The 88,708-nt window shown below is 26.6% G+C and carries 99 protein-coding genes, 1 other RNA gene and 1 pseudogene; 70 read left to right on the forward strand and 31 right to left on the reverse strand.

All coding sequences use genetic code 11. The features are described 5' to 3' along the window. Window positions 1-369: 369 nt before the first annotated feature. Window positions 370-1,065 carry a Bax inhibitor-1/YccA family protein gene (locus tag CP960_RS10685; protein ID WP_101185470.1) on the forward strand — a complete coding sequence of 232 codons (696 nt, stop codon included), beginning with the start codon at window positions 370-372 and terminating at the stop codon, window positions 1,063-1,065. A gap of 43 nt (window positions 1,066-1,108) precedes the next feature. Continuing rightward, window positions 1,109-1,513, forward strand: a complete 405-nt coding sequence (locus CP960_RS10690; protein ID WP_101185471.1) for a thiamine-phosphate pyrophosphorylase — start codon at window positions 1,109-1,111, stop codon at window positions 1,511-1,513. On the opposite strand, the gene CP960_RS10695 is transcribed toward CP960_RS10690, so the two are convergent. Further along, window positions 1,465-2,157 (reverse strand): methyltransferase domain-containing protein, encoded by a 693-nt coding sequence (locus CP960_RS10695; protein WP_101185472.1) that lies wholly within the window; start codon window positions 2,155-2,157, stop codon window positions 1,465-1,467. The two genes, CP960_RS10690 and CP960_RS10695, sit on opposite strands and share 49 nt — an antisense overlap. 112 nt (window positions 2,158-2,269) lie before the next feature. Here CP960_RS10695 and secG point away from each other — a divergent pair, with 112 nt between their 5' ends. The 6 genes from secG to CP960_RS10725 are packed head-to-tail and all read left to right on the forward strand — an operon-like array spanning window position 2,270 to window position 6,343. Further along, complete coding sequence (gene secG, locus CP960_RS10700; RefSeq protein ID WP_101185473.1) at window positions 2,270-2,617, forward strand: preprotein translocase subunit SecG; 348 nt, start codon at window positions 2,270-2,272, stop codon at window positions 2,615-2,617. Between the two features lie 17 nt (window positions 2,618-2,634). Beyond that, a complete protein-coding gene (locus tag CP960_RS10705; RefSeq protein ID WP_101185474.1) occupies window positions 2,635-3,579 on the forward strand; it encodes a polysaccharide deacetylase family protein in 945 nt (314 codons plus the stop codon). A 20-nt stretch (window positions 3,580-3,599) separates the two neighbouring features. Further along, complete coding sequence (frr, locus tag CP960_RS10710; protein ID WP_101185475.1) at window positions 3,600-4,157, forward strand: ribosome recycling factor; 558 nt, start codon at window positions 3,600-3,602, stop codon at window positions 4,155-4,157. A gap of 3 nt (window positions 4,158-4,160) precedes the next feature. Then, complete coding sequence (gene pyrE, locus CP960_RS10715; RefSeq protein ID WP_101185476.1) at window positions 4,161-4,769, forward strand: orotate phosphoribosyltransferase; 609 nt, start codon at window positions 4,161-4,163, stop codon at window positions 4,767-4,769. 5 nt (window positions 4,770-4,774) lie between these two features. Next, window positions 4,775-5,263: an RDD family protein gene (locus CP960_RS10720; protein ID WP_101185477.1), complete on the forward strand. Its 489-nt coding sequence runs from the start codon at window positions 4,775-4,777 to the stop codon at window positions 5,261-5,263. Next, entirely contained in the window at window positions 5,264-6,343 is a 1,080-nt protein-coding gene (locus CP960_RS10725; RefSeq protein WP_101185478.1) for an MFS transporter, read from the forward strand. Between the two features lie 4 nt (window positions 6,344-6,347). Here the strand turns inward: CP960_RS10725 and CP960_RS10730 are convergent, their stop codons facing one another. The 3 genes from CP960_RS10730 to CP960_RS10740 form a co-directional block, all read right to left on the reverse strand. Beyond that, the gene (locus tag CP960_RS10730) at window positions 6,348-7,085 is read right to left on the reverse strand and encodes a YaaA family protein (RefSeq protein WP_101185479.1); all 738 of its coding nucleotides are present in this window, start codon (window positions 7,083-7,085) and stop codon (window positions 6,348-6,350) included. A gap of 10 nt (window positions 7,086-7,095) precedes the next feature. Next, on the reverse strand, window positions 7,096-7,506 hold the full coding sequence (locus CP960_RS10735; RefSeq protein ID WP_101185481.1) for a YchJ family protein: 411 nt from the start codon (window positions 7,504-7,506) through the stop codon (window positions 7,096-7,098). A gap of 101 nt (window positions 7,507-7,607) precedes the next feature. After that, window positions 7,608-7,844, reverse strand: coding sequence for a ComEA family DNA-binding protein (locus CP960_RS10740; protein ID WP_101185483.1), 237 nt, complete (start codon window positions 7,842-7,844; stop codon window positions 7,608-7,610). Window positions 7,845-8,151: 307 nt separating this feature from the next. Here CP960_RS10740 and CP960_RS10745 point away from each other — a divergent pair, with 307 nt between their 5' ends. Then, on the forward strand, window positions 8,152-8,547 hold the full coding sequence (locus CP960_RS10745) for a hypothetical protein (RefSeq protein ID WP_101185485.1): 396 nt from the start codon (window positions 8,152-8,154) through the stop codon (window positions 8,545-8,547). Here CP960_RS10745 and CP960_RS10750 read toward each other — a convergent pair. Both CP960_RS10750 and ung read right to left on the reverse strand, forming a co-directional pair. Further along, window positions 8,536-8,949, reverse strand: coding sequence for a DUF695 domain-containing protein (locus CP960_RS10750; protein WP_101185487.1), 414 nt, complete (start codon window positions 8,947-8,949; stop codon window positions 8,536-8,538). The two genes, CP960_RS10745 and CP960_RS10750, sit on opposite strands and share 12 nt — an antisense overlap. Then, window positions 8,943-9,593, reverse strand: coding sequence for a uracil-DNA glycosylase (gene ung / locus CP960_RS10755; RefSeq protein WP_101185489.1), 651 nt, complete (start codon window positions 9,591-9,593; stop codon window positions 8,943-8,945). The genes CP960_RS10750 and ung overlap by 7 nt, the downstream gene beginning before the upstream one ends. An 83-nt stretch (window positions 9,594-9,676) precedes the next feature. Here ung and CP960_RS10760 point away from each other — a divergent pair, with 83 nt between their 5' ends. The 6 genes from CP960_RS10760 (at window position 9,677) to CP960_RS10785 (ending at window position 14,075) form a co-directional block, all read left to right on the forward strand. Further along, on the forward strand, window positions 9,677-10,267 hold the full coding sequence (locus CP960_RS10760) for a LemA family protein (protein WP_101185491.1): 591 nt from the start codon (window positions 9,677-9,679) through the stop codon (window positions 10,265-10,267). A 1-nt stretch (window position 10,268) separates the two neighbouring features. Beyond that, window positions 10,269-11,141 carry a TPM domain-containing protein gene (locus tag CP960_RS10765; protein ID WP_101185493.1) on the forward strand — a complete coding sequence of 291 codons (873 nt, stop codon included), beginning with the start codon at window positions 10,269-10,271 and terminating at the stop codon, window positions 11,139-11,141. Then, the gene (locus CP960_RS10770; protein WP_101185495.1) at window positions 11,141-11,752 is read left to right on the forward strand and encodes a TPM domain-containing protein; all 612 of its coding nucleotides are present in this window, start codon (window positions 11,141-11,143) and stop codon (window positions 11,750-11,752) included. The genes CP960_RS10765 and CP960_RS10770 overlap by 1 nt, the downstream gene beginning before the upstream one ends. Beyond that, on the forward strand, window positions 11,749-12,399 hold the full coding sequence (locus CP960_RS10775; protein ID WP_101185497.1) for an HAD family hydrolase: 651 nt from the start codon (window positions 11,749-11,751) through the stop codon (window positions 12,397-12,399). Before CP960_RS10770 ends, CP960_RS10775 begins: the two co-directional genes overlap by 4 nt. An 84-nt stretch (window positions 12,400-12,483) precedes the next feature. Continuing rightward, the gene (locus CP960_RS10780; RefSeq protein ID WP_101185499.1) at window positions 12,484-12,921 is read left to right on the forward strand and encodes a MarR family winged helix-turn-helix transcriptional regulator; all 438 of its coding nucleotides are present in this window, start codon (window positions 12,484-12,486) and stop codon (window positions 12,919-12,921) included. Beyond that, a complete protein-coding gene (locus CP960_RS10785; RefSeq protein WP_101185500.1) occupies window positions 12,918-14,075 on the forward strand; it encodes a multidrug effflux MFS transporter in 1,158 nt (385 codons plus the stop codon). The genes CP960_RS10780 and CP960_RS10785 overlap by 4 nt, the downstream gene beginning before the upstream one ends. A 25-nt stretch (window positions 14,076-14,100) precedes the next feature. Here the strand turns inward: CP960_RS10785 and CP960_RS10790 are convergent, their stop codons facing one another. The 5 genes from CP960_RS10790 to CP960_RS10810 all read right to left on the reverse strand — a co-directional run bounded on the left by CP960_RS10790 (window position 14,101) and on the right by CP960_RS10810 (window position 18,098). Continuing rightward, window positions 14,101-14,499 carry a hypothetical protein gene (locus CP960_RS10790; RefSeq protein WP_228152065.1) on the reverse strand — a complete coding sequence of 133 codons (399 nt, stop codon included), beginning with the start codon at window positions 14,497-14,499 and terminating at the stop codon, window positions 14,101-14,103. A 149-nt stretch (window positions 14,500-14,648) separates the two neighbouring features. After that, window positions 14,649-15,026, reverse strand: coding sequence for an RNA polymerase-binding protein DksA (gene dksA, locus CP960_RS10795; RefSeq protein WP_101185502.1), 378 nt, complete (start codon window positions 15,024-15,026; stop codon window positions 14,649-14,651). Between the two features lie 170 nt (window positions 15,027-15,196). Next, window positions 15,197-16,489, reverse strand: a complete 1,293-nt coding sequence (locus CP960_RS10800; protein WP_101185504.1) for an FAD-binding domain-containing protein — start codon at window positions 16,487-16,489, stop codon at window positions 15,197-15,199. Window positions 16,490-16,545: 56 nt separating this feature from the next. Beyond that, the gene (locus tag CP960_RS10805; protein ID WP_101185506.1) at window positions 16,546-17,775 is read right to left on the reverse strand and encodes a BaiN/RdsA family NAD(P)/FAD-dependent oxidoreductase; all 1,230 of its coding nucleotides are present in this window, start codon (window positions 17,773-17,775) and stop codon (window positions 16,546-16,548) included. Window positions 17,776-17,783: 8 nt separating this feature from the next. Then, window positions 17,784-18,098 (reverse strand): cupin domain-containing protein, encoded by a 315-nt coding sequence (locus CP960_RS10810; RefSeq protein WP_101185507.1) that lies wholly within the window; start codon window positions 18,096-18,098, stop codon window positions 17,784-17,786. Between the two features lie 348 nt (window positions 18,099-18,446). On the opposite strand from CP960_RS10810, the gene CP960_RS10815 reads away from it, so the two are divergent. The 9 genes from CP960_RS10815 to CP960_RS10855 all read left to right on the forward strand — a co-directional run bounded on the left by CP960_RS10815 (window position 18,447) and on the right by CP960_RS10855 (window position 26,907). After that, window positions 18,447-19,718, forward strand: coding sequence for an O-acetylhomoserine aminocarboxypropyltransferase/cysteine synthase family protein (locus CP960_RS10815; protein ID WP_101185509.1), 1,272 nt, complete (start codon window positions 18,447-18,449; stop codon window positions 19,716-19,718). Window positions 19,719-19,726: 8 nt separating this feature from the next. Beyond that, on the forward strand, window positions 19,727-20,140 hold the full coding sequence (locus tag CP960_RS10820; RefSeq protein WP_101185510.1) for an RrF2 family transcriptional regulator: 414 nt from the start codon (window positions 19,727-19,729) through the stop codon (window positions 20,138-20,140). An 18-nt stretch (window positions 20,141-20,158) separates the two neighbouring features. After that, complete coding sequence (gene cysK / locus CP960_RS10825) at window positions 20,159-21,091, forward strand: cysteine synthase A (protein ID WP_101185511.1); 933 nt, start codon at window positions 20,159-20,161, stop codon at window positions 21,089-21,091. A 46-nt stretch (window positions 21,092-21,137) separates the two neighbouring features. Next, window positions 21,138-21,368, forward strand: coding sequence for a DUF2061 domain-containing protein (locus CP960_RS10830; protein WP_101185512.1), 231 nt, complete (start codon window positions 21,138-21,140; stop codon window positions 21,366-21,368). A gap of 8 nt (window positions 21,369-21,376) precedes the next feature. Continuing rightward, window positions 21,377-22,075, forward strand: coding sequence for a phosphoadenylyl-sulfate reductase (locus CP960_RS10835; protein WP_101185513.1), 699 nt, complete (start codon window positions 21,377-21,379; stop codon window positions 22,073-22,075). A gap of 64 nt (window positions 22,076-22,139) precedes the next feature. Then, a complete protein-coding gene (cysD, locus tag CP960_RS10840) occupies window positions 22,140-23,051 on the forward strand; it encodes a sulfate adenylyltransferase subunit CysD (RefSeq protein WP_101185514.1) in 912 nt (303 codons plus the stop codon). A 1-nt stretch (window position 23,052) separates the two neighbouring features. Further along, window positions 23,053-24,462 (forward strand): sulfate adenylyltransferase subunit CysN, encoded by a 1,410-nt coding sequence (gene cysN / locus CP960_RS10845; RefSeq protein WP_101185515.1) that lies wholly within the window; start codon window positions 23,053-23,055, stop codon window positions 24,460-24,462. An 8-nt stretch (window positions 24,463-24,470) separates the two neighbouring features. Further along, window positions 24,471-25,571, forward strand: a complete 1,101-nt coding sequence (locus CP960_RS10850; RefSeq protein WP_101185516.1) for a sulfite reductase — start codon at window positions 24,471-24,473, stop codon at window positions 25,569-25,571. Window positions 25,572-25,620: 49 nt separating this feature from the next. After that, on the forward strand, window positions 25,621-26,907 hold the full coding sequence (locus CP960_RS10855; protein ID WP_101185517.1) for an aminotransferase class V-fold PLP-dependent enzyme: 1,287 nt from the start codon (window positions 25,621-25,623) through the stop codon (window positions 26,905-26,907). 8 nt (window positions 26,908-26,915) lie between these two features. Here CP960_RS10855 and CP960_RS10860 read toward each other — a convergent pair whose 3' ends face one another. Further along, window positions 26,916-29,456 (reverse strand): methyl-accepting chemotaxis protein, encoded by a 2,541-nt coding sequence (locus CP960_RS10860; RefSeq protein WP_101185518.1) that lies wholly within the window; start codon window positions 29,454-29,456, stop codon window positions 26,916-26,918. A 152-nt stretch (window positions 29,457-29,608) separates the two neighbouring features. On the opposite strand from CP960_RS10860, the gene CP960_RS10865 reads away from it, so the two are divergent. After that, complete coding sequence (locus tag CP960_RS10865; RefSeq protein WP_101185519.1) at window positions 29,609-30,736, forward strand: metallophosphoesterase; 1,128 nt, start codon at window positions 29,609-29,611, stop codon at window positions 30,734-30,736. 59 nt (window positions 30,737-30,795) lie between these two features. Next, on the forward strand, window positions 30,796-31,143 hold the full coding sequence (locus tag CP960_RS10870) for a nitrous oxide-stimulated promoter family protein (protein ID WP_101185520.1): 348 nt from the start codon (window positions 30,796-30,798) through the stop codon (window positions 31,141-31,143). A 170-nt stretch (window positions 31,144-31,313) separates the two neighbouring features. Here CP960_RS10870 and CP960_RS10875 read toward each other — a convergent pair whose 3' ends face one another. Together CP960_RS10875 and typA are read right to left on the reverse strand one after the other, a co-directional pair. Next, window positions 31,314-31,727 carry an Hsp20/alpha crystallin family protein gene (locus tag CP960_RS10875; protein ID WP_101185521.1) on the reverse strand — a complete coding sequence of 138 codons (414 nt, stop codon included), beginning with the start codon at window positions 31,725-31,727 and terminating at the stop codon, window positions 31,314-31,316. Between the two features lie 203 nt (window positions 31,728-31,930). After that, window positions 31,931-33,748 (reverse strand): translational GTPase TypA, encoded by a 1,818-nt coding sequence (gene typA / locus CP960_RS10880; RefSeq protein ID WP_101185522.1) that lies wholly within the window; start codon window positions 33,746-33,748, stop codon window positions 31,931-31,933. Window positions 33,749-33,908: 160 nt separating this feature from the next. Here typA and CP960_RS10885 point away from each other — a divergent pair, with 160 nt between their 5' ends. The 20 genes from CP960_RS10885 (at window position 33,909) to CP960_RS10980 (ending at window position 49,661) form a co-directional block, all read left to right on the forward strand. Then, entirely contained in the window at window positions 33,909-34,988 is a 1,080-nt protein-coding gene (locus CP960_RS10885; protein WP_101185523.1) for an ABC transporter permease, read from the forward strand. Continuing rightward, window positions 34,985-35,605 carry an ABC transporter ATP-binding protein gene (locus tag CP960_RS10890; RefSeq protein ID WP_101185524.1) on the forward strand — a complete coding sequence of 207 codons (621 nt, stop codon included), beginning with the start codon at window positions 34,985-34,987 and terminating at the stop codon, window positions 35,603-35,605. Before CP960_RS10885 ends, CP960_RS10890 begins: the two co-directional genes overlap by 4 nt. Next, complete coding sequence (locus tag CP960_RS10895; protein ID WP_101185525.1) at window positions 35,592-37,154, forward strand: hypothetical protein; 1,563 nt, start codon at window positions 35,592-35,594, stop codon at window positions 37,152-37,154. Before CP960_RS10890 ends, CP960_RS10895 begins: the two co-directional genes overlap by 14 nt. Then, window positions 37,142-38,116 carry a hypothetical protein gene (locus CP960_RS10900; RefSeq protein ID WP_101185526.1) on the forward strand — a complete coding sequence of 325 codons (975 nt, stop codon included), beginning with the start codon at window positions 37,142-37,144 and terminating at the stop codon, window positions 38,114-38,116. Before CP960_RS10895 ends, CP960_RS10900 begins: the two co-directional genes overlap by 13 nt. Continuing rightward, window positions 38,104-38,637, forward strand: a complete 534-nt coding sequence (locus CP960_RS10905) for a YceI family protein (protein ID WP_101185527.1) — start codon at window positions 38,104-38,106, stop codon at window positions 38,635-38,637. The genes CP960_RS10900 and CP960_RS10905 overlap by 13 nt, the downstream gene beginning before the upstream one ends. A gap of 4 nt (window positions 38,638-38,641) precedes the next feature. After that, entirely contained in the window at window positions 38,642-39,091 is a 450-nt protein-coding gene (locus CP960_RS10910; protein WP_101185528.1) for a hypothetical protein, read from the forward strand. Further along, the gene (locus tag CP960_RS10915; RefSeq protein WP_101185529.1) at window positions 39,088-39,807 is read left to right on the forward strand and encodes a metallophosphoesterase; all 720 of its coding nucleotides are present in this window, start codon (window positions 39,088-39,090) and stop codon (window positions 39,805-39,807) included. Before CP960_RS10910 ends, CP960_RS10915 begins: the two co-directional genes overlap by 4 nt. Window positions 39,808-39,847: 40 nt before the next feature. Then, window positions 39,848-40,516: a response regulator gene (locus CP960_RS10920; protein WP_101185530.1), complete on the forward strand. Its 669-nt coding sequence runs from the start codon at window positions 39,848-39,850 to the stop codon at window positions 40,514-40,516. Continuing rightward, window positions 40,509-41,885, forward strand: a complete 1,377-nt coding sequence (locus CP960_RS10925) for a sensor histidine kinase (protein WP_228152067.1) — start codon at window positions 40,509-40,511, stop codon at window positions 41,883-41,885. Before CP960_RS10920 ends, CP960_RS10925 begins: the two co-directional genes overlap by 8 nt. 404 nt (window positions 41,886-42,289) lie before the next feature. Then, on the forward strand, window positions 42,290-43,486 hold the full coding sequence (gene yedE / locus CP960_RS10930; RefSeq protein WP_101185532.1) for a selenium metabolism membrane protein YedE/FdhT: 1,197 nt from the start codon (window positions 42,290-42,292) through the stop codon (window positions 43,484-43,486). A 10-nt stretch (window positions 43,487-43,496) separates the two neighbouring features. Continuing rightward, window positions 43,497-43,736 carry a sulfurtransferase-like selenium metabolism protein YedF gene (yedF, locus tag CP960_RS10935; protein ID WP_101185533.1) on the forward strand — a complete coding sequence of 80 codons (240 nt, stop codon included), beginning with the start codon at window positions 43,497-43,499 and terminating at the stop codon, window positions 43,734-43,736. A gap of 36 nt (window positions 43,737-43,772) precedes the next feature. After that, complete coding sequence (locus tag CP960_RS10940) at window positions 43,773-44,693, forward strand: glutaminase (RefSeq protein WP_101185534.1); 921 nt, start codon at window positions 43,773-43,775, stop codon at window positions 44,691-44,693. A 98-nt stretch (window positions 44,694-44,791) separates the two neighbouring features. Continuing rightward, entirely contained in the window at window positions 44,792-45,193 is a 402-nt protein-coding gene (locus CP960_RS10945) for a DUF1924 domain-containing protein (protein ID WP_101185535.1), read from the forward strand. 9 nt (window positions 45,194-45,202) lie between these two features. Further along, window positions 45,203-45,706 (forward strand): cytochrome C, encoded by a 504-nt coding sequence (locus tag CP960_RS10950; RefSeq protein WP_101185536.1) that lies wholly within the window; start codon window positions 45,203-45,205, stop codon window positions 45,704-45,706. 1 nt (window position 45,707) lies between these two features. After that, window positions 45,708-46,475 carry a cytochrome b/b6 domain-containing protein gene (locus CP960_RS10955; protein ID WP_101185537.1) on the forward strand — a complete coding sequence of 256 codons (768 nt, stop codon included), beginning with the start codon at window positions 45,708-45,710 and terminating at the stop codon, window positions 46,473-46,475. 19 nt (window positions 46,476-46,494) lie between these two features. After that, entirely contained in the window at window positions 46,495-46,827 is a 333-nt protein-coding gene (locus tag CP960_RS10960; RefSeq protein ID WP_237673266.1) for a diheme cytochrome c, read from the forward strand. Then, a complete protein-coding gene (locus CP960_RS10965) occupies window positions 46,784-47,164 on the forward strand; it encodes a hypothetical protein (protein WP_101185539.1) in 381 nt (126 codons plus the stop codon). Before CP960_RS10960 ends, CP960_RS10965 begins: the two co-directional genes overlap by 44 nt. Beyond that, window positions 47,157-47,819 carry a response regulator transcription factor gene (locus CP960_RS10970; RefSeq protein WP_101185540.1) on the forward strand — a complete coding sequence of 221 codons (663 nt, stop codon included), beginning with the start codon at window positions 47,157-47,159 and terminating at the stop codon, window positions 47,817-47,819. Before CP960_RS10965 ends, CP960_RS10970 begins: the two co-directional genes overlap by 8 nt. Before the next feature lies 1 nt (window position 47,820). Further along, window positions 47,821-49,008, forward strand: coding sequence for an ArsS family sensor histidine kinase (locus tag CP960_RS10975; RefSeq protein WP_101185541.1), 1,188 nt, complete (start codon window positions 47,821-47,823; stop codon window positions 49,006-49,008). A 47-nt stretch (window positions 49,009-49,055) separates the two neighbouring features. After that, window positions 49,056-49,661: a trimeric intracellular cation channel family protein gene (locus tag CP960_RS10980; protein WP_101185542.1), complete on the forward strand. Its 606-nt coding sequence runs from the start codon at window positions 49,056-49,058 to the stop codon at window positions 49,659-49,661. Window positions 49,662-49,663: 2 nt separating this feature from the next. On the opposite strand, the gene CP960_RS10985 is transcribed toward CP960_RS10980, so the two are convergent. From CP960_RS10985 to ruvC, 3 genes are all read right to left on the reverse strand, one after another. Beyond that, a complete protein-coding gene (locus CP960_RS10985) occupies window positions 49,664-50,902 on the reverse strand; it encodes a response regulator (RefSeq protein ID WP_101185543.1) in 1,239 nt (412 codons plus the stop codon). Window positions 50,903-51,104: 202 nt separating this feature from the next. Then, complete coding sequence (gene purN, locus CP960_RS10990) at window positions 51,105-51,671, reverse strand: phosphoribosylglycinamide formyltransferase (RefSeq protein WP_101185544.1); 567 nt, start codon at window positions 51,669-51,671, stop codon at window positions 51,105-51,107. Window positions 51,672-51,755: 84 nt separating this feature from the next. After that, window positions 51,756-52,223: a crossover junction endodeoxyribonuclease RuvC gene (ruvC, locus tag CP960_RS10995; protein WP_101185545.1), complete on the reverse strand. Its 468-nt coding sequence runs from the start codon at window positions 52,221-52,223 to the stop codon at window positions 51,756-51,758. A gap of 234 nt (window positions 52,224-52,457) precedes the next feature. On the opposite strand from ruvC, the gene dnaA reads away from it, so the two are divergent. From dnaA to CP960_RS11015, 4 genes are all read left to right on the forward strand, one after another. Continuing rightward, window positions 52,458-53,774, forward strand: coding sequence for a chromosomal replication initiator protein DnaA (dnaA, locus tag CP960_RS11000; RefSeq protein WP_101185546.1), 1,317 nt, complete (start codon window positions 52,458-52,460; stop codon window positions 53,772-53,774). Window positions 53,775-53,933: 159 nt separating this feature from the next. Next, window positions 53,934-55,004: a DNA polymerase III subunit beta gene (gene dnaN / locus CP960_RS11005; RefSeq protein ID WP_101185547.1), complete on the forward strand. Its 1,071-nt coding sequence runs from the start codon at window positions 53,934-53,936 to the stop codon at window positions 55,002-55,004. A 29-nt stretch (window positions 55,005-55,033) separates the two neighbouring features. After that, a complete protein-coding gene (gene gyrB / locus CP960_RS11010) occupies window positions 55,034-57,346 on the forward strand; it encodes a DNA topoisomerase (ATP-hydrolyzing) subunit B (RefSeq protein ID WP_101185548.1) in 2,313 nt (770 codons plus the stop codon). A 62-nt stretch (window positions 57,347-57,408) separates the two neighbouring features. Then, on the forward strand, window positions 57,409-57,927 hold the full coding sequence (locus tag CP960_RS11015) for a hypothetical protein (protein ID WP_101185549.1): 519 nt from the start codon (window positions 57,409-57,411) through the stop codon (window positions 57,925-57,927). Window positions 57,928-57,944: 17 nt separating this feature from the next. Here the strand turns inward: CP960_RS11015 and CP960_RS13780 are convergent, their stop codons facing one another. The 3 genes from CP960_RS13780 to CP960_RS11025 all read right to left on the reverse strand — a co-directional run bounded on the left by CP960_RS13780 (window position 57,945) and on the right by CP960_RS11025 (window position 59,597). Beyond that, window positions 57,945-58,121, reverse strand: coding sequence for a hypothetical protein (locus tag CP960_RS13780; protein WP_162919045.1), 177 nt, complete (start codon window positions 58,119-58,121; stop codon window positions 57,945-57,947). Window positions 58,122-58,271: 150 nt separating this feature from the next. After that, window positions 58,272-58,652 (reverse strand): nuclear transport factor 2 family protein, encoded by a 381-nt coding sequence (locus tag CP960_RS11020; protein ID WP_101185550.1) that lies wholly within the window; start codon window positions 58,650-58,652, stop codon window positions 58,272-58,274. A gap of 93 nt (window positions 58,653-58,745) precedes the next feature. Continuing rightward, on the reverse strand, window positions 58,746-59,597 hold the full coding sequence (locus tag CP960_RS11025; protein ID WP_101185551.1) for a helix-turn-helix domain-containing protein: 852 nt from the start codon (window positions 59,595-59,597) through the stop codon (window positions 58,746-58,748). Between the two features lie 80 nt (window positions 59,598-59,677). Between CP960_RS11025 and CP960_RS11030 the strand changes: the two genes are divergently transcribed. From CP960_RS11030 to CP960_RS11050, 5 genes are all read left to right on the forward strand, one after another. Beyond that, window positions 59,678-60,064: a VOC family protein gene (locus CP960_RS11030; protein ID WP_101185552.1), complete on the forward strand. Its 387-nt coding sequence runs from the start codon at window positions 59,678-59,680 to the stop codon at window positions 60,062-60,064. A 174-nt stretch (window positions 60,065-60,238) separates the two neighbouring features. Further along, window positions 60,239-60,559 carry a hypothetical protein gene (locus CP960_RS11035; RefSeq protein WP_101185553.1) on the forward strand — a complete coding sequence of 107 codons (321 nt, stop codon included), beginning with the start codon at window positions 60,239-60,241 and terminating at the stop codon, window positions 60,557-60,559. Window positions 60,560-60,623: 64 nt separating this feature from the next. Continuing rightward, window positions 60,624-60,932, forward strand: coding sequence for a hypothetical protein (locus CP960_RS11040; RefSeq protein WP_133121152.1), 309 nt, complete (start codon window positions 60,624-60,626; stop codon window positions 60,930-60,932). Between the two features lie 94 nt (window positions 60,933-61,026). Further along, a complete protein-coding gene (queF, locus tag CP960_RS11045; protein ID WP_162919108.1) occupies window positions 61,027-61,404 on the forward strand; it encodes a preQ(1) synthase in 378 nt (125 codons plus the stop codon). A gap of 9 nt (window positions 61,405-61,413) precedes the next feature. Next, on the forward strand, window positions 61,414-62,028 hold the full coding sequence (locus CP960_RS11050; protein ID WP_101185556.1) for a DNA-binding protein: 615 nt from the start codon (window positions 61,414-61,416) through the stop codon (window positions 62,026-62,028). 41 nt (window positions 62,029-62,069) lie between these two features. Here CP960_RS11050 and ffs read toward each other — a convergent pair. Then, window positions 62,070-62,166: signal recognition particle sRNA small type (ffs, locus tag CP960_RS11055), an RNA gene on the reverse strand. 146 nt (window positions 62,167-62,312) lie between these two features. Between ffs and CP960_RS11060 the strand changes: the two genes are divergently transcribed. Together CP960_RS11060 and CP960_RS11065 are read left to right on the forward strand one after the other, a co-directional pair. Further along, on the forward strand, window positions 62,313-63,230 hold the full coding sequence (locus CP960_RS11060) for a DMT family transporter (RefSeq protein ID WP_228152066.1): 918 nt from the start codon (window positions 62,313-62,315) through the stop codon (window positions 63,228-63,230). Continuing rightward, complete coding sequence (locus CP960_RS11065; RefSeq protein ID WP_101185557.1) at window positions 63,230-63,649, forward strand: YqaA family protein; 420 nt, start codon at window positions 63,230-63,232, stop codon at window positions 63,647-63,649. The genes CP960_RS11060 and CP960_RS11065 overlap by 1 nt, the downstream gene beginning before the upstream one ends. Here CP960_RS11065 and CP960_RS11070 read toward each other — a convergent pair. Continuing rightward, the gene (locus CP960_RS11070; protein ID WP_101185558.1) at window positions 63,642-65,549 is read right to left on the reverse strand and encodes a sensor histidine kinase; all 1,908 of its coding nucleotides are present in this window, start codon (window positions 65,547-65,549) and stop codon (window positions 63,642-63,644) included. The genes CP960_RS11065 and CP960_RS11070 overlap by 8 nt on opposite strands. A gap of 33 nt (window positions 65,550-65,582) precedes the next feature. After that, window positions 65,583-66,479 carry an RluA family pseudouridine synthase gene (locus tag CP960_RS11075; RefSeq protein ID WP_101185559.1) on the reverse strand — a complete coding sequence of 299 codons (897 nt, stop codon included), beginning with the start codon at window positions 66,477-66,479 and terminating at the stop codon, window positions 65,583-65,585. A gap of 136 nt (window positions 66,480-66,615) precedes the next feature. Between CP960_RS11075 and purB the strand changes: the two genes are divergently transcribed. From purB to CP960_RS11105, 6 genes are all read left to right on the forward strand, one after another. Then, the gene (purB, locus tag CP960_RS11080) at window positions 66,616-67,953 is read left to right on the forward strand and encodes an adenylosuccinate lyase (RefSeq protein ID WP_101185560.1); all 1,338 of its coding nucleotides are present in this window, start codon (window positions 66,616-66,618) and stop codon (window positions 67,951-67,953) included. A 32-nt stretch (window positions 67,954-67,985) separates the two neighbouring features. Then, window positions 67,986-70,364, forward strand: coding sequence for a ribonucleoside-diphosphate reductase subunit alpha (locus CP960_RS11085; RefSeq protein ID WP_196778335.1), 2,379 nt, complete (start codon window positions 67,986-67,988; stop codon window positions 70,362-70,364). A gap of 83 nt (window positions 70,365-70,447) precedes the next feature. Beyond that, entirely contained in the window at window positions 70,448-71,479 is a 1,032-nt protein-coding gene (locus tag CP960_RS11090; RefSeq protein WP_101185562.1) for a ribonucleotide-diphosphate reductase subunit beta, read from the forward strand. Between the two features lie 514 nt (window positions 71,480-71,993). After that, window positions 71,994-72,251, forward strand: coding sequence for a hypothetical protein (locus tag CP960_RS11095; RefSeq protein WP_101185563.1), 258 nt, complete (start codon window positions 71,994-71,996; stop codon window positions 72,249-72,251). Between the two features lie 3 nt (window positions 72,252-72,254). After that, the gene (locus tag CP960_RS11100) at window positions 72,255-73,010 is read left to right on the forward strand and encodes a nitroreductase family protein (RefSeq protein WP_101185564.1); all 756 of its coding nucleotides are present in this window, start codon (window positions 72,255-72,257) and stop codon (window positions 73,008-73,010) included. Window positions 73,011-73,081: 71 nt separating this feature from the next. Further along, window positions 73,082-74,803: a sensor histidine kinase gene (locus CP960_RS11105; protein WP_101185565.1), complete on the forward strand. Its 1,722-nt coding sequence runs from the start codon at window positions 73,082-73,084 to the stop codon at window positions 74,801-74,803. Between the two features lie 8 nt (window positions 74,804-74,811). Here CP960_RS11105 and hcp read toward each other — a convergent pair whose 3' ends face one another. Continuing rightward, window positions 74,812-76,137, reverse strand: a complete 1,326-nt coding sequence (gene hcp / locus CP960_RS11110; RefSeq protein WP_101185566.1) for a hydroxylamine reductase — start codon at window positions 76,135-76,137, stop codon at window positions 74,812-74,814. A 74-nt stretch (window positions 76,138-76,211) separates the two neighbouring features. Continuing rightward, the gene (locus CP960_RS11115) at window positions 76,212-77,429 is read right to left on the reverse strand and encodes an NAD(P)-dependent oxidoreductase (protein WP_101185567.1); all 1,218 of its coding nucleotides are present in this window, start codon (window positions 77,427-77,429) and stop codon (window positions 76,212-76,214) included. Window positions 77,430-77,663: 234 nt separating this feature from the next. On the opposite strand from CP960_RS11115, the gene CP960_RS11120 reads away from it, so the two are divergent. Beyond that, a complete protein-coding gene (locus CP960_RS11120; RefSeq protein ID WP_101185568.1) occupies window positions 77,664-78,398 on the forward strand; it encodes an OmpA family protein in 735 nt (244 codons plus the stop codon). A 2-nt stretch (window positions 78,399-78,400) separates the two neighbouring features. Further along, window positions 78,401-78,793 carry a hypothetical protein gene (locus tag CP960_RS11125; RefSeq protein ID WP_101185569.1) on the forward strand — a complete coding sequence of 131 codons (393 nt, stop codon included), beginning with the start codon at window positions 78,401-78,403 and terminating at the stop codon, window positions 78,791-78,793. Window positions 78,794-78,978: 185 nt separating this feature from the next. Here CP960_RS11125 and CP960_RS11130 read toward each other — a convergent pair whose 3' ends face one another. From CP960_RS11130 to CP960_RS11140, 3 genes are read right to left on the reverse strand one after another with little or no spacing between them, the layout of a single operon-like run. Beyond that, window positions 78,979-79,428 (reverse strand): low molecular weight protein-tyrosine-phosphatase, encoded by a 450-nt coding sequence (locus CP960_RS11130; protein ID WP_191321647.1) that lies wholly within the window; start codon window positions 79,426-79,428, stop codon window positions 78,979-78,981. Then, entirely contained in the window at window positions 79,421-80,146 is a 726-nt protein-coding gene (locus CP960_RS11135; RefSeq protein WP_101185570.1) for a carbon-nitrogen hydrolase family protein, read from the reverse strand. Before CP960_RS11135 ends, CP960_RS11130 begins: the two co-directional genes overlap by 8 nt. Continuing rightward, complete coding sequence (locus tag CP960_RS11140; RefSeq protein ID WP_101185571.1) at window positions 80,121-81,518, reverse strand: phosphomannomutase/phosphoglucomutase; 1,398 nt, start codon at window positions 81,516-81,518, stop codon at window positions 80,121-80,123. Before CP960_RS11140 ends, CP960_RS11135 begins: the two co-directional genes overlap by 26 nt. Before the next feature lie 96 nt (window positions 81,519-81,614). Here CP960_RS11140 and CP960_RS11145 point away from each other — a divergent pair, with 96 nt between their 5' ends. Genes CP960_RS11145 through CP960_RS11165 form a run of 5 tightly spaced genes read left to right on the forward strand, consistent with a single transcriptional unit; the run spans window position 81,615 to window position 87,078 of the window. Beyond that, window positions 81,615-82,244, forward strand: a complete 630-nt coding sequence (locus CP960_RS11145) for a LysE family translocator (protein ID WP_101185572.1) — start codon at window positions 81,615-81,617, stop codon at window positions 82,242-82,244. 51 nt (window positions 82,245-82,295) lie between these two features. Further along, window positions 82,296-83,219 carry a cytochrome-c peroxidase gene (locus tag CP960_RS11150; protein ID WP_101185573.1) on the forward strand — a complete coding sequence of 308 codons (924 nt, stop codon included), beginning with the start codon at window positions 82,296-82,298 and terminating at the stop codon, window positions 83,217-83,219. Continuing rightward, the gene (locus CP960_RS11155) at window positions 83,216-85,111 is read left to right on the forward strand and encodes a PAS domain-containing sensor histidine kinase (RefSeq protein WP_101185574.1); all 1,896 of its coding nucleotides are present in this window, start codon (window positions 83,216-83,218) and stop codon (window positions 85,109-85,111) included. The genes CP960_RS11150 and CP960_RS11155 overlap by 4 nt, the downstream gene beginning before the upstream one ends. Beyond that, window positions 85,095-85,769 (forward strand): response regulator, encoded by a 675-nt coding sequence (locus CP960_RS11160; RefSeq protein WP_101185575.1) that lies wholly within the window; start codon window positions 85,095-85,097, stop codon window positions 85,767-85,769. Before CP960_RS11155 ends, CP960_RS11160 begins: the two co-directional genes overlap by 17 nt. After that, complete coding sequence (locus CP960_RS11165; RefSeq protein WP_101185576.1) at window positions 85,762-87,078, forward strand: sensor histidine kinase; 1,317 nt, start codon at window positions 85,762-85,764, stop codon at window positions 87,076-87,078. The genes CP960_RS11160 and CP960_RS11165 overlap by 8 nt, the downstream gene beginning before the upstream one ends. Here the strand turns inward: CP960_RS11165 and dtd are convergent. From dtd to glyA, 3 genes and pseudogenes are all read right to left on the reverse strand, one after another. Then, window positions 87,075-87,521, reverse strand: coding sequence for a D-aminoacyl-tRNA deacylase (gene dtd, locus CP960_RS11170; protein ID WP_101185577.1), 447 nt, complete (start codon window positions 87,519-87,521; stop codon window positions 87,075-87,077). The two genes, CP960_RS11165 and dtd, sit on opposite strands and share 4 nt — an antisense overlap. Further along, the gene (locus CP960_RS11175) at window positions 87,522-88,370 is read right to left on the reverse strand and encodes a methylated-DNA--[protein]-cysteine S-methyltransferase (protein WP_101185578.1); all 849 of its coding nucleotides are present in this window, start codon (window positions 88,368-88,370) and stop codon (window positions 87,522-87,524) included. Window positions 88,371-88,441: 71 nt separating this feature from the next. Further along, window positions 88,442-88,708, reverse strand: a pseudogene (gene glyA / locus CP960_RS11180) (serine hydroxymethyltransferase); the annotation flags it as partial.

Consider the following 88,708-nt stretch of genomic DNA (forward strand, 5'->3'; position numbering starts at 1 on the left):
TTTTTCTCTTGTTATCATATATATTCAGTTTATAAAAGTTATCTCTTATAAACTTCTTTTGTTAAAGAACTCAAATCCTCTCTCTTGCTTCTCTTTTTAGCCTCAGCGAATTTGGACGGGAATTATAGACAAATTTATTCCTCTTGTCAACCCTTTACCCTTAACTACAGCTTAAATTTTTGAATTTTTGTGGTTTTTCCCTTTTTTATTATTTTTTTATGCTTTTTATTATTTTATTGTTAATATTTCATTTACATTTATTATGTAATATAACATTAGTGTAATGTAAGAGTATGTTATTGAAGATAGTATTAAGCATAACATATTAGAATTGCATTACTATATAAGAATTAAGTAAAGGATTTAAAGATGTATAATAGAGATTATTTAGAACAATCTCAAAATCATACAGCTCAAGACTCATCAAGAGTTGAACTTATGAGCTTTTTAAAAGCTACATATCAATTATTTGCGGGATCACTTTTAGCAGCAACTGCAGGTGCTTATATTGGACTTGATATTGCTTCAATTATTGCAGGTCCAGTTATGTGGATATTGTTTGCTGTTGAATTAGCATTGATATTCTTTGTTATTCCTAGAGTAAAACATACTCCAGGTGTTAACTTAGCAGTATTATTTGCATTCACATTTATTACAGGGCTTACAATTGCTCCTCTTTTAGCAGCAATATTTGCAATGCCTAGTGGTGCTTCTATTGTTGGTCAAGCATTTTTAATGACTGCAGTAGCTTTTGGTGGAATCTCTATGTTTGCTATGACAACAAAAAGAGATTTTTCGTCTATGGGTAAATTTTTATTTATCGCATTAATTATTATGATTGTTGCAGGTATTTCAAATATCTTTATTCAATCATCAATGTTTCAATTAGTAATTGCAAGTGCAGGTGCACTTCTTTTCTCAGCTTTTATTCTTTATGATACACAAAATATCATAAGAGGTGGATATGACTCACCAGTAGAAGCTGCGTTATCACTATATTTAGATTTCTTTAACCTATTTGTATCTTTATTACAAATCTTAGGTATCATGAATAGTGATGATTAATTAGTAACTCCTCTTTTGAGGAGTTATTTCACTAACTACAAATATGAATAAAAATAACTTACGATTAATTGATGCCAATTTAAATAGACTAAGAGAAGGTATTAGAGTAATAGAAGATATCTTTAGATACATTTACAATGATAAAAAGAATGCATCAAGACTCAAACAACTAAGACACAAAGCACGAATTGATTTAAATGATGACTTATTATCATCAAGAGATATTAGAAATGATGTTTTAAAAAAATCCATTAGTAGTGAACAAAATAGAGAGGATTTATATTCAATACTAATAGCAAATTTTAAAAGAGCCCAAGAGAGTGCAAGAGTACTTGAAGAGTTTACAAAATTAATAAGTGTAAAAGATAGTGAAAACTTTAAATATATAAGGTATGAACTTTATGATTTAGAAATTGTTTTAACAAATATAACTTCAAACTCTAAATAGTTTAAATCATATTTTTGATATAGTTTCTTTGCATCTTTAAAAGACAAGGAGTTACCTCCACTTACTCCAGAGTTCTTAATATAATCAAACATCTCTTTTTTATTTTCAAACTCTAAATTATAAGTATATTTTTCAAATTCGCAATTAAAACTATTTAAAAAAGCTTTTTTTATAGACTCTTCATCTAAAATAGGTGATTTAGTATTTGTAATCTTTTGAATTGTTTTAAAAGTATTTGAAGTAAAAAGTACAGCATTGATATTATTTGTTACTTGCGATAGTTTTGATACTAATTTAGATAAATCCTTTGACCATTGTAAAGCAGAAGAAGATATAACCATATCAAACTTTTTACTTTTTAAAAACTCAAAAAATGCCTCTGAATCAAAATCAAAACACTCTATGATTATTGTATCATTTCTTGGATGCAACTCACACATAGAAGAAGAGAAGTCTATTGCATAATAAGAGTTTAACTTCCAATTAATATTTTTATAAACTTGTCCAGAGCCACAACCTAACTCTAAAATAGTTTTAGGAGGAGAACTAATATCTCTTACTAATGCTTTAGCAATTATTTGTTGTATAATATTATTGTTATTATAATTTTTTGCGTGTTTTGTAAACTCATTTTGTATAGACATGGAAAGCTTTATCTCTTTTTAAAGTTATCTTATTTTAGATTTTGGGCATTTTAGCTTTTTCTTAATAAGTTTTCGATAAAATAGACAGCATTTTTAAAAAAGGACAACAGATATGACCTCTACACTTTTAATAGTTCAATTTGTATTAGCTATTATATTAACAATAACAATTTTGCTTCAAAAAAGCTCTAGTATTGGACTAGGTGCATATAGTGGAAGTAATGATTCACTATTTGGTGCAAAAGGGCCAGGTAACTTTTTATCTAAAGCTACAATGGCAATAGGATTAATCTTTGTTATTAATACCTTAGTTCTTGGGTATATGTATAATGAACAAAGAAATGAGAGTGCTATTGATAATGTAAAAATCAACACTTTAATTCCTAATAAACCAGAACAACAAAATCAACAGTCAGCACCAGCTGCACCAACTGCACCTAGTGTTCCGACAACTAAATAAATATAAGAAGTAGAAGTATGAGATACCTACTACTTCTTATAATATCTTACTACTACTTAAGTGCTAATGCACATGTATTTGTTTATCACAGATTTGGTGATGATAAACATGCAAGTACAAATACAACACTTCAAGAATTAGAAAAAGAGTTTAAATATTTTAAAGATAATGGTTACAAAGTTGTAAAACTTTCGCAAATTATTGAAAAAGTAAAGAACAAAGAAGAAGTACCTGATAATTGGGTTGCTTTAACTATCGATGACTCTTATAAAAGTTTTTATGAAAATGGTTTACCTATCTTTAAAAAGTATAATTATCCTTTTTCTGTGTATGTTTATGTAGAAGCTACACAAAAAGGTTATGGTGATTTCATGACTTGGGAGCAACTAAAAGATGCTTCAAAATATGGAGAAATAGGATTGCATTCATATTCTCATGCACATCTTACAAAAATATCAACTAGCAAAGTATATAGCGATACAAAAAAAGCTATTGAGATTTTTAAACAAAAACTAGGATTTGAGCCTAAATCTTATGCCTATCCATATGGTGAATATAATCAAAAAGTAAAAGAGACAATAAAAAAGTTTAACTTTGAATACATACTAAATCAAGGCACTGGTACTGTAACTAAAAATTCAGATGTTTATGATATAAACAGAATTGCCCTTGTAGGAAAAGTAAACTTAAAACAGAAACTAAAATATAAAACATTAGATGCCACTTGGTTTGAACCTAAAAACTATCCTAAAGATGGTTTACTAAAAAGAGTTCATGCCAAAGTTGACCCAAAAATAAAAGATATTAAACTATACGTTACAGGCTTTGGATGGAGAAATATAAAAGTTAATAATGGTATAATTGATGAAAAGTTAGACCTAAAACTTAAAAACTCTAGAACTAGAGTTATACTAAGTACTGATTACTTTACAGTTGCCAATAAAATCATAATTAAAAATTAATATACAATAAGGAGAAACAAATGTTAGAAGAAATTTACAGTGAAACAAAAGAGCATATGGAAAAGTCGATTGAAGCTTTAAAAAGAGACTATAAAAGTTTAAGAACTGGAAAAGTTTCAACTTCAATTTTAGATGGAATTAAAGTTGACTATTATGGAACACCAACAGAATTAAATCAAGTAGCTTCTGTGTTAGCACCAGATGCAACTACAATAGTTATTTCACCATGGGAAAAAAACCTAGTAGGTGATATTGAAAAAGCAATTAATGAAGCAAATATTGGAGTAAATCCAAATAATGACGGTGAAGCAGTAAAACTATACTTCCCTCCTATGACTGTTGAGCAAAGACAAGAAGCTGCAAAACAAGCTAAAGGGATGACAGATAATGCAAAAGTTGCAATAAGAAATGTTAGAAAACACTCAAACGATAAAGTAAAAACTCTACATAAAGATAAAGAGATTACAGATGATGAAAATAAAAAAGCATTAGATGAGATTCAAAAAATTACTGACTCTTTTGTAGCAAAAGCTGATGATACTTTTAAAACAAAAGAACAAGAAATTTTAACGGTATAATTCATGAACGTAGAACAAATATACAAAGACTCACAAGCTTTATTAGAAGGTCATTTTAAACTAAGTAGTGGTAACCACTCTAAATACTATTTACAATCTGCTAAAGTTTTAGAAGATCCTAAAACTGCAAAAATTTTAGCAGAAGCTTTAGCTAAACAAATTAAAGATAGTGGAATAAAAGTTGATGCTATTTGTTCACCGGCTCTTGGTGGACTTGTAGCTGGATTTGCACTTGCAACTGCACTTGATGTAAGATTTATATTTGCTGAACGTGTTGATAAAGAAATGACAATTAGAAGAGGGTTTGAAGTACAAGAAGGTGAAAACTATATTATTTGTGAAGATATTATCACAACTGGTGGTTCTGCACTTGAAGCAGCAAAACAAGTAGAAAATAGTGGTGGAAATATCGTAGCTTATGCAGCACTTGCAAATAGAGGTTTTTGTTCAAGAGTTGGAAGTGATATAGAAGCAAAACAAAACTGTAAACTACCACTTGATAAACCACTTTTTGCTCTTGATGATTTTACATTTGAAATGTACTCTCCTGAAAATTGTCCAATGTGTAAAGAAGGAAGCGTAGCTTACAAACCAGGAAGTAGAGGAAACTAACTATTATGAGTAGATGGAGAGATGTAAAAGCAGGTAAAAATAAAAATACAACTGAAAAGAAACAATCTTCAACATTTGATAATAAAGAAATCTCTGCATCTATTCCAGCAAGAGTTAAAGCATTTATCGTAGATATGTTTATGATTATGATGCCTCTTGCTTATATAACTACATATGTTTTAATGGATGGAAAAGAAGATTTCCAAGCTAGTCAAGAAGCTAGATGGGCAATCTCTTTAATATTTGGTGCAATTACTATAATTTTTTGGGTTGCAAAGGGTCAAACTCCTGGACAAAAAGCTTATGAAGTTAAACTTATTGACCAAAAGACAAGAAAAAAAATCTCATTTTTAAAAGCGCTTGTTAGATATTTTATTTTTTTAATTAGTGCTGTAACAATTATTTTATCTTTTATTCCTTTTTTTAGAAAAGATAAAAAAACAGTACAAGATATACTCACAAATACAATAGTAGTTGACGAAAAAAATATTTAAATGCTTTTTTTCAATCTTTCAGCATTTTACTTTTTCTATTTTGCTGCAGTTGGTATTTATGTAATCTTTCTACCAAAAGTTTTACATGATGTAGGATATACAGCTTTTGATATTGGTGTTATTTTAGCATTAGCTCCACTAATGAGATTTGCTACTCCTTTTTTGTTTTTAAAACATATAAAATTAAATCAAATTGTATTCAAAACTGCTTTATTTGGTTCAATTTTTTGTGCTACCTTATTCTATTTTACTTTAAATAATTTTTATGCTTTTATGATAAACAATGCCATATTAGGAGCATGTCTAAGTCTTATCTTACCATATTTAGAAGTAATTGCAATTAAAGATTTAGGAAAAAGTAAATATGGAAAATCAAGACTTTATGGCTCAATTGGTTTTATGATTATCTCTCTTGTTTTAGCAAAATTTTTAACAAAACCAGCAATTGCTTTGCATTTTTATTTAAGTGTAATATCTTTAATGGTTATGTTTGCACTACTATTACTTAGATTTGACACTTCCCATGAAGATATTAAAAATAAATCAAAGCAAGCTTTTTCTTTTGTAAAACATTGGACTTTTTGGGCATGTTTATTTCTAATGCAACTAAGTTTTGGAGGATTTTATAACTTTTTTACTATTTATGAAACAGAAAATGGTATTAGTTTACAAATGACTTCATATCTTTGGTCATTTGGTGTTATTTGTGAAATATTAATGCTTTATTTTCAAGCTCCATTACTTAAAAATAATCTATTAAATATCATAAGATTTTGTTTATTAATTACATCTTTTAGATGGTTACTTCTATATTTATATCCAGACTCTTTGATGATAACTTTTATATCACAAAGTATTCATGCTTTCTCTTTTGGATTATTTCATAGTGCAGTTATCATATATCTTTACTCTTTATATGAAAATAAACAACTTGCTCAACAGTTTATGTATGGAGTAGCTTATGGTCTTGGTGGATTTTTAGGTGCATTAATTGCTGGTTGGCTATACGGACCAAATCTATTTTTATATAGTGCTATATTTTCAGCACTTGCATTCTTAATAATTATTAATAGAAAATAGAGCTTTACTCTATTTTTAGAACTAATAGCTTAATATTCTTTTTCTCTTGTATTTCAACAAGTTTTAAACCTTTTATATTAGAAGCTAAAAACTCAGCAATTGAGCTAATATTATTAACTGCTAAATGTTTTAATAATACACCTCTATAATGTTTTGCCCAGTGGCTTACTACTTTACCATCTTTTAAGAATTTAAAAGTTAATACATTTGCTTTTTTAGCTTTATAAAACTTCTCATAAAAGCCAGCTCGTAAGTCTATTATCTCTTCACCTAAATAATCATCCAAAGCTTGAGAAAAATTCTCTAAATAAAATTTTTCTACATTAATATTAGGAAGTTTTGCACCTTGTTTATATTTATAATCAGGTATCAAATTATCAGCTTTAATTGGGCCAAAAAGATTTGAAAAAAGTACGACATTATTGTCTATATAAGCTTGTGCTTTTTTATCTAATTTCTCATACTCTATTGCATCAAAAGCTACTCCATTATATCTTTGAATGGCTTTCATTGTTGGTTTATTTTTTAAACTGTGTTTATATTTTTTAACTTCATCTAATTTCTTTAGACCAAACCACTTAGATAATTCATCTAGTTCTAAATTTTTTACATACTCTTCATAGTATTCAAATATCTCTTCTCTTTTATAAAATAACTCTTTTATAAAAAAATTCTCTTTACAAAATGGTTTTCCATAACCATCTGGATTTTTTGTCTCAGCAGGTGCTAAAAGTATTTTCAATTATCTTCCTTTATAAAAATATTCCATCTACATAATACCAATTTCCATCTACTTTTAAAAATCTACTTTTTTCAGTAAAAGAAGCATCTAAATTATTTTGATATAAAGTTGCTTTAAAAGTAACAAAGCTCTCTTCTTGGCCATCTTCACTCTCTAAAATCTCTAAATTTTTAAAATCCGTATAAGAGCAAAAATTAAAAATATCATTTTGCCATCTTTTCTTATTCAAAGTAAACTCTGGATTTTCATAATGAGTAGTTTTTATTATATAGTCAACTTTACATAAAGCAAATGCACTATATCTTGAACGCATAAGTTCTAATGCAGTTTTTGCAGGCTTTCCATCGTGGAGTTCTTTACAACACTTTTTGTATTTCTTGTCACTTCCACAAATACATTTAGAATTTATAGATATTTTCAAGTTTATCCTTATGATTAATTTATAAGAAATTCTATCACAAGTTTTTTAAATAACAAAAATTTTACAAAAGCAAAATTGCTTTTGTAAAATAAAAATCTATTTTAAAGTTTTTGAGAATTTTTTATTTTTGACACAAGCTTATCTCCAAACCCTTTAATCTTTTTTAAATCATCAAGTTTTGTGATTTTATTTGATTTTCTGTAATCAATAATTGCTTGTGCTTTTTTCTCCCCAATTCCTTTAATAGACATCAACTCCTCTTTTGTAGCACTATTAAAATCCATTGATGCAAATACCAAAACAAAAGAACACAACAAACCTAAAAGAATTTTTTTCATAATCTCCCCTTTATAAAAAATAATCTTTCAAATTATATAATAAATAATTTTAAATATTATTAAAGCTATAATTTTCTTTTATACTTATAATTTGTAGTTTTTCTTTTTGGTTTTTGATACAGTGTTTTTGAAAACACCAACTCTAAAGTATAATATGTTACTGGTATAGTCATAACACTTATAAATATAATATATAGTAAATCTATTATTTATCCTTTTTTGAAGTTTAAAGTTTTAATTATACTTTATTCTTTTATAATTTAGCCAAAATTAAGTATCATATTAATATAAATTTTAAGGAGAGTGTATGAATGAAATAAAACTGCCCCTTGAGTTAATCTCTGCAGGACTTTCTATAATAATAGTAATAGCTATATTTATAAAAGTTTTTAGGTATAAGCAAAGACTTGATGTATTAAAAGAACTAGATAGAAGAAAAGATATGTCAAAATTAACACAAGAAGATAAAAACTATATTCACTCAAACTTAAAAGAGTATAATCAGAAACTAGAGAAAGTAGAAAATTTAACAAGACTACTTTTTCCTATTTTTATCACTATTGGTGCTATACTATTTCTTTTCTTTTCATTAGAACAGACTTTAATTCATCTAAATGTAATAATCGTAGCATATATCTATTTGCAAATTCATAGAATTCATACAAGAAACTACTCTAAGTTTCTTGAAGATTTAGATAAGTAAAAGCTTTTTATATGTTTTAAAATCATCATGATTGTATATCTCAAAATCAATACTATATAAAGGATTTGATTTTAAATAAGATATACAATCATGAATACACTGCTTAGTATCATCACAATAAATATAAAATTTCATCTCTCCTTCAAATATATCTACTGCAACTAAAAGAAGTTTTTTCTCATTTTCCAACTGTTTTAAATGATTTTGCTCAAAACTTGCAAAAAATGCTAAACAAGATGCATCAGGGAACATAATATCATCTGCTACATGAAATTTATGTATTATTACAACTAAATTTTTATTAGAGATTATTTGCATTGGTTCTAAATACTCTCTTACTCTTAACATTTGATTTATATTTTTAGTCTCTTTCAACTTCCAATGTTCATCTAAATTTACCATTTTATAGGCTCTTTTCCTAGTTTTACTAATATTTCATTTGTTTTACTAAAATGTTCACACCCAAAAAAGCCTCTATATGCAGATAAAGGACTTGGGTGTGGAGCAGTTAATATATAATGAATATCTTCATTGATTATTTTACTTTTTGAAATAGCAGGTGCACCCCAAAGTAAAAAAACTATATTTTTACAATTTTTATTTATATATTTTATTATATTGTCTGTAAAAATCTCCCACCCTAACTTATGATGTGATTTTGGTTTTGACTCTTCTACTGTTAAAATTGTATTTAAAAGTAATACTCCTTGTTTTGCCCAAGAAGTTAAATCTCCATCTTCACATGTACTATTGTGTTTTAAATCTTGTTTTATCTCTTTTAGTATATTTACCATTGAAGGAGGATTTTTAATACTACTTGGAGTAGAAAAAGCCAAACCTTGTGCCTGATTTAAGCCATGATAAGGGTCTTGACCTAAAATCACTACTTTTAAATTATCAATATCTGTAAGCTCAAAGGCTCTAAAAATATTTTCATATTTAGGGAAAACTGTTGATGTTTTATACTTATGTTCAATAGTTTTCATGAGTTTTTTATAGTAATCTTTACTCTTTTGTTCATCAATTACTTGTTTCCAAGAGTTCATTTTGCTCCTTAGCAATAAATATTCATTTTTTATTAATAGTAATTTAAATATTATAACATGATAAAAAAAAACGAAGGTTTAAAATGAAATCATTTTTTATAACAATTGGAGTAATTTTATTAGCTATTTTTATATTAATTGCAGTAAATATTAATAATATTCCAAAATTAGATGAGAATGTAAAGGCATCTTGGTCTCAAGTACAAAATCAATATAAAAGAAGAGCAGATTTAATCCCTAACTTAGTATCAACTGTAAAAGCTTATGCAAGTCACGAAAAATCAACTTTACAAGAAGTTACAAAAGCAAGAGCAAGTGTAGGAAAACTTAATATTTCTGAAAATATGCTATCAAATCCACAACTATTTGAACAGTTTCAAAAAGCACAAAGTAATTTAAGTTCAGCTCTTTCAAGATTAATGTTAGTAGTAGAAAAATATCCTAATTTAAAAGCAAATAAAAACTTCTTAGCTCTTCAATCACAACTTGAAGGAACAGAAAATAGAATTTCTGTGGCAAGAAGAGATTATATACAAACAGTAAAAGAGTACAATACAGAGCTTAGAACTTATCCAGGTAAATTTGTTGCTGCTATTTTATATCCAGAAGCAAAAATAAAACAAACATTTACAGCATCACCAAATGAGCAAGAAGTACCTAAAGTAGAATTCTAAAATGAAAAAATTTTTCTACTATTTTATACTTACTTGTTTTATTTTTTCTACTAATTTATTAGCACAAATTAATTTCCCCTCTCTTACAGGAAGAGTAGTTGATAATGCAAAAATATTAACTACTTCTCAATTAAAAAGTTTAACTGCAATTTTAAAAAAGCATGAAGAGCAAACATCAAATCAAATTGTAGTTTTAACTTTAAAAAATCTTGATGGTTATGAAATTGCAGATTATGGTTATCAAATTGCTAGATATTGGAAACTTGGTCAAAAAGATAAGAATAACGGTGTTTTATTACTTATTTCTTTAGAAGATAGAAAATTAAGAATTGAAGTTGGATATGGACTTGAAGGAGTATTAACTGATAAAATTTCCCATGAAATAATTGAATATACAATTAAACCTGAATTTAAAAAAGGTGATTACTATCAAGGAGTATTAAAAGGTGTTAAGGCTATTATAAAAAGTATAAAAGGTGAATATAAAAAAAGCAATTCACCTCAAACTTATAAAGATGAATCTTTTATCTCACATCTCCCTTTTGAGTTTTTAGGCTTTATTACTCTGTTTATCTTTATTTTTTTACCCAAAATAATAAGATTAATAGGATTTTCTTTATTATTTGGTTTTTTAAGTGGTATTTTTGCACTATTAGCAACAAGTAGTGGTATTGTATTTTTTATAGTTTTTATACTTGTATCTAGTGTTTTATTTATGAATTTTAAAAATGCTTCTAATAAAAATAGCTCATCTTATAGTAGCTTTAATAACTCTTCAAGTTTTGGCAGTTCTTCAAGTTTTAGTAGTTCTTCAAGTAGTTTTAGTGGCGGTGGAGGAAGTTTTGGTGGCGGTGGAGCCAGTGGGAGTTGGTAATGTATTTAAATGAAAATGAAAAAAAGTTAATTTCTCAAGAGATTAAGAATCTTGAAAAAAAAAGTTCCGTAGAATTAGTAGCAGTTATTACTAAAAACTCATCAATATATAAATTTGAAAAAATATTAGTATCATTAGCAATTACAACAATAGTTTCAATAATTGCACTATTTTTTGATATTAATACAATCATCTTTTTCCAATTGCAAATTGTAGTTTTTACTCTTATTTATAGTCTGTTTTATAATTTTGAAGATTTGATTTTATATTTTATTCCAAAAAAATATAAACATCAAAAAGCTTCATATAAAGCAAATAAAGAGTTTGAGAATCTTGGAATTAAAAATACAAAAACAAAACAAGGTATAATGTTTTTTGTATCAATAGATGAAAGATATGTTGAGATAATAACAGATAAACACATAAGAGAAAAAATAGATAATAAATATTGGGAAGATATTATAAATAAGTTTATAAAAGATGTTAAAAATAATGAACTATCAAAAGGCTACTTAAAAGCAATTAACTCATGTTCAAAAACTTTAATAAATAAATTTCCAATTGAAAAAAATGATATAAATGAACTTAGTAATGAGGTAAGAGAAATATGAAAAAGAATAAAGCAATAATATTTGATTTAGATGGAACACTTATTGATTCTGTTTTAGATATTGCACTATGTATGAATGAAGTATTAGAAGAGTTAAATTTAAAAAGTTACGAAATAGAAGAGTATAACTACTTTTTAGGTGGAGGAGTTGATGTATTAGTAAATAATGTACTAAAAAATCCAAGCAAAGAGTTAAAACAATTAGTTACTAAAAGATTTCAAGAAGTTTATGAAACTACATTGCATAGTAATACTAAAGCTTACGAAGGAGTATATGAACTATTAAAACAGTTACAAAATAGAGGTTTTAATATTGCAGTATTATCAAATAAGCCTCATAAATTTACTAAAGGATATGTAGATAAGATTTTTAAACAATTTAATTTAAAAGAGGTTCATGGACAAAAAGATGCTATTCCTAAAAAACCAAATCCGCAAGCAGCTATAAATATAGCTAAAAGCTTTAATATACCTTGTCAAGATATATATTTTGTAGGAGATACAAAAGTTGACATGCAAACTGCAAATAATGCAAATATGATAAGTATTGGTGTATTATGGGGTTTTAGAAATGAACAAGAACTAAAAGATTATGGTGCAAAATATATAGTAAAACATCCTTTAGAGATTTTAGATATTGTTAACTAAAATAGTAATTAATAAAAAAGATTAACCTCTTTAAAAGGTTGCATATGCAATAGTTGCATATGCAACATATTTAAAGGAGTTATTATGTATGAAGATATACATAGTTCAATTGGCTTTAAGATAAGCCAAACTGCAAATAGATTAAATTATGATTTTGTTCATGTTCTTTCACCATTTGATATTGCTCCAGAACAAAGAGCAACTTTAGAACTTATAAGTAAAGATAATCAAGTAAATCAAACTAAAATTGCATCAATACTAGGAAAAAATAAAACAACTGTATGTAGGTCACTAAATGCTTTAGAAAAAAAAGAGTTAATCAAAAGAGATTGCCAAGAAAAAGATAAAAGAGTTAATATTATTAAATTAACACAAAAAGGCAAAGATGTTCTTCAAGCAAGTCAAGAAAGTGTTATTAAATTTAGAGAAAAATTAAGTTCAGATTTAACAAAAGAAGAGATTAATAAACTATTTGAACTTTTAAATAAAGTTTCAAATACAGTAAGTAAGGAGGATTTTTGAGAAAATCAATAGGCCATATATATTTAATTATTTTATTAGCCTTTTTATCTTCAGTTGCGCCTATTGCAATAGATACATATATTCCATCAATACCAACAATAGCAACTGACTTTAACGTAAGTATAGAAAAAATAGAATTAACATTATCGATATTTTTAATAGGTTTTTCAATAGGTCAAGTTTTTGGAGGAACTTTTTCTGATAGAATTGGAAGAAAAAAATCTTCAATAATAGGCCTTTTAGGCTTTAGTTTTTTTAGTTTTTTAATAATCTTAAGTTCATCAGTTTATGAATTATGGGTTTATAGATTCTTTGAGGCTTTTTTTGGTGGATTTGTAGTAGTAAATGCAAATGCAGTAGTAAGAGATTTATTCCATGGAAAAGAAGCAGCAAAAATATTTTCACTAATTGGAACAATAAGAAGTATAGCACCACTTGCAGCTCCTGCAATTGGTTCTTTTATTATTCATTTTTACTCATGGAAAGCAGTATTTATGTTTTTATGTATATACTCTATTTTAATTGCTTTATGGGTATCTAAAGATTTAAAAGAGACATTTACGCATACTAATCAAAGTGTAATAGAGTCTTATAAAGCTGTTTTAAAAAACAAAATGGCAATGAAAGCAATGCTTACATTAGCCATATGTTTTTCAGGTTTTTTTATTTTAGTTGCAAAATCATCTTTTATATATATTGAGTATTTTAATATTTCGACTGACTATTTCCCTTTTTTCTTTGGGATTAATTTTTTAGTAATAATGGTAATGATTAGAGTAAATATAAAACTACTTAAAACATTTACTCAATTAGAGCTAATAAAATATACAATTATAATACAGATTATTGCTGGTATTTTACTAATGAGTTTAGCTCAAGGTATTTCAATAATTACTACAATGATTCTAATAGCAACATATATGAGTATGATGGCTTTTATATTTGGTAATAGCACAGCTTTAGCAATGGAACATTTTACAAAAAATGCAGGTGTTGCTTCTTCTGTTATTGGAGTATTACAGTTTGGCTTAGGAGCTTTAATATCTTCAATAGCACTAATGTTCCATAATCAAACATTTATGCCAATTGGAGCTAGTATTGCAACTATTTCATTTGTTGCTTATTTAATTATTAGAACATATAAAGTAAAGTAAAGAGTCTATTCTCTTTACTTAATTTTTATTCTACACCTATTTGAAAAAACTTTTCATCTACTTTTTCATATTTAGCAATTGAACAAGTAATTTTTAGTGCATTATCATAATCTTTAAACTCTTGAATAAAAAAATCTTGTAATTTTTTTGCATCTGCAGTTCTAAAAATAAAATATCCAAGAATATCTGTTCCTCTAGAACCAGCTTTTTCTATACCAAAACTGTCAAATTTCCAATCAACACCTTTAGCAAAGAAAAATACCTCTTCTATTCTTCTTATTAATTCTTCTCTTACACTATTGTTATACTCTTTTAAATGTACATAAAAAGCAACATTTGTATTATATTGTTGTTGTACTAATTTTTGTTCACTTTGGGTTTTAGGTTCACTAGATATCATAAAATTCTCTTTTTCAATATTCATTATTTTCTCCCTTTTAACTACAAATAGATTTATAATTATATACAAGAAATATAAATCTAAAGAAAAGTCTATATTAAAATATTACAAATAACCTAAATGTGAGTTATAAATCTGATTAAAAAGCTAATACTTGGAAATAACTCCAAGTATTAATTGCCATTTTTTTCATTATCTATATAGCTTCTACAATCTATACAATAAATAGCATGAGGTTTAACTCTTAATCTTTTTATGCTTATTTCACTATCACACATTTCACAAAGACCTGTGTACTCACCTTTTTCTATCTTTTTTAAAGCATGGTCAATCAAATTAAGCTCTTTTAATTGCTGTTTTTTTATATGAATATCATTTGAATAATCTCTACTTGCAGCGGCAAAATCTCCATCATCATTTAAATCCATATCACTTAAAGACTCATGCTCAGTATCAATAGTTCTTAGAGTTGTTTCAATTTTTTGTTTATTTTGTAACAACAATACATGTATCTCTTCAATCTGCTTTTGATTTAAAGCCCTTTTTCCCATAACCCATCCTAAAATTTTTGGCGAATTATACTTAATTGCAACTGTGTTGCAGCTAAATTTTATAACAAATTTATATTTTTTTTAGTTTTTAACAATAATAATATAATTTAAATTAATAATAAGCTTTATCCATTGTAATATTATTTTTATAATTATAATCTAGCTATAAGTTAATTATGATAATTATTTTTAACAAAATAAACACTTTCTTTTATTTTTAGTGCACTGTTTTTATAATCAAAATTTGGTTCTTGCTCTTCTTTATTTAACCATTGTCTAACATAAAAATTACCATTATACTGTTTTGACTGTTTAATTACATCAAAAATTCTATATGATTTATCATTGCCTACAAAAGCCTGATAAGCAATATTTCCATAATTTGATGCAGGATTATAATCTATTAAATAACTTTCAAAAAAAGCTGCAACAATTCTAAAATCTATTCCTAAAGTTTTAATAAGATAGTTTGCTAGAAGTTGTCTATTTCTATTACTTAACCATCCTGTAGTTTTTAATTCAACAATACTTGCATCAATAATATCAACTTGTGTATTTGCCCTTAAAAAATTATCTATTAATTCTTTATTTGTTTTAAACTTATACTCTTTTTCTTGTAAGCCTTTTTTTAAAAAAAGTCTATTTTTAGAAAGATACATCACTAAATAAAAAAAATCTCTCCATAATAACTCAAAATATATCCAATATGAGGATTCACTTTTAAAACTTTTTTCTTCTTCTTTTTTTAATCTATAATAGATAGTTCTTGCACTAATAGCACCTACACTTAAATATGCAGATAACTTTGTTGAATTATCAAAACCACACATTTCATTTCTAGTAGTTTTATAAGAGTGAATAAAATGCATATAATATTCCAATCGTTTTAATGCATTTTTTTCTCCACCTTTAAATTTTATAGCATATTTAGGCATTTTTATATTAATAGCTTCTATTTTTTTTGTTTCAAAATTAATAGTATTTACTCTATTTAAATCATCAAGTGGCTCTAAAATTCTTTGTTTTTCAGCTTTTTTCCTAAAATGACTAAAACTTTTAGTATAATCAAAAACAAAAGGCTCAATCATTGTTTGATTAAAAAAACTTTTATACTCATACTTTTTTAAAATATTTTCAAACTCTTTTTCATATACTCCAACTTCTTCATCAAAATATATTTTTATTTTATAGGCTTTATTTAATTTTCTTAAAGCTTCTTCAATATCATCAACAATTGATAAATTTATACCATATACTAATAGATTTTTTTGTAAATCTATTAATGTTTCACTTATAAAATTTTCTCTATATATTTCACAAGCTTTGAAGTTATAATTTTTGCCTTTATTAATTTGTGTACTATATAATCCTAAAACTACACTATTATATTTTGTTGCATTATATAAAGCATAATTGTCTTTTACTCTTAAATTATTTCTAAATATTACTATTGCTACTTCCATAATAATAGTATATTTAAGAGTTTAATTTTTTAATATAGTTTTTTTGTAAGATAAAATTACTGTTTTGCAAGGGATTTACCAGCTAAGTAACCACTTGCCCATGCAAAATGAAGATTAAAACCACCTCTATTTCCAACTATATCTAAAACTTCTCCAGCAAAATATAGATTTTTACAAAATTTACTCTCATAAGTTTTACTATCAACCTCATCTGTTCTTACTCCTCCACCACTTGCCTCAGCATGCTTAAAACCTTGTGTATCTTCTATTTTAAATCTTAAGTTAGTTAAACTATTAACTATAGCTCTTATATGTTTTGCATTTATATCTTTAGATTTTAACTCTTTATTGATATTATTCATTTCAAGAATTACTAAAGCTAATTTTCTTGAGACAATACCACTTAAAGCTGTAAAAACATCACTATGTTTTAAAGTTTTAAATAGATTTTCTAAAATTCCTAATAACTCATTTTTTGTAAGATTTGGAAAAAGATTTATAGAAATAGCAACATCTTGATATAAACTCAAAGGATATACTGCATATTGAGATATATCTAAAATAGCAAATCCTGAAACTCCATATTTTGTAAAAAGAACATCGCCTGTAATCTCTTTTTGTTTTTGTTTATCTATATACAAACTTACAGTTGATTCTTTTTTTACACCTTGTAATTTACTTTTATATTCAAAATCAGTATGCAAACCAACTAATGATGGATATGTAAGATTAAAACTATGTTTAAAACTTGTAGCAATTGATATACCATCTTCTGTTGAGTTTAACTGTGGTGCTGCTTGTAAGCCACTGCTTATGAGAACTTTATCATAATTATTAAACTCTTTATTAAGAGATTGTAAAATAAACTTTTCATTCTCTTTTTTAATCTTTACTATTTTTGTTTCTAATATCTGTTTTATACCTAAGTTTATTAACTCATTTTCAAATAAATTTACAACTGATTTTGCTTCATTTGATAAAGGATATACTTTACAACTACTTTTTATATCCAAAATTAAACCAATTGTTTTACAAAATTTTTCAAAAGCATTAAAATCAAACTGTTTTAATGCATCTATAACAAAAGCTGGATTTTCCCCAATATAGTTTTCAAAACTAATTTCTGTATTAGAGATATTACATCTTCCATTACCAGATGCAAGTATTTTTTTTCCAACTGCTTTATTTATATCAAATATATCAATATCTATTTTATTATTTAATCTTTTTGCAGTAATTGCAGCCATTAACCCTGCTGCACCACCACCAATAATTGCTATTTTCAAATCAAACCTTAATAAAAAATTGCTAACCAAATAGTTGGCTTATCTTCACTTGTATATTTTACCCTATGCTTTCTGTAAGACTCTATATTTATATAATCACCCTTATGTAATTCAACTGTTCTATTTTCAAACTCTAATATAGCATAACCATCTAATAGTAAGACAAACTCATTTTTTTCTTGTTCATACCAAAAGTCATCTAAGCTTTTTTGTCCATTTGATACAATTTTTTCTATTTTTATATTTTTATTATCTACTAAAGAGATAAATTGCTCTATATTTTTATCAATTTTTATATCTTTAAATATATTTTTTACTTGCATTTTTATCCTTTATTGTTATATGATTATAACAAATTAAGCTAAATTCTCTCCTATTTTAATCCATACTAATTTAATCAACTTTAATTTTTTGACTTTTTTTTAAAATTTATAAAATTTAATTTTTTTATTTTATTACTATTTATGATTTTTATGTTAATCTTTTATGAAGTACTATTTTATGGTGTTTTATAAATGGTAATTAAAACTATATTTTAATTATTGACTAATTCTATCAAGTTTAAATCAATAGCTAAAATAGAGGGTTTTAAATCAAACCTTATCATTTTACTTGACATTGTAAAAAAAATAGTATAGAATTTCAACATAAAAATCGAAGGGGAAGAAAAAATGCAAAAAGAGACTATTGCAATACATGCAGGCTATGATAAGAAAGAGGGATATGGATCAATGAGTGTTCCAATTGCTCAAACAACAGCATATGCTTTTAGAGACTCTGAGCATGCAGCAAATCTATTTGCCTTAAAAGAGTTAGGTCCTATATATAGTAGATTAACTAATCCTACATCGGATGTTTTAGAGCAAAGATTTGCAGCTTTAGAAGGTGGTGCTGCTGCTATTAGTACAGCAAGCGGTCAAGCAGCTATTTTCTATGCTATTACAAATGTAGCAGAAGCTGGTGATAATATTATTATCTCTGATAAACTTTATGGTGGTGCTGTTACTTTACTTACTCATACAATTAAGAGATTTGGAATTGAAGCAAGAGTATTTAAAAGTAAAGATGCAAGTAATTTAGAAGAACAAATTGATGATAAAACAAAAGCTATTTTCTTTGAATCACTTTCAAATCCACAAATTGCAATAACTGATATTGAGAAAGTTGTAGAGATTGCAAAAAGACATGGAGTATTAACAGTTTGTGATAATACTGTTGCTACACCTGCACTATTTAATCCTATTGAGTGGGGCGTTGATGTTGTTGTTCATTCAACTTCAAAATATGTAAATGGTCAAGGTACAGCAATTGGAGGAATGGTTGTTGAAAGAGATAATCTTGCAGAATTTTTTAAACAAAATGATAAAAGATATTATCACTTTACAACACCAGATGAAAGTTATCATGGATTAGTTTATACAGATGTTCCATTACCAAACTTTTGTTTAAGAATTAGACTTGCACTATTAAGAGATATTGGAGCAACACAATCTCCACATAACTCATGGCTTTTAATTCAAACATTAGAAACTTTAGGTTTAAGAGTAGAAAAGCACTCAGATAATGCCCTTGAGGTTGCAAAATATTTAGAGTCGCATCCAAAAGTTAAAGCAGTAAATTATCCTGGTTTAAAATCAAATGAGCATTATGAAAAAGCTCAAAAATATTTTAAAAATGGAAAAGCATCTGGACTTATCTCTTTTGAAGCAGAAAGCTTTGAAGAGGCAAGAAAAATTATTGATAGTACAAAGCTATTTAGTGTTGTTGTTAATATTGGGGATAGTAAATCACTTATTACACACCCAGCAAGTACAACTCATTCACAAATGAGTGAACAAGAGTTAATTGAAGCAGGAATAAATCCAGCAACAGTTAGATTAAGTATTGGTTTAGAAAATACAGCTGATTTAATCGAAGATTTAGAACAAGCGATAAGCAAATAGGAAGTTAAATGCCATTAATTTCAAGTAAGGGAGTATATGGTCTTATGGCCATGCATGAGTTAAGTAAACATAAAAAGGATACTCCCATGCAAATTAAAGAGATTTCAAAAAATGCACAAATTCCTCAAAACTACTTAGAACAACTTCTAAGTAAATTAAGAAGAGCAGGACTTGTTAAAAGTGTTAGAGGAGCAAAAGGTGGGTACATTTTAGCCCAAGAGCCTGAAAAGATTAATATAGGAGAAATATTGTCAGTTTTGGAAGATGATTTAAAAATTATCGACCAAAGAACTCAAAACCCTATATTAAATCTTTTCTTTGATGATGCGAAAGCAAATATGAAAAACTATTTTAATATATCTCTTGCAAAATTAGATGAATATCAAGAGAAATATAATGAATTTTTACACTATAGCATATAAATTTACAAGGAGCTTATTATGAAATATGCAAAAAATGTTACAGAATTAATTGGAAATACACCTTTAGTACAACTTCAAGGTGCTAGTAAAAGAAGTGGAGCAACTATTTTAGGTAAATGTGAATTTATGAATCCTACTCACTCTGTAAAAGATAGAATTGGAACAAACATGATTAAATCAGCACTTGAAAAAGGTTTAATCAATGAAAATACAACAGTTATTGAGCCTACAAGTGGAAATACAGGTATTGCTTTAGCATCAGTTTGTGCAGGTCTTGGAATAAAACTTATTCTTACAATGCCAAGTTCAATGAGTATTGAAAGAAGAAAATTATTAAAAGCTTTAGGTGCACAACTTGTATTAACTGAACCAGAAAAAGGTATGAAAGGTGCTGTTGATAAGGCAAATGAACTAAGTAAAGACATAGATAACTCATTTGTTCCTCAACAATTTGCAAATGAAGCAAATCCAGAAATTCATAGACAAACAACAGCTAAAGAGATTTTGGATGCAACTGATGGAAAAGTAGATATTTTAGTTGCTGCAATTGGAACAGGTGGAACAATTACAGGTACAGGTGAAATTTTAAAACAGCATAATCCAAATATCCAAGTTATTGCAGTTGAACCTGAGGCATCTCCGGTATTAAGTGGAGGGAAACCAGGACCTCATAAAATTCAAGGTATTGGTGCTGGATTTGTTCCTGATATTTTAAATACTAAAGTTTATGATGAGGTAATACAAGTTTCAAATGAAGATGCTATTGAAGCTTCAAGAGCATTAGCAAAAGAAGAAGGTTTATTAATTGGAGTATCTGCTGGTGCAAATGCAAAAATTGCTGAAGAAGTTGCTTCAAGACCAGAAAATAAAGGTAAAACAGTAGTAACAATCCTTTGCGACACAGGTGAAAGATACTTAAGTTCAGGATTATATGAATATGACGATGAGTAGAAATACTCATCCTCATATGTAAAATTTAAACGTATGAGGAATTAGTATGCATGAAAAACCCTACAGATCAGTTGTAAAAACAGTTTCTTGGAGAACCCTTGGTACATTAGATACTATGATTATCTCTTACTTTATTACTGGTAATTTAGTAATGGCTGCATCTATTGGCTCAATCGAAGTAGTTACAAAAATGATTCTTTACTATTTTCACGAAAGAGCATGGAATAAAATCCCATTAGGTAGAATTAAACCTACTCAAAATGATTATCAAATTTAGGTGAATAAATGAATATTATAGATGAATTAAATGAGAAATTAAATGAGTCTTCAACAAAAAAGATTATTGAGTACTTTTTAGGTCAATATAAACATAAGATTGCCCTAGCCTCAAGTTTAGGAGCTGAAGATCAAGTTTTAACAGATATGATTTTTAAAGTTAATAAAGAATCAAAAGTATTTACTCTTGATACTGGAAGATTAAATCCTGAAACATATGAAGTAATGGATGCAACAAACTTAAAATATGGTGTAAAACTTGATGTTTACTTTCCAAATCTTAAAGATGTACAAGAGTTATATAAAACTCAAGGTGTAAATGGACACTATGAGAGTATTGAAAATAGAAAAAATTGTTGTGCTATTAGAAAAATCGAACCCTTAAAAAGAGCTTTAAAAGGACTTGATGTTTGGTTTACAGGGCTTAGACGTTCTCAAAGTATTACAAGAGAAGAGATGAAGTTAGTTGAATGGGATGAAGCTTTTAATTTAATCAAAGTTAATCCTTTAATAAATTGGACGCAAGAAGATGTGTGGGATTATATAAAAACAAATAGTGTTCCATATAATAAGCTTCATGACAAAGATTATCCAAGTATTGGGTGTGCACCCTGTACCAGAGCCGTTAAGGACGGTGAAGATATAAGAGCTGGTAGATGGTGGTGGGAAAACCCTGAACACAAAGAGTGTGGTTTACATAAAAAATAGTTGGTGATATATTCAAACTTTTAATTTGAAATATATTAAATAGTTTTAATTTAATGGAGAGATTATGTTAGATACAAAAAGATTAACTCACTTAAAGCAGTTAGAAGCTGAGTCAATACATATTATTAGAGAAGTTGTAGCAGAGTTTAACAACCCAGCTATGCTTTATTCAATTGGTAAAGACTCTGCTGTTATGCTTCACTTAGCTGTAAAAGCCTTTGCACCAGCAAAGCTACCATTTCCTTTACTTCATGTTGATACAACATGGAAATTTAAAGAGATGATTGAGTTTAGAGATAAAAGAGCTAAAGAGTTAGGAGTTGAGTTACTTGTGCATGTAAATCAAGAAGGTGTTGAGCAAGGAATTGGTCCTTTTTCTCATGGAAGTGCAGTTCATACAGATGTAATGAAAACTCAAGGGTTAAAACAAGCACTAAATAAATATAGATTTGATGCTGTATTTGGTGGGGCTAGAAGAGATGAAGAAAAAAGTAGAGCAAAAGAGAGAATTTACTCATTTAGAGATAAAAATCATAGATGGGACCCAAAAAATCAAAGGCCAGAACTTTGGAATATCTATAATGGAAAAGTACATAAAGATGAGTCAATTAGAGTATTTCCTCTTTCAAACTGGACAGAATTAGATATTTGGCAATATATATATTTAGAACAAATTCCAATTGTTCCACTATATTTTGCTAAAAAAAGACCTGTTGTAGTAAAAGATGGAATAAAAATAATGGTTGATGATGACAGAATGCCAATTGAAGATGGTGAAGAAGTAAAAGAAGAGATTGTTAGATTTAGAACTTTAGGTTGTTATCCTTTAACAGGTGCAGTTGAAAGTACTGCAACAACTCTACCTGAAATTATTCAAGAGATGTTACTTACTAAAACAAGTGAAAGACAAGGAAGAGTTATTGATAATGACCAAGCAGGTTCAATGGAGAAGAAGAAAATAGAGGGGTATTTTTAAAATGGCACATCAATCAGATTTAATAGCATCAAATATAAAAGAGTATTTAAAAGAGCATGAAAATAAAGAGTTACTAAAATTTATTACTTGTGGAAGTGTTGATGATGGAAAATCAACTCTAATTGGAAGACTTTTACATGATTCAAAAATGATTTTTGAAGACCAGTTAGCAGCAATAAAAAATGATTCTAAGAAAACAAATACAACAGATAAAGAGTTTGATTTAGCACTTTTAGTTGATGGGCTTCAAAGTGAAAGAGAACAAGGAATTACAATTGATGTTGCATATAGATATTTTAGTACAGATAAAAGAAAATTTATAATTGCAGACACTCCAGGGCATGAACAATATACTAGAAATATGGCAACAGGTGCAAGTACAGCTGATTTGGCTATTATTTTAATAGATGCTAGATATGGAGTTCAAACTCAAACAAAAAGACACTCTTTTATTACGAAATTATTAGGGATTAAGCATATAGTAGTTGCAGTTAATAAAATGGACTTAGTTGATTTTAGTGAAGATAGATTTAATGAAATTAAAACACAATACTTAAAGTTTGCAAAAAGTTTAGGAATCCAAGATGTTATTTTAATTCCAATTTCTGCACTAAATGGTGATAATGTTGTAAATAAAAGTGAGTTTTCTCCTTGGTATAAAGGTGATACTTTAATGCATACATTAGAAAACATTGAAATAGCAAAAGATAGAGATTTACAACATTTTAGGTTACCAGTTCAATATGTAAATAGACCAAACCTTGACTTTAGAGGTTTTTGTGGAACAGTTGCTTCTGGAATTATTGAAGTAGGAGATGCAGTTACTGTACTTCCTTCTAAAAAAAGTTCTCATGTAAAACAAATCGTTACATATGAAGGAAACTTAGATTATGCATATGCAGAACAAGCAATTACAATTACTCTTGAAGATGAGATTGATATTAGCAGAGGAGATGTTATTGTAAAAAGTGATGAGCAACCAGATACTGCTAGTAATTTTGATGTTGATATTGTATGGATGAGTGATGACCCCTTAATAAAAGGAAAAACTTATAATATAAAAAGAGCAACAACAACTACAACAGGAAGTATTGATAAATTCTATTATAAAACAGATGTTAATACTCTTGAAAAAGATGAAAGTACAAATGTATTAAATTTAAATGAAATTGCCCATGCAAAATTAGATTTAGACCAAGAGATTACTTATGATGAATATACACATAATAAAACAATGGGTAGCTTTATAATAATTGATAGAATAACAAACAATACAGTTGGTGCAGGTATGATAAAAGATAAGTCAAAAGAGCAAGGTAAAAAAAGTTCAGATTACTCACAGTTCGAAATAGAGTTTAATGCTTTAGTTAGAAAACACTTTCCTCATTGGGATGCAAAAGTAATAAAGTAGGTAATTATATGGTAAAACGTATAACTTCAGATGAAATTGAAAGAATAAAAAAAGAGAAAAGTGGCTTAGATGTCCTTGCGGACATCTATTTATATGCTGTTTTAGGTGAGCCTGTACAAGAAGATGATATTTTAAGGCTTAAATGGTATGGATTAACTTTGCAAAATGAAGATATTTCAAATGCAACATTTACCCTAAAAGTTAAGATTATAAATGCAAAACTAACATTAGAGCAATTAAAAATAGTTGCAACTATTTCTAAAGAGTTTGCAAATAATAGTATAAGATTTGTATCAAGACAAAATATTGAGTTTGATAATATAAAAATTTTTCATATTCCTGCTATATTTAATCTATTAGATAGTGTAGGATTAAACTCTATTTATGCAGGAGGACATGTACCAACAAACATCATGTCTTGTCCTATAAATGGTTATAATCAAAATCAAGCAACAGATGTAAGTGAACTTGTAAAAGAGCTAAATGAAGCTTTTGAAGCAAATAAAAACTTTGTAAATCTACCAAATGAACTAAAAATTTTAGTTGATGGTTGTGGTTGTGTTGAAGAAGATTGCAATAATAATGATCTATTTTTTAAAGCAATTAAGAGTTCTAATGGTAAAATTCAATTTAAAGTTGATGTAGGTGTTAATGAAAAAATTATAAATATAGGATATATTGCACCTTCACAAGTTGTTCCATTAGCTAAAGCTGTTGCTAAAATCTATAGAGATTATGGATATAGACAGAATGAAAAACAATCAAAGCTTGCTTATTTAGTAGAAGATTGGGGAGAAAGTAGATTTATTAGTGCTTTACAATCTGAACTTACATTTAGAATAAAAGAGTCTTATGACTTTATAGATACAAAAAAAGAGTTTGAAAACTATTATGGTGTATATGATAGTAATAAAAAAGGTTATAGTTTCGTTGGTTTTGAGTTGAAAAATAAAAATATCAACGCTAAAGGCTTAGAAGAATTGATTTCACTCTTAGAAGAGTATGAAGCAACAACAGTAAAAATTACTCCAAAAGAGAATATTATTGTTTTAGATGTACCTACTAATAGAGCAAAAAAGCTTGAACAAAGATTAAAACAGAGTTTTTAGTTTTTTATTTAAATAGCTTTAGAATAAAATTTTTATATAAAGTTGGATAATGAGAAAAAATCTATTTCGAAAAATTATTGATAATAAAGATTTAAAAAAACATATTATAGGTCAACATAAAAATCTATATTTTGATTATACAGCTTCAGGATTGGCTTTTGAGCCAATTGAAGCTCGTATAAATGAAGTTTTACAAACATATGCAAATACTCACTCAAAAGAAGCTTCTATGGCAGATACGACAAGTAACTACTTTGAAGAAGCAAGAGAAAATCTAAAAAAAATGTTTGAATTAAATGAAGAGTTCACTATCTTACCAAATGGATGTGGTGCAACTGCTGCTATTAAACATTTTCAAGAATTAATGGGTATTTATATTCCTCCTGCTACAAAGCATAGATTTAATATTAGTGTTGATAAGTCTAAACTTCCTTTAGTAATAGTTGGGCCTTATGAACACCATTCAAATGATATAAGCTATAGAGAAGCTTTATGTGAAACAATTAGAATCAATCTTGATAATAAAGGTTTAGTTGATTTAAATCATTTAAAAGAGGTTTTAGAAAATAATAAAAATAGAGAGATTATTGGAAGTTTTTGTATAGCTTCAAATGTTACTGGTATTATAAGTGATTATAAAGCTATTTCAAATCTTTTAAAAAAGTATAAGGCTACTGTTTGTTTTGATGCAGCAGCTAGTTCACCTTATATGAATGTAGATTGTAAATATTATGATGCACTATTTGTATCCCCTCATAAACTATTAGGTGGTCCTGGAAGTTGTGGACTTCTTATAATAAGAAAATCATTAATTAATAATGAAATAAGCCCTACTTTTGCAGGTGGTGGTACTGTTTTATATGTAAATAAAGATACTCAAGAGTATGATGAAAAAATAGAAAATAGAGAAAATGCAGGAACTCCAGGAATTTTACAATTTATTAGAGCTTCTCTTGCATATCAACTTAGAAATGAAGTTGGATTTGAATATATAAAAAATAGAAAAAATGAACTTACTGATTACTTTATAAATGAACTTAAAAAAATTGATGATATTATCATATATGGAAATTTAAAAGCTGAAAATATTGGTATTGTATCATTTAACATAAAAAATCTAAGTCCATATGATTTATGTGCAAAACTATCTAATATTTTTGGGGTACAAACTAGAGCTGGATGTTCTTGTGCAGGCCCTTATGGTCATGATTTATTAGGGATAGAAAAAATAGATTTAGAAAATAAACCTGGATGGGTTAGAGTATCAGTTCACTATACAATGGAAAAAGAGGATATTGATAACTTACTTCAAGCTATCAAAGATAGTATCAAATGATACTATCTTTATTCACAGTGTAACTCTTTAATTCTATCTAGTACTTCAAAAATCTTAGTTATATCATTTTCAACTTCTTGTGCTTTAGCTAATATTTCACTATTTTCTTTTCCTTGACCATAATAATCAACTGTTACTTGTACTTTTTCATGAATATCTTTATGTAGTTTTAATAACTCTTGCCACTCATTTGATTTAGCATATGGTTCATTTTTATGTTCATCTATCCATTTACCAAGTTTACAATTATGATGATTTACTACTTGAAAATCTGCACCAAGTTTGCATTTACAGAAATTCTCATTTTTAAATACTATATGGTCTGATTTTAATCTATTTAGAGTAAAAATCATAGCTGGGTCGCAAATTCTTTTCTTTGATTTTTCATTATATGTTGTACTACTAATAGCATTATCTAAGTTTTGTACTAAGTTTTGTGTATTTTGTGCCATTGAACTAATTTTTGTTGCAAGAGAAGCATTTTCTTGTGTTGCTTTATCTAGTGAGTTTACAGTATCATTAATTTGTGTTATAGCTGTTTGTTGTTCTTTTGACGCATTTGCAACTTCTGCTATTAATTCAATAGTTGTATTAATTGTTTCATCTAATTGGTTATAACCATTTAGCATTTTATCTGTAACTTCTTTACTTTGTTCTGCTTTTGTTGTAGCACTTTGTACTAACTCTTTAATCTCTTTTGCAGCTTCTGCACTTCTATTTGCTAAGTTTCTAACCTCTTGAGCAACAACTGCAAAACCTTTTCCAGCTTCTCCTGCTGTTGCTGCTTCAACTGCAGCATTTAAACTTAAGATATTTGTTTGAAATGCAATTTGGTCAATTACTGAGATTGCTTCATGAATTGATATAACCTCATTACTTAACTCTTCCATAGTATCAACAGTTAAGTGTGCAAGTTTTTTACCTTCATCATTTGATTTTGTAACTTCATTTGCATGTTGACTCATTTTTTGAGCATTTTCACTACTTTTAAAAATTGTTGATGTTATCTCTTCAATTGCAGCTGCTGTCTCTTCAAGACCTGCTGCTTGAATATTTGAAGATTCACTTAATCTACTTGAAGCTTGTGATAACTCATTTGAACTACTTGTTAACTTATAATTTGAATCGTCAATTAATGCCATTACTTCTGAGATAGTTGACTGAGTTACTTTTAATCCATCTAAAAGTGAAGCAATAAGACCTGTAACTCCATTTATTGATGGAACTTCAGTATCATATTTAGCATGAGAAAGTTCAACTAAGGTATCAGAAATAATGTTTAAATTTGTTCCTGTTTTTTCAATCATGTCATTTATAACATTAATAAGTAAAGCAACCTCTTTAGAGTTAGCCTCTTTTTTAATCTTATCATTAAAAAGACCAGCATTTACCTTTTCCATTACTACTCTTGCTTCATGAATAACTGCTTTATCTTTTAAAATACCCTCTTCTATTGAATCAAGATAAGAGTTAAAACTATTTACTACATCTCCAATTTCATCTTGATTTTTCACTTCTATATGTTTTGCATTTGAACTATTACTTCTAATATTATCAATTGCAGCTTTCAAGTTTTTAATTGGTACTATAATATTTGTTTTCATATTTAATAAAGAAATAATAAATGTAAGAATTAAAGCCACAACTAAAATTATAAGAGCTATAAAAATAAGATTTGTTGCTTTTTGTATAGCTTGATGTACCACATCATATGGTTTTGCAGAAATAGCTATACCTACATTTTTATCATTAAAATCTTTTATATTTATATATGTATAAGTGTATTTTTCACTACTAAGTAGTCTATTTTTCAATAATTTATCTAAATTAATAGTTTTTAAATCATTTAGAAAATCTTTTTTCATAAATTTTTGTGATATTAAAAACTTATTTCCTATAACTTTATTTTTATCTACATCAACAACTGCAAGTGACTTATTCATTAGAAGAATAAATCCTTCATTACTTTTATTAAAAGCTTTAGCAACTGAGTTAATACCTTGCATAAACTCTAAAGAACCAAGATGAGTACCTTCTTGTGAGAAAATTGGAACCACACTTCTTATACTTAATCCAGCCTTCCCTACTTCAAAAGTATTAACAGCTTTTTTAGTACTATTTACCTTAACTACACTTCTTCTAAAAGAGCTTAAATCATCACCAAATTTATTTGGTTTCCAACTTCTTAAAAAAGAGTGATTATTTTTTGTATGAATATGTACTTTTATATTTTTAAATGGTGTACTTGCCTTCATATTTGAAGATAATTTTTCAAGGGCTTTTATAGCTAAATCTCTATTATTTGTTGCTAATGCTTCTTTTATCATACTGTCATTTGCAATAGAGATTGCATTAGAAATACCTACATCAAACTTTGCTTTAATCCTATCCTTTGTACTTTTTGAGAGTTCATTTTCTATACTATTATAAACATCGTCAATTAGGGCATTTTTATAATGATTCAAAGTTAGATAACCTATTAACATTGCTAAAAATGTAACTGTAAGTGAGACCAAAGTAAATTTCTTTGAAATAGAAAAACTTTTCATATTATTTCCTTAAAAAAATTAGTTATTATTAGATAACAAACTTATGTTATTAATTATTATAGCTTCAATTCTCTTATATTAAATTAACTTTATAAATTTATTGTAAATTTATTTTTAGCTAATCATTATATTATTTAATTATAATAAATTTTATGAGACTCTTTATTTTTGCAACAATTTTTATAGCAGTGTTTGGTTTGATGAGTTTATATATCTCAAAAAGATTTATAAAAAAACTACATTTTAAAAAAAGATATAAAAACTACTTAAATTACTTTTTAGTTCTTAATCTTTTTGGTGTAGTTGGATATATGCTTTTTAGAAGATACCCTGTTATACCTAATGAGATATATTTTCTTCTTAGTGTTCCAATAGGAATAGTATTTTTACTCTTTTCAACAGCAGTTATATATGATATTTTTGCTTATTTAATTAATGTAAGTACAAAAAATGAAAAGAGAAGAGATTTCTTTAAAAGAAGCCTAGATATTGGTTCTGTTGCAATTGCAGGAACTATTAATGCAAAAGCCATGTATAACGCAAAGCATATAGAACTTGAAGAGGTTGATGTAAAAATAGCTGGCTTAAAGAAATCATACAATATAGTACAAATAAGTGATGTTCATATTGGTGGTTTAGTTGATAAAAAATTTATCTACTCTTTAGTTAAAAGAATAAATAGTCTAAATGCTGATATTGTTGTAATCACAGGAGATTTAGTTGACACAAATTTAAAGTATGCAAAAGAGGCATTAAATGAACTAAAAAAATTAAAGTCAACATATGGTAACTATTTTATTGTAGGTAACCATGAATATTTTCATAAAGTTGATAAAATAATCAATTATGTAAACTCTTTAGGTATTAAAGTTTTAGAAAATGAAAATATCTATATTGGACAAAAAGGCTTTGGATTTAACCTTGTAGGGGTTTATGATATATTTGGTCATAGATATGGCTCATATGTACCTGATATAAATATAGCTTTAAATGGTATAAAAAATGCACCAACAGTCCTATTAGCACATCAACCTAAATATGTTGAAGAGTTAAAATCAACAGAAAAAATTGATTTGATTTTAAGTGGACATACCCATGGAGGACAAATAGTTCCATTTAATCTTTTAGTTAAATTACAACAACCATATATTAAAGGTTTATACCAACATAATAAAACTACTCAAATTTATGTAAATAAAGGTACAGGATTTTGGGGACCACCTATGAGATTAGGTGCTAGTTCTGAAATAACTCTTTTAAAACTTAAGTCTATTGATTAATATCATTGTTTTTAGTTTGTAATTTATATAAGCTTTTATAAATTATAAAAAGAGCTAAAATGACAACTGAAAAATTTGAATTAGAAATTAACACGCTAAAAGAGTTTTTTGAACTTTATTGTAAAAACAATCATAAAAATATGAAAAGTTATACAAAAAATCTAACATATAAGAATAAAGAGTTTAAAATAGAACTAATATTGTGTGAAGAGTGTAAAGAAGATATTTTCTACTCTTTTGATAGATTACTTCAATGTCCCCATGAAATAAAACCAAGATGTAGGAAATGCCCAAAACCATGTTATGAAAAAAAACAATGGAAAAAAACTGCAAAGATTATGAAATATAGTGGAATACAATTGGGATTAAAAGCTATTAAATCAAAATTTAAAAAAATACTCAAGTAAAGAAGAACTTTACTTGAGTTACTCAAAAAATAGGCGCTATTATGTCATGTCTTATTTATTTAAAATGTACAAAAGGGTTACGCCAAAAATTTTGGCGTATATACTTAAAAGTATTAAATAATCTTTTTTATTCTCTATAAATTTACTTTTTAAGTTATTCATACACCTCCTTATTTGATTTCAATTACTTTTTTATGTTTATCTTCTGCTAATTTTGGAACTACTACTTCTAGTACTCCATCATTATAATTAGCATCAATATTCTCTTTATCTGCATTTTCTGGTAGAGTAAAACTTCTTGTAAACTTACCAAAAGATGTTTCTACTTTATAATAATCTTCTTCTTTTACTTCTTCTTTTGTTTTTCTTTCACCTGAGATTGTCAATATATCTTTATTTATATCTACTTTTATATTCTCTTTTTTTACACCAGGTAAATCAACATCAATATGATAAGCGAACTCTCCTTCTCTTGTATTAACCATAGGAACAAATCCACTTACACCTTCATTTTGAATTGGTTTATAAAATCTTTTTTCAAATTCCGCTAAATCTTTAAATGGGTCAAATCTTGTAAGTAACATTTTAATCTCCTTTATAAAATGCTTTCTTGATAATATCCTTATCAAGTTATTGGAATTATAACAAATATTTTTAGCACTTGTCAAGTCTTTTTGCTAATTTTCTAATATTTTTTAGCACTTTTTATATCAAAGTGCTAATTTTAGGGTATAAAAAAAGGAAAGAGTTTATACTCTTTCCTTCAAACTTTTACTAATAATTGTATTTATTCTGCAAATTTTGCTTTTTTTGCTGCTCTTTTTCTAGCTGTTGGGTCTAAATCTCTTTTTCTAATTCTAATAGAAACAGGAGTAACTTCAACAAGCTCATCATCTTCAATCCACTCTAAAGCACTCTCTAAAGTTAAATTTCTTGGTGGTACAAGTTTTATAGCATCATCACTACCACTTGCTCTTACATTTGTTAAAGCCTTACCTTTAATTGGATTTACATCCAAATCGTTTGACTTTGCATGTTCACCAACTACCATACCAATATAAACTTTATCTTGAGGCTTAATATACATTACACCTCTATCTTGTAAATTGAAGATTGAGTAACCTAATGCTTCTCCATTTTCCATAGAAACTAATGCACCATGTTTTCTAGATTCAACTACTCCAGAATGAGGTCTAAAATCTAAAAATGAGTGGTTCATAACACCCTCACCTTTTGTATCAGTTAAGAATTCAGTTCTAATACCAATAAGTCCACGTGCTGGAATTTCAAACTCTAATCTTGTAAATCCTGCACCCATTGGCACCATATTTGTCATATTAGCTTTTCTTTTTCCAAGTTTTTCTATAATTGTTCCAGAATAATCATCAGGAGTATCAATTACTAAGTGCTCAAATGGCTCTAATGTTACACCATTTTCTTCTTTAGTAATTACTTCAGGTCTTCCAATAGAGAATTCAAAACCTTCTCTTCTCATATTTTCAGCTAAAATTGTAATTTGAAGTTCACCTCTTCCGTTAACTTTAAATTTACCCTCACCAATTTGCTCATAATTCATAGCAATATTAGTATTCATTTCAGCTTCTAGTCTTTCATCTATTTTATTTGAAGTTACATATTTACCTTCAGTTCCAGCTAATGGAGAGTCATTAACTGCAAATGTAACTGAAAGTGTTGGCTCTTCAATATGCATAGGGTCAAGTGGCATTGGATTAGTTGGGTCACAAAGAGAATCACCAACATCAATAGTTTCAAAACCTGCAACTGCAACAATATCACCAGCACCTGCTTGTTTTACTTCAATTCTATCAAGTCCTTTAAAACCAATAAGTTTTGTAACTCTTCCTTTAACTTTTTCTCCATCTGCTTTACATAAAAGAACTGTTTCTCCTTGAGAAATTGTTCCATTAAATATTCTTGCAATACCAATCTTTCCAATAAAGTTATCATAATCTAATGTAAATACTTGTAATTGAAGTCCATTTTCTTCACTACCATTTGGTTTTGGAACTTCATTTAATATAGTTTCAAATAGAGGTTTTAAATCTTTTTTCTCATCTTCTAATTCATGCATAGCATAACCATCTCTAGCTGCTGCATAAATTACAGGAAATTCAAGTTGTTCATCTGTTGCATCCATTTGTGCAAAAAGGTCAAATACTTCATCTACAACTCTATCAGGCTCACCTGCTGGTTTATCAATTTTATTTACAACAACAATTGGTCTATGTCCTAATTGAAGAGTCTTTTTTACAACGAATTTAGTTTGAGGCATAACTCCTTCTTGTGCATCAACAAGAAGCAATACAGAGTCAACCATCTTTAAAACCCTCTCAACTTCTCCACCAAAATCAGCATGGCCTGGAGTATCAATAATATTAATTCTTACACCTTCATAATCAATAGCAGTGTTTTTAGAAAGAATTGTAATTCCTCTTTCTTTTTCAATATCATTGTTATCCATAACTCTTTCATCTACTTCTTGGTGTGCAGAAAAAGTTCCAGACTGTTTTAGTAATTCATCAACAAGGGTAGTTTTACCATGGTCAACGTGCGCAATAACTGCAATGTTTCTAATATCTCTCATTTACTCTCTTTAAAGTTAATTTTCCGCGATTATACTAAAACTTTACTTAAATTAAGTGCTTTTTCAAAAATTACTTTTATATGAATAAAAATTCATTTTTAATTCATAAAGTGTTCATTAAAAGTTGATAAATTTCATAAACAATTTAAAAAGGAAAAAAATGCCACATGCAATTAAAGCCATAAAAGCAAATAGGCTAAAAACATCACTTATCATATTAAGTTTGGTTTTCTCTATTACTTCAATCTTTTTAATCACTTCAATTTCAAATGGGGTGATTTCTATGTATTCTTCAATGCTAAAAAGTGATGGAGACATAATCATTACTCAAAAAAATATCTCTGATACTTTTTTTTCAAATGTAGATATTAAACTAATTGAAAAAATAAAAACTTTAGATGAAGTTACAAAAGCTTCAGCTCTTATAGTAGCAGCTTCAATGGTCGAAGAACTTCCTATTGTTGCTATTTACGGTGTTACAAAAAATAGATTTGAAAACTACAATTTAATAAAGGGTGCTTATCCAAAAGAGAATGAAGTTCTTCTAGGAAAATCAATATATGAAAACCTAGATAAAAAAGATGAGATAAAACTTTCAAACAAAGTTTTTAAAGTAGCAGGTGTTTTTGAAAGCTCTATTGGTTTTGAAAATGGAGGTGCTGTTTTAAATATAAATGATGCTAGTAAAATCTTTAATAAAAGTGCATCTATGATTATGGTTAACTGTAAAATAGATACAGATATTGAAAAACTTGCACTAAAAATAAATCTTTTTGATAAAGAGATTGAAGCAAAGTCAACAAGGAATTTTGTTGATAATTACAACCAATTTAAGATAATCAAAACTTCATCAAATGTGATTTCATTTATATCTTTTTGTATGGAGCTTTTAACAATTACTTCAATTTTAAGTATCACTATAAATCAAAGAAAAAGCGAATTTGGTATTAAAAGAGCTATAGGAATTTCTATGAAGAAAATAATTTTTCAAATAGTTAATGAAGCTCTTATCTTAGGGGTTTTAGGTTTTTTTATGGCTTTAATACTTTCAAACCTTGCACTATTTCTTATAAAAAACAACTCATTTTTACAAGGTTATGTTAATGGTGAGATTTCACTAGAGATAACTATTTTTATCTTCTTTACAACTCTTACAATCTCTATTTTAGGTTCTATTTTTCCTGCTTTAAATGCTTCAAAAACAGACCCAATTGTTTTAATCCAAGGAGATAAAATATGATTACTTTAAAAGATGTTATCAAAAAGTATGATAGAGATTTTGCATTAAAAAATGTAAATCTAAATATCAAAAAAGGTTCTTTTGTAGCTATTACAGGGGAGAGTGGAAGTGGAAAAACTACTTTACTTTCTATTTTATCAACTCTTCTTAAACCAAACTCTGGAGAGATTGTTTTTGAAGATACAGAATATAAAGAGATTAAAGATATTGATAAATTTAGACAAATGAACATTGGATTTGTTTTTCAGTTTCACTATTTAATAAACTATTTAAATGTAAAAGAAAATATTCTTCTTGCAAATGAAAAAGCAAGTGATAAAGAAATAGATGAACTTCTTACTATCTTAGAAATACAAAAACTAAAAAACTATTATCCAAATGAAATTTCAGGGGGACAAAGACAAAGAGTTGCTATTGCAAGGGCTTTAATAAACCGTCCAAAAGTGATTTTTGCCGATGAGCCAACTGGAAACTTAGATTCAAAAAACTCTTTAAATGTTTTTAATCTTTTTAAATCACTTTCAAATAATGGAGTAACAATAGTTGTTGCAACCCACGATAAAGAGTTAGCAAAACTTGCTGATATAACATTGGAGGTAAAAGATGGGCAACTTTAATATTTTTATAGAAAAACAGTTTAGAATCTCTTTACTATTTTTCTTTTTAGGTCTGTTTTTTGGTATTTTATACTCTGTAAATTTACTTGGGGTATTTATTGATTCAACAACATTAAACCCAGTAAATATAAGAAGTTTACATATTTCACTTATGCTTTATGGTTTTATTCCACTTATGCTTTCATATTTACCATTTTTACTTATAAATAAAGAAGTGGGTTCTTGTAAAGATGGACTTTTTTATTTAAATCTATATACTATCTTTTGGTATATCTTTTTAATCTTTATGATTTCTTCACTACTTTTTGGGAACACAAGAGGTTTAGCTTTTTATGATTTTCCATATGAATTAAACTTTATTTTAAGTCTTGCTGGAGTTTTTTATATCATAGCTTTATATAAATTTATCAAGCAGTACGGAGTAAAACCTTTATGGGTTAAAGTATCTTTATATATTGTTTTAACTGCTCCTTTTGCACTTTTAGTTCTTATGAATCCTACAATTGGACAAGTTGAAAAAACAGTTACAGGTCCTCATGGTGATAATACACTTGGAATGAGTTTTGCATTAATTCCAATTTACTTTTTAATCATCAAACTTCTAAGCCAAAATGAGTTTAAAGCTAGATGGAATATCCTTTGGATTACTCCTTTATTTTTTTATATCATCTCAGTTCTTTATAGAAGTTTTATAGGAGAGCTAACTTATAACCAAGAGTGGTTTTTCCAATACCTTACTTTACTTTATGTGCCACTTTTATATAGATGGTATAAAGATGCAAAGATAGAGAAGTATGCAAAACTTGCACTTCTTATCTCTATAGCTTCATTTCTTTTTGTGGATATTGAAGGGAATATTCTATTTATTCCAGAAATAAGATGGTTATTTCATAGAAATGATTTAATTGTAGCCCATGCTCATGTTGCTATGGGAATCTCTGTTTTCTTTATGGTTATTTCAATGTTTGTTTCACATATCAAAGAGCTTCAAACACTAAAGTTTTATAGTTTTTATCTTTTTGGTCTTATAGGAATTTTCACTGTTTTATCTCTAAGTGGTTTTGTTCAAGCAGGAATTTTAAAAGCTTCTATTCATAACTTTTGGATTGCAAGAACTATCTTTGGGATATTTGCTTTTCTTTCAGTTTTAGCCTTTGTAAATATAAAGTTCAAACTTACAAACTTACAAAAGTATAACCTTTTTGGCTTTTTAAATGATGGTTTAGGAGGAGTGTTTTTAATCTTTCTTGCTAGTTTTATCTATCCAAGTTTAAACTTTAGTTTTGAAGGGAAATATGAATATATCGTTTTTGCTTTTGTAAGTATGACTGGACTTATTCACTTCTTAGCATTAAAGTATAAAGAGTATGAATCAATTCTTACAAAATTAACTGTTTTTATTAGAGTTTTTATAAGTTCATTATTTTTCTCACTTTATACAGCTGGAACTTTAGAAATTGTTGCACTATTTATATCAGCCTTTGATATTTCAATGGTGGTTTTTTACCTACTTTATTTTTATAAAAAGGAGCAGTTATGCAAAAATTAGCCCTAGTATTTTTTATTGCTTTTGAGTTATGTTACTACTTACTTATAGCACAAACAGGTATTGTTGAGCATTTAGCCTCAAATATCTTTGTTATAGCCCCTCTTCCTATTGGAGGAGTTATTGGTTCAATATTAAGTTTTTATATTAAGACATCAAATAAAAATAAGATATTTTCATTTTTACTTCTACAATTAGCAGTTAGTTTTTTCTATCCAAATTTAAATGCCTTACTTCTATTTATACTTGGAATAAGTGTTGGGGCTTTAGCACCGTTATTAATAAATGAGCTAAAAAAAGCTTCAAATATACAATTGGGTTTTGCCCTAGCTATTTCATATGCTTTAGGAACTTTTCTTTTCACATATGAAGCTTCACAAAGAGGCTCAATTGCAATTGCTTTTACTATAATTGCTCTACTTTCATCACTATTTATAAATCAAAAAGAGCATAAAGATTTAATAAGTAATAACTACTCATACTCACTATTTGTGATGGTTTTATGGATTTTCCTTGACTCAACTTTATTTGAAACACTTTCAAGGGATTTAAGTACTTCTATTTGGAGAGATGGTTTTACTTTAGAGATAATTGTTTTTCATCTAATTGGAGTAGTAAGTGCATTTTATATCAAGATGGAAAAAACACAAAAAGAGCTTCTTATCTTAACTCTTTTTGCCCTTTCATATCTATTTTATTTCCTACATGAAGGTTTTATTTTATCACTTGTTTATCCTTTTGTAATCTCTCTTTACAACGTAGTAATACTTCAAACTATTGTAAAAAAAGATTTAAAAACACTAGGTATTTATATGGTATTTATTGGATGGGCTGCATCAGGAGCTGGATTATTTGTAGCTTTAGAAAATCTAACATATTTTGTTCCAGTTATATTCTTAGTTTGCTTAATCAAAATTCTAACAACACAACAAACACAAAAAAAGGAGTTACCATGGCTAAATTAGTATTTACATTAATATTTGCAGCACTTTTAAGTTCAGCAAATGCTCAAAATCTACAGTTTGTAGATGGAGAAATAAAAGCCCACACGGAAGTTTTTGGAGATAGAAATATCAATCCATTTACAAAAGATATCTCTTCACATTTATCAATTGATAATAGTATTGATTCATTAAAAGGAACTATCTCTTTAACAACTTTTTCACTTCATAGTGACAATGAAAAAAGAGATTTACATATGTATGAAAGTTTACACTCAAAAGCTTTTCCTCAAATCTCTTTTAGATTAGATTCAATAGAAAAACTTGATAATAGTTTTTTAATCAAAGGTTTTCTTACTTTAAATGGTTTAGAAAAAGAGGTTAGTTCCCTTGCACAAATAGAAGATAAAAACAATCACTTAGTTTTAGATGGAAGTTTTTCTATTAAATTAACATCATTTAATCTTGAACCACCAAGAATGCTTTTCTTAACAGTTAGAGATCAAATAGATATCTCTTATCATTTAGATTATATAAAAGGATAGATTTATGAAAAAAATTATTCTACTTCTTTCTTTAGTACTTTGTGCTTTTTCACAAGAACTACTTGTAAATGAAAAAATATCTAATTTCTCTTTGGCTAATCAATTTGATGAGAAGAAAACAATTGATGAAAAGGTACAAACAATAATTGTCTCTTTTGAAAAAGGAACAGGAAAAGAGGTAAATGAATTCTTAGAGGAAAAAAATCCAGATTTCCTTGAAAATCACAATGCTATTTTTATAGCAAATATTTCAGGAATGCCTATGTTTATTACAAAGATGTTTGCTCTTCCTAAAATGAAGAACTATAAACATGAGATTCTTCTTATCTATGATGAAAAAGATAATAGGTTTAAAGCAAAAGAAGGAATGTCAACTTTATATGAACTTGAAGATGGTGTAATAAAAAGTATCAAGTTTATTTCAAAAGATGAGTTAGAAAAAGTTTTCCTATGAAACTACCTAGATTAGAGATAAAAAACCTTAAAGTTGAAAGTGAGAATTTGTATGGTTTGCAAATTCTTCACTTAAGTGATTTACATATAAATAAAAAAACAAAAGTAGAAGATATAAATAATCTTGTATCTTTTTGTGATAAATTAAAATATGATTTCTTAGCACTTACAGGAGATATTATTGATTGTAAACCAAATAAAATAATACCTCAGCTTGAAGCCTTAAATCTTTTAAAAGGGGTATTTTATGTAAGTGGTAACCATGATTTGTTTTATGGAATAAAAAAGCTAAAAGCTCTTTTATCAAACTTTACTTTTTTAGATAATAAAACTACTTTTATAAGATACCAAAACAGAGATATCGCCCTAGCTGGAATAAGTGATAGATTCTCAAAGTTTTTTAAAATAAAAAGAGAAGAAAAAAAAGTCTTTGAGTTTTTAAAAAACAATAAAGACACAATCTTACTTGCTCACCAACCAAAAGATTACTCTTTAGCAGTAAATTCAAATACTAAACTTTTTTTATGTGGACATACTCACGGAGGTCAGGTTTTCCCTTTCCATTATTTTGTAAAGCTTTTCCAACCTTTTTTAGCAGGAGTTTTTTATAAAAAAGACACTTGTATTTACGTAAACAAAGGCTTAGGAACTTGGGGTATTGATTTTAGATATAAAGCAGACAGTGAAATAACTCTTTTAAAATTAATAAATAATTAGTATTCATATTATATTCATATTTTTGTACTATAATTTATTTATGAAAATTTTAATTATAGAAGATGATGAAAAAATCATAAACTTTTTAAAAAAAGGTCTTGAAGAAGAGTCTTATAGTGTAGATTACTCTTTAAATGGAGATGAGGGTATTTACTTAGCTAGTGTAAATGACTATGACTTAATACTTCTTGATATCATGCTTCCTATTAAAGATGGCATTAAAGTATGTAAAACTCTTAGGGCTGACGGTATTAATACTCCTATTATAATGCTTACAGCAAAAGACTCTATTGAAGATAAGATAAAAGGCTTAGATATTGGAGCAAATGATTATTTAGCTAAACCTTTTTCATTTAGTGAACTACTTGCTAGAATAAGAGTACAACTAAGAGCTACTAATCAAAATCAAACTACTCTTAAACTAGCTGATTTAGAATTAGATTTACTTACTAAAACAGCAAAAAGAGGTGAAGACACTATAAATCTTACTGCAAAAGAGTTTGCACTTTTAGAGTATCTAATAAAAAACCAAAACAAAGTTCTATCAGAAAGTGTTATTAGTTCTTCATTAAGTAATATGGATGATATGAACATGAGTAATGTGGTAAATGTATATATCTATAGACTAAGAAATAAAATTGATAAACCATATGAAAAGAAACTTATCAAAACAATTAGAGGCTTAGGGTTTAAAATAAGTGATGACTAATCTATCTATTAAAAGAAAACTTCTTATTTATAATATCTTTATACAAGTATTAATCTTAATGCTTTTCTCTTTTTCTATTTATAAAACATTAGAAGTATCATCAAAGGATAAGTTAGAAGCTACTTTAAAAGTGATTTTACTTGATATTGCAGACGATATTATAGAGCATAAAAAAGAGCTTACTACAAGAGAGTTTGATGAGGAAAAAGAGTATAAGTTTGAGCCTTTATATATTAGACTTTTAAAAGAAGAAAATAGATACAAAGAGATAAAGAATACAAACTTCCCAAATGATATAAAAACAGAAGATAACTATCTAAAAGCTCTTACTTTAAACTATATAGATTTTGAATACCAAGAGCACTATATAATTAGTAGACTAAAGATCCAAATGGATAAAAAAAATTATGTTCTTGAAGTTGCTACAAACTTCTCAACCATAAACTCAACTTTGGAAAACCTAATTTACATTTTATTGTTTATTGTTCCTGTTATTTTAGTTTTATCTATTATTGGTGGATACTTCTTAATATATAAATCTTTTTTACCTATTGAAAAACTACTTCAAAACCTAAAAAATATAAATGCAAGTGATTTATCAAAAAGATTAGAATCAAAAAACAAAAATGATGAAATAGATTTACTTTCACAAGAGATAAACAATCTTTTACAAAGACTTGAAATCTCTTTTGATAAGGTTTCACAGTTTAGTTCTGATGCTTCCCATGAACTTAAAACACCCCTTACTATTATTAGAGGCGAAATAGAGATAGCCCTTAGAAAAGATAGAAGTTCAAATGAATATAAAGATACTTTAACAAACTGCTTAGATGAACTTATTACTATACAGCAAACAATAGATGATTTACTATTTTTAGCTAAAAATGAGCATGAAGTATTAGAACAAAATGAAGAAGAGATATACTTAGATGAGGTCTCACTTGAAGCTTATAAAGAGATGCAAACCTTTGCAAAACTAAAAAATATCAAACTTGAATGTCAAATAAAAGAACCTCTACAAATCAAAGGTCACCATAAATTACTAAAAATAGCTATAAAAAATATTTTAAAAAATGCTATTACTTTTAGTCATGAAAACTCAACAGTTACTATTTCAAACTATCAAGATAAAGATAATCAAGTTATTTGTATAGAAGATAAAGGAATTGGTATTTCAAAAGAAGACCAAGAAAAAATATTCGATAAATTTTATAGAACAGATAAAAGTAGAAATAAAGAGTCTGGGGGAACTGGACTTGGAATGTCTATTGTAGAAAAGATTGTGAAAACTCACAAAGGAGAAATAAAACTTCAAAGTGAAGAGAATCTTGGAACAAAAGTATATTTTATATTCAAATTTTTAAATTAATTAAAATTATATTTAAAATATATACTTTATAAAAATTTAATATTTTAAAATAGAAAAATACAGTTCTATTATTATTCATAAAATAAGGTTTTATAAATTATTTTAAGACTTTTAAGTTATTTAATTTTATTATTTTTTCTTATAGTATTTTTATATTATTTTTAAAATTTTTCCTAAAAAAGGTGTTTTAAAACATAAATGGTAAAAAATATTTTACCATTTTTTAATATATATTAAAGTTATTTTTGCTAATATTTTAATCAGATTTGTGGTACAAATTGACATCTTGACAAAAACTTTCAAGTTCTGTCTTTATCTTACATTTAAAAATAGTGTAAAGTAAAACTCTTCATTTTTTATTGCTATTTTTAAAATTACTTACTTTAAAACTCTTAGGAGTATATATGAACTTTTTAAAAAGTTTCAAAAAAGATTTTTTGGTTAAATTTTGGGCACCAATTCCAGCTGTAATTGCACTTGGTATTCTATCTGCTTATTATTTTGGAATAACAGGAACTTATTGGGCTGTAACAGGAGAATTCACTAGATGGGGTGGACATATTCTTGAAGCCTTTGGTGTAGATTTATCTACATGGGGATATTACAAAATCATGAATATGGATGGTAATATTTTTACAAGAATAGATGGTGTTATGATTATTGGTATGTTTGCAGGTTGTATAGCTGCTGCATTTTGGGGAAACAATGTAAAACTTAGAATGCCTGTAAGTAGTACAAGAGTTTATCAAGCTTTAATTGGTGGTATTATTGCAGGTTTTGGAGCAAGACTTGGTATGGGTTGTAACCTTGCTAGTTTCTTTACAGGAATTCCTCAATTTTCTTTTCATGCTTGGATGTTTACTCTTGCTATGATTTTAGGAGTATATTTAGGTGCTAAATTTTCACTACTTCCTTTTTTCCAATCTAAAATCAAATTAAAAAAAGTATCTTGTTCAAAAGAGCTTCATACTGATAAAAAAAGAGTAAATAATCTTTTTAAATTAGGAAGTATTGTATTTATTGGTGTTATATTATGGGCAATTTATTTAATATTTGTACAAGGTAGTACAACATTAGGTATGGCTATGTTATTTGGTAGTGCCTTTGGTTTAACAATTGCAAAAGCTCAAATCTGCTTTACATCTGCATTTAGAGATATTTTTACAACAGGTAGAAGCCAAATGGCAAAAGCTATTGTTATTGGTATGGCTGTTGCTACTATTGGAGTATTTACATATATTATGATGGGACAACCAGCAAAAATCATGTGGGCTGGACCAAATGCTATAATTGGTGGTATTTTATTTGGTTTTGGTATTGTACTTGCAGGTGGTTGTGAATGTGGTTGGATGTATAGAGCAGTTGAAGGACAAGTTCACTTTTGGATTGTAGGGATTGGAAATGTTATAGGTTCAACACTATTAGCTTATGTTTGGGATGATTTATCTTTACAATTAGCTACAAGCTGGCCAAAAATTAATTTACTTGAATCATTTGGAAATTATGGTGGATTATTCTTAAATTATGGTTTATTAATCCTTCTTTTCATACTTGTTTTAGTATTAGAAAAAAGATATTTAAATAAATCAATTAACAGATAAGGAATTTAAAATGAAAAAAGATGAAATTGTTCCAGATTATAGATTAGATATGCAAGGTGAACCTTGTCCATATCCTGCTGTAAATGCACTTGAGACAATGAAAGAGCTTAAAAAAGGCGAAATTTTAGAGATAATTAGTGATTGTCCTCAAAGTATAAATAATATTCCAGCAGATGCAAAAAATCATGGATATGAAGTTTTAGAAGTAGATAGTAGTGGACCTACTATTAGATACGTAATTAAAAAATAGTCTTTTTAGGGGTATAATACCTCTAAAGGACAAAAAATGAACTATCAAACTATACTTGAAGAGATTTATGAACAAATACAACCTGAACTACAAATAGGAAAAGTTGCTAATTATATTCCAGCACTTAAAGAAGTAAATGCAGATGATTTTGCAATGAGTATTCATCTTTTAGATGGAACATCTTATAATATTGGCTCATATAATAAAAAATTTTCAATTCAAAGTATTTCAAAAGTTTTTACATTTAGTATGGCTTTAGAAATATACTCTAAAAAACTATATAAAAGAGTTTGGCACGAACCATCAGGTAACCCTTTTAACTCTTTAGTACAATTGGAGTATGAAAAAGGTATTCCAAGAAATCCTTTTATAAATGCAGGAGCTATTGTAACAACTGATACTTTACTTTCACACTATAAAACAGAAGATAAAACATTTGAAGCTATAAATAATTTTATAAATAGACTTTGTAAAGAAAAAATTGATTTTGATGAAAAAATATATAATTCTGAATTAAAACATGGTTTTAGAAATCAAGCTTTAGCTAGTTTGATGAAAAGTTTTAACAATATAAAAAATCCTATTAATAAAACACTAAATATCTATTTTAAACACTGCTCTTTAATGATGAGTTGTGAACAATTAGCAACATCAATGTTATATTTGGCAAATCATGGAATTGATCCTAAAACAAAAGAGATATATTTAAACTCTTCAAGAGCAAAACGTGTTAACTCTTTAATGTTAACTTGTGGTCATTATGATGCATCAGGAGATTTTGCTTTTCATGTAGGACTTCCAGGCAAAAGTGGTGTAGGAGGAGGAATTGTAGCAATTGTTCCTAAAAAGATGGCAATTTGTGTTTATTCTCCAAGACTTAATTCAAAAGGTAATTCTCATGCAGGAACTAAGGCTTTAGAACTATTTACATCAAAAACAAAACTATCAATTTTTTAAGATAATTAAATGTAAAGAAATTGTCAAGAAACTCTACATAACAAATTTAAACTATTCTTTTATACTTTCAAAATAATATGAAATATAAAGGAATTAAAATGAAGAAGCTACTTCTAATATTTATCTTTGCTACTTTCTGTTTTAGTAATGAACTAAATACTTACTTAAATAGTTTAAAACAAGAAGCAAAAACAAAAAATTCAAACTTCAAAGAGTTTAGTGTTAAAAGAGGTGAAGAAATCTTTACTTCTAAACACATTGGAAAAAAAGGAAAAGAGATTGCTTGTACTTCTTGCCATGGCATAGATTTAACAAAAAAAAATGAAAACTACTTTACTGCAAAAGAGATAGAACCTTTATCAAAAAAAGTTAATCCTACAAGATTAACTGATGTAAAAAAAGTAAAAAAATGGTTGAGAAGAAATTTCAAAGACGTATATAATAGAGTTGGTACAGCACAAGAAAAAGGTGATGTACTAGTTTATATTTTAAGTAAATAAGGATAAAAAATGAGAACTTTACTTTTATTAATTTTTATAAACTTATTTTTATTTAGTAGTGATTTAAAAAAAGATGTTGCATTAGTTAAAAACAAAGTATATACAAATGAATGTGGAGCTTGCCACTTCGCATATTTTCCTGGTTTATTACCTGAAAAATCTTGGAAAAAACTAATGTCTAATTTAGAAAACCACTTTGGAGATGATGCAACAGTTGATAAACAAACATTTCAAACATTAGCAAAATTTTTAAATGAAAATAGTGCTGAAAAAAATATGAATTACAAAAGAAGTAGAAAAATAGTAAATAGTATTCCTAAAGATGAAGTTTATATTACTATTTCAAAAACACCATACATTCATAAAAAGCATAAAAAAATTAAAAAACATTTAATAACTCAAAAAGAAGTAAAAGGTCTTTTTAACTGTACTGCTTGCCATAAAGGTGCAAAAAAAGCAATCTTTAATGACGATGATGTAGATATTCCTAATTATGGAAAATGGGAGGATTAAAATGAATAAATCATATATATGGTCACTTCCTACAAGAGCCTTTCACTGGCTTTTTGTAGTTGGAATAATAATAGCTTTTTTAACTGATGATGACCATTTGTTAAATTATCATGCAATTGTTGGTTATGCTCTATTATTTCTTTTAGCTTTTAGAGTTTTATGGGGATTTTTTGGACCTAAATACTCAAAGTTTAAAGACTTTCCAACTAATGAGATTAAAGAATACTCTTCAAATGCTTTAAAAAAAGAGTCAAAATATATAGGTCATAATCCAGCAGCTTCTTATGTGATGATTACTATGTTAATTTGTACTTTTCTTATCATTTTAACAGGAATATTAACTTATGGAATACAAGAAGCAAAAGGTATTTTAAGTTTTTTAAATGAATCTTATTTTAAAGAAATGAAAAAAATTGATGACTTACATGAATTTTTTGCAAACTTTTTTATCTTTTTAATCGTTTTACATCTAATTGGTATTGTAATAGATAAATTTTTGCATAAAGAGGTGGAAACTTTAAAATCAATATTTACTGGATACAAAAATACTAAAGAAGATAAAAGTATAAGAATAAATATTTTTCAAAAACTTTTTGCAGGTTTTATGTTTATACTATTAATTGCTTTTTTAGTATTTAATATAATAAATCCAAAAAATATTTTAGTAGCTTCATTTAATAAGCCAATTGATTATAAAGTACAAAATGAAATTTTTGTAAAAGAGTGTGCATCATGTCATACTCTCTATCCCTCCTTTTTTATTGCCTAAAAAATCTTGGAATATTTTGATGAGTGATTTAGAAAACCATTTTGGAGATGATGCTTATGTTGAAGAAGAAACACATAATATAATTTTAAAGTTTTTAGAACAAAATAGTGCAGAAACATCTACTAAAGAAGCTGCTTTTATGATTTTGGATTCTTTAAAAAATAAAGATATAATAGCTATAACTAAAAGTAATTATTGGAAAAAAACTCATAAAAATATTGATAATAATATTTTTTCAAATAGTTTAGTTAAAAGTAAAGCAAACTGTAAAGCTTGCCATAACGATATTGAAAAAGGTTTAATAGAAGATGAAAATATTAAAAATATTAGTAGTTTTACTAGTTATATGTAATCTTACATTATTTGCAAAAGACACTAATCATATTTATAAAAATCTTGATTTTTTAAATCTTAATGAAAAGCAACAAAAGAAATTAAAAAAGATTTTAATTTCCCATAAAAAAAGATATGAAAAGTTTTACATTTTCAAACAAAAAGAAGAAAAAAAACTTCAAGAACTAATAAAAGAAGATTATTTTGATGATGATAAATATGAAGATATTGCAGAAGAGATAGAAGAAGAAGCAGTTGAACTTGAAGTTAAAACATTAAAAAAAATACACAAAATATTAAGTAAAAAGCAAAGAGAAAAATTCTCTCAATATTTACAGGAGTGGAAAGTTGATTAAAGATGTTTTGTTAATTGAAGATGATATACAAATGCAAAGTTTAATAGTTGAATATTTAAAAGATTATAATCTTAACTGTACTGCTATTACACACCCTAAAAAAGCACTAAAAATTTTAAAAGAAAAAAGTTTTGCTATTATCATTCTTGATTTGATGCTTCCAGAAATGGATGGTTTTGATTTATTTAAGCAGATTAAAAAAATCTGTGATACTCCTATTATTATCTCATCTGCAAGAGCTGATATTGGAAATAAAATACATGGTTTTGAACTTGGAGCTGATGATTATTTAGCAAAACCTTATGAGCCAAGAGAACTTGTATTAAGAATAGATTATATTTTAAAAAAAAGTTTAAAAAACAAAGAAAAAATCTCTGATTTTATTATTGATAAAGAGAATAAAGAAGTCTTTTTAGATGATTATTCTATTGATTTAACAAAAATAGAGTACGAAATATTTATATTTTTGTGTGAAAATATAAATAAAGTCTCTTCAAGAGAACAAATAATTAATGCAACTTCTTTAAATATTGATACAAAAAATAGAACCATTGATATGCATATTTCAAATATTAGACAAAAAATTGGTGATGATTCTAAACTTCCTAAATACATAAAATCTATTTGGGGTATTGGCTATAAATTTGTGAGTTAAAATGTCTATATTTAAAAAAATTTCAATTCTATTTTCAATAAGCTTAGTATTAATGATAATTATTGGTATTTGGACTGATAATATAAACTCTAAAAGAATAGATAATCTTATAAAACAAAAATATGTAAAAGTTGCAAATGAAATATTACAAAATTTTGAAAATAAAGAAAAAATTAAAAAAATATTAAAAAAATATAATTTGAAACATCTAAAAGATAGAGTAAAAAATAGTAAAATTCTATTTTATAAAGAGTTTACTTTTGGTTATATCACAATTGAAAAAAGAAACTTTGAAGATGAATTTATTTTAGAAATTAACTACTTAGATGAAAACTATTTATTAAAAACAGAAGATGAAGAGAACCTAAAAGATAAAATGATTTTAAATGCTTTAGTTTTTTTAGATATATTTGTTTTAATTTTGATTTTTCTTTTTTTAATTAAGTTATTAACTCCATTAAAACAAATAAGTTTAGAAATAACAAAGTTTGCAAATGGAGATTTATCAAGAAGATTAAGTATAAAATCAAAAGATGAGATAGGTCAATTAAGTCAAGCTTTTAATAAGATGGCTTCATCTTTAGAGGAACTTATAAAAACAAGACAAGAGCTTTTAAAAGATATAGGACATGAGTTAAGAACTCCTATTGCTAAAGGAAAGTTTGCCATAGAAAGGATTGATGATTTTTCCCAAAAAGAGCTTCTAAAAAAAATATTTAAAGATTTAGAAATTTTAACAAATGAACTAATAGAACTAGAAAAATTAAACTCTAAAGAACTAGATATTTCTACATTTGATGTTGAAACTTTAATTATTCAAGCATTAAATAGATTATATATAGAAGATGAAAATTTAATTAATATTAAAATAGAAGAGAATTTTAAAATAAATGGTGATTTACACTATCTATCTATGGCATTAAAAAACTTGATTGACAATGCATTAAAATATGCTATAACTTATCCAATTGAAATAAAAGCAACTAAAAATAATATATATATAAAAAATCAAGCAAATAAGTTAAATAAAAAAATCGAATACTATTTAAAACCTTTTACACAAGAGTTGTCACAAAGAGATGGGTTCGGGTTAGGACTTAGTATTGTAAATAAAATATTAAAAAAACATAATTTTAGTTTAGTTTATGAATATAGAAATAAAAAGGTTATTTTTAAGATAATATTATAGTTAAGTGCATTTTATGTATAATTTATGTTAAAAAATCAAGGGTTAAAATGAGTACATTGCAATTAGCTGACTATATAGGTATCATCTCCTTTGCACTTAGTGGTTTTTTAATTGCAGTTCACTATAAACTTGATATTTTAGGTGTATTCATCTCTTCTTTCTTAACTGCACTTGGTGGAGGGATGATAAGGGATGTGGCTTCAAATAATATTCCATATATCTTCATTGATACAACTCCTATTATTCTTGTAATTGGTACTGTTTTTTTCTCTTTTGTATTTAAACTTCATAAAATTACAAACCTTGAAGGTAAGACTGTATTTATTGTCTCAGATGCAATAGGTTTAGCCTCTTTTGCTATTACAGGATCTTTAGTAGCAATTGAAAATGAGTTTAATTTTTTAGGTGTATTAATCTTAGCATTTTTAACTGCTGTTGGAGGAGGAACTACAAGAGATATTTTAATAAATAAAGTTCCATTTATACTTGTATCAGAGTTTTATGCAACAGTTGCAATTATAATTGGATTGATTACATATATATTAAATCTTTTAAATCTTATGAATATTTTTACATTAACAATTGTTTTTATTTTTGGAGTTAGTTTAAGATTACTTGCTTTTTATAAAAAATGGCATTTGCCAAAACTATAAATCTATAATAATCCTAGTTGACTCTCTCTGTGTTCAATTACATCTTTTAAATCTTTAATTACTTTTGCTTGCTCACTAACTTGGTCATTTAATTTTATAAACTCTTTTCTTCTTAGATTTATTTCATTTTCAAGAGCTTCATTTTTATGTTTTAAATCTTCATTTATAACTTTAAACTTTTTCATTTTTGTTACTGCTTCTAATACTTTTTGATAACTTTCTACTTTTAAACTCTCCATTTGTTCTGTTAAGTTTTTTAATTTTTCTTCATAATATAAAAGTTGTGAATGTTGTTTTGCACTCTTTTGTTTCTCATTTTCTAAGATTTCATTTTTAAAAATTACTGCATTTTCTAAACTTTTAACTCTTTTTTCAAACTCTCTTATTTCACTTAGATATTGATTCTCTTTTTTTCTTGATTCTTTGATATTATTCAAAATATTTTTTTTAAATTTTCTTTTTTCATTCTCTTCATCTGTTATTAAAAATCTAATTCCTATATATTCAATAATCTCTTTTTTTGAATTAAATCTTGGAATTATTGTAGAGTTTACATAATATGCTTCTTTATTTTTTGCCCTATTTTTAACTTTTCCTTGCCATATTTTTCCATTTTTAATATCACTCCATAAGCCTTTAAAAATCTCACTTGGCATATCAGGATGTCTAATTATATTATGTGCTTGTCCTAATAGCTCTTCTTTTGTATATCCAGAAGTTTCACAAAATCTTTCATTTACAAAAGTAATTATTCCTTTTGGATTAGTTCTAGAAATAATTGCAACCTTATCTATTACATCAATATATTGTTGTAACTCAATTTGTTGTAGCTCTACTAATTTTGAATCTTGTGAAATTTTTGCTATTTCTTGAACTTTTAGTATCATATCTTCTACATCATAAGGTTTTAAAATATAAGCAGAAGTATTAAGTTTAATAGCTTCAAGTAAAAATTTTGACTCTGAATATGCAGTTGCAAATATTAAAGGAACATCAATTTTTAATTTTCTTATCTCTTTTAACATACCAATACCAGATAAGTTTGGCATATTAATATCACTAATAATTACATCAATATTCTCTTTATTTTCTAAAAATATATCAAGTCCATCTTTTCCATCACTTGCTAAATAGACATTTTTAAAAAATTTTTTAAAAATCTTACTTAGCTCTTCTTGAGTTGATAAATGGTCTTCAACATACAAAATATTAAGGGTTTTTAAAAAAGCTATATCAATCATTACTTTTCCTAGTATCTAATAACTACATTTCAAAAATAATTAAAACATAAAAAATTATATTATTGTTTATATTTATTTTTAATTAACTTATAGCTTCGTATTTACGGGTATTGTGTCAATTTTATTGATAGAATTTTTATTATTTAATAAAAATTATTTTATAAGAGTAAATAAAATAATAAGAGTTTTTCATAACTCTTATTTAAATTATTTTTTGTAAACCCTCTATGATAGTCTCTTTTTCTAGGTCTTTTATTCTACTTTCTAGTGACACAATAGTTTCATTTTTATTTAGTACTAAAGATTTTTGTAAGATAAACTCTCCTTCATCATAATCCTCAGTTACATAATGTAAAGTGACACCTGAAATTTTTTCATTTGCTTTTATTACTGCTTCATGTACATTTCTTCCATACATTCCTTTTCCCCCAAATTTTGGTAATAAAGAAGGATGAGTATTTATAACTCTGTTTTTAAATGCACTTAATAATTTTTTTTCAATCTTTTTCATATAACCAGATAAAAATATATAATCACACTTGTACTCTTTTAGCAGTTTTGTAATAGCCTTATCAACATTTTCATATTTTTTTGTATTTACTATATAGTTTGGTATATTTTTACTATTTGCTTTTTGTAAAACCTTTGCATCACTATTATTTGAAATAACTACTACAACTTGTGCATTTAATATCTTATTTTCACAAGCTTTTTGTATATAATCAAATCCACTTCCATTGTGAGATGATAATATTCCTATTCTTTTCATAACCTACCTTAAATAAAAGTCAAAATTATAATAAAAAATTATTAAGAAGTAAACCACTGTTTTTTTTAATTTTAATATTTAAAACTAATTTATTCTTTGTGCATGGGTAATAGCAATTGCAATAGCATCTGTAATATCCAATGGTTTTATCTCTTTTTTAATTCCAAGCAATCTTTTTACCATAAAAGCAACTTGTTCTTTTTGTGCCTTACCATTTCCTGTTACTGCTTGTTTTACTTGTAAAGGAGTATATTCTGCAAAATTTCCAAACTCTAAAAGTACTTTTAAAGATATTGCTCCTCTAAATTGTGCAAGTTTAATTACTGTTTTTGGGTTATATGCATAAAACATATCTTCAATTGCAACCTCATCAATATCAAACTTATTAAATATCATATCAAGACCTTCAGTCATCTCAACAATTTGCTCTTGTAATATTTTTGTTTTTATTTTTATTAAACCAGCTTCAATAAGCTTAATATTTCTTCCATTTTTTTCAATAATTGCATATCCGCAATTTCTTGTTCCAGGGTCTATTCCTAATATTTTCACTACTTATTCACCTTTTATTCATCACATAAAATTTTTCTTTTCAACTTTTCACTTATGTTTAATTCACTTTATTCACATACTAAAAGTGTGGTATAATCGTTAATCTTTTATAAATATTCACTTAAATTACGTTTTTTTTCACACGAAATTTTAAATTTATTCACTATGTTGATAATTTTTTCATAATTATTTAGCTATAATATTTACCAATTATGAAAAAAGAGTATATATTATATGACAAATAAAGAGTTTTTAGCAATTATAAAACAAGAATCAACAGCATTAGATTATAATAGATATTTAAAACAGCTAGTTTATAAAAAAATTTCGTCTGATGAAAAAATAGCTGTATTTGAAGTATCAAATAAATATATTGCTTCATGGATAAAAAGTAAATATAAAAATCTTATACAACACTGCTTTGAAACTATTGATGGAACAAAACCAGAAATAGAGATAAAAGTTGCTGGAGAAAAAAAGACTAAAAAAGAGATTATTACTGAAAAACTAAAAAATGATACTGCTGAAAGTACAATATTAAACCCTTCATATACATTTGACTCTTTTGTAGTGGGTAGTTCAAACCAAATGGCTTATAATGCTTCACTTGCAGTATCAAAAAAACCAGGTATTCAATATAATCCTTTATTTATTTATGGTGGAACTGGTCTTGGAAAAACTCACTTGCTACAAGCAATAGGAAATGATGCAATTACTCAGGGTAAAACAGTTATTTACGTAACAATTGAGCAGTTTATGAATGATTTTACTTTTTCAATTAAAAATAAAAATATGGAGCATTTTAGAAATAAATATAGAAAATGCGATGTATTATTAATTGATGATATTCAATTTTTAAGTGGAAAAGAACAAACACAAGAAGAGTTTTTTCATACATTTAATGAACTTCATAATGCAAAAAAACAAATAGTTATGACAAGTGATAGACTCCCATCACAAATTGCTGGACTTGTTGATAGATTAAAATCTAGATTTGAGTGGGGTTTAACAGCAGATATTCAAATACCTGGACTTGAAACAAAAATTGCAATTATTGAGAAAAAATCTGAATTAAATGGTATTCATTTAAGCAGAGAAATAATTAACTTTATTGCAACAAATTTAGATAGTTCAATTAGGGAAATTGAGGGAGTTCTTATTAGAATTAATGCAAGTGCTTCTTTATTAAATCAAGAAATTAATTTAGAGTTAGTTCAAGGTTTATTAAAAGAACAAATTAAAGAGACTAAAGAGAATATTAAATTACCAGATATTATAAATATAGTAGCTAGTGAGTTAAATATTAAACCTAGTGATATAAAATCTAAAAAAAGAACTGCAACAGTTGCAAATGCAAGAAGAGTAGTTATATATCTTGCAAGGGAGCTTACACATAACTCTATGCCAGATATTGCAAAGTTTTTAGGTATGAAAGACCATAGCTCTATTTCACATAATATTAAAAAAGCAAATGAGTTAATAGAAAAAGATGAAAACTTTAAATTAATCATAGAAAATTTAAAAAATAAACTAATAAATAAGGAGTGGTAAAAAATAAGTTTTAGATGTTCGTGTGAAAAGGTGTGAATATAAACAAACTATTGTTCACTTTCATTTCGTACGATGAAATGGAAGTTACATAGATATTTTCATCTTTTCACACACTCTACTGCTACCACTAATTAAAAGAAATAATAAGAGGAGATCCAAGTGAGATTTATCATCACAAAAAATATCATTGAGAATATAGTTTCTTCAATGCAACCATTTTTAGAAAAAAAAGATGCAAGTGCTATTACTTCACATATATATTTAGAAGTTAACAATGATAAACTTATCATGAAAGCAACAGATTATGAGATAGGATTACAATCTCAAATCGATGAACTAAATGAAAGTGTAAATGGAAAAGCAACAGTTAATGGTTCTAACCTTTTAGGAATACTAAAAAGATTAAAAGATTTAGAAATTATTGTAGAAACTAATGACAATAATTTAATCATTAAACAAAATAAATCTACATTTAAATTACCAATGTATGATCCTGAAGAGTATCCAACTTTACCAAAACCTGATAATATTAATAAACTTGATATGAGTATGTTAAATCTAATTAATTCTATTAGAAAAATTACTCCTGCAATAGATAATAATAATCCTAAATTTGAATTAAATGGAGCATTAGTAGATATTAAAAGTGATAAAATTAATTTTGTAGCAACTGATACAAGAAGATTAGCTGTATCACACTTACAAAATATTTCAAATGAACAAAATCAATTTATTATTCCTAAAAAAGCTATTATAGAAATTCAAAAGCTATTCTTAGATGATGCAAATATTGCATATGATGATACAAACTTAATTATTTCAAATGATAAAATGACATTTTTTACAAAATTAATTAATGGAAAGTTCCCAGATTATGATAGAATTATACCAAATAGTTTAAAATACAATTTCTCTTTACCAAAAGATATGTTAATAGAATCTATTAAATTAGTTACATCACTATTTTCTAATATAAAAATTACTTTTAGTTCAAATAGCATAATATTTGAATCATTAGATGAAGATAGTGAATCAAAAACACAATTAGATATAGATTTAAATATAGAAAATACATTTTATCTAGCAGTTAATGCAAAATATCTATTAGATTTTTTAAGTTTAACAAACAATGAAAAAGTAACTATTGGTTTTAATGAATCAAATTTACCATTTTATTTAGAAGATGAAAAATTCTTTACAATTGTAATGCCAATAGTTTTAGAAAAATAATATAGAAATATCAAGAAGGAAAAAGATAAATGAGTCAAGAATACGGCGCTAGTAATATTAAAGTTTTAAAAGGTCTTGAAGCTGTTAGAAAAAGACCAGGTATGTATATTGGTGATACAAACTTAAATGGTCTTCATCATATGGTTTACGAAGTTGTTGATAACTCAATTGATGAAGCAATGGCTGGATATTGTAAAAATATTAAAGTTACAATTACTAAAGATAATGCAATAAGAGTTAGTGATGATGGTAGAGGTATTCCAACTCAAGAACATCCAACTGAAAAAATATCTGCAGCAACTGTTGTTTTAACAGTACTTCATGCAGGTGGTAAATTTGATAAAGATACTTATAAAGTTTCTGGTGGACTTCATGGGGTTGGTGTTTCAGTTGTAAATGCTTTATCTAGTGATTTAAAGATGACTATTTATAGAGATGGTAAAATTCATTATCAAGAGTTTTCAAAAGGTATTCCAAAAGCTCCACTTGAAGTTATAGGAGATACTAGAAAAACAGGTACAACTATTGAATTTCTTGCTGACCAATCTATTTTTGAAGTATCAGAATATGTTTTTGAAACTTTAGCTAAAAGATTTAGAGAAGTTGCATATTTAAATCCTTTTATTTCTATTACACTTGAAGATGAAAGAACTAAGACTAAAGAAGTTTATCACTTTGAAGGTGGTATTTCTCAATTTGTAACAGATTTAAACAAAGAGACGCCTTTATGTGAAGCTATTTCGTTTTCTGATAGAGTAGATGATGTTGAAGTTGATATTGCACTAATGTATAACTCTTCTTATACAGAAAAAACTATTTCATTTGTAAATAATATTAGAACAATTGATGGTGGTACACATGAAGCTGGTTTTAAAGCTGGACTTACTAGAAGTATTGTTAAATATTTAAATAATAATGCAAATGCTAGAGAAAAAGATACAAAAATTACAGGTGATGATGTAAGAGAAGGTTTAATTGCAGTAGTTTCTGTAAAAGTTCCTGAACCACAATTTGAAGGACAAACAAAAGGTAAACTTGGAAGTTCATATGTAAAACCAATAGCACAAAAATTAACTGGTGAACAATTAGATAAATATTTTGAAGAGAATCCAACTGCAGCAAAAGCAATCATGGATAAAGCTTTAATGGCTGCACGTGGTAGAGAAGCAGCTAAAAAAGCTAGAGATTTAACTAGAAAAAAAGATGCTATGACTGTTGGAACACTTCCTGGAAAATTAGCAGAATGTCAAAGTAAAGACCCAGCAATTAGAGAATTATATTTAGTTGAGGGAGATTCAGCAGGAGGTTCAGCTAAACAAGGTAGAGATAGAGTATATCAAGCAATTTTACCATTAAAAGGTAAGATTTTAAATGTTGAAAAATCTAGACTTGATAAGATATTAAAATCAGATGAAATTAGAAATATGATTACAGCTTTAGGTTGTGGTATTGGTGAAGATTTTGATGAAGAAAAGATTAGATATCATAAGATTATTATTATGACCGATGCGGATGTTGATGGTAGTCACATTCAAACACTTTTATTAACTTTCTTCTTTAGATTTTTAAGACCTGTAGTTGAAAAAGGTTATTTATTTATTGCTCAACCACCTTTATATAGATATAAAAAAGGTAAAAATGAAACTTATTTAAAAGATGATACAGCCTTATCAAATTTTTTAATTGAAAATGGTTTAGAATCTTATGAGTTTGAAGGTTTAGGATACAATGATTTAGTTGATTTATTTAAAACAGTTGCTAGATATAGAGAGATGTTACAACAATTAGAAAAAAGATATTCTTTAATCTCTGTATTAAAACACTTAATTGAGAATCCAGAATTAGTGAAATTAGACTATTCTGCACTTTATGAAGAAGTTAAAAACTTCTTAGAAAATAAAGGTTATAATATTCTTACTAAAAATATTAGTGATGAAATGATTCAATTATTTGTTCAAACTACTGAAGGTTTAGAAGAGTTGGTAATTGATGATGAACTATTTGCTTCTCCATATTTTAGTGAAGCAACATATATCTATTCAAGATTAGTTCAAAGAGATATATCAATGTTTGAACAAGATTTAATTGATGAGTTAGAGTATATAGAAGGTTTAGCTAAAAAAGGTGCTTATATTCAAAGATATAAAGGTCTTGGTGAAATGAATCCAGAGCAGTTATGGGAAACAACTATGACTCCTGAAGATAGAAGACTTCTTAGAGTTACTATTGAAGATGCAGAAATAGCAAGTGATACATTTACTCTATTTATGGGTGATGAAGTAGAACCTAGAAGAAACTATATTGAAGAACACGCAAAAGACGTAGAACACTTAGACGTATAAAAAGAGGATTTTCCTCTTTTTACTCCTTTTATCTTTTTAATCTATATTTTTTTGGAGCTTATATGAGAAAAAAGAGTCTCTTATCTTATGAGGCTAAAGTAATTTTAATTATAGTTACTTTGCTATTACTTATTTTTTTACCTATTCCTATTTTTGACACATTAGTAAAAATAAAACAGTATGTAGTAGTAACTTATGAAAAGTTTATTGCACCATTTCCTATTTGGGTACAACTATTAGTAATAATTGTTCCTTTTATTATAGCTATAACTATTAAAATAATTCAAAAAAATAGATGTAAATATACTCAAGATATCTTTTATGGCATAAAATGGACATGGAGTTGGAATAAACAAAGTGTAGTAAATTTGAAATGTTATTGTCCTACTTGTAATGAAGAACTTTATTATGATGATACAGTTTCATATGATAAGTTAACAGTTAGAAAATTTGAATTTGTATGTGAAAAGTGTAATAAAGTTATTGGTTCAATACCAAATGAAAATAAGAATTTACACTCTTCAAAAATTATAAATAATGAAATAGAAAGGATAATTAAAAGAAGAGTATCTCAAATGTAAGATGGCAAAAGCCATCTTTAAAATTTTGAATTACTATTTTGCCATTTCTCTTTTGGTAAAATTTTCTCTTTAATTCTCCAAACTTTTTTTATTTTTTCATTCTGTATATAAAAAAGTTCATAAAGTGCATATTTAACTTGTGATTGCTCTATTTGTGTTACACTTAATACAAATTGGCCTTGACCTAGTATCATGTGGTTTTTAATGTAGCTTCTATCTTTTATAACTTTGTTATGGATATAGTTTTTTATTAAATTTTTGTTTGTTTTTGTTAAATTTTTATTTAAAACCTCTGTTGGAAGAGAGTTTATTAAATCTTTGTTTTTTATAGTTTCAATATTATCTCAATGTTCAACAATTAAGCCATTTTCAAATCTAAAAATATCAATTATATGCATATATGTATTATTTTCTTTTGATAAAGTTTGTGCAACAACATACTCTTTATCTTCAAATACTCTAATTACTTTTGTGTTCATATTTTTTGTTGATAAATAATCAAGATAAGATATTAATCCCTCTTTATTATCTTTTGCATATAAATTATGTTGGATATACTTTTTATCACTAACATATTTTAATACAGTTCTATCCTGATTATTACTAAATGCCTTTTCTAAAAGCATAACTACTTTTTGAGAGTTTGATAACTCTTTTGCAAAACTATTTAAAACAAAAACTATTGATAAAAAAGATATTGCAACTACTAATTTTTTTAATCTCATATTTACTCCTAATGGTAATTTTTTGGAATTATATTTATTTAAATACCATTGGTAAAGGTTAAAATGATATGAAAAATGGTAAAAATCAAACCATTATAGATTTTTTTCTTTAAATTTGCTTGGTGAGATGTTAGTATATTTTTTAAAAAATTTTATGAAATTTGTTGTTTCAATAAAACCTAGTTCATAAGATATTTGTTTAATGGGGTTATTATTACTTACTAATCTTCTTTTTGCTTCAAGTATTATATAACTAGTTATTACCTGCTTTGCAGTTTGATTTGTAATTTGTTTGCAAATAGTATTTAAATGTTTTGAACTTATATTTAATAAATTACTATAATAAGTAACATTTCTATTTTTATAATAGTTTTCATGTAATATGCTTTTAAAATCATGAAATGTTTTTAAATACTTATCATTTATAGTATTTTTATTCTGTTTATTAAAATCTTCAGATGCTTTTAAAACAATATAATTAAAAAGAGTGCTATTAATCTTTTCTTTACAAATATATTGGCTTTTATAATCATCAAGTAATTGCTTGAAAATAGGTTTGTAATCTATTTTGCAATTATAAAGAATAGAGGGTTTAAGTAATATATTAAATATTGAGTTATTTAAATTAAGAATATTTCTTTTCAAAAATTCATCAGTAAAAAGAATAATATAACCTTCATAATTTGCAGTTTTACTAAAACTATGAATTTGCTCTTTTGATAAAAAAATCATACAGTTATTTTCAATTTTATATTTTTTAAAATCAATAAAGTGATAATCTAAAGCTTTTGTAAAATATAAAATATGATAAAACTTAATTCTATGAGCTTTAGTCATAAAATGAGTATTTAAATCTATATTTTTAAATAACTGCTTAAAAGTTAATATTTCAAAGCCATACTCTTTTAATTTATGTAAAAACTCTACTTCTAATAAATTTTTCATAAATAGATTATAAAGAATTAATCATAATAAAGCAAACTATATAATCTTATAGTAGAATATAAAAAATTTTAGGAATAGTTATGATTATTGAAAACTTAGACCATTTAGTACTAACAGTTAAAGATATTGATAAAACAATAAGATTTTATACTGATGTTTTAGGAATGAAAAAAGAGATATTTAAAAACTCAAGAGTTGCTTTAAAATATTCAAATCAAAAAATAAATCTTCATCAACTTGGAAGTGAATTTGAACCAAAAGCTACAAATGTAAAAGAAGGTAGTGCTGATTTATGTTTTATTGTAAAAGAGAATATAAATGAAATAGTTAAATTTTTGGAAAATAAAGATATAAAAATATTAAAAGGACCAGTTTATAGAACAGGTGCTTTAGGAAGTATTTACTCTATATATATTAATGATCCAGATGGAAACTTAATAGAATTATCAAATTATATTAAAAACTAATGACACTTTATTGTTATTAAAAGTAGCTTTTTATAGTGATTTTAATAATTAAAGTGTCAAAACTAAACAAAATTAGCAAAATAAATAATATGAGTTTACCTTTTTAATATAATTTTTATAAATTATGTTATTATTTTAAGTATATATTAAAATATAACTTAATAAAGGTGGATAATGAGAGTTTCATCAATGAACTTAAAACAAAAGTTAGATATTGCTAAAACTAGTAAGAAGATAGAAGAATTAGAAACTTTAGTTGAAAGTGAGTCGATGCTTGTAAGAAGAGCAATTGCAAGAAATGAAAATATTAATGAAAAAATTGCAAATCAATTAGCATTTGACCCTGTTTTAAATGTAAGTTACATGGCATGTAAAAATTCAAATTGTACTCAAAAAAGAGATTTTTCTTCGTACTCTTTAATTGGTTGTGTAGTTTGTAAAAAAGATGAAAGAGAGATTGATTGTCAAACTTGTAAAAATAAGAAAGTTTATTAATACTAATACTATTTTATTACTTTTTCTTATTATACTTAGAAAAATAATTGGGAGTAATAAAATTATGGAAGATTTAAGAAAATTACCTGTTGAAAAGTTATTAGATATGGCATATAAAAGTAGTTGCATACAAGAGTTAAATAAATTATGTAATATTGAGTCTATGATTGTAAGACGAGTAGTTGCAAAAAATAGAAATATAAATAGTTATATAGCAAACAATCTAGCTACTGATCCAGTTTTAAATGTAAGTTATATAGCACTTAAAAATCCAAACTGTACAATTAAAAGAGATTTGCATGAAAATGAACTTGTAAAATGTGTAGTTTGTGATAAAGATGAAAGATATATGAATTGTACACTGTGTAACTAATCAAAATATACTATTTTTCACCGCTATACTACACTTGTAAGTAAATTTTTGATAAAATTGGCAAAATTTAAATACAAAAGGTTATTTTATGGAAATGAAATATGGTGAAAAAGAGATTGTTGAGTTTGATATTAACAATGAAGAACATTATTGGCCAAATAAAAATGATAAAAACTATATTATAGATATTGAATTACCTGAATTTATGGCAAAATGTCCAAGAAGTGGATACCCTGATTTTGCAACAATTAAACTACAATATACACCAAATAAAAAAGTAATTGAATTAAAAGCTTTAAAAATCTATATCAATACTTTTATGTATAGAGAAGTTTCTCACGAAAACTCTGCAAATGAGATTTTTGATACATTATATGAAAAATTACAACCTAAATGGATGAAAGTTGTTGCAGATTTTAAACCAAGAGGAAATGTACATACTGTTATTGAAATAGATAGCGCAAAAATGTAAGGATAAGTCTTGGAGAGATTAGTTACTACTTCTCAAGCGGCTCAAATCCTTGGGCTCTCTCTTCAAGGTGTACACTATAGAATAAAAAATAATCAATTAAAATCTATTAAAAAATCTGGGAAAACTTATGTTTATATAAGTGAACATGTAGAAGATAAATCAAAAAAAGATGAAAAACCTGTTGAAATTATCGAAATTAAAGAGTTAATAAAAGTAAAAGATGAACAAATAGATTTATTAAAAAAAAATATGAAATGGATGAAAAAACAGTATACTTCAGAGATATTAAGACTTGAAAAAAATCAAAAAAAGATTATAGAAGTTTTTAATAGAGAAATAGATTTACTTCAAAGTGCTTTTAATGAAATGCGTGCAATTTATAAACCAAAAATTGAAAATAAAAACTATAATAAAGAAGAGCAAAATAAGCAAAACACACAAAAAGAGTTTAATTATATAACTTTACAACAGTTTACTAAAATGATGAAAGCTTATGGAAAATCTGATTTGGAGATTAAAACAATAATCTTAACAGGTGTTAAAAGTAAAGACCATAGATTTTTATATGACAAAAAAAGTAAAAAAGTAATAATAAAAGATAGTGATTTTAAAGATTTTTTATAAAGTAATAAATTTTAAGCAAAAAAAAGAGTGCTTTAAAGCACTCTTCTCCAGATACCCAAGCACACCATCAAGTAAGGTGCCTTGCTGTGTTCCCACCCTGGGGCGTTGTCTTAAATGATAATTGCAAGGGTCTAAAGAAGAGCACTCAAAATAGTTCAACTATTCTCAGTGCTTCTCTTTGAAAGCGTATTATATCTCAAAAAACTTAAAATATATTTTAAAAAAGACTCTTTTAAGGAAATTTGGATATAAATTTACTCTTATCTTGGAATAAAGAGTTTAAATTGGAGAAAAAATTTAGTTTAATAGGAGTGTTATCCTTAGTTTTTGCAATGTTTATATGGGCTAGTTCTTTTATTGGATTAAAAGCTGCGATGAATGATTATGGGGCTCATACTGTAATTTTTACTAGAATGATATTTGCTTCTATGTGTTTTTTAATTTTCATAAAAAGTTTTTTAAAATATGAATATACTAAAAAAGATATTTTATATATATTACTATTAGCACTATTTGAGCCATGTTTATATTTTCTATTTGAGTCAAAAGCTTTACAATTAACAACTGCTTCTCAAGCTGGAATGATTACATCATTAATGCCTTTAATTACCTCTGTTGCAGCAGTTTTTATATTAAAAGAGTTAGTATCAAAACAGTTTATTATAGGCTCTTTTTTAGCAGTTTTTGGTGCAGTTTGGTTAAGCTTAGAAGCAACATCAAGTGCAACAGCACCAAATCCTATACTTGGAAATTTTTTAGAATTTTTAGCAATGGCTTGCGCTGCAGGATATACAGTTGTAGCTAAACATTTAACATATAAATTCTCAGCACTTTTTTTAACAGCGATTCAAGCTTTTATTGGTGCAATCTTTTTTATGCCTCTTGCTTTTTATGAATTAAGTAATACTGAATTTATTTTTAAGCTTGATGGTTTTTTATGGATACTATATTTAGGTGTTGTTGTAACTTTAGGTGGTTATGGTTTATATAATTTTTCTTTAACAAAAATTGATGCTTCAAAAGCTTCTATTTTTATGAATTTAATACCTGTTTTTACTTTAGTATTGGCATATTTGATTTTAAATGAAAGATTAAGTATTGTGGAGATTATTGCTTCAATAGTTATCTTAAGTGGAGTATTTATTTCTCAAATAAGAGTTGTAATACCAAGAAAACTTTTTAAATTTTTTAGTAAAGTATGATGGCATATATAACTCTATTTTTTGTATCTTTTATATCTGCTACTTTATTTCCATTAGGTAGTGAAGCATTATTAGTATTAAATATAAATCAAAACTATAATATCTATTTACTTCTATTCTTTGCAACTATTGGTAATAGCTTAGGTTCATTAGTTAACTATTTTCTTGGATATAAAGGTGAAAGTTATTTAGAAAATAGAAAGATTTTAGATAAAAAAAGAATTGATAAATATAAAAAATATTTTGATAAATATGGTGTATATTGTTTACTCTTTTCTTGGGCTCCTATTGTAGGTGACCCTTTAACTTTTATTGCTGGAGTTTTAAAGTATGATTTAAAAAAATTTATTTTTTTAGTTCTTTTAGCAAAATTTTTAAGATATTTATTTATAGTTTTTACAACACTAGCTATTATTTAACACTTATTGGTAAGCTTATAATAAATTTTGCACCTTTGTAAGTAAGATTTTGTTTTTTTAAAGTATAGTTTGTTACTTTTATATCTCCATTCATATTTTTAGAAATAATCTCTTTACTCATATAAAGCCCTATTCCTGTTCCATGTTGCTCTTTTTTTGTACTAAAATATGGTTCGAAAACTTTATTTATTATCTCTTGTGGTACACCACCTGCATTATCACTAATAACAAATTGTACTTTTTGTTCTATTTTTTTTACTTCAATTGTGATTAGTTTTAACTCTTGTTCTTTTTTTACAAGCTCATCTCTTGCATTATTTAAAATATTTATTAATACTTGAATTAGTTCATTTTCTAAACCAAAAATCTCAATATCTTCTATTCTTTTCTCTATTTCAATACTTTTTGCTTTGAACTGTGCACTAATTAAAGAAAGACTTTTTTCTATTACACCTTTAGTAGTAAAATGTTGTTTCTCTTTATTTGGCTTAAAAAAGTTTTTAAAATCATCAATTGTTTTTGATAAATGTTTTGTTGCTTTTGTAATTGCATCTACACTCTCATCTATATCTTTATCATTTAAAGTACCAAACTCTTTTTGCATCTTTAGACCACTTGAGATAGTTGATATAAGAGAAAGTGGTTGTCTCCATTGATGGGCTATATTTCCTATCATTTCACCCATTGCTGCCATTTTTGATTGCTGTTCTAGTAAACTATCTTTTTTTCTGTTTTTATTTACTTCTTCATAAATTTTTTCTTTATATAAAATAAATCTTTTTTTAATTAGGTTTGAAACTGTAAAAGAGATAATTAAAAGAATTACTGTAATAATAGCACTAATTATTAAGATATTTATAATATAAGACCTATTTCTATTTATTACTTCTTGCTTTTTTTCTTCAATGATTTTAGTAAATTCACTTTTATAAAAACCAGTTCCAATTACCCAGTTCCAAGTATCAAAACGCTTTACATAAGAGATTTTTTCATTTAATGTATCATTTATACAGTTTTTATTATATGTAAGAAAGCCATCCTCTTGTTTTGCTTTATTTACGATAGTTTTTATAAGATTTGCTCTTTTTTGTTTCTGTTCTTTTGTTACTATTATATTTGAGTTTAGACTTTTATGAACGATGATTTTATTATTGTAATCCAATAAAAAAACATATCTTTGATTTTTTTCATTTAGCTTTTTTATATAACTTTTAATCTCTTCTTTTACATCTGCTTCAAAATCTTCTAAATATTCACCTGTACTTATAGATATATTTAAAGGAGCAAAATATTTATAATAAGAGATTTTTTTATGTATTCTATCCCCTTCATTTGTAGGTTTACTCCAATAGTATGAATCAAAGGTTTCTGTTTTATTTTTTATTGTTTTAACTATTGTTTTTACAAATTCATATCCATTTGTATCTTTTAAATTTAAGAAGTTTTTATTCTCTTGTGTTTTATCTAAAGGATATAATCTATTATTTCCTTGAATATCATGAATAAAGTAATAGCCTCTTCCTTCATTAAATCGTATCTGTCTTAAAGCATCTTTTATCATTTTTAATATTTTTGCTTTTGATTCTAATCTGTTTTGTTTGTAGATATTTGTTGCTATGGCATGGGCTTCATTTACCCTACTTTTAAGCTGAGCTTTTAATCTCTCTTCACTTTTATTTTTTTTGTACAAAATAAAGTCATATATTTTTTCAACTTCTAATTTTATCTCTTTTTGTCTATGTAGAATAAATTCATGTTCTATTTTTTTTATATCTTCTTTGTAGATATTTTGATTGTTTAAAATTAATAAATATGTAGTTAATGTAGATAGTAATACTATAAATAATAAAGGCGCATATTTAATTATACGTAAAATATTTTTTTCATTATTTTTAAACATGCGCAAATTATAGTATTTTTAAGATTAATTTCTTTAATTGTTAAATTCCCTTAATATTTCACTGTTTTTAGAAAATAATTTATAAGTTGTATTATTATAGTTAAATTCTAAATAGTTTGCATGAAGCCAAAGTCTATAACTTTTTGTTTTTTCATATCTTTTTTTCTCATCAATTTTCTTACATAAATACTCTTCTGCTGTTTCATCATCAACTCCATATATTGGGTCTCCTAAGATTCTATGACCTATTGAATATAAATGTACTCTAATTTGATGTTGTCTTCCTGTATATGGTATTGCTTCTACTAAACTTATATCTCTTTTTGGATTATATTTTATTGGTTTAATTATAGTTAAGGACTCTTTGCCTGTTTGTCCAGCTTTCATTCTAACACCAATTTTTTTCCCTTCTTTTTCTAAAAAAGAATCAATTTTATACTTTTTATCAATTTTTCCTTCAACTATGGCAAGATATGATTTTTTATATTTTTTTTCTATAAACATATCTTTTAACTCTTTTTCACTCTTTTTATTTTTGCAAACCATTACAAGTCCAGAGGTTTCTGCATCAATTCTATGTGCTAAATTTGCATTCTTACCAAAATGATAACGAATCTCATCTAATAAAGAGTATTTTGTATTTTTTGAGATTGGATGAACCATCAAATTTGTTGGTTTATCAAATAAAGCAAACTCTTTAAATTCTAATAGTGGTTTAAGACCTCTTGTATGTCCTTCAAACTCTGCTATGTATATGGTTTTGCATCTTATAATTTCACTGATTTTAAAGGGTTTGTAATTTTCATCAAACACCCTTGCTCTACTTATGTACTTTTGCGATAATTTGGGCTCTAGCTTTAAGTCTTGTAGTAAATATTGTTGTATTTTTTTGCCTAAAACAGCTTCATATTTTTTTAAAATAAAAGGCACTAACTTTTCCTAAAAATTAAGTTTAAATTAACCAAATTTTAATTATAAATTTTGGCTAGTTTTGATACTATATCATATCTAAAATTAACAAAAAAATTTTAAAAAATTAAATTCATAAACAATAGGGGATTAGTAGATGGTTGAAAGGTATGCCAGAGAAGAAATGAGTAAAAACTGGACTCAACATGCTAGATATGCAGCATGGCTTGAGGTTGAAAAAGCAGCAGTTAAAGCATGGAATAAATTAGGGCTTATCCCTGATGAAGATTGCGAAAAAATTGTAAATAATGCTACTTTTTCTGTAGAGAGAATCGAAGAGATTGAAGCTGTTACAAAACATGATTTAATTGCATTTAACACAAGCGTTGCTGAATCACTTGGTGATGAGTCAAGATGGTTTCATTATGGTATGACCTCTTCTGATGCTGTTGATACTGGAGTTGCTTTACAAATGAGAGACTCTTTAAACATTATTATTGATGATGTAAAGATGTTAATGGACTCAATTGAAAAAAGAGCTAAAGAGCATAAATATACTTTAATGGTGGGAAGAAGTCATGGTATTCATGGTGAACCTATCACTTTTGGACTTACTTTAGCTGTTTGGTATGATGAAGTAGCAAGACATCTTAAAAATTTAGAAGAGACTTTGGAAGTTATTTCAGTTGGACAAATTTCTGGAGCAATGGGTAACTTTGCCCATGCACCACTTGAACTTGAAGAGTTTGCAATGGCTGAACTTGGATTAAAGCCAGAACCTTGTTCAAATCAAGTTGTACATAGAGATAGATATGCAAGACTTGCGACTTCTTTAGCACTTTTAGCATCTTCAATTGAAAAATTTGCTGTACAAGTAAGACATCTACAAAGAACAGAAGTTTATGAAGCAGAAGAGTATTTTGCAAAGGGACAAAAAGGTTCTTCTGCAATGCCACATAAAAGAAACCCTATTTTAACTGAAAATATTACTGGACTAGCAAGAACTATTAGAGCATACGCAGCACCAGCTATGGAAAATGTTGCATTATGGCATGAAAGAGATATTTCTCACTCATCAAATGAAAGATTTTGGTTACCAGATGCTTTTATTACAACTGATTTTATGTTACATAGAATGAATAATGTAATTGCTAATTTAACTGTAATGCCAGAAAATATGATGAAAAACCTTAATTTAACTGGTGGGTTAGTATTCTCACAAAGAGTTTTATTAGAGTTACCAAAAGCTGGGGTTAGTAGAGAAGATGCTTATAAAATTGTTCAAAGAAATGCAATGAAAGTTTGGCAAGAAATACAACATGACAAGCCAACAATAAATGAAAATGGTGAATCTTTATACTTAGGACATCTTTTAGCTGATGAAGAGTTAAGAGAAAAATTAAGTGAAGAGCAAATTAGAGAGTGTTTTAATTATGATTATTACACAAAAAATGTAGATGCAATTTTCAACAGAGTTTTTAATAAGAATAAATAATTTAATAATCGAAAAAGGCAACAAAAATGGCAATTATGATTCAAAAAAGAAATGGTAGAAAAGAGGTTTTAGATATTACTAAAATCCAAAAAATGACTATTGATGCAACAAAAGATTTAGATGGTGTTAGCCAAAGTGAATTAGAATTGGACGCACAAATAAAGTTTGTTGATGGTATGAGTTCATCTGATATACAAGATGCACTTATCAAAACAGCAGTTGAGAAAATAGATATAGATGTTCCAAACTGGACTTTTGTTGCTGCAAGACTGTTTTTATTTGATTTATATCATAGAGTTGGGAAATCAACTCATGGTATAAAAGGGGAACCATATTGTCATTTAAAAGATTATTTAAGATATGGAAAAGATGCAGGAAGACTTCTTCCTGCTCTTGGTGAAGGTTATGACTTAGATGATTTAAATGACTATATTGACCCTAGTAGAGATCTTTTGTTTAACTATTTAGGTATAAAAACACTTTATGATAGATATTTAATTAAGAATAAAAAAGGTAATCCAATTGAGCTTCCTCAACATATGTTTATGGCAATTGCTATGTTTTTGGCTCAAGATGAACATAATAAGCAAGAAAGAGCAAAAGAGTTTTATGATGTAATCTCAAAATTTGAAGTTATGCTTGCAACTCCAACATTATCAAATGCAAGAACAAATAGACATCAACTTTCATCTTGTTATATTGGTTCAAGTCCTGATAATATTGAAGGTATTTTTGATGGATATAAAGAGATGGCACTATTATCTAAATATGGTGGTGGTATTGGTTGGGACTGGAACCAAATTAGAGCACTTGGTGGAGTTATTGATGACCATAAAAGTGCAGCAGGTGGAACAGTTCCATTTTTAAAAATCACAAATGATTTAGCAATTGCTGTTGACCAACTTGGAACTAGAAAAGGTGCAATTGCAGTTTATGTTGAGCCATGGCATATGGATATTGTTGATTTTATTGACCTTAAAAAGAATTCGGGTGAAGAAAGAAGAAGAGCACATGATTTATTTCCTTCACTATGGATAACAGACCTATTTATGGAAAGAATCTTAGAAGATTCACATTGGACTTTATTTGACCCTTATGAAGTAAAAGACTTAAGTGAACTTCATGGAGATGAGTTTAAAAGAAGATATGAAGAGTATGAAAAAGATGAAACTATAACAAAAGATACGATGAAAGCAAAAGATTTATGGAAAAAAATCTTAACTTCATATTTTGAGTCTGGAAGCCCATTTTTATGTTTTAAAGATAATGCAAATAAAGCAAATCCAAATGGTCATGTAGGACATATTAGAAGTTCAAATCTTTGTACAGAAATTTTCCAAAATACAAATCCAAACTATTATAAGATTAAATTAGAGTTTGAAGATGGTACAATTAAAACATATGATGAAGAAGAGATTATAAAAGTAGATGCTGGACAAGAGAAAAAAGCCAATAAAATAACTGCACTTGATTCAATTGATGGAAAAAGAGTATTTATTGTTGAAAAAGAGAAAATTGATGGGGATACAGCAGTTTGTAATCTTGCATCAATTAATCTATCTAAAATATATACTAAAGAAGATATTGAAAGAGTAGTTCCTACTGCTATTAGAATGCTTGATAATGTAATAGATTTAAACTTTTATCCACTAAGAAAAGTAAAAGCTACTAACTTAAAATCAAGAAGTATTGGTCTTGGTGTTATGGGTGAAGCTCAAATGTTAGCAGAACATCAAATTATGTTTGGTAGTGAGCAACACTTTAAAAAGATTGATTCAGTTATGGAAGCAATCTCATATAATGCTATTAAATCTTCAAGTGACTTAGCAGTAGAAAAAGGGGTATATCCAACATTTGAAGGTTCAAACTGGTCAAAAGGGATTATGCCTCATGACCATGCACCACAAGCTGTTGAAGCTTTAATGAACAAAGATTTATTTGATGGTGGATATGATTGGGTAGAGCTAAGACAAAAAGTTAAAAAAGATGGTATGAGAAATGGTTACTTAATGGCTATTGCTCCAACATCATCTATTTCTATTTTAGTTGGGACTACTCAAGCAATTGAACCTGTTTATAAAAGAAAATGGTATGAAGAGAATTTAAGTGGACTTATTCCTGTGGTTGTTCCAAGATTAAGCCCAGAAACATGGCAATATTATATTCCTGCATATGAAGTTGACCAAATAGATATTATTAAAGCTGCTGCAATTAGACAAAAGTGGATTGACCAAGGACAAAGTACAAATATCTTTATGAGTTTAGATAAAGCAAGTGGTAGATATTTGCATGAGATTTATACTACGGCTTGGAAATTAGGTCTTAAGTCAACTTATTACTTAAGAAGCCAATCTCCAGAAGCTAATAATGATATTGAAGATAGAAGTATGGAGTGTGTAGGTTGTCAATAAGATAACCTTACATGCTTTATGTACAAACTTTTAAAAAATTAATATAAAATAAATTTAAATCTTAAAATATAGAGGAAATCCTAATGGATAGAAAAACAATATATAACCCACAATCAAGAGAAAATCTTAATGATAGAAGAATTTTTGGTGGAAATCCTGATGGTATGATTAACTTTACAAAGTTAAAATACCAATGGGCTTTAAACCTTTGGGATACAATGGAGGCAAATACTTGGTTTCCTAAAGAAGTACAAATGACTGCTGATGCTAAAGATTATAAATATCTAAGTCCAGCAGAAAAAAGAATGTATGATTTAGTACTTTCTCAGCTAATCTTTATGGATAGTTTACAAACAAATAACCTAATGGATAATATTAATCCATATATTACTGCTCCTGAGGTAAATGCTTGCCTTTCAAGACAATCATATGAAGAAGCAAATCACTCAAAATCATATGCAGTTATGGTTGAAAGTATTTCTGATAATACAGATGAAATTTATGATATGTGGAAAAATGATGCAAAACTAAGAGAGAAGAACAACTATATTGCAGATGTTTATAAAAATTTAGCTGCTGGAGATGGGGAAGAGATTACTGATGAAAAGATAGTACTTGCAATGTTTGCAAATCAAATCTTAGAGGGATTATATTTTTATGCTGGATTTGCAGCGATTTATGCTCTTGGGAAATCAGGTAAAATGCTTGGAAGTTCTCAAATGATTAGATTTATTCAAAGAGATGAAGTAACACACCTTTTACTTTTTCAAAATATGATTAATTCTACAAAAAAAGAGAGACCTGATTTATTTACTCCTGAGTTAGAAGTAAAAGTAAGAGAGATGTTTAGAAAAGCAGTTGAGCTTGAAGCTTCTTGGGGTGCATATATTACTCAAGGACAAATTTTAGGTTTTACTGATGCTATTATTACTCAATATATTCAATATCTTGCAGATAGAAGACTTGAAGCAATAGGATATAAACCTATGTATAATGTAAAACACCCTATTCCTTGGGTTGATGGATATGCTTCATTTAATGACCAAAGAACTAATTTCTTTGAGGGGAATGTGGTTAATTATTCAAAAGGAAGTATTGATTTCGACGACTTCTAAAAAAAAAGAGTTTTATTAATAGCTCTTTTTAGAAATTTCTGCGTTATCGCGGAAATTTCATCACTCACTTACAATAGTAAGCTCCTAATAAAATTACCACTCTAGCCTTGAACTTTTTAAAAATAACTATCACTAAAACTCTTTTTGATATAATTTTGTTATAAATATATTCCTTATTTACTTGCATTAATTGCATTTATTTCCAGCATTTGTTAAAGCTGAGTTGTTTTAAATTTTTTTCGAAAAAGTCGAGGACTGTTTGAGTAAGTAAAGTGCTAAATGCACTTTTGCTTACGAGTTCCGCAGACAGAAAAGAAATTTAAAATGACGAGGGAAGCTTTGCCTTTAACAATTAGCTGGTTGCTTTTTGGATACTTTTTTCAATAAAAAAGTATCATTACTTTTAAAATAAGCCATTTTAATACTTACCTTAACAAAACCATTAAATCCACATAATAATCACTTTAAAAGCTATTTATACATAAAATAACACATATTTTAAAAGGGATTGACTATGTTAAAAGAAAAAACATTAGATTTTATAAAAAAACAGATAATTGATTTAAATGATTTTACTTATACAATTGAAGAAGATGAGCAGTATATTCATGCTATTTTTACAGAAGCTTTAGGAAAAAAGATTGAAAAAGAGTTTACATTTAAACTTTTAAATGATACTTTGTATATGCACTCTATTGATTTTGGTTGGAAGCCAGTTCAAAAAGGTGCAGCAAATAAATATTTTTGGATAGATTTATTAAAAGAGGACTAATTTATGAATGAAGTTATAAAACAACTATCAAATAGACGATCAGTAAGAGAGTTTACAGGTCAATGCATCAGTAATGAAGATTTAGAACTAATACTAAAAACAGCACAAAGATGCCCTACTTCAGTAAATGGACAACAAATATCAATAGTATATACTAAAAATAAAGAAAAACTAGAACAAATAAGTAAACTTTGTGGTAACCAAGAGCATATTAAAAATTGTGAAGTTTTTGTAATGTTTGTAATTGATTATAATAGAATTTCTCATGCTTTAGACTCAATTGGTGAAGAACAAATGATTCAAAAATCTGCTGAAGGTATTATTGTAGGTGCTGTTGATGCAGGAATTATGTTAAGTTCATTGCAAACTTCTGCTGAGTCTTTAGGTTATGCAACTACTGCAATTGGTGCAGTTCGTTTAAATGTATTTGAATTTATTAAACTTTTTAATTTACCTAAAAATACTTATCCTTTAGTAGGTTCAACTATTGGTGTTCCAACAAAAAAAGCAAAAGAAGCACCACTTAAGCCAAGAGTACCATTTGAAGCTTTTGCTTTTGAAGATAAATATGATGATAAAAAAGCAAAAGATGGAATTTTTGAGTATGAAAAAATATTTAAAGAGTTTAGACAAAAAAATGGTATGGATTATAAAACATCTTACAATAAGACTATGGCATCTTTTTATACTAAAAGCTATACAAGAGATATTAAAAAGAGTTTTGAACATCAAGGTTTTACTTTTAAAGATAGTAATTAAAAGAAAAAATACTATAAAGATACTATTTTAAGCTAAACTTATAAAAGAGTAATTTTAAAGGAATTTGCACTATGCAAAATAACAAAATATTTAAATCAAGTCTTTTGATTTTGACTTTTATAGGTTTAGCAAGCTTTATAATAGCTTTTATTTCAGTTCTTCAAATAAATGATGATACTAAAGATTTTGATGAAATAAAAAAGATTTCAACCCTATCTGAACAGATAAGATATTATGATGAAGTTTTGACTATGAGTGCAAGAGTTGCTACACTAAATCAAAATGATTACTGGATAAAAAGATATTATAAAAATATTGAACCTTTAGAAAAAAGTATAAATGAAGCTTTAAAATTAATGCCATCGTTAAAAGATGAATTTAAAGCTATAGAGCAGATTAATAAAGAACTTATTTCTTTAGAAGAAAAGGCTTTAAAATTAAGTAAAAAAGGTAGTTACGAAGAAGCTAAAAAGATACTTTTCTCTTTAGAGTATAAGAGTTTAAAACAGAGTTATAAAGTAGGATTAAATTTAGTTTTAAACAAGATAGAAAAAAGAAATAAAACTCTTCAAAAACATCTTTTTGTTAATATACAATTCTCTTCATTTGTTATTCTTTTTTCAATTTTATTTATGATAGTTGTTTTTTATTTTATCTTTAAAGAGTTATTTAATAAAAGTAAATATATAAATCATATATTAGATTCACAAAGTGCAATTATTTTTATAACAGATGGAAAAAGATTAAAAATTGCAAACAAAATAGCACTTGAGTTTTTTAAGTGTAAAACACAAGAGCAACTAAAACAAAGATTTTTATTTTTACCTGAGAGCTTTTCTAAAAGTGAACACTATTTAAGTGGTAAGGATTGGTTACTTAAAGCTTTTGCTTTAGAACATAAGATTTTAAAGGTAAAAATAGATGATAAAATTTTTCAAGTTAATATTTCAAAAGATAAAATAGATGATATAAACTATGTAGTAACTTTAGTAGATATTACAGAGTTAACAAAACTTCAAACTCAACTACAAAAAACTGTAGATATTCAAGTTGAAGATATTAGAAAGAAAGATTTAACATTAATTGCCCAGTCAAAAATGGCAACAATGGGAGAAATGATAGAAAATATTGCCCACCAATGGAAACAACCTTTATCAATAATTACTCTTAGTGCAACTGGAGTAAAAATGGAGAGTGAATTTAATGAGTTAACAGATGATTATTTACAAAAAGCACTAACAAATATAGAAAAATCTGCAAACTATTTATCACAAACTGTTGATGACTTTAAAGATTTCTTTAAGGAGAATAGTTTAAAACAAGACTATTTATTAGAACAAGCTTTTAATAAAGCAAAGAATTTAATTGCTTCAAAGTTAGAAAATAGAGATATACACTTAGTTACTTCTTTTGATAATGTAAGTATATATGGAAATAAAAATGAGATGATTCAAGTATTTATGAATTTATTAAGTAATAGTATAGATGCTTTTGATGAGCTTGATTTGGATACAAAAGTTATATATTTTTCCACAAGATATGAAAATGAGTTTGCAATTATAAAGTTTTGTGATAATGCAGGTGGTATACCTAGTGAAATAATTTCAAAAATTTTTGAGTATAAGTTTTCCACAAAAGGTCATAAAGGAACAGGAATAGGTTTATATATGAGTAAACTTATTCTTGATAAGATTGCTGGAGAAATTGAAGTAAAAAACAGTACTTTTATCCATGAACAAAGAGAATACAAAGGTGTTGAATTTACAATTAAAATACCATTTAAAAGAGCCTAAAGGCTCTTTTATGCAATAAGAAGTTTTTTTAAATCATCTTTTGCATTAGTTGTAAGTGTAAGATTAAATGTTTGGCTTAAAAAGTTGAATATATCTTCATTTACAAATTGTGGAGGTTTTGGCCCTAAATAGATATTTTTTACTCCTAAAGAAAAAAGTGCAAGTAAAATTATTACTGCTTTTTGTTCCATCCAAGATAGTACAATTGATACAGGAAGGTCGTTAATTGGTGTATTTAAAGCTTGGCTTAGTGCTTTTGCAATTTCAACAGCACCATTACTATCATTGCACTGTCCTAAGTCTAAATATCTTGGAATACCTGTACCTTCAATCTCTCCAAAATCAATATCATTAAATCTAAATTTACCACAGCTTGAAGTTAAAATAACTGTATCTTTTGGTAGGCTTTGTGCTAATTCTTTATAATACTCTCCACCTTTTCCTGGTGCATCGCATCCTGCTATTACAAAGAATTGTTTAATTTTTCCATCTTTTATTGCATCTAAAATTTGTGGTGCTAATGTAAGTACTGTTTTATAATGATGACCTGTTACAAGTGTTGTATCTTCATTTAAATCAATTCCATTTGCATCTTCGCACTCTAAAGTTCTTTGTATAAGTTCATCAAAATTATCATCTTCAATTTGTGTAGCTCCTTCAACTCCAACTATTTTATAAGTAAATAGTCTATCAAGGTATGTACAGTTTTTCTTTGGAGGTACTATGCAGTTTGTATTAACTACAAAAGTTCCAGTGAATTTTTCCATGAGTTTTGCTTGGTCAAACCAAGCTTTACCTACATTTCCTTTTAGATGTGGATACTTTCTAAGTTCTGGGTAACCATGTGCTGGTAACATTTCAGAGTGAGTGTATATGTTTATTCCTTTATCTTGTGTAGCAATTAAAAGTTTTTCTAACATCTCAAGATTATGTCCACTTACAAGTATTGCTTTACCTTCAACTTTGTTTTGTGTAACTTTTACAGGAGTAGGAATACCAAACTTTGAAGTGTGTGAATTTGAAAGTTTATTCATAACTTTAACACCAGCATTACCTACTTTCATTAGTTGATTAATATGGTCATCAAAATTAAAATTTACATTTGTTAATGTAAAGTATAAAGTTTCACTCATAACATCATCTATCTCTTTTGTAAGAGTTGAATCTAATTCATTTAAGTGTTCTCTATATGCACTAAGACCTTTTAATCCAAATATCATAATATCTTGAAGTCTTGAAAGATTTTCATCTTTTCCACATGTTCCAACACTAGCACCACTACTTCCACAACCATCTTTTTGACTCATTTCACATTGATAACAAAACATACTCATTTAATAATCCTTAAAATTTTTAATTAATTATAAGGTTTTTAATAAGTTGTTTCATTGATTAATATCAATAAACATTAACAGGCCTCTTGTTCTTTAAGTGTGGCTATATACTCTTCAATAGCAACGGCTACTCTTTTAGATAAAGCTACTGCTTCTACTACTGTTCTAGCACCTGTTACTACATCACCAGAAGCAAATACGCCCTCTCTTGTAGTTTCTCCATTTTCATTTGTTACTACTAATCCATCTTCTCCTACATTAATACCTTTAGTATTTGATACAATTAAATCTCTTGGTTGTTGACTAATTGAGATTAAAATTGAATCAGCTTCTTCAAAACCTTCTATATTTGGATTATCTTCATTTGTAGTGATATATTTTACACCTTTTGGTGTGAACTCTAAAGGTGATTTATAAAGATTAAATTTTACTCCATCTATTTTTGCATATTCTATTTCTACTTTTTCTGCACTTATTTGCTCAAATCCTTTTCTATACATTATGCTAACTTCAGTAGAACCGTTTCTAATAGCAGTCCTTGCAACATCCATAGCAACATTTCCCGCACCAATAACCACTACTTTTTTACCTAAGTTGTAAGAGTTTGGACTTTTTAAATAATCAATTGCAAAGTGAACATTACCTAAAGACTCACCTTTTAATCCAAGTTTTTTAGGAGTCCATACGCCTGTTCCTATAAATACAGCTTTATAACCATCTCTAAATAAATCATCAATTGTTATATTTTTCCCTATCATCGTATTAGGTCTAATCTTTACACCTACTTTTTTAAGATTTTCTAATAATTCATCAAGAATTGATTTATCAAGTCTAAAATCTGGAATACCATATCTTAAAACTCCACCAATTTGGTCATTTCCTTCATACATAGTAATTTCATAACCTTTTAATGCAAGTATCATTGCAAGACTAATTCCTGCTGGACCTGTACCAATAATAGCAACGCTATGGCCATTTAATTGTGGTTTTTCAAACTCTTTGTAGTTCATATAATAAGTTGAAATATAGTTTTCAATAGCTCCTACATTTACAGGAGTATATTTTTTATTTAAAACACAGTGTCCTTCACAATGTTTTTCATGAGGACAAACAAGCGAGCAAATTATTGATAAAGGATTATTATTAAAAACTTTTTCTCCTGCTATTTTTATATCTCCATTTAAAAATAGCCTAATCATCTCTGCTATTGGTGTACTAACAGGACATCCCTTTTGACATTTTGGTTTTTTACAGTCTAGGCAAGTTTGTGCAGAGTTAATAATATGTTGCATTTTTCCCCTTTTAAATTAAACTTTGTTTAAAAATTTTATATAAATTAAATGATAAGTATATGATAATTTTTTATAGAGGTAGCTAAATACTCTTTTTTTAAAGAGTTTTCAATTACAGAAAAGCTATAAAAATTAAAGATTATAATAAAGTAATTTATTAATTTTACCTTTATTTTAGCTCTTCTTATAGTTTTTAAGATATAATAATTAAATTTTCAAAAAAGAGTAAGAGAGATGCAAGTAGGTAAAAAAGTTTTTTTATTATCCCTGTTATTATTGTTATTGATTGTTTCTTGTGTATATAAACATACAAAAGAGTTTTTTGATAATAGTACAGTAGTTACTGAAGAGAAGGTAGTTAAATTAGAAGAAAAAACAGAACAACCACGAGAGATTTCTTTACCAGATGAGGAAATTAAAGAAGAAAGTGTTGCAGTTGAGCTTCTTCCAGCTGATACAAAAGATAAAGAAGTACATGAATCTGTAACTGAAAAAATAACAAAAATTGAAGAAGAAATAAAAGATCCAGAGCCTATTATACTTAAAAGAAAAGATGATGGATATAGAAGGTCTAAAGGCGAGTTCTTCTATTATGAGCTATCAGAAAAATCAAAAGAGATTCAAGATAAACTATATACAATTATGAAAGATGAGCCTTTTAAGTTCAATAGAAATGGAATCGAATATTTAAAAAAGAATGATGAACTTTTAAATAAAATCTATAAAATTATGATAAACAATGAAAATCTTAAGTTTGAAATTGCAGGGCATGTAAGTATTAAACCAGATGATAAAAAATATAATAAATATATTTCAGTTATGAGAGCTGCAAATATAAAGAAAAAACTTATATCAATGGGAATTTCAAAAAGAAGAATGAAAGCAAGAGGGTATGGAGATGCTATACCTTTTATTCAAGATGACATCAAAATTTTTAATAGAATAGAATTCAATATCATAGGAGAATAGTTGTGATAGAGATAGCTTCAAAAATAGTATTATGTTTAGTATTAGCAACAATTATTGGCTTTATAATAGGTTATTTACTAGGAAGAGCTACAAGAAAACAAGAGTATGCAGCAGTACCTCAAAAACCTACTAAAAAAGTAGGAAATGTATATAATAAACCTTTAATTTTTAGTTGTCCAAGACCAGTTGGAAAAGATGATTTAAAAGAAATAGAAGGTGTTGACTCTTTAATTGAAGCTCAGTTAAATCATTTAGGTATTTTTCATTTTGACCAAATTGCAAATTGGAGTGACAAAAATTGTGATTGGATTGAGAATTATTTAGAGATAGAAGGAAGAATTAAAGAAGAGGATTGGGTAGGACAAGCAAAAAAGTTTACTAAACCTCTTGTTTAATTTTTATACTTAATTTGTAATCATATTGGAATCAATTTATACTATAATTTAACTACTTAAATATAAAGGAGTTAAGTTATGGTTACAGAGTATTCTTTTTTATATATGGCAACAGCAGCTTTTCATTTAGCAGGTCTATCAACAGTTTTTTTACTTCAGCGATATAGAATCTTATAAACAAAAGTTTAACACTTTTGTTTAATAAGTTCTAATACACAAGTTTCAATCATATTATAAACTTTGTCAAAACCTTCAAACCCTTCAAAGAAAAATGGGTCTGGTACATCTTGTCCCTCAAAACCAAAATCTCCTAATTTAACTGCTTCTTTGCAACCTAATTTTTTCAAATCTTGCATATTTCTGCTATCTAAACCCACAACTAAATCAAAAGTTTGAAAATCTTCTAAATTTACTTGTCTTGCAATTTGTCTTGAGATGTCAATTCCATTATTTTTTGCAACTGTTATAGAGTTATCACAAGGGCTTTCTCCTATGTGCCAACTACCAGTTCCTGCACTATCTACTTTTATATCTAAATTATTTTTTGTTATATATTCTTGTGCAACTCCTTGAGCAATTGGAGATCTGCATATATTTCCTAAACAAACAAATATAATTGATTTTATTTTACTCATATTCTATTCCTACATCTATATATTTTCTCATCTGTTTTATATTTTTTTCATCAAAAATTGATTGTAAAATCTTTTTGGAGTCATCTTTTATTACTTCTCCAAAAGGATTAATTATGCAACTAGATTTACAGCAATAACTAGCTGCACTATTAGCTGCAACTACATAACATTGGTTTGCAATTGCAAGAGCTTTAGTTAAAGTTTCAAAGTGTTCTTTTCTTCCTTTGCCCCACATAGCAGGAACAAATATAATATCTGCACCTTTTAACCTATCCCAATATTCAGTAAATCTTAGTTCAAAGCAAATTAGCGTAGCAATTTTTAAGTTGCCTATTTTGTAAACTTCTATTTTTTTATCATTTTTAGGTTTACAAAAGTATTTTTGTTCATTTCCTAGTTTAAAGAGTCTATATTTATCTTGTGTATGAATAATCTTTTTTTGATAAAAGATATAAAACCTATTGTAGTAGTTACCATCTTTAAAAATGGTTAGTGTAAGTGCAATAGCTTTATTTTTAGATAATTTTTTAAGCTTTTTAATGGCTTTTTTAGAGAAGTCTGCAGCTTTTTGGATATTGTTATAAGAGTAGCCACTTAATGCAAGTTCAGGGGCAAGGATTAGTGAGTCATCCTTGCATGATTTAACTAGTTTTTTTAAGTTTGCAAAATTTTTTTTAAAATCTTTTGATGGATTAGTTTGAAGTGCTACTAAGTTCATCTTTTGCCAATGAAATAAGTCTATTAACTTGTTCTTCATACTCTTTTGCTGTTTGTTCATTAGTTGATTCAAATCTTGTAACTAATACAGGTGTTGTATTTGAAGCTCTTACTAATCCCCATCCATGTCTAAAATTGATTCTAACTCCATCTACATCGATAATATCTACAATTTTAGGGAAATCTTTTGGAGGATTATTTAATAGCTCTTTAATTTTATCTATTAAAATAAATTTTTCATCTTCTGTTGTTTGTACTTTTATCTCTTCTGTTGAGTATGTTTTTGGAAGTTTTTCAATTTGTTTATTAATATCTACACCATTATAAATAAGTTCTAAAATTCTAAATGTTGCATATATAGCATCATCAAAACCATAAAATCTATCATTAAAGAAAATATGTCCTGATACTTCAGCCGCTAAGTGAGCATTTACCTCTTTTAGTTTTACTTTTAAGTTACTATGTCCAGTTTTATACATAATAGCTTTTCCACTTTGATTAATAATATCATACATAATTTGCGTACATTTAACTTCTCCAACAACAATTGGTTCAGGAATAGTTTTTGCAAAAAGGAGTGCTAATATATCACCTTTTACATTATATTTTTTAGTTAAAAAAGCAATTCTATCTGCATCTCCATCATAAGCAAAACCATACTCTGCTTTTTTTTCTAAAAGTTTTTTCAAATCAGTTAAGTTTTTCTCTTCACTTGGGTCTGGATGATGGTTTGGAAAAGTTCCATCTGGTTCACAATATAGACCTTCATAATTTAAATTTAATTTATCTAATATTTCACATAAAACTGTATTTGCAACACCGTTTCCACAATCAATTGCAAAAGGTACTTTAAAGTCTTTTAAGAAAGAGAACTCTTTTAGCATAAAATCAATATACATAGATTTTGCATTAATCTTTTCAAACTGCTTATTATCTTCTATTTTTAAATCTTGATTTTTAATAATTTCATCACCAAGTTTATATATATCATGGGCGAAAAATGGTGTATTATTTACTGAAATTTTAAATCCATTATATTCACTTGGATTATGACTTCCTGTAATCATTACTGAAGCATTTGGTTTTATTTTATTAAAAGTTTGATATGAAGCAAAGTAGTTAATTCCTGTTGCAACCATACCCATGCCTAGTACTTTTACTCCTGCTTTATTAAAACCACTTGTTAAATATTCAAATAACCTTGGTGAATGAGTTCTAGCATCATATCCAATTACAACATATGGCTTTTGAACTGTTCTTTTAATAACCTCTAACCCTAAATAGTAACCAATTAGTTTAACACTTTGTTCATTTAATTCTTCGTCAACTATTCCTCTAATATCATACTCTCTAAAAATAGACTTTTTTATCATAAAGACCCTCATTGGAATTTTTTTCTAATTATATCGTTTGAAGCTTTAAGAGTACTAACCTCTATTTTGTTATAATTTTTATTCAAGGAGAAAATTATGATTGAACTATCAAATTTATATATGTTTATATTGGCATCATTTTTATTATGTTTAGCTCCAGGTCCTGATAATATATATGTATTAACACAAGGCATGACAAAGTCAAAAAAAGCTGCAATTATAACAACACTTGGTCTTTGTACAGGATTAATTATACATACAAGTGCTGCTGCTTTTGGTATTTCTGTAATATTTAAAACCTCTCAAATCGCTTTTGATATTGTAAAGTATTTAGGTGTTGCTTATTTATTATATATTGCTTATCAGGCATTTAAACATAAAGATGAACCTTTAGATTTAAAAACTAAATCCTCAAAAAAAGATTTAAAAGCTTTATATATAAAAGGCTTTTTAATGAATATTTTAAATCCAAAAGTTTCAATATTCTTTTTAGCATTTTTACCACAATTTGTAAGTGTTGAAAATGGAAATGTTCCTTTACAAATGGTTATTTTAGGACTTGTATTTATGATTTTAACTATAATTGTTTTTAGTTCTATTGGTATTGCTGGTAATTTACTTAGTTCAAAATTATTAAATAATCAAAAAATAGTAAAATATATGAATATTTTAACTTCATTAGTATTAGTAAGTTTGGGTATAAAATTGGCACTTTCTGAAAGGTAGTGACACTTAAGTGATAGCGTAATATCAACATAATTATGCTAATATTATAATATGAAATCAATAATTCTTATTTTGCTTCCTATTTTATTGTTAAACTGTAAAGAGTTGATTTTACCTATAAAATCTACGGAGTCATATGACTTACAAAAGGCACTTTTGGGTAAAAAATTATTCTTTGATAAGCGCTTAAGTAAGGATAATACTATCTCTTGTGCATCGTGTCATGACTTGGAAAAAGGTGGTGATGATAATAGAGATTTCTCTTTAGGTGTAAATAATAAAAAAGGAGAAGTAAACTCTCCTACTGTGTTTAATTCAAGATATAATTTTACACAATTTTGGAATGGTAGAGCAAGAGATTTAAAAGAGCAAGTAAGTGGACCAATACATAACCCTGTTGAGATGGGTTCTTCTTTAGATGAAGCTCTTGAAAAATTAAAAAAAGATGATTATTATAATAAGCAGTTTAAAATAGTTTTTAAAGATGGTTTAACAAAAAAGAATTTAGTTGATGCAATAGCAGAGTTTGAAGGAGCACTTATAACTCCTGATTCAAAATTTGATAGATATTTAAAAGGTGATAAAAAAGCTTTAAGTAAAGATGAATTAGAAGGTTATAAACTATTTAAACAAAATGGTTGTATTTCATGTCATAATGGTATAAATATTGGTGGAAACCTTTTCCAAAAGATGGGAATTTTAAAAGAGTATAAATCAAAAGTAGGTAATTTAGGAAGATACGAAGTTACAAAAGACATTGAAGATAAAAACTATTTTAAAGTGCCTACATTAAGAAATATTAATAAAACAGCTCCATATTTTCATGATGCTTCAGCAAAAACTTTGGAAGATGCAGTAGCTATAATGATTGAGTATCAATTAGGTATGCAAGCAAGTAAAGATGAAATAGACAAGATTGTAAAGTTTTTAAAAACATTAGATGGGAAAAAACCAGAAATATTGGATAAAAAATGAAAAAAGCCATATTAATAGTAGTTATTTTCATTGCATTAATAGTTTCACTTGTTTATACAACTGACCATTCAAATAGAAAAATTGATGATTTTTTTAAAATGCAAAAAAATATCTCTTACCTTATTTCTACAAATAAAAATTTTGATATTTTTATGTCAAGTAGTATCTCTTATAATAATTTTGATGTTATCCAAAAAGATATTTTTAAAATCAAAGATATTTTGTCTGAAATAAAAAAAAGTAATTATTTTGACAATGAAATTATCTCTTTAAAAGATGAATTTACAAATATAAATGAACTTTTTAAAAGTAAAATAAAAAGTATAGAGAGATTAAAATCAACAAGTGCAGTTTTAAATAACTCTTATAGATATATACAAACGATTTATGAAAAACTTGATGATAAGACATTTAATAAAATCTATACAAGAATTATTGGCTTAGAGTTTAATAGTGAAATAAGTATTAAAAAACTTCAAGAAGATATAAAAGCTATTGAAGTAAAAACTAATCTTCAAAAAATATTTATTAGGCATGCACAAAATATTTTACACTATTTTCAAAAGTTTCAAAATGAAAAACAAAAAATTGAAAGCTTACAATTAAATATAAAACTTCAAAACTTTGAACAAAGATATAATGATTATTCAAATGTATTTATTAAAGATATAAAAAGTGTATTATGGAGTATTATTATACTTTTATCAATTAGTTTAGTACTATTTTTATTTTATTATACAAAAATAGCATATCAAAAAATACAATTAAATAGATTTAAGCAAGCAGTAGAAAATAGTGATAATATAATCATGACTACTGATATTAATCAAAAAATAAAGTATGTAAATGAGAATTTTATTAGACATACTGGATACTCTTATAATGATGTTATTGGTAAAAAAGCATCAATTTTAAAATCAGGACTTAATAGTAAGAAGTTTTATAAAGATTTAAATGAAACTATTTATAGTGGTAAAAGATGGTATGGAGAGTTTATAAATAAAAGAAAAGATGGAGAACTAAATTATGAAAAGACTTCAATTTCTCCTATTTTTGATGAAAAAGGGAAAATAGTTGAATTTTTGGCTATAAAACTTGATGTTACAAAAGAGAAAAGTATAGAAAAAGAGTTAAAGAAAAAAGAGCATTTATTATCTCAACAATCAAAAATGATAGCTCTTCATGAAATGCTTGATAGTATTGCTCATCAATGGAGACAGCCTCTTTCTACAATCTCAACAGCTGCAAGTGGAATGAGATTAAATAAAGAGTTTGATTCCTTAGATGATGATACTTTTTACTCACTAATTGATACTATCGTAGATAATACGCTATATTTATCAAAAACTATTGATAGTTTTAAAACATTTTTTAAAACAAATCATGAAAATACACTATTTAATATCAAAAATACAGTGAATAAAGTACTTGATTTAATAGGGTATAAATTTAATGAAAATAAAGTAGAGTTTATATCAAGTATTCAAGATATAAATATGGAAGGTTTAGAGCATGAGTTAATTCAATCTTTAGTGAATCTTTTTAATAATTCTCAAGATGCAATTGCAAAAAATCTTACTCCAAATGATAAAAAATTAATCTTTTTAGATGTACGAACTGATGATAAAAATAATATAGTAATTAGCATAAAAGATAATGCAAAAGGTATTGATGAAAAGATTATTGATAATATTTTTGAACCATATTTCACAACGAAACATAAAAGTCAAGGAACGGGAATTGGTTTATATATGACATACGAAATTATCTCAAAACATTTCTATGGTACAATAGAGGTTAGAAATAGTACTTTCTCTTATGAAAATAAAGAGTATAAAGGTGCTTTATTTATAATCACAATACCAAGTAAAAAAGATGATAAAAACAGATAATATAAAAGTTTTATATGTTGAAGATGATGATTTAGCAAGATTAAATGGTGTGGAGTTTTTAGAAAACTATTTTGATACTATTTATGAGGCAAAAGATGGTTTGGAAGCTTTATCTTTATACAAAAAATATAGTCCTGATATAATAATTTCAGATATTCAAATGCCAAAATTAAATGGTTTGGAGTTTATTAGTCGTATAAGAAAAGAGGACAAAAAAACTCAAGCTATTATTACGACGGCATATAGTACAAAAGAGTATTTATTAAAAGCTGTTGAGCTTCATCTGGTTAAATATTTAATTAAGCCAATTAAATATGATGAGTTACTTCAAGCTTTGCAAGAGTGTGTAAATAGCTTAAAAAATAGTAACTCAAATGTTGTACAAATTTGTAAAGATATGAGTTTTGATACTTATAATAAAACTTTAACAAAAGATAAAGAGCTTGTAAAGTTAAGAGCAAAAGAGATACTTCTTTTAGAGTTGTTAATAAAAAATCAAAATAGATATGTAACTTATCAAGAGATTGAGAATTATGTTTGGGTAGATGATGTAATGAGTAAAGATGCTTTAAAAACACTTGTTAGAAGATTAAAAGGTTATTTCACTTGTAATTGCATTTCAAATCTATCTGGAGTTGGTTATAAAATAGATGTATGATATAAATATAGTTCTTGCATATGGAGTAACTTTTGGAGTACTCTTAATGAGTATTTTATTTACTGCAATTAGATATATATATGTTAAAGAGTTATTTTATTTAGCTTATTGTTTAATGCAGTTTTTTTCATTAATTTATATTGTAACTTATAGTCAACTTTTTGATATTCCAATTATTATTGAACAAATTAGTTTAGTATTTGCTACTATTTTTGCAATAGCTTTTGCATTTGCTTTTTTTAAAGTAGAATTAATACCTACTTTTAAAACCAAAAAAGAGTTGCTAATTTTTACTGCTTTATTGATTTTTGTTCTTGCAACTGTGTTTTATCATTATGTTTTATTTGAATATTTGCCATATACTGTTGTCTATTTTTTACTATTCTTATCTGTTCTTTTTAATATAAATGATGGAGTAAAACCAACTTTTATATATGTAATCGGATGGTCTTTTGTTTGCTTGTTTTTATATATTATGCAGTTTAAAACACTTTATGTTAAAAGTGGTTATATAGATTTAGTTCTTGTTGCTTTTGCTATTGAAGCAGTACTTTTTACTGTAAGTTTAGCAAATAAATATAAAGAGTTAAAAACTCAAAATTTAAATTATGAAAATATGCTTTTGCATCAAAGTAGATTAGCAAAATCTGGCTCAATGATAGGAAATATTGCCCATCAATGGAGACAACCTTTAAATAATTTATCATATATATTAATGAATATTAAAACAAGATTTGAAAATGGTAAATTAAAACAAGACTATTTTAATCAAAAATTTTCTCAAGCAAATGAACAGTTACAATTTATGTCAAAAACGATTGATGATTTTAAAGATTTTTATACTCCTAGTAAAAACAAAGAAGATTTTTTAGTAAAAGAGTCTATAAATAAAGCTTTGACTATTTTAAGTGCAAGTTTAAAACAGCAAAGAGTGGATTTAAATCTTACTTTTCATACAAGTGAAGTTTCAAGAATTTTTGGAATTTCAAATGAGTTTTCACAAGTTGTTTTAACTTTAATAAAAAATAGTATTGAGGCTTTAGTAGATGAACAGACTCCAAAGATTTATATTGATGTTTATTCAAATCACTCAAGCTTAGTAATAAAAATAAAAGATAATGGTAAAGGTGTTTTACCAAAAGATTTGCCAAAGCTATTTAAGCCTTATTTTACAACAAAAGAAGATGGTTTTGGTATTGGGCTTTATTTGGTTAAGACTATTATTGAAGATAGTTTTAAAGGAACTATTGAAGCTAAGCCTTTGAAAAAAGGCTTAGAGTTTATAATAACTATTGAGAAAAGCTTTTAAAGCTCTTTTGTATCAAGTATAAAAGTTACTGGACCATCATTTGATATTTGTACATCCATTTTAGCACCAAAAATACCAGTTTGTACACTTTTTACATAGTGTTTTGCTTCTTTAATAAACTCTTTATATAGTTGCTTTGCAAGTTTTGGTTCTGCACTTTTATCAAAACTTGGTCTTCTTCCTTTTTTACAATTTCCTGCAAGAGTAAATTGAGAAATAATTAATAACTCTGCTTGTATATCAAGTAATGATTTATTCATTTTGTCATTTTCATCTTGAAAAATCCTTAAGTTAATAATCTTTTTTAATAGTTTATCAACCTCTTTTGAACTATCTTCTTTTTCAACTCCTAAAAGTACATTTAAGCCTTGAGATATTTTTGCAACCTCTTCTCCTTCTACTTTTACACTTGAACTTGAAACTCTTTGAATAATAGCTTTCATTTACTCCTCTTTTCTTTTTAGTGCTTCATATGCAACTAATATTTTTTTTCTTTCTATTCCCCATCTGTATCCTGTCATTGCTCCTGATTTACCTAGTACTCTATGACAAGGTATTAAGTAACCAATTGGATTTGAACCAATAGCATTTGCAACAGCTCTTATGGCTTTGGGGTTATCTAAATATTTTGCTACATCTTCATATGTTGTAATAGAGCCATTTGGAATATTTATAAGAGCCTTCCATACATTTATTTGAAAGTTAGTTCCTTTTACATAAAGATTGAGTTTTTTATCTTTTTTTATAAAAATACTATCTAAAAGTTCAGCTGCTTTTTTATCCTCTTGGATTATATTTGCATTTGCCCAAACTTGTTTAAATCTTTTATAAACATCTTCTTTATTTGTATCATAAAAGCCTAAAAAACATATACCTCTTTTTGTTGTAGCAATTAATGCATTTCCAAAGGGTGTATAACCGTATCCATATGTTATTTGAACATTTTGTCCAAGCTCTTTATACTCTTTAGGAGTAACGCCAATAATATTCACAAACAAGTCGTGTAATCTACTTGGACTTGATAATCCTAAATCAAGCGAACTTTCTAAAATGGAGCTTGACTCTTTTAAGTGTTCTTTTGCATAATTTAATGTAATAGATTGTAGAAATTGAATAGGAGTAACACCAACATACTCTTTAAATACTCTAATAAAGTGGTATTTACTCATACCAATATATTTAGCAATTGTATCTACGCTTGGTTGCTCTTTAAAGTTTTCATCAATAAATTGTATAGCTTTTACTATTTTATTGTAGTTTTCATTTTGTAAATATAGTTTATCTTCACTCATCTTTTATCTTATAAAAAAAGGTTTAAGTGGGAAGTATACCACTTAAACCTTAAATAATTACAAGTAAAGTATTAGTAAGTAGGTTGAGAATAAACAACAAAGTTAGAAGCAAGAGATTCAAGTTCTTTGTTTATATCATCTTGAAGTTTTGTATTTTCAATGTCATCTAAAACATCGCAAATTTTATTAGCAATAAACTTAAACTCTTTTTCTTTCATACCTCTAGTAGTAAGTGCAGCACTACCAATTCTAATACCAGAAGTAACAAAAGGACTTCTAGTTTCACCAGGAACTGTATTTTTATTAACAGTAATACCAGCTCTACCAAGAGCAGCATC

The sequence above is a fragment of the Malaciobacter halophilus genome (genome assembly GCF_002837275.1).
Classification (GTDB): domain Bacteria; phylum Campylobacterota; class Campylobacteria; order Campylobacterales; family Arcobacteraceae; genus Malaciobacter; species Malaciobacter halophilus.

Bases quoted from the DNA above. Each gene is read 5' to 3' on its own strand.
- CP960_RS10860 (WP_101185518.1), bottom strand. From the start codon at position 29,456: ATGAAAAGTTTTTCTATTTCAAAGAAATTTACTTTGGTCTCACTTACA.
- hcp (WP_101185566.1), bottom strand. From the start codon at position 76,137: ATGAGTATGTTTTGTTATCAATGTGAAATGAGTCAAAAAGATGGTTGT.
- CP960_RS10685 (WP_101185470.1), top strand. From the start codon at position 370: ATGTATAATAGAGATTATTTAGAACAATCTCAAAATCATACAGCTCAA.
- CP960_RS10950 (WP_101185536.1), top strand. From the start codon at position 45,203: ATGAGAACTTTACTTTTATTAATTTTTATAAACTTATTTTTATTTAGT.
- CP960_RS11015 (WP_101185549.1), top strand. From the start codon at position 57,409: ATGAGAAAAAAGAGTCTCTTATCTTATGAGGCTAAAGTAATTTTAATT.
- CP960_RS10815 (WP_101185509.1), top strand. From the start codon at position 18,447: ATGCAAAAAGAGACTATTGCAATACATGCAGGCTATGATAAGAAAGAG.
- CP960_RS11040 (WP_133121152.1), top strand. From the start codon at position 60,624: ATGGAAGATTTAAGAAAATTACCTGTTGAAAAGTTATTAGATATGGCA.
- CP960_RS11095 (WP_101185563.1), top strand. From the start codon at position 71,994: ATGTTAAAAGAAAAAACATTAGATTTTATAAAAAAACAGATAATTGAT.
- dksA (WP_101185502.1), bottom strand. From the start codon at position 15,026: ATGGGAAAAAGGGCTTTAAATCAAAAGCAGATTGAAGAGATACATGTA.
- CP960_RS11130 (WP_191321647.1), bottom strand. From the start codon at position 79,428: ATGAGTAAAATAAAATCAATTATATTTGTTTGTTTAGGAAATATATGC.
- CP960_RS11115 (WP_101185567.1), bottom strand. From the start codon at position 77,429: ATGCAACATATTATTAACTCTGCACAAACTTGCCTAGACTGTAAAAAA.
- purB (WP_101185560.1), top strand. From the start codon at position 66,616: ATGGTTGAAAGGTATGCCAGAGAAGAAATGAGTAAAAACTGGACTCAA.
- typA (WP_101185522.1), bottom strand. From the start codon at position 33,748: ATGAGAGATATTAGAAACATTGCAGTTATTGCGCACGTTGACCATGGT.
- CP960_RS11105 (WP_101185565.1), top strand. From the start codon at position 73,082: ATGCAAAATAACAAAATATTTAAATCAAGTCTTTTGATTTTGACTTTT.
- CP960_RS10885 (WP_101185523.1), top strand. From the start codon at position 33,909: ATGCCACATGCAATTAAAGCCATAAAAGCAAATAGGCTAAAAACATCA.
- CP960_RS10890 (WP_101185524.1), top strand. From the start codon at position 34,985: ATGATTACTTTAAAAGATGTTATCAAAAAGTATGATAGAGATTTTGCA.
- CP960_RS10925 (WP_228152067.1), top strand. From the start codon at position 40,509: ATGACTAATCTATCTATTAAAAGAAAACTTCTTATTTATAATATCTTT.
- CP960_RS10985 (WP_101185543.1), bottom strand. From the start codon at position 50,902: ATGATTGATATAGCTTTTTTAAAAACCCTTAATATTTTGTATGTTGAA.
- CP960_RS11020 (WP_101185550.1), bottom strand. From the start codon at position 58,652: ATGAGATTAAAAAAATTAGTAGTTGCAATATCTTTTTTATCAATAGTT.
- cysD (WP_101185514.1), top strand. From the start codon at position 22,140: ATGTTAGATACAAAAAGATTAACTCACTTAAAGCAGTTAGAAGCTGAG.
- CP960_RS11175 (WP_101185578.1), bottom strand. From the start codon at position 88,370: ATGAGTGAAGATAAACTATATTTACAAAATGAAAACTACAATAAAATA.
- CP960_RS11065 (WP_101185557.1), top strand. From the start codon at position 63,230: ATGGCATATATAACTCTATTTTTTGTATCTTTTATATCTGCTACTTTA.
- CP960_RS11160 (WP_101185575.1), top strand. From the start codon at position 85,095: ATGATAAAAACAGATAATATAAAAGTTTTATATGTTGAAGATGATGAT.
- CP960_RS11150 (WP_101185573.1), top strand. From the start codon at position 82,296: ATGAAATCAATAATTCTTATTTTGCTTCCTATTTTATTGTTAAACTGT.
- CP960_RS11120 (WP_101185568.1), top strand. From the start codon at position 77,664: ATGCAAGTAGGTAAAAAAGTTTTTTTATTATCCCTGTTATTATTGTTA.
- CP960_RS10800 (WP_101185504.1), bottom strand. From the start codon at position 16,489: ATGGAAGTAGCAATAGTAATATTTAGAAATAATTTAAGAGTAAAAGAC.
- cysN (WP_101185515.1), top strand. From the start codon at position 23,053: ATGGCACATCAATCAGATTTAATAGCATCAAATATAAAAGAGTATTTA.
- CP960_RS11135 (WP_101185570.1), bottom strand. From the start codon at position 80,146: ATGAACTTAGTAGCACTTCAAACTAATCCATCAAAAGATTTTAAAAAA.
- CP960_RS10875 (WP_101185521.1), bottom strand. From the start codon at position 31,727: ATGTTACTTACAAGATTTGACCCATTTAAAGATTTAGCGGAATTTGAA.
- CP960_RS10865 (WP_101185519.1), top strand. From the start codon at position 29,609: ATGAGACTCTTTATTTTTGCAACAATTTTTATAGCAGTGTTTGGTTTG.
- CP960_RS10770 (WP_101185495.1), top strand. From the start codon at position 11,141: ATGTATTTAAATGAAAATGAAAAAAAGTTAATTTCTCAAGAGATTAAG.
- CP960_RS10850 (WP_101185516.1), top strand. From the start codon at position 24,471: ATGGTAAAACGTATAACTTCAGATGAAATTGAAAGAATAAAAAAAGAG.
- CP960_RS10835 (WP_101185513.1), top strand. From the start codon at position 21,377: ATGAATATTATAGATGAATTAAATGAGAAATTAAATGAGTCTTCAACA.
- gyrB (WP_101185548.1), top strand. From the start codon at position 55,034: ATGAGTCAAGAATACGGCGCTAGTAATATTAAAGTTTTAAAAGGTCTT.
- CP960_RS11025 (WP_101185551.1), bottom strand. From the start codon at position 59,597: ATGAAAAATTTATTAGAAGTAGAGTTTTTACATAAATTAAAAGAGTAT.
- CP960_RS11070 (WP_101185558.1), bottom strand. From the start codon at position 65,549: ATGTTTAAAAATAATGAAAAAAATATTTTACGTATAATTAAATATGCG.
- dtd (WP_101185577.1), bottom strand. From the start codon at position 87,521: ATGAAAGCTATTATTCAAAGAGTTTCAAGTTCAAGTGTAAAAGTAGAA.
- CP960_RS10760 (WP_101185491.1), top strand. From the start codon at position 9,677: ATGAAATCATTTTTTATAACAATTGGAGTAATTTTATTAGCTATTTTT.
- CP960_RS10820 (WP_101185510.1), top strand. From the start codon at position 19,727: ATGCCATTAATTTCAAGTAAGGGAGTATATGGTCTTATGGCCATGCAT.
- CP960_RS10920 (WP_101185530.1), top strand. From the start codon at position 39,848: ATGAAAATTTTAATTATAGAAGATGATGAAAAAATCATAAACTTTTTA.
- CP960_RS11090 (WP_101185562.1), top strand. From the start codon at position 70,448: ATGGATAGAAAAACAATATATAACCCACAATCAAGAGAAAATCTTAAT.
- CP960_RS10740 (WP_101185483.1), bottom strand. From the start codon at position 7,844: ATGAAAAAAATTCTTTTAGGTTTGTTGTGTTCTTTTGTTTTGGTATTT.
- CP960_RS11165 (WP_101185576.1), top strand. From the start codon at position 85,762: ATGTATGATATAAATATAGTTCTTGCATATGGAGTAACTTTTGGAGTA.
- CP960_RS10690 (WP_101185471.1), top strand. From the start codon at position 1,109: ATGAATAAAAATAACTTACGATTAATTGATGCCAATTTAAATAGACTA.
- dnaA (WP_101185546.1), top strand. From the start codon at position 52,458: ATGACAAATAAAGAGTTTTTAGCAATTATAAAACAAGAATCAACAGCA.
- CP960_RS10955 (WP_101185537.1), top strand. From the start codon at position 45,708: ATGAATAAATCATATATATGGTCACTTCCTACAAGAGCCTTTCACTGG.
- CP960_RS10965 (WP_101185539.1), top strand. From the start codon at position 46,784: ATGAAAATATTAAAAATATTAGTAGTTTTACTAGTTATATGTAATCTT.
- yedF (WP_101185533.1), top strand. From the start codon at position 43,497: ATGAAAAAAGATGAAATTGTTCCAGATTATAGATTAGATATGCAAGGT.
- CP960_RS10775 (WP_101185497.1), top strand. From the start codon at position 11,749: ATGAAAAAGAATAAAGCAATAATATTTGATTTAGATGGAACACTTATT.
- CP960_RS10810 (WP_101185507.1), bottom strand. From the start codon at position 18,098: ATGCAAGTAAAAAATATATTTAAAGATATAAAAATTGATAAAAATATA.
- CP960_RS10765 (WP_101185493.1), top strand. From the start codon at position 10,269: ATGAAAAAATTTTTCTACTATTTTATACTTACTTGTTTTATTTTTTCT.
- CP960_RS11155 (WP_101185574.1), top strand. From the start codon at position 83,216: ATGAAAAAAGCCATATTAATAGTAGTTATTTTCATTGCATTAATAGTT.
- CP960_RS10895 (WP_101185525.1), top strand. From the start codon at position 35,592: ATGGGCAACTTTAATATTTTTATAGAAAAACAGTTTAGAATCTCTTTA.
- CP960_RS10695 (WP_101185472.1), bottom strand. From the start codon at position 2,157: ATGTCTATACAAAATGAGTTTACAAAACACGCAAAAAATTATAATAAC.
- CP960_RS10975 (WP_101185541.1), top strand. From the start codon at position 47,821: ATGTCTATATTTAAAAAAATTTCAATTCTATTTTCAATAAGCTTAGTA.
- CP960_RS10945 (WP_101185535.1), top strand. From the start codon at position 44,792: ATGAAGAAGCTACTTCTAATATTTATCTTTGCTACTTTCTGTTTTAGT.
- purN (WP_101185544.1), bottom strand. From the start codon at position 51,671: ATGAAAAGAATAGGAATATTATCATCTCACAATGGAAGTGGATTTGAT.
- CP960_RS11145 (WP_101185572.1), top strand. From the start codon at position 81,615: ATGATTGAACTATCAAATTTATATATGTTTATATTGGCATCATTTTTA.
- CP960_RS10855 (WP_101185517.1), top strand. From the start codon at position 25,621: ATGAGAAAAAATCTATTTCGAAAAATTATTGATAATAAAGATTTAAAA.
- CP960_RS10745 (WP_101185485.1), top strand. From the start codon at position 8,152: ATGAATGAAATAAAACTGCCCCTTGAGTTAATCTCTGCAGGACTTTCT.
- CP960_RS13780 (WP_162919045.1), bottom strand. From the start codon at position 58,121: ATGATACTAGGTCAAGGCCAATTTGTATTAAGTGTAACACAAATAGAG.
- CP960_RS10980 (WP_101185542.1), top strand. From the start codon at position 49,056: ATGAGTACATTGCAATTAGCTGACTATATAGGTATCATCTCCTTTGCA.
- CP960_RS10870 (WP_101185520.1), top strand. From the start codon at position 30,796: ATGACAACTGAAAAATTTGAATTAGAAATTAACACGCTAAAAGAGTTT.
- CP960_RS10940 (WP_101185534.1), top strand. From the start codon at position 43,773: ATGAACTATCAAACTATACTTGAAGAGATTTATGAACAAATACAACCT.
- CP960_RS10830 (WP_101185512.1), top strand. From the start codon at position 21,138: ATGCATGAAAAACCCTACAGATCAGTTGTAAAAACAGTTTCTTGGAGA.
- CP960_RS10725 (WP_101185478.1), top strand. From the start codon at position 5,264: ATGCTTTTTTTCAATCTTTCAGCATTTTACTTTTTCTATTTTGCTGCA.
- CP960_RS10910 (WP_101185528.1), top strand. From the start codon at position 38,642: ATGAAAAAAATTATTCTACTTCTTTCTTTAGTACTTTGTGCTTTTTCA.
- CP960_RS10960 (WP_237673266.1), top strand. From the start codon at position 46,495: ATGAGTGATTTAGAAAACCATTTTGGAGATGATGCTTATGTTGAAGAA.
- cysK (WP_101185511.1), top strand. From the start codon at position 20,159: ATGAAATATGCAAAAAATGTTACAGAATTAATTGGAAATACACCTTTA.
- yedE (WP_101185532.1), top strand. From the start codon at position 42,290: ATGAACTTTTTAAAAAGTTTCAAAAAAGATTTTTTGGTTAAATTTTGG.
- CP960_RS11035 (WP_101185553.1), top strand. From the start codon at position 60,239: ATGAGAGTTTCATCAATGAACTTAAAACAAAAGTTAGATATTGCTAAA.
- CP960_RS11030 (WP_101185552.1), top strand. From the start codon at position 59,678: ATGATTATTGAAAACTTAGACCATTTAGTACTAACAGTTAAAGATATT.
- CP960_RS10905 (WP_101185527.1), top strand. From the start codon at position 38,104: ATGGCTAAATTAGTATTTACATTAATATTTGCAGCACTTTTAAGTTCA.
- frr (WP_101185475.1), top strand. From the start codon at position 3,600: ATGTTAGAAGAAATTTACAGTGAAACAAAAGAGCATATGGAAAAGTCG.
- queF (WP_162919108.1), top strand. From the start codon at position 61,027: ATGAAATATGGTGAAAAAGAGATTGTTGAGTTTGATATTAACAATGAA.
- CP960_RS10780 (WP_101185499.1), top strand. From the start codon at position 12,484: ATGTATGAAGATATACATAGTTCAATTGGCTTTAAGATAAGCCAAACT.
- CP960_RS11100 (WP_101185564.1), top strand. From the start codon at position 72,255: ATGAATGAAGTTATAAAACAACTATCAAATAGACGATCAGTAAGAGAG.
- CP960_RS10915 (WP_101185529.1), top strand. From the start codon at position 39,088: ATGAAACTACCTAGATTAGAGATAAAAAACCTTAAAGTTGAAAGTGAG.
- CP960_RS10900 (WP_101185526.1), top strand. From the start codon at position 37,142: ATGCAAAAATTAGCCCTAGTATTTTTTATTGCTTTTGAGTTATGTTAC.
- pyrE (WP_101185476.1), top strand. From the start codon at position 4,161: ATGAACGTAGAACAAATATACAAAGACTCACAAGCTTTATTAGAAGGT.
- CP960_RS10750 (WP_101185487.1), bottom strand. From the start codon at position 8,949: ATGGTAAATTTAGATGAACATTGGAAGTTGAAAGAGACTAAAAATATA.
- CP960_RS11140 (WP_101185571.1), bottom strand. From the start codon at position 81,518: ATGATAAAAAAGTCTATTTTTAGAGAGTATGATATTAGAGGAATAGTT.
- CP960_RS10705 (WP_101185474.1), top strand. From the start codon at position 2,635: ATGAGATACCTACTACTTCTTATAATATCTTACTACTACTTAAGTGCT.
- CP960_RS10720 (WP_101185477.1), top strand. From the start codon at position 4,775: ATGAGTAGATGGAGAGATGTAAAAGCAGGTAAAAATAAAAATACAACT.
- secG (WP_101185473.1), top strand. From the start codon at position 2,270: ATGACCTCTACACTTTTAATAGTTCAATTTGTATTAGCTATTATATTA.
- ung (WP_101185489.1), bottom strand. From the start codon at position 9,593: ATGAACTCTTGGAAACAAGTAATTGATGAACAAAAGAGTAAAGATTAC.
- CP960_RS10790 (WP_228152065.1), bottom strand. From the start codon at position 14,499: ATGAATATTGAAAAAGAGAATTTTATGATATCTAGTGAACCTAAAACC.